77 protein-coding genes, 1 other RNA gene and 1 riboswitch (1 of these 79 running past the window's edge) are annotated in these 80,918 nt (G+C 57.5%); of the genes, 29 read left to right on the top strand and 49 right to left on the bottom strand.

Annotation, left to right across the window (positions count from 1 at the left end):
- The 4 genes from ACR0AY_RS17405 to rpsL form a co-directional block, all read right to left on the bottom strand.
- On the bottom strand, nt 1-91 hold a 91-nt coding region (locus ACR0AY_RS17405; RefSeq protein ID WP_036223564.1), incomplete at its 3' end, for a GTP-binding protein.
- A gap of 60 nt (nt 92-151) precedes the next feature.
- The gene (gene fusA, locus ACR0AY_RS17400) at nt 152-2,269 is read right to left on the bottom strand and encodes an elongation factor G (protein WP_170328783.1); all 2,118 of its coding nucleotides are present in this window, start codon (nt 2,267-2,269) and stop codon (nt 152-154) included.
- 18 nt (nt 2,270-2,287) lie between these two features.
- Nucleotides 2,288-2,758 carry a 30S ribosomal protein S7 gene (gene rpsG, locus ACR0AY_RS17395; RefSeq protein WP_010441203.1) on the bottom strand — a complete coding sequence of 157 codons (471 nt, stop codon included), beginning with the start codon at nt 2,756-2,758 and terminating at the stop codon, nt 2,288-2,290.
- A gap of 15 nt (nt 2,759-2,773) precedes the next feature.
- Nucleotides 2,774-3,145 carry a 30S ribosomal protein S12 gene (rpsL, locus tag ACR0AY_RS17390; RefSeq protein WP_005621086.1) on the bottom strand — a complete coding sequence of 124 codons (372 nt, stop codon included), beginning with the start codon at nt 3,143-3,145 and terminating at the stop codon, nt 2,774-2,776.
- Between the two features lie 359 nt (nt 3,146-3,504).
- On the opposite strand from rpsL, the gene ACR0AY_RS17385 reads away from it, so the two are divergent.
- On the top strand, nt 3,505-4,359 hold the full coding sequence (locus ACR0AY_RS17385) for a glycosyltransferase (protein WP_480454466.1): 855 nt from the start codon (nt 3,505-3,507) through the stop codon (nt 4,357-4,359).
- On the opposite strand, the gene ACR0AY_RS17380 is transcribed toward ACR0AY_RS17385, so the two are convergent.
- The 10 genes from ACR0AY_RS17380 to rplK all read right to left on the bottom strand — a co-directional run bounded on the left by ACR0AY_RS17380 (nt 4,344) and on the right by rplK (nt 19,794).
- Nucleotides 4,344-5,213 carry a DMT family transporter gene (locus tag ACR0AY_RS17380; protein WP_480454464.1) on the bottom strand — a complete coding sequence of 290 codons (870 nt, stop codon included), beginning with the start codon at nt 5,211-5,213 and terminating at the stop codon, nt 4,344-4,346. The genes ACR0AY_RS17385 and ACR0AY_RS17380 overlap by 16 nt on opposite strands.
- A 129-nt stretch (nt 5,214-5,342) precedes the next feature.
- The gene (locus tag ACR0AY_RS17375) at nt 5,343-6,416 is read right to left on the bottom strand and encodes a pyridoxal-phosphate dependent enzyme (protein ID WP_170406486.1); all 1,074 of its coding nucleotides are present in this window, start codon (nt 6,414-6,416) and stop codon (nt 5,343-5,345) included.
- 141 nt (nt 6,417-6,557) lie between these two features.
- Nucleotides 6,558-10,799 carry a DNA-directed RNA polymerase subunit beta' gene (gene rpoC / locus ACR0AY_RS17370; RefSeq protein ID WP_170406489.1) on the bottom strand — a complete coding sequence of 1,414 codons (4,242 nt, stop codon included), beginning with the start codon at nt 10,797-10,799 and terminating at the stop codon, nt 6,558-6,560.
- Between the two features lie 81 nt (nt 10,800-10,880).
- Nucleotides 10,881-15,017 carry a DNA-directed RNA polymerase subunit beta gene (gene rpoB / locus ACR0AY_RS17365; RefSeq protein WP_170398571.1) on the bottom strand — a complete coding sequence of 1,379 codons (4,137 nt, stop codon included), beginning with the start codon at nt 15,015-15,017 and terminating at the stop codon, nt 10,881-10,883.
- A 250-nt stretch (nt 15,018-15,267) separates the two neighbouring features.
- The gene (gene rplL / locus ACR0AY_RS17360; RefSeq protein WP_010441182.1) at nt 15,268-15,642 is read right to left on the bottom strand and encodes a 50S ribosomal protein L7/L12; all 375 of its coding nucleotides are present in this window, start codon (nt 15,640-15,642) and stop codon (nt 15,268-15,270) included.
- Nucleotides 15,643-15,722: 80 nt separating this feature from the next.
- Complete coding sequence (gene rplJ, locus ACR0AY_RS17355) at nt 15,723-16,241, bottom strand: 50S ribosomal protein L10 (RefSeq protein WP_170406495.1); 519 nt, start codon at nt 16,239-16,241, stop codon at nt 15,723-15,725.
- Between the two features lie 513 nt (nt 16,242-16,754).
- On the bottom strand, nt 16,755-17,675 hold the full coding sequence (locus ACR0AY_RS17350; RefSeq protein WP_170514688.1) for a hypothetical protein: 921 nt from the start codon (nt 17,673-17,675) through the stop codon (nt 16,755-16,757).
- Nucleotides 17,672-18,340, bottom strand: a complete 669-nt coding sequence (locus ACR0AY_RS17345) for a class I SAM-dependent methyltransferase (protein ID WP_170514691.1) — start codon at nt 18,338-18,340, stop codon at nt 17,672-17,674. Before ACR0AY_RS17345 ends, ACR0AY_RS17350 begins: the two co-directional genes overlap by 4 nt.
- 304 nt (nt 18,341-18,644) lie before the next feature.
- Nucleotides 18,645-19,343 (bottom strand): 50S ribosomal protein L1, encoded by a 699-nt coding sequence (gene rplA / locus ACR0AY_RS17340; protein ID WP_010440987.1) that lies wholly within the window; start codon nt 19,341-19,343, stop codon nt 18,645-18,647.
- 1 nt (nt 19,344) lies between these two features.
- Nucleotides 19,345-19,794, bottom strand: a complete 450-nt coding sequence (gene rplK / locus ACR0AY_RS17335) for a 50S ribosomal protein L11 (RefSeq protein WP_010440985.1) — start codon at nt 19,792-19,794, stop codon at nt 19,345-19,347.
- A gap of 381 nt (nt 19,795-20,175) precedes the next feature.
- Here rplK and ACR0AY_RS17330 point away from each other — a divergent pair, with 381 nt between their 5' ends.
- The gene (locus tag ACR0AY_RS17330; protein WP_170398593.1) at nt 20,176-21,417 is read left to right on the top strand and encodes a peptidoglycan-binding domain-containing protein; all 1,242 of its coding nucleotides are present in this window, start codon (nt 20,176-20,178) and stop codon (nt 21,415-21,417) included.
- A 95-nt stretch (nt 21,418-21,512) separates the two neighbouring features.
- Nucleotides 21,513-22,700 carry an adenylate/guanylate cyclase domain-containing protein gene (locus ACR0AY_RS17325; protein ID WP_170514694.1) on the top strand — a complete coding sequence of 396 codons (1,188 nt, stop codon included), beginning with the start codon at nt 21,513-21,515 and terminating at the stop codon, nt 22,698-22,700.
- 47 nt (nt 22,701-22,747) lie between these two features.
- On the opposite strand, the gene nusG is transcribed toward ACR0AY_RS17325, so the two are convergent.
- The 7 genes from nusG to ACR0AY_RS17290 form a co-directional block, all read right to left on the bottom strand.
- Complete coding sequence (gene nusG / locus ACR0AY_RS17320; protein WP_152459924.1) at nt 22,748-23,281, bottom strand: transcription termination/antitermination protein NusG; 534 nt, start codon at nt 23,279-23,281, stop codon at nt 22,748-22,750.
- Between the two features lie 192 nt (nt 23,282-23,473).
- Nucleotides 23,474-23,671 (bottom strand): preprotein translocase subunit SecE, encoded by a 198-nt coding sequence (secE, locus tag ACR0AY_RS17315; protein ID WP_170398600.1) that lies wholly within the window; start codon nt 23,669-23,671, stop codon nt 23,474-23,476.
- Between the two features lie 80 nt (nt 23,672-23,751).
- On the bottom strand, nt 23,752-23,910 hold the full coding sequence (gene ccoS, locus ACR0AY_RS17310; RefSeq protein WP_074737762.1) for a cbb3-type cytochrome oxidase assembly protein CcoS: 159 nt from the start codon (nt 23,908-23,910) through the stop codon (nt 23,752-23,754).
- A gap of 5 nt (nt 23,911-23,915) precedes the next feature.
- A complete protein-coding gene (locus ACR0AY_RS17305; protein WP_170514696.1) occupies nt 23,916-26,093 on the bottom strand; it encodes a heavy metal translocating P-type ATPase in 2,178 nt (725 codons plus the stop codon).
- A gap of 2 nt (nt 26,094-26,095) precedes the next feature.
- Complete coding sequence (locus tag ACR0AY_RS17300; RefSeq protein ID WP_170406514.1) at nt 26,096-26,554, bottom strand: FixH family protein; 459 nt, start codon at nt 26,552-26,554, stop codon at nt 26,096-26,098.
- 2 nt (nt 26,555-26,556) lie between these two features.
- Entirely contained in the window at nt 26,557-27,984 is a 1,428-nt protein-coding gene (ccoG, locus tag ACR0AY_RS17295) for a cytochrome c oxidase accessory protein CcoG (protein WP_170398610.1), read from the bottom strand.
- Nucleotides 27,985-28,095: 111 nt separating this feature from the next.
- Nucleotides 28,096-28,974: a LysR family transcriptional regulator gene (locus ACR0AY_RS17290; RefSeq protein WP_170514699.1), complete on the bottom strand. Its 879-nt coding sequence runs from the start codon at nt 28,972-28,974 to the stop codon at nt 28,096-28,098.
- Between the two features lie 101 nt (nt 28,975-29,075).
- Here ACR0AY_RS17290 and ACR0AY_RS17285 point away from each other — a divergent pair, with 101 nt between their 5' ends.
- Nucleotides 29,076-29,234: a hypothetical protein gene (locus tag ACR0AY_RS17285; protein WP_170514701.1), complete on the top strand. Its 159-nt coding sequence runs from the start codon at nt 29,076-29,078 to the stop codon at nt 29,232-29,234.
- Nucleotides 29,235-29,385: 151 nt separating this feature from the next.
- Here the strand turns inward: ACR0AY_RS17285 and ccoP are convergent, their stop codons facing one another.
- From ccoP to ccoN, 4 genes are read right to left on the bottom strand one after another with little or no spacing between them, the layout of a single operon-like run.
- The gene (gene ccoP / locus ACR0AY_RS17280; protein ID WP_170514703.1) at nt 29,386-30,249 is read right to left on the bottom strand and encodes a cytochrome-c oxidase, cbb3-type subunit III; all 864 of its coding nucleotides are present in this window, start codon (nt 30,247-30,249) and stop codon (nt 29,386-29,388) included.
- Nucleotides 30,246-30,458 (bottom strand): cbb3-type cytochrome c oxidase subunit 3, encoded by a 213-nt coding sequence (locus tag ACR0AY_RS17275; RefSeq protein WP_170398624.1) that lies wholly within the window; start codon nt 30,456-30,458, stop codon nt 30,246-30,248. The genes ccoP and ACR0AY_RS17275 overlap by 4 nt, the downstream gene beginning before the upstream one ends.
- A gap of 11 nt (nt 30,459-30,469) precedes the next feature.
- Nucleotides 30,470-31,198 carry a cytochrome-c oxidase, cbb3-type subunit II gene (gene ccoO, locus ACR0AY_RS17270; RefSeq protein ID WP_170398627.1) on the bottom strand — a complete coding sequence of 243 codons (729 nt, stop codon included), beginning with the start codon at nt 31,196-31,198 and terminating at the stop codon, nt 30,470-30,472.
- A 14-nt stretch (nt 31,199-31,212) separates the two neighbouring features.
- Nucleotides 31,213-32,820, bottom strand: coding sequence for a cytochrome-c oxidase, cbb3-type subunit I (gene ccoN / locus ACR0AY_RS17265; protein WP_170514706.1), 1,608 nt, complete (start codon nt 32,818-32,820; stop codon nt 31,213-31,215).
- Nucleotides 32,821-33,012: 192 nt separating this feature from the next.
- Between ccoN and ACR0AY_RS17260 the strand changes: the two genes are divergently transcribed.
- Nucleotides 33,013-33,852: a universal stress protein gene (locus ACR0AY_RS17260; RefSeq protein WP_170514709.1), complete on the top strand. Its 840-nt coding sequence runs from the start codon at nt 33,013-33,015 to the stop codon at nt 33,850-33,852.
- Between the two features lie 42 nt (nt 33,853-33,894).
- Here ACR0AY_RS17260 and ACR0AY_RS17255 read toward each other — a convergent pair whose 3' ends face one another.
- Nucleotides 33,895-34,149 (bottom strand): GlsB/YeaQ/YmgE family stress response membrane protein, encoded by a 255-nt coding sequence (locus ACR0AY_RS17255; RefSeq protein ID WP_170514712.1) that lies wholly within the window; start codon nt 34,147-34,149, stop codon nt 33,895-33,897.
- 39 nt (nt 34,150-34,188) lie between these two features.
- Nucleotides 34,189-34,932 carry a transcriptional regulator FnrL gene (gene fnrL / locus ACR0AY_RS17250; RefSeq protein WP_170406526.1) on the bottom strand — a complete coding sequence of 248 codons (744 nt, stop codon included), beginning with the start codon at nt 34,930-34,932 and terminating at the stop codon, nt 34,189-34,191.
- Nucleotides 34,933-34,993: 61 nt separating this feature from the next.
- Here fnrL and hemN point away from each other — a divergent pair, with 61 nt between their 5' ends.
- Together hemN and ACR0AY_RS17240 are read left to right on the top strand one after the other, a co-directional pair.
- On the top strand, nt 34,994-36,349 hold the full coding sequence (hemN, locus tag ACR0AY_RS17245; protein ID WP_170398643.1) for an oxygen-independent coproporphyrinogen III oxidase: 1,356 nt from the start codon (nt 34,994-34,996) through the stop codon (nt 36,347-36,349).
- A gap of 213 nt (nt 36,350-36,562) precedes the next feature.
- Nucleotides 36,563-38,488 (top strand): elongation factor G, encoded by a 1,926-nt coding sequence (locus tag ACR0AY_RS17240; protein ID WP_170514716.1) that lies wholly within the window; start codon nt 36,563-36,565, stop codon nt 38,486-38,488.
- A gap of 22 nt (nt 38,489-38,510) precedes the next feature.
- On the opposite strand, the gene ACR0AY_RS17235 is transcribed toward ACR0AY_RS17240, so the two are convergent.
- The 5 genes from ACR0AY_RS17235 to ACR0AY_RS17215 all read right to left on the bottom strand — a co-directional run bounded on the left by ACR0AY_RS17235 (nt 38,511) and on the right by ACR0AY_RS17215 (nt 44,882).
- A complete protein-coding gene (locus ACR0AY_RS17235; protein ID WP_170508809.1) occupies nt 38,511-40,088 on the bottom strand; it encodes an ABC transporter ATP-binding protein in 1,578 nt (525 codons plus the stop codon).
- Nucleotides 40,085-41,191, bottom strand: coding sequence for an ABC transporter permease (locus ACR0AY_RS17230; RefSeq protein WP_170398652.1), 1,107 nt, complete (start codon nt 41,189-41,191; stop codon nt 40,085-40,087). Before ACR0AY_RS17230 ends, ACR0AY_RS17235 begins: the two co-directional genes overlap by 4 nt.
- A complete protein-coding gene (locus tag ACR0AY_RS17225) occupies nt 41,192-42,286 on the bottom strand; it encodes a microcin C ABC transporter permease YejB (protein ID WP_170398655.1) in 1,095 nt (364 codons plus the stop codon). It lies immediately after the preceding gene.
- A 1-nt stretch (nt 42,287) separates the two neighbouring features.
- Nucleotides 42,288-44,198 (bottom strand): extracellular solute-binding protein, encoded by a 1,911-nt coding sequence (locus ACR0AY_RS17220; protein ID WP_170514718.1) that lies wholly within the window; start codon nt 44,196-44,198, stop codon nt 42,288-42,290.
- A gap of 174 nt (nt 44,199-44,372) precedes the next feature.
- Nucleotides 44,373-44,882 carry a c-type cytochrome gene (locus ACR0AY_RS17215; RefSeq protein ID WP_170398660.1) on the bottom strand — a complete coding sequence of 170 codons (510 nt, stop codon included), beginning with the start codon at nt 44,880-44,882 and terminating at the stop codon, nt 44,373-44,375.
- A gap of 121 nt (nt 44,883-45,003) precedes the next feature.
- Here ACR0AY_RS17215 and ACR0AY_RS17210 point away from each other — a divergent pair, with 121 nt between their 5' ends.
- Nucleotides 45,004-45,837, top strand: coding sequence for a prephenate dehydratase (locus ACR0AY_RS17210; protein ID WP_170398663.1), 834 nt, complete (start codon nt 45,004-45,006; stop codon nt 45,835-45,837).
- 127 nt (nt 45,838-45,964) lie between these two features.
- On the opposite strand, the gene ACR0AY_RS17205 is transcribed toward ACR0AY_RS17210, so the two are convergent.
- From ACR0AY_RS17205 to nudC, 3 genes are read right to left on the bottom strand one after another with little or no spacing between them, the layout of a single operon-like run.
- Nucleotides 45,965-46,450 carry a GNAT family N-acetyltransferase gene (locus ACR0AY_RS17205; RefSeq protein ID WP_170514721.1) on the bottom strand — a complete coding sequence of 162 codons (486 nt, stop codon included), beginning with the start codon at nt 46,448-46,450 and terminating at the stop codon, nt 45,965-45,967.
- Between the two features lie 14 nt (nt 46,451-46,464).
- Nucleotides 46,465-46,932: an SRPBCC family protein gene (locus tag ACR0AY_RS17200; protein ID WP_170406543.1), complete on the bottom strand. Its 468-nt coding sequence runs from the start codon at nt 46,930-46,932 to the stop codon at nt 46,465-46,467.
- 39 nt (nt 46,933-46,971) lie between these two features.
- On the bottom strand, nt 46,972-47,955 hold the full coding sequence (gene nudC, locus ACR0AY_RS17195; RefSeq protein ID WP_170514724.1) for an NAD(+) diphosphatase: 984 nt from the start codon (nt 47,953-47,955) through the stop codon (nt 46,972-46,974).
- A 196-nt stretch (nt 47,956-48,151) separates the two neighbouring features.
- Here nudC and ACR0AY_RS17190 point away from each other — a divergent pair, with 196 nt between their 5' ends.
- The 3 genes from ACR0AY_RS17190 (at nt 48,152) to rsgA (ending at nt 51,339) form a co-directional block, all read left to right on the top strand.
- Nucleotides 48,152-50,014: a bifunctional 2',3'-cyclic-nucleotide 2'-phosphodiesterase/3'-nucleotidase gene (locus ACR0AY_RS17190; RefSeq protein WP_170514727.1), complete on the top strand. Its 1,863-nt coding sequence runs from the start codon at nt 48,152-48,154 to the stop codon at nt 50,012-50,014.
- 38 nt (nt 50,015-50,052) lie between these two features.
- Nucleotides 50,053-50,151, top strand: an RNA gene (gene ffs / locus ACR0AY_RS17185) — signal recognition particle sRNA small type.
- Between the two features lie 159 nt (nt 50,152-50,310).
- Nucleotides 50,311-51,339, top strand: a complete 1,029-nt coding sequence (gene rsgA / locus ACR0AY_RS17180; RefSeq protein ID WP_480454458.1) for a ribosome small subunit-dependent GTPase A — start codon at nt 50,311-50,313, stop codon at nt 51,337-51,339.
- Nucleotides 51,340-51,375: 36 nt separating this feature from the next.
- Here the strand turns inward: rsgA and ACR0AY_RS17175 are convergent, their stop codons facing one another.
- The gene (locus ACR0AY_RS17175) at nt 51,376-52,233 is read right to left on the bottom strand and encodes a serine aminopeptidase domain-containing protein (RefSeq protein WP_170514732.1); all 858 of its coding nucleotides are present in this window, start codon (nt 52,231-52,233) and stop codon (nt 51,376-51,378) included.
- A gap of 121 nt (nt 52,234-52,354) precedes the next feature.
- Nucleotides 52,355-52,575, top strand: a riboswitch (cobalamin riboswitch).
- A 91-nt stretch (nt 52,576-52,666) separates the two neighbouring features.
- On the opposite strand from ACR0AY_RS17175, the gene ACR0AY_RS17170 reads away from it, so the two are divergent.
- Complete coding sequence (locus ACR0AY_RS17170) at nt 52,667-53,074, top strand: hypothetical protein (protein ID WP_170514735.1); 408 nt, start codon at nt 52,667-52,669, stop codon at nt 53,072-53,074.
- A gap of 4 nt (nt 53,075-53,078) precedes the next feature.
- Here the strand turns inward: ACR0AY_RS17170 and ACR0AY_RS17165 are convergent, their stop codons facing one another.
- Complete coding sequence (locus ACR0AY_RS17165) at nt 53,079-53,579, bottom strand: phosphatase domain-containing protein (RefSeq protein WP_170398687.1); 501 nt, start codon at nt 53,577-53,579, stop codon at nt 53,079-53,081.
- Between the two features lie 172 nt (nt 53,580-53,751).
- Between ACR0AY_RS17165 and ACR0AY_RS17160 the strand changes: the two genes are divergently transcribed.
- The 5 genes from ACR0AY_RS17160 (at nt 53,752) to ACR0AY_RS17140 (ending at nt 57,849) form a co-directional block, all read left to right on the top strand.
- Nucleotides 53,752-55,512, top strand: a complete 1,761-nt coding sequence (locus tag ACR0AY_RS17160) for a DNA polymerase III subunit gamma/tau (protein ID WP_170514738.1) — start codon at nt 53,752-53,754, stop codon at nt 55,510-55,512.
- Nucleotides 55,513-55,743: 231 nt separating this feature from the next.
- Complete coding sequence (locus ACR0AY_RS17155) at nt 55,744-56,088, top strand: YbaB/EbfC family nucleoid-associated protein (RefSeq protein WP_170398693.1); 345 nt, start codon at nt 55,744-55,746, stop codon at nt 56,086-56,088.
- A 64-nt stretch (nt 56,089-56,152) separates the two neighbouring features.
- Nucleotides 56,153-56,746, top strand: coding sequence for a recombination mediator RecR (gene recR / locus ACR0AY_RS17150; RefSeq protein ID WP_170398696.1), 594 nt, complete (start codon nt 56,153-56,155; stop codon nt 56,744-56,746).
- A 77-nt stretch (nt 56,747-56,823) separates the two neighbouring features.
- Complete coding sequence (locus ACR0AY_RS17145; protein WP_170514741.1) at nt 56,824-57,183, top strand: hypothetical protein; 360 nt, start codon at nt 56,824-56,826, stop codon at nt 57,181-57,183.
- 177 nt (nt 57,184-57,360) lie between these two features.
- On the top strand, nt 57,361-57,849 hold the full coding sequence (locus tag ACR0AY_RS17140; RefSeq protein WP_170514744.1) for a hypothetical protein: 489 nt from the start codon (nt 57,361-57,363) through the stop codon (nt 57,847-57,849).
- On the opposite strand, the gene ACR0AY_RS17135 is transcribed toward ACR0AY_RS17140, so the two are convergent.
- On the bottom strand, nt 57,846-58,475 hold the full coding sequence (locus ACR0AY_RS17135) for a ribonuclease T2 (protein ID WP_170514747.1): 630 nt from the start codon (nt 58,473-58,475) through the stop codon (nt 57,846-57,848). The genes ACR0AY_RS17140 and ACR0AY_RS17135 overlap by 4 nt on opposite strands.
- 130 nt (nt 58,476-58,605) lie before the next feature.
- On the opposite strand from ACR0AY_RS17135, the gene ACR0AY_RS17130 reads away from it, so the two are divergent.
- A complete protein-coding gene (locus ACR0AY_RS17130; protein ID WP_170398707.1) occupies nt 58,606-59,367 on the top strand; it encodes a DUF1013 domain-containing protein in 762 nt (253 codons plus the stop codon).
- 54 nt (nt 59,368-59,421) lie between these two features.
- Nucleotides 59,422-59,811, top strand: coding sequence for a hypothetical protein (locus ACR0AY_RS17125; protein ID WP_480454456.1), 390 nt, complete (start codon nt 59,422-59,424; stop codon nt 59,809-59,811).
- Nucleotides 59,812-59,854: 43 nt separating this feature from the next.
- Here the strand turns inward: ACR0AY_RS17125 and ACR0AY_RS17120 are convergent, their stop codons facing one another.
- Together ACR0AY_RS17120 and ACR0AY_RS17115 are read right to left on the bottom strand one after the other, a co-directional pair.
- Nucleotides 59,855-60,886, bottom strand: coding sequence for a permease (locus ACR0AY_RS17120; RefSeq protein ID WP_170508838.1), 1,032 nt, complete (start codon nt 60,884-60,886; stop codon nt 59,855-59,857).
- Nucleotides 60,879-61,187 carry an ArsR/SmtB family transcription factor gene (locus ACR0AY_RS17115; RefSeq protein ID WP_170398716.1) on the bottom strand — a complete coding sequence of 103 codons (309 nt, stop codon included), beginning with the start codon at nt 61,185-61,187 and terminating at the stop codon, nt 60,879-60,881. The genes ACR0AY_RS17120 and ACR0AY_RS17115 overlap by 8 nt, the downstream gene beginning before the upstream one ends.
- Before the next feature lie 146 nt (nt 61,188-61,333).
- Between ACR0AY_RS17115 and pdxR the strand changes: the two genes are divergently transcribed.
- From pdxR to ACR0AY_RS17090, 5 genes are all read left to right on the top strand, one after another.
- Complete coding sequence (gene pdxR / locus ACR0AY_RS17110) at nt 61,334-62,794, top strand: MocR-like pyridoxine biosynthesis transcription factor PdxR (RefSeq protein WP_170398719.1); 1,461 nt, start codon at nt 61,334-61,336, stop codon at nt 62,792-62,794.
- Nucleotides 62,795-62,918: 124 nt separating this feature from the next.
- Nucleotides 62,919-64,694: a sulfoacetaldehyde acetyltransferase gene (gene xsc, locus ACR0AY_RS17105; protein WP_170514751.1), complete on the top strand. Its 1,776-nt coding sequence runs from the start codon at nt 62,919-62,921 to the stop codon at nt 64,692-64,694.
- Nucleotides 64,695-64,864: 170 nt separating this feature from the next.
- Entirely contained in the window at nt 64,865-67,681 is a 2,817-nt protein-coding gene (locus tag ACR0AY_RS17100) for a molybdopterin oxidoreductase family protein (protein WP_170425787.1), read from the top strand.
- A 91-nt stretch (nt 67,682-67,772) separates the two neighbouring features.
- Nucleotides 67,773-68,522 carry a 4Fe-4S dicluster domain-containing protein gene (locus tag ACR0AY_RS17095; protein WP_170514754.1) on the top strand — a complete coding sequence of 250 codons (750 nt, stop codon included), beginning with the start codon at nt 67,773-67,775 and terminating at the stop codon, nt 68,520-68,522.
- On the top strand, nt 68,522-69,409 hold the full coding sequence (locus tag ACR0AY_RS17090; protein WP_170514757.1) for a DmsC/YnfH family molybdoenzyme membrane anchor subunit: 888 nt from the start codon (nt 68,522-68,524) through the stop codon (nt 69,407-69,409). The genes ACR0AY_RS17095 and ACR0AY_RS17090 overlap by 1 nt, the downstream gene beginning before the upstream one ends.
- Before the next feature lie 133 nt (nt 69,410-69,542).
- Here the strand turns inward: ACR0AY_RS17090 and dapA are convergent, their stop codons facing one another.
- Nucleotides 69,543-70,415, bottom strand: coding sequence for a 4-hydroxy-tetrahydrodipicolinate synthase (gene dapA / locus ACR0AY_RS17085; protein WP_170514761.1), 873 nt, complete (start codon nt 70,413-70,415; stop codon nt 69,543-69,545).
- Between the two features lie 123 nt (nt 70,416-70,538).
- Here dapA and ACR0AY_RS17080 point away from each other — a divergent pair, with 123 nt between their 5' ends.
- The gene (locus ACR0AY_RS17080) at nt 70,539-72,512 is read left to right on the top strand and encodes a lytic transglycosylase domain-containing protein (RefSeq protein ID WP_170514764.1); all 1,974 of its coding nucleotides are present in this window, start codon (nt 70,539-70,541) and stop codon (nt 72,510-72,512) included.
- Here the strand turns inward: ACR0AY_RS17080 and ACR0AY_RS17075 are convergent.
- Nucleotides 72,486-73,355: a DMT family transporter gene (locus tag ACR0AY_RS17075; RefSeq protein ID WP_170398740.1), complete on the bottom strand. Its 870-nt coding sequence runs from the start codon at nt 73,353-73,355 to the stop codon at nt 72,486-72,488. The genes ACR0AY_RS17080 and ACR0AY_RS17075 overlap by 27 nt on opposite strands.
- Nucleotides 73,352-74,017, bottom strand: a complete 666-nt coding sequence (gene mnmC2, locus ACR0AY_RS17070) for a tRNA (5-methylaminomethyl-2-thiouridine)(34)-methyltransferase MnmC2 (protein ID WP_170406602.1) — start codon at nt 74,015-74,017, stop codon at nt 73,352-73,354. Before mnmC2 ends, ACR0AY_RS17075 begins: the two co-directional genes overlap by 4 nt.
- Before the next feature lie 55 nt (nt 74,018-74,072).
- On the opposite strand from mnmC2, the gene ACR0AY_RS17065 reads away from it, so the two are divergent.
- Entirely contained in the window at nt 74,073-75,107 is a 1,035-nt protein-coding gene (locus ACR0AY_RS17065) for an NAD(P)/FAD-dependent oxidoreductase (protein WP_170514767.1), read from the top strand.
- Here ACR0AY_RS17065 and ACR0AY_RS17060 read toward each other — a convergent pair.
- The 4 genes from ACR0AY_RS17060 to ACR0AY_RS17045 form a co-directional block, all read right to left on the bottom strand.
- Nucleotides 75,099-75,911, bottom strand: coding sequence for an HTD2 family dehydratase (locus tag ACR0AY_RS17060; RefSeq protein WP_480454454.1), 813 nt, complete (start codon nt 75,909-75,911; stop codon nt 75,099-75,101). The genes ACR0AY_RS17065 and ACR0AY_RS17060 overlap by 9 nt on opposite strands.
- Before the next feature lie 45 nt (nt 75,912-75,956).
- Nucleotides 75,957-76,499, bottom strand: a complete 543-nt coding sequence (locus tag ACR0AY_RS17055) for an NAD(P)H-dependent oxidoreductase (protein WP_170425805.1) — start codon at nt 76,497-76,499, stop codon at nt 75,957-75,959.
- A gap of 96 nt (nt 76,500-76,595) precedes the next feature.
- Complete coding sequence (locus ACR0AY_RS17050; protein ID WP_170398755.1) at nt 76,596-77,267, bottom strand: YiaD family glycine zipper/OmpA-like lipoprotein; 672 nt, start codon at nt 77,265-77,267, stop codon at nt 76,596-76,598.
- 118 nt (nt 77,268-77,385) lie between these two features.
- Entirely contained in the window at nt 77,386-78,078 is a 693-nt protein-coding gene (locus ACR0AY_RS17045; RefSeq protein WP_170398758.1) for a helix-turn-helix transcriptional regulator, read from the bottom strand.
- A 104-nt stretch (nt 78,079-78,182) separates the two neighbouring features.
- Here ACR0AY_RS17045 and ACR0AY_RS17040 point away from each other — a divergent pair, with 104 nt between their 5' ends.
- Entirely contained in the window at nt 78,183-78,374 is a 192-nt protein-coding gene (locus ACR0AY_RS17040; protein WP_170514773.1) for a hypothetical protein, read from the top strand.
- Between the two features lie 2 nt (nt 78,375-78,376).
- Here the strand turns inward: ACR0AY_RS17040 and ACR0AY_RS17035 are convergent, their stop codons facing one another.
- Nucleotides 78,377-79,024, bottom strand: coding sequence for an RluA family pseudouridine synthase (locus ACR0AY_RS17035; protein ID WP_170514776.1), 648 nt, complete (start codon nt 79,022-79,024; stop codon nt 78,377-78,379).
- A 97-nt stretch (nt 79,025-79,121) separates the two neighbouring features.
- Here ACR0AY_RS17035 and ACR0AY_RS17030 point away from each other — a divergent pair, with 97 nt between their 5' ends.
- Together ACR0AY_RS17030 and ACR0AY_RS17025 are read left to right on the top strand one after the other, a co-directional pair.
- On the top strand, nt 79,122-79,532 hold the full coding sequence (locus tag ACR0AY_RS17030; protein ID WP_170514779.1) for a nuclear transport factor 2 family protein: 411 nt from the start codon (nt 79,122-79,124) through the stop codon (nt 79,530-79,532).
- 155 nt (nt 79,533-79,687) lie between these two features.
- Entirely contained in the window at nt 79,688-80,239 is a 552-nt protein-coding gene (locus ACR0AY_RS17025) for an SGNH/GDSL hydrolase family protein (RefSeq protein ID WP_480454452.1), read from the top strand.
- On the opposite strand, the gene rarD is transcribed toward ACR0AY_RS17025, so the two are convergent.
- Nucleotides 80,236-80,918 carry the 3' portion of an EamA family transporter RarD gene (gene rarD, locus ACR0AY_RS17020; protein ID WP_170406626.1) on the bottom strand. 223 nt of this gene lie beyond the right edge of the window, so only the last 683 of its 906 coding nucleotides appear in the window; its start codon lies off the right edge, out of view; its stop codon occupies nt 80,236-80,238. The two genes, ACR0AY_RS17025 and rarD, sit on opposite strands and share 4 nt — an antisense overlap.

The following is an 80,918-nucleotide window of genomic DNA, read 5'->3' as shown; positions in this document are numbered from 1 at the left end:
CTGCGGTCAGCGTGGTCTTGCCGTGGTCAACGTGGCCAATCGTGCCGATGTTGACGTGCGGCTTATTACGCTCAAACTTTTCCTTTGCCATGATGGCCTCCTTTTTCGGTAATGAAGGGAGCGCGTTAGCCGCGCTCCCTCAAATCTTCGCTTATGCGTATTTCGCCTGAATCTCGTCCGAGATGTTCTGCGGAACCGGATCGTAGTGATCGAACTGCATTGTGAACTGGGCACGGCCCGACGACATCGAACGCAGAGTGTTGATGTAGCCGAACATGTTCGCCAGCGGAACGAACGCGTCGATCGCGATTGCGTTGCCGCGCGGTTCCTGACCAGACACCTGGCCACGACGCGAGGTCAGGTCGCCGATGATACCGCCGGTGTATTCTTCCGGGGTGATCACTTCGACCTTCATGATCGGTTCAAGCAGTTTCGCGCCAGCTTTGCGCATGCCTTCACGCATACACATCCGCGATGCGATTTCGAACGCCAGAACGCTCGAGTCAACGTCGTGGAACTTACCGTCCAGCAGGGCAACCTTGAAGTCGATCACGGGGAAGCCAGCCAGCGGGCCGCTATCCATGACCGAGTTGATGCCTTTTTCAACACCCGGGATGTATTCCTTCGGAACGGCGCCGCCAACGATGCGACTTTCGAACGAATAGCCTTCGCCTGCCTCGGTCGGCTGGATCTCCAGCTTGACTTCCGCGAACTGACCCGAACCACCCGACTGTTTCTTGTGGGTGTAGGTGTGCTCAACCGGCATCGAGATGGTTTCACGATAGGCCACCTGAGGTGCACCGATGTTCGCTTCAACCTTGAACTCGCGCTTCAGACGGTCAACCAGGATGTCCAGGTGAAGTTCGCCCATGCCCTTCATGATGGTCTGACCGGATTCCAGATCAGTTTCCACACGGAAGGACGGGTCTTCGGCGGCCAGACGGGCCAGACCCTGAGACATCTTCTCTTGGTCGCCCTTGGTTTTGGGTTCAACCGCGATCTCGATAACCGGATCGGGGAAGGTCATGGTTTCCAGAACCACCGGATCCTTCGCGTCACACAGGGTGTCACCGGTGGTGGTGTCTTTCAGACCCGCCAGCGCGATGATGTCGCCTGCAAACGCTTCTTCGATCTCTTCCCGGTTGTTCGAGTGCATCATCATCATACGACCGATGCGCTCTTTCTTACCTTTGGTCGAGTTCAGGATCGAGTCACCCTTGTTCATGGTGCCCGAGTAGATCCGGGTGAAGGTCAGCGAGCCAACGAAGGGGTCGTTCATGATTTTGAACGCCAGACCCGAGAAGGCCATGTCGTCGTCTGCACGACGGGCGATGTCACGAACTTCTTCCTCGTCGCCGGGTTTGAAGCCCATGTAATCAACAACGTCCAGCGGGCTGGGCAGATAGTCGATCACAGCGTTGAGGAGCGGCTGAACGCCTTTGTTCTTGAACGCCGAACCACCCAGAACCGGAACGAACGCGATTTCCAGAGTACCTTTGCGCAGCAGGGCGCGCAGGGTCGGAACGTCGGGCTCATTGCCTTCCAGGTATTCCATCATCGCGTCGTCGTCCATTTCGACGGCCGCTTCGATCATCTTGCCGCGCCATTCGTCAGCCATGTCTTTCAGGCTGTCGCGGATAGGAGCTTTGATCCAGCTTGCGCCCAGATCTTCGCCCTGCCACAGCCACTCTTCCATGGTGACCAGGTCGATCAGGCCTTCCAGCTCGGACTCGGCACCGATCGGAATACCAACCGGAACAGCGCGTGCGCCGGTGCGGTCTTCGATCATGTTGACGCAGTTGAAGAAGTCAGCGCCGATCTTGTCCATCTTGTTGACGAAAACCATACGCGGAACCTTGTAGCGGTCAGCCTGACGCCACACGGTTTCGGTCTGGGGCTCAACACCGGCGTTTGCGTCCAGAACGCAGACAGCACCGTCGAGAACCGCCAGCGAACGCTCAACTTCGATGGTGAAGTCAACGTGGCCGGGGGTGTCGATGATGTTCAGGCGGTGCTTAGGAGTTTCTGCGGTCTGACCGTCCTCGGTGCGTTCCCAGAAAGTGGTGGTCGCAGCCGAAGTGATGGTGATGCCGCGTTCCTGCTCCTGCTCCATCCAGTCCATGGTGGCTGCACCATCGTGCACCTCACCGATGTTGTGGGATTTACCAGTGTAATACAGGATACGCTCCGAGCAGGTGGTCTTACCTGCGTCGATGTGCGCCATGATACCGAAGTTACGGTACAGTTCGAGCGGATATTCGCGTGCCATTGGTCTAAGCCTCTCGGATTACCAACGATAATGGCTGAAGGCTTTGTTCGCCTCGGCCATCTTGTGGGTGTCTTCGCGTTTCTTGACGGCAGTACCGCGGGACTGAACGGCGTCCAGCAGCTCGCCTGCAAGGCGCTCTTCCATGGTGTTTTCGTTGCGGCCGCGCGCAGCAGTGATCAGCCAGCGGATGGCCAGTGCTTCGCGGCGCTCAGGGCGCACTTCGACCGGAACCTGATAGGTTGCACCACCAACCCGGCGCGAGCGAACCTCGACCGACGGTTTGATGTTGTCGAGCGCTTCGTGGAACACTTCGACAGGAGCGCGCTTTACCTTGTTCTCAACGCGGTCAAACGCGTTGTAAACGATGCGCTCTGCGACCGACTTCTTGCCGTCGATCATCAGGTTGTTCATGAATTTGGTCAGTACCTTGTCGCCAAATTTGGCGTCTGGCAGGACTTCGCGTTTTTCGGCGGCGTGACGACGTGACATATCAGCCTCTCCTTCTTACTTGGGACGCTTCGCGCCGTATTTCGAACGACGTTGCTTACGATCTTTGACGCCCTGAGTATCCAGAACACCGCGCAGGATGTGGTAACGCACACCGGGAAGGTCTTTTACACGGCCGCCACGGATCAGAACAACCGAGTGTTCCTGCAGGTTGTGGCTTTCACCCGGGATGTACGAGATGACCTCGAACCCGTTGGTCAAGCGCACCTTGGCAACCTTACGCATAGCCGAGTTCGGCTTCTTAGGTGTGGTGGTGTACACGCGGGTGCAAACGCCGCGCTTCTGCGGGCACTGCTCCAGGTGCATGGACTTCGAGCGTTTTACTTTGGGCTGCCGCGGTTTGCGGATCAGCTGTTGAATAGTTGGCATTCCGGTTTCTTCCCCGTTTTGCAACACACATGACATGCACGCGCGTTGCGTGCGGTTAAATTCGCTGCACTCATGCGTCCACAAGCGCAAAACCCGCGAGCGTTCCCATTCCGAGGTGAACGTCGCGGTTTGTTATCAGAGGGCGCGAACGATAAAAGTGTCCGGGCCTTGACCAGTTCATTACTGAAATCGGTTATGGGGCGGCCCCCGGTACCGAGATGTCGCGCGTATTAAGGGGAGTCGGCCCAAGTGTCAACAGCCCAGCGGGAAAGGCGTATTGTACATAAGAGCTCCGGCCGTCTATCAGGAACTAATGGAGATTCCCACTGCGTCGACGCATTGCAGCACTTCGGCACCGGATGCATAGTGAGCATGCCCTGCAAACCATTGGATGCCCCATGCAAGTCTTTGGCCTGTGTCGATTTTCATTCCCTGCTCTGGGCGATTTCCAGATCGAACATGACACGGTCGCAGATCGGCGCGCCCATCTCTACAACCCTGCTCGTCTGGAAGAGCGGTTCCGCTTGTTCGAATCTGTAACGTTGCCCAGCTTTCGCGCGCAGACAGATGGGCACTATCAGCTTCTGGTCGTTGTTGGGGACTGTCTGCCGCGAAAGGCGCTCGACCGGCTTAAGGACCTCACCGCTGACATCAAGCAGGTACGAATTGTCCAAAGACCCGTCGAACCAAGCCATAAACACCGGCAGGTCATGAAACGAATCCTTCAGGAAGCGCGTTCAAACCCGGACCGGCCCTGTCTTCAATTTCGCCATGATGACGACGACAGCATTTCGATTGATTTCATCGAAAGACTGCGCGAGTCCGCCGATGATGTTGCCGGGCTGATTGGAAAAAATCAGGCCATAGGCCTCGATTTCAACAACGGATACCAGGCCAGCTTTGGGCCGAATGGGGTTCGGGCGGCACAAGTCTACAAATCTCTGCTTGGGGTGGGCTTGGGCATGCTTATCGCGGGCGGGTGCGCCCACACGATCATAAGTTTTACCCACAACCGGATCGGGCGTTTCATGCCAGTGGTCAGTTATCCTGATCGCCCGATGTGGATCAGGACATTGAACAACTCCAACGACTCGCCGCGCGCTGAAAAGCAGAAGGCGCAGCTTGCGCCGATCACGCCCGAAATCGAGACCGATTTTGCCACGCGTTTCGCGCTAAACCCCGGTTTCGTACGTTTGCCTCACTTCTCCGCCTGACGCGACCGTTCGCGAAACAGAGTGAACATCCCTGCCCCAACTACCAATGCACCACCCAGCATTGTGATCGCGTCCGGCCAGTCACCAAACACAGCCCACCCCAGTCCCAGTGCCCAAAGCAGGCTGGAATAGCGAAATGGCGCAACAAAACCGACCTCGCCCACGCGCATCACCATGACACTGAACAGATAGCCTATCAGAACAAAGACCGCAGCGCTGGCGATCATCGCTCCAGATGCGGTCGAGACCGGCACCCATCCTTCAAACGTGGAGACGATGATCGCTGCCAATGTGATAGTCAGGGATGTCGCCAGTGTTACCACCATAGAAGGTACTTCAGCTGACATTCGGCGGGTGATCAAATCGCGAACTGTAACGGAAGCAACCGCAATCAATGCGTAAATCGCATAGATGCTGAACCCTTCAGGACCGGGCCGAACGATCAACAACATACCGACGAACCCAAGCGCAATTGCAGCAATACGTCTCCATCCAATTACTTCACCGAAGAATAAGGCAGCACCCAAAGTCACGGTCAGCGGCAACGCCTGTAGAACTGCCGTAACGTTGGCAAGCGGCATGTGCATCAGAGCCGTCAAAAAGAAGATGGTCGCCGCCAACTCTGCCAGGCAACGTAATGCGATAAGCCATTTGTCATGGAGGGGAAAATTCAGGTGGAGCGCCCCAAGATAACGGGCCATTATCAACACAAGAACTGTCGCCAAAACTCCGCGCATGGCCACAAGTTGGAACAGAGGCAGATCTTGCCCCACCACTTTCACCAACGCATCATTGACGGTAAAGGCCGCCATACTGCCCATCATCAGCAGCGCGCCTTTAACGTTAGGACTCATTTAATCAACACCCGGTCTTCAATATATTGTCGTATTCACTGTTCAATTGATCACGAATTCAATTTGCGCCTGACAATCCTACAGTAATAGTTCCGACGAGCTACACAAACTGTCGACTTTTCAGTCGTTTCAATCTGTCATCTGGGCGGAAGGCGTAGATTTCGAGATCTCGATCTCATCATCCGTCATCTCCTCTTCTACGCCATCAAACAATGGCGTCGAAAGGTAACGCTCGCCCGTATCTGGCAACATTACCAACATGACGGAACCTTCCGGAGCAGTCTCCGCCAGTTTCATCGCGACCGCAAAGGTCGAGCCACCAGAAATACCGGTAAAAATCCCCTCTTCCGCGGCCAAACGGCGCGACCATGCAATACCGTCGCTACCGGGAACGGGAATCAACTCATCATAGTACGAGTTATCAATGGCCTCCTGCAGAACCCACGGAATAAAATCAGGCGTCCAGCCTTGGATCGGATGCGGCTCGAAGTTCGGATGGCTCTCGGTCGGCTGGTGTATTTCATTGCGCGTGTTCACATATCCTGACGACACAATGGCTGCGTTGGCAGGCTCTGTCAGGATGATCTTGGTCTCAGGGCGCGCTTTTCTAAGAGCCCGGGCCACGCCCGAGACGGTCCCGCCAGTGCCATAGCCCGTAACCCAATAGTCGAGATTCTGCCCATCAAAGTCACCCAAGATTTCCTGCGCGGTGGTATTTTCGTGAATATCGGCATTGGCTGCGGTTTCAAACTGGCTGGCCAGGAACCAACCGTTCTGCTCGGCCAGTTCCTTAGCTTTTGTATACATGCCGAACCCCTTTTGCGCGCGCGGTGTCAGGACAACTTTTGCCCCCAAAAACCGCATCAGCTTGCGTCGTTCGACCGAGAAGCTGTCGGCCATTGTCACAACCAAGGGATAGCCTTTGGCCGCGCAGACCATCGCCAGCCCGATACCGGTATTCCCCGAGGTCGCCTCAACTACTGTCTGACCGGGTTTTAAGCTACCGTCGCGTTCTGCCGCTTCGATGATGTTGAGGGCAAGGCGATCTTTGACAGAACTGGCCGGGTTAAACGCTTCGAATTTTACGTAAACCGTCACGTTTGAGGGGGTAATCCTGTTTATTCGTATGCTTGGCGTGTCTCCGACGGTGTCCAAAATACTGTCATACAGGCGCTTTCGCCCATGCGTTTGACGAGTTGTCATTGCGGCCCCCTCCTCTGTTGACGAAAGCATGCCACAAACCGGGTCACATTAGTAACTATCTTTGTGAGAGTTCGCCTCGGAGCGCTCACAACAAGAAAGGCCCCGCGAAATCGCGGGGCCTTTCTTAGTTATTGAGGGTGCCTATTCGCGGCTTTCCGGTGTTTCCACAAGAACGTCCAGCTCATCACCGACCATGTCGTCGTCGAAGGTCGGAGCGGCCAGAGCAGCAGCCGCTTCGGCCTCTTCCCGGCGGGCTTCGATGACCACGTTGTCACGCGATTGCGCGATGTGGCGGACGGCCTGAGTGGCCCCACCGGTACCGGCAGGGATCAGGCGACCAACGATGACGTTCTCTTTCAGGCCAACCAGCTTGTCTTTCTTGCCCTGAACCGAGGCTTCGGTCAGCACGCGGGTGGTTTCCTGGAACGACGCCGCCGAGATGAACGAACGCGTCTGCAGCGAAGCTTTGGTGATCCCCAGAAGGATCGGCTCACCCTGAGCCGGACGACCGCCACGCGAGATGGTCTTCTCGTTGGCTGCGTCGAACTCCTGCTTGTCGACATGTTCGCCTTTCAACAGGGTGGTGTCGCCTGAATCCAGGATCTCCCACTTCTGCAGCATCTGGCGCACGATGACTTCGATGTGCTTGTCATTGATCTTCACGCCCTGCAAGCGATAGACGTCCTGCACTTCGTCGATCATGTAATCCGCCAGCGCTTCGACACCCATGATGGACAGGATGTCATGCGGAGCCGGGTTACCGTCCATCAGGTATTCACCCTTCTGGATGAAGTCCCCTTCGGCGACCGGGATGTGCTTGCCCTTGGGTACCATGTATTCGATGGTCTCCATGGACTCGTCAGCCGGTTCGATGCTGATGCGGCGCTTGTTCTTGTAGTCGCGGCCAAAGCGCACGTAACCATCGGCTTCTGCGATGATCGCGTGATCTTTCGGACGACGGGCTTCGAACAGTTCGGCCACACGTGGCAGACCACCGGTGATGTCCTTGGTCTTGGCGCCTTCACGCGGGATACGCGCAACAACGTCACCGGCTTCGATGGTCTGACCATCCTCGACGGACAGGATCGCATCCACCGACATCGGATAGTGAACCGGGTTGCCCGCATCGTTGCGGACCGGCTCGCCATCTTCACCGACCAGAATGATCTCGGGCTTGAGGTCGCTGCCTTTGGGGGCCGCACGCCAGTCGATCACGATCTTCTGGGTCATGCCGGTTGCATCGTCGGTCTCATCCCGGACCGCAAGGCCCGAAACAAGGTCGACATATTTCGCGGTACCGGCTTTCTCGGCGATGATCGGCAGGGTGTAGGGATCCCATTCGAACAGCTTGTCGCCACGAGCAACCTTGGTGCCGTCCTTGACGAACAGCTTGGAGCCATAGCCCAGCTTGTGGCTGGCACGCTCTTCGCCGTGTTCGTCGCTGATCACCAGCTTCATGTTCCGGCCCATAACGAGGCTTTCGCCTGCGGCATTGACCAGAATCTGCGGGTTCTCGAAGGAAACGACGCCTTCCTGGCTGGCTTCCTGGAACGACTGCTGACCACCTTGCGCAACACCGCCGATGTGGAAAGTACGCATCGTCAGCTGCGTACCGGGTTCACCAATGGACTGCGCGGCGATGATGCCGACAGCCTCACCTGTGTTCACCATGGTGCCGCGTGCAAGGTCACGACCGTAGCAGGTGGCGCAGACGCCTTCCTCGGACTCACAGGTCAGAGGCGAGCGGATGCGCATCGACGCAACACCAGCTTCGTCAATGGTGTCCGCCATGCGTTCGTCGATCAACTGACCAGCGGCCACGATCACCTCATCCGTGCCCGGACGCAGAACATCGTCAGCCGCCACACGACCCAGCACACGTTCGGCCAGCGAGGCAACAACCTCACCGTCATTCACGGCGGCTTCGGCTGTGATCGCACGCTCAGTACCACAGTCGATCTCGCGAACGATGCAGTCCTGTGCGACGTCTACCAGACGACGGGTCAGGTAACCCGAGTTCGCCGTCTTCAGAGCGGTATCCGACAGACCCTTACGGGCACCGTGGGTCGAGTTGAAGTACTCGAGCACGGTCAGACCTTCTTTAAAGTTCGAGATAATCGGCGTCTCGATGATGTCACCGTTCGGCTTGGCCATCAGGCCGCGCATACCGCCCAGCTGTTTCATCTGAGTGACCGAGCCACGCGCACCCGAGTGGGCCATCATGTAGACCGAGTTCGGCTCCTGATCCGACCCGTCTTCGGCCTTGGCAACGTCAGAGATGGTGCTCATCATCGCTTCGGTGACGCGGTCGTTACACTTCGACCAGGCATCAACAACTTTGTTGTACTTTTCGCCCTGAGTGATCAGGCCGTCCATGTACTGCTGTTCAAAGTCCTTCACCTGACCGCGGGTGTCATCAACGATGCCCCACTTGTCATCCGGGATGACCATGTCGTCCTTGCCGAACGAGATGCCCGCCTTGAACGCTTCTTTGAAGCCCATCGACATGATCTGGTCACAGAAGATAACCGACTCTTTCTGACCGCAGTAACGGTAGACGGTGTCGATCACCTGCTGCACTTCTTTCTTCCGCAGCAGGCGGTTGACCAGCTCGAACGGGGCTTTGTTGTTCATCGGCAGCAATGCACCCAGACGCAGACGGCCCGGAGTGGTTTCATAGCGCTTCTGAACTTCGTTGCCTTCGTCGTCGATCTGCGTGATCCGCGCGGTGATTTTCGAGTGCAGATGCACCTCACCCGCGTCCAACGCGTGCTGAACTTCTTCGATCGAACCGAAGACCTTGCCTTCGCCCGGCATGCCTTCGCGTTCGAGGGTCACATAGTACAGACCCAGGATCATATCCTGCGACGGAACGATGATCGGCGCGCCGTTTGCAGGCGACAGAACGTTGTTCGTCGACATCATCAGAACGCGCGCTTCCAGCTGCGCCTCAAGGCTCAGCGGGACGTGAACAGCCATCTGGTCCCCGTCGAAGTCGGCGTTAAAGGCCGAACAGACCAGCGGGTGCAGCTGGATGGCTTTACCTTCGATCAGGACCGGCTCGAACGCCTGAATACCAAGACGGTGCAGCGTTGGCGCACGGTTCAGCATGACAGGGTGTTCGCGGATCACCTCGTCGAGAATATCCCACACTTCGGGACGCTCTTTCTCGACCAGTTTCTTCGCCTGTTTCACGGTCGAAGAAAGACCCTTGGCTTCAAGGCGCGAGTAGATGAACGGCTTGAACAGCTCCAGCGCCATCTTCTTGGGCAGACCACACTGGTGCAGCTTGAGTTCCGGACCGGTCACAATGACCGAACGACCCGAGAAGTCGACGCGTTTACCCAGAAGGTTCTGACGGAAGCGACCCTGCTTGCCTTTCAGCATGTCCGACAGCGATTTCAGCGGACGCTTGTTGGCGCCGGTGATCACGCGACCACGACGGCCGTTGTCGAACAGAGCATCCACGGATTCCTGCAGCATCCGCTTTTCGTTGCGGACGATGATGTCAGGCGCGCGCAGCTCGATCAGCCGCTTCAGACGGTTGTTCCGGTTGATGACGCGGCGATACAGATCGTTCAGATCCGAAGTCGCGAAACGGCCACCATCCAGCGGAACCAGCGGACGCAGTTCCGGCGGAATGACCGGGATCACGGTCATCACCATCCACTCGGGCCGGTTGCCCGACTCGAGGAAGGATTCAACAACCTTCAGGCGCTTGATGATCTTCTTGGGCTTCAACTCGCCGGTTGCTTCGGCCAGATCAGCGCGCAGCTGCTCGGCTTCAGCTTCCAGATCGATCTGGGCCAGCATCTCACGGATGGCTTCAGCGCCGATATTGGCGGTGAACGCGTCCATGCCATAGGCATCCTGCGCGTCCATGTACTCTTCTTCGGTCAGCATCTGGCCGTAGGTCAAGTCAGTCAGACCGGGCTCGATGACGACATAGTTTTCAAAGTACAGAACGCGTTCCAGATCACGCAGCGTCATGTCCAGCATCAGACCGATGCGAGACGGCAGCGATTTCAGGAACCAGATGTGTGCGACGGGCGCGGCCAGTTCGATATGGCCCATACGCTCACGGCGGACTTTCTGCAGGGTGACTTCCACACCGCATTTCTCGCAGACAACGCCGCGATATTTCATCCGCTTATATTTGCCGCATAGACATTCGTAATCTTTGATCGGGCCAAAGATACGCGCGCAGAACAGACCGTCACGCTCAGGCTTGAACGTCCGGTAGTTGATGGTTTCGGGTTTCTTGATCTCGCCATAGGACCAAGACAGAATCCGCTCAGGGCTCGCCAGCGAGACCTTGATCTCGTCGAAAACCTTCGGGGGCGTCAGCGGGTTGAACGGGTTGTTGGTGATTTCCTGGTTCATTTGTTACCTCAAATCTTGCGGAAGGGGGGAGAGGTGAGCGGAAACTTAAAAAGTTTCCGCCCAAGAATTTTTTCAAAATTCTTATTCCTCAACCTCCGCATCCAGGAGTTCCATATTCAGGCCGAGGCCACGGACTTCTTTAACCAGAACGTTGAACGATTCCGGTACGCCCGCTTCAAAGTTATCCTCGCCCTTGACGATCGACTCATAGACCTTGGTCCGGCCGGCGACGTCATCCGATTTAACGGTGAGCATCTCCTGCAGGGTGTAGGCGGCGCCGTAAGCTTCCAGAGCCCAGACCTCCATCTCACCAAAGCGCTGACCACCGAACTGCGCCTTACCACCCAGCGGCTGCTGGGTGACCAGGCTGTACGGCCCGGTCGAACGCGCGTGGATTTTATCATCCACCAGGTGATGCAGTTTCAGCAGGTACTTGATGCCCACGGTGACCGGGCGCGCGAATTGCTCACCGGTGCGACCGTCGAACAGAACCGACTGACCGCTTTCCGAGAAGCCAGCACGCACCAGCGCGTCGTTGACGTCAGCCTCTTTGGCACCGTCGAAGACCGGGGTTGCGATCGGAACACCGCGGGTCACATTGCCCGCAGCCTCGATCAGACCATCCTCGTCCAGACCGGTGATGCCTTCTTCGTAGACATCTTCGCCATAAGCCAGCTTCATCGCTTCGCGCACCGGGGTCAGATCGCCGGAACGGCGGTATTCACCCAGAGCCTCATCGATGTTCAGACCCAGACCGCGTGCGGCCCAACCCATGTGGGTTTCAAGGATCTGGCCAACGTTCATACGCGACGGCACACCCAGCGGGTTCAGACAGAAGTCAACCGGAGTACCATCGGCCAGGAACGGCATGTCTTCCATCGGAACGACCTTGGAAATCACACCCTTGTTCCCGTGACGACCGGCCATCTTGTCGCCCGGCTGCAGCTTACGCTTAACGGCGATGAAGACTTTGACCATCTTCATCACACCCGGCGGCAGGTCGTCGCCACGACGGACTTTCTCGACCTTGTCTTCAAAACGGGCGTCCAGAGCACGCTTTTGCACTTCGTACTGCTCGTTCAGAGCCTCAACGATCTGTGCGTCCTGCTCACCTTCCAGCGCCAGCTGCCACCACTGACCACGGGTCAGGGTTTCCAGCAGATCCTCGGTGATCACCGACCCTGCCTTGACGCCTTTCGGGCCTTTGACAGCGGTTTTACCCAGGATCAGGCCCTGCAGACGCGCATAGATGTTGCGGTCGAGGATCGCCAGCTCGTCGTCCCGGTCACGGGCCAGACGTTCGACTTCCTCACGCTCGATCTGCAGCGCACGCTCGTCTTTCTCGACGCCGTGACGGTTGAAGACGCGAACCTCAACAACCGTACCGTAATCGCCCGGCTTCACGCGCAGCGAGGTGTCGCGCACGTCAGATGCTTTCTCACCAAAGATGGCGCGCAGCAGCTTTTCTTCCGGGGTCATCGGGCTTTCGCCCTTCGGAGTGATCTTGCCGACCAGAATATCGCCCGGCTCAACATCCGCACCGATGTAAACGATGCCAGCCTCATCGAGGTTGCGCAGCGCTTCTTCACCAACGTTGGGGATGTCGCGGGTGATTTCTTCCGGACCCAGCTTGGTGTCACGGGCGGCGACTTCAAACTCCTCGATATGGACCGAGGTAAAGACGTCATCACGCGCGATACGTTCCGAGATCAGGATCGAGTCTTCGTAGTTGTAACCGTTCCACGGCATGAACGCGACGACCACGTTCTTACCAAGCGCCAGTTCGCCCATATCGGTCGACGGACCGTCGGCAATGACCTCGCCCTTCTGGACGGTGTCACCCACCTTGATCAGCGGACGCTGGTTGATGCAGGTGTTCTGGTTCGAACGCTGGAACTTGCGCAGACGATAGATGTCAACGCCAGCGTCGCCCAATTCCAGGTCTTCGGTGGCGCGGATAACGATACGCTGGGCATCGACCTGGTCGATGATACCGGCGCGTTTCGCTTGAATCGCAGCACCCGAGTCGATCGCAACCTTTTCCTCGATGCCGGTACCGACCAGCGGCGCCTCGGCCCGCAGCAGCGGAACCGCCTGACGTTGCATGTTCGAGCCCATCAGAGCGCGGTTAGCGTCGTCATTTTCAAGGAACGGGATCAGCGATGCAGCAACCGAGACCAGCTGTTTCGGCGACACGTCGATCAGGTCCACATTCTCGCGCGGGGCGAGGGTGTAGTCACCGGCCTGACGGGTCGAAACCAGGTCGTTGATGAACTTGCCATCGGCATCCAAGGTCGCGTTCGCCTGCGCCACGGTGTGACGCATTTCCTCGGTCGCGGACATGTAGTGTACCTCATCGGTCACCTCGGCGTCTTTGACGACGCGGTAGGGTGTTTCGATGAAGCCATACTTGTTCACGCGGGCAAAGGTGGCCAGCGAGTTGATCAGACCGATGTTCGGACCTTCTGGCGTTTCAATCGGGCACATCCGGCCATAGTGGGTCGGGTGTACGTCGCGCACCTCAAAGCCCGCACGCTCACGCGTCAGACCACCCGGGCCAAGCGCCGAGAGACGGCGTTTGTGGGTGACTTCGGACAGCGGGTTGGTCTGGTCCATGAACTGCGACAGCTGCGACGAGCCGAAGAATTCACGAACAGCAGCCGCAGCCGGTTTCGCGTTGATCAAGTCCTGCGGCATGACGGTGTCGATTTCAACCGACGACATACGCTCTTTGATCGCGCGCTCCATGCGCAGCAGACCGACGCGGTACTGGTTTTCCATCAGTTCACCGACCGAACGCACACGACGGTTGCCGAGGTGGTCAATATCGTCCACGTCGCCTTTGCCATCACGCAGCTCAACCAGCGCCTTGATGCAGGCCACGATGTCTTCGCGACGCAGGGTGCGCAGGGTGTCCGGCGCGTCCAGAGCCAGACGCATGTTCATCTTCACGCGGCCAACGGCGGACAGGTCATAGCGCTCGCTGTCGAAGAACAAAGTGTCGAACAGGGCCGACGCAGCTTCGACGGTGGGAGGCTCGCCCGGACGCATGACGCGGTAGATGTCCATCAGCGCGCTTTCACGGTTCAGGTTCTTGTCCTGAGCCATGGTGTTGCGCATGTAGGGGCCAACGTTGACGTTGTCGATGTCCAGAACCGGGATGTCGGTGATGCCCGCATCCATCAGGTCCTTGACGGTGCCGCCGATCAGGTCGCCGTCTTTATCATACTCCAGGGTCAGCTCATCACCGGCTTCGACATAGATCGCGCCGTTTTCTTCGTTGATGATGTCCTTGGCGACATACTTGCCGACGATGTTGTCGAAGGGCACCAGCAGGTCGGTAACGGCACCTTCGTCGATCAGCTTCTTGACCGCGCGCGGGGTGACTTTCTTGCCCGCTTCGGCAATCACTTCGCCCGATTTCGCGTCGATCAGATCATATGTCGGACGGGTACCGCGCACACGCTCGGGGAAGAAGGGCGTGACCCAGCCTTTCTTCTTGTCCAGCTTGTAGGACACGGTGTTGTAATAGGCGTCCATGATCGCTTCCTGATCCAGACCCAGCGCGTACAGCAGGGTTGTCACAGGCAGCTTACGCCGACGGTCGATACGGGCGAAGACGATGTCCTTGGCGTCGAACTCAAAGTCCAGCCAGCTGCCGCGATACGGGATGATGCGGCAGGCAAACAGCAGCTTGCCCGAGGAATGGGTCTTGCCCTTGTCGTGATCAAAGAACACACCGGGCGAACGGTGCATCTGGCTGACGATCACACGCTCGGTACCGTTCACGATGAAGGTGCCGTTCGGTGTCATCAGGGGCATATCGCCCATGAACACGTCCTGTTCTTTGATATCCTTGACCGATTTGGCGCCGGTGTCCTCATCGACATCAAACACGATCAGACGCAGCGTGACCTTCAGCGGCGCGCTGTAGGTCATGTCGCGCTGCATGCACTCTTCAACGTCGTATTTGGGTTTTTCCAGATCGTATTTCACGAACTCCAGAACGGAGGTTTCGTTGAAATCCTTGATCGGGAAAACCGACTGGAACACGCCTTTGATGCCTTCGCCGTCTGTGGGCTGTTCTGCATCGCCGGAGCGCAGGAAAAGATCATAAGAAGATTTCTGCACCTCAATGAGGTTCGGCATTTCCAAAACTTCGCGGATTTTGCCGTAATATTTACGAAGACGTTTCTGGCCAAGGAACGTTTGAGCCATGTCAGATGTCACCTTTCGATGTTCTCAGCGGGCAAAGACACCGTCGGGCCCCGGCATCTTGCACAATCGAGACGACACGTCCGGATCAATTCGTGACCACCGTCCCGAAGGTGGCCTCCCGATCCGAAAACCGTGTCTTAGAAAACGCCCCAGACAATGAGGCCCTTTCTAAGACAGGTTCGGCTGGACCCGGATTTCTCCGGACCCAGCCAAATTTTGCGGCGCATCAGCGATGCACCTGTCGGTTGGCTTAGGCCAGCTCGACTTCGGCGCCAGCTGCTTCCAGCTTGCCTTTGACTTCCTCGGCTTCGTCTTTCGACACGCCTTCTTTGATCTTGCCGCCAGCTTCGACCAGCTCTTTGGCTTCTTTCAGGCCCAGACCGGTGATGCCGCGAACTTCTTTGATCACGTTGATTTTCGAAGCGCCGGCGTTCTTCAGAACGACGTCGAATTCGGTTTTTTCTTCCTCAGCTGCGCCACCGGCGTCGCCACCAGCTGCAACCATTACGGCGCCGCCAGCTGCGGGCTCGATGCCGTATTCGTCTTTGAGGATGGTTTTCAGTTCTTGTGCTTCCAGCAGGGTCAGACCCACGATGCTTTCTGCGAGTGCTTTCAGATCAGCCATTGTATTAGCTCTTTCCGTTTTACAGTGTGTGTTCCAACGTCAGGGTGGTTCCCCTACGCAGATCATTCAGTGCCAACCGCTTACGCAGCTTCCGCCTTCTCTTCGATGGTGGAAAGGATGCTTGCGATGTTGCTTGCAGGTGCGCCAATCGCGCCGGCGATGTTCGAAGCAGGTGCGCCAATGCAGCCCACGATCGAAGCAATAAGCTCTTCACGAGACGGCATTTTCGAAACGGCTTCAACGCCTTTGCGGTCCAGAGCGTTCTCGCCCATTGCACCGCCGAGGATCTCAAAATTCTTGTTATCCTTGGCGAAGTCCTCGGCCACCTTGGCAGCTGCCACGGGGTCCTCGGAATAGGTCAGAACGGTCATCCCTGTCAGCAGGTCGGCCATGCTTTCACACGGCTTACCCTCAAGGGCGATTTTGGCGAGCCTGTTCTTGGCAACACGCACGGCACCACCCGCGTCACGAGCACGTGCGCGAAGGTCCTGCATCTCGGCAACTGTCAGACCGGCGTAGTGCGAAACCACTACGACGCCAGAGCTTTCGAAGATTTGGCCGAGTTCCTCGACCACTTTCTCTTTCTGGGCTCTATCCACAGTTCTCTCCAAGTTAGGGGCGATATCTCACCCCGGCTCATATTTGCCGCAGCTTTCGCTCCGGCGTTCAGGTCCGTTGTTACGGGATTGGCCAAAATGCGCCCGAGGATCGTGACCCTCAGAATTCTTTGGTCTTACCCGTCTCAGGCAGGGAATTAAGGGGCCAGATGAACCCACCCACCGTCTTGGACGAAACAAAATAAAGCGCACGACGAATCGCACGCTTTATTCCGCAGGTCTACTTAGGACAGATAGGCCGGGTTTCCAAGAGGTAAATTTAGGCGACTTGCACCGCCCGCGCAGGGGCTGCGACATAGTTGAAACTGTTCTGAGGCATCTCGGTTTCCAGAAAACGAGCCGACACTAAGGCTTGCGGATTTCGCTGCGCGCACCATAGCTTCGCCCCAGCCACGACATAGCGCCTATCCGCATATTGATCTGGACAAGTATTTCTCCAGTTTATCCCGTGAGGCAAATGCGACTGTTGCTTGAGGACACGATGATGCGGTGCTTTCAACCGATACTAAAGTCGTGCTGAAGCAAAGGTGCAAACTTGCGGCGCGCCCTTCGCCAAGCGAAATGAAACAGCGGGTCCGGTATCCGCCAATTTTCACCGTAACTCTGCGCCAGCAATGCGGGCGCGTCCTGCGGTAGCATGATTTCCCCACCGTTAAGAGATTTAAGCGGGAAAATCGCGCTTTCCGGCAGATCATAAAGTGAGTACGGATACACGCTAAAGCGCCCGTTTTCCGTCCAAGCCGGAAACAGATCGATATCAATACCCAAGTTATTTTTAACTTTGAATATAGGTATGCTGTTTTTTAGCGAATTGGCATCCAAGCAATCGCTTTCCAGCAATTCTCGCTGATATTCGGCCCATTTTCCTGCAACACCTTCAAGCGTTGACTCACCCAGATACACTGCAAAATCGACATCGTCGTCGTGACCAATCAATCCACCCTCGCGAACATGACCCAACAAAGCGCCAGCGTACAGAATGATTGGCTTCCCCAAACGAATTACGGGTTCAAGCTCGGCGTCAAGTTTTGAAAAGATTTCATCGCCAGCCTTTTCCCCGAATGTTCTGTTATAGCCATGCGGTGTAATGAAATCGGGGTGTAGCGTCTGCTTCACGCGCTCAAAAAATGAGGCAAAGCGCGCCTCTTTGCCCTGATCCGCATAGCGAGTCTCCATATGCTTTAGCCTACCGTGCGTCCGGGCAGGCTTTGTTCTCCCATGGCAGCAAAGAAGGATATAGGTCTCTTCCCAGTCATCAAATAGCGCCTGGTTTTCCAAGCGCTTTATTGGTTCCTTTAGCGAATTGACAGCCAAGCGCGTTTTACGAGGCCGTGGTAGTGCAGTTTGTGCCGCAGCATGGGTGAAAACATGCTCTCGAAGTGAGGCAAGCTCCTTGATTAACTCTTCTTCTGTCATTGTGTTTTTTCATAGATCGCGCGGGCGACGATCGCATCTTCTGTTTTATATTTTGCGAAACCACTGCCTTCGACGCCATAACACTTTCGGAATTCTGAGGCTTCCATTTTTGAATCCAGATCCGTCGCACTTACGTATCGCCGGAAATGCGGCGCCGCAATTTTCGTTGTGGCTCGGTCCGCCAACGTTCGATATTCGAACGCTACGACATCGCCAGGCCTGCACCCGCTCCGCAGCGCCCGGATCAGAGCATCTTCTTCATCATCTGTGATCGCATGCAAAAAGAACCGAGCATAAACGCAAACGATTTCAGATCGTCGCTCGGACAACACACGCTCAACCAATCCATCTTCGAGATTGGTCTGAACAAATTCAAGATCGTCCCCGCCCTGCTTTTGTGCATGCTTTTGCGCTGACGCAATCGCTGCCTCAGACGCATCCATGCCGGTCACTTTGAACCCGTGTCGTGAAAAGAAAAAACTGTCACGGGCATTCCCACACCCTACGTCGATGACATGTGACTGCCGATCAATCTCATTTGCCACAAACGCTGCGAATTGCGACGGCAAGGTAAGCTCCCATGACCCTGCCGATTTCGCATAAAACTGGTCCCAAAAGGCGCGTCGATCTTCTGGAAGTGATTTCTGACGAATATTTTGGTTCATTGATGGGTATTCTCGAACAGCTACTACACGACAATGGGGGAACTGTGTCAGACCGCACCCCCTAGTTCAATCGCTTCTTTAGCCACCGCTGCTGAGGCATTGAATCTATGTTTGTGCGTATCGCTGCTTTTTAGTCAGCGTAGCTGTAACCGGGTTTGAAATTGGCAAAACTTCAAGATTTCAATTGAGGTGCAAGCAACCACGCTATCACACAGCTACAGCCTGTTTCTCATGTGGCACGCAATAAAAATCCCGGGCAGTTCTCACTACCCGGGATCAAGTTCTCACAGCTTAACGCTAAGGCTTATTCGCCCGCAGCAGCCGCCACGTCCAGAGTCACACCCGGGCCCATGGTCGAGCTCAGCGCGATTTTCTTCATATAGGTGCCTTTGGCACCCGACGGCTTGGCCTTGGCCACAGCCGAGATGAAGGCACGGACGTTTTCGACCAGCTTGGCTTCGTCGAAGGACGCTTTGCCAACACCGGCGTGCACAACGCCGCCTTTTTCCGCTTTGAACTGAACTTCACCACCTTTTGCTGCTTCCACAGCCGCTTTCACGTCCATGGTCACGGTGCCAACTTTGGGGTTCGGCATCAGGTTGCGGGGGCCGAGCACTTTACCCAGACGACCGACGATCGGCATCATGTCCGGGGTTGCAATGCAGCGATCAAATTCGATGGTGCCGCCCTGAATGGTTTCCATCAGGTCTTCCGCGCCAACGATATCTGCGCCCGCTTCTTTCGCTTCGTCTGCCTTGGGGCCACGAGCAAATACAGCGACGCGCATCGCTTTGCCGGTACCGTTCGGCAGGCCAACAACGCCGCGAACCATCTGGTCCGCGTGACGGGTGTCAACGCCGAGGTTCAGAGCGATCTCGATGGTCTCGTCGAATTTTGAGGTTGCGTTGCCTTTGACCAGGGAAACAGCTTCTTCGACCGACAGGTTTTCCTTGCCAGCGACAGCTTCGCGCGCAGCGCGGGTACGTTTACCGAGTTTTGCCATCTTACTTCACCTCGATGCCCATTGAGCGGGCCGAGCCCAGGATGATCTGCATTGCGCCTTCGACGTCGTTGGCGTTCAGATCTTTCATTTTGGCTTCGGCGATTTCACGAACCTGCTTCGAGGTTACGGTTGCCACGGTCTCACGACCTGGGTTTTCCGCACCACGAGGGCGGTTCCGCTTGCCGACCGGCTTCAGACCAGCCGCTTTTTTCAGGTAGTAAGACGCGGGCGGCGTCTTGATGTCCATGGTGAAGGACTTGTCCTGATAGTAGGTGATCACGGTCGGGCACGGGGCGCCGGGCTCCATGTCTGCGGTCTTGGCGTTGAACGCCTTGCAGAATTCCATGATGTTGATGCCGCGCTGACCCAGCGCCGGACCAACTGGCGGCGACGGGTTCGCCTGACCTGCAGGAACCTGCAGCTTCATTGTACCAGCAAGCTTCTTGGCCATTTGGTTTTCCTTTCAACTTAGGTGAAACGCGTTTCACCCAGACTATGTTGCGTGGTCCGATCCGGGATCGCGATCCCAGCAACCTCCCACGAGAGAATCTCGCCCGAAGACGATAGGGGCGGCACTTACAGCGGAACGGCGGGGTTGGCAAGTGGCTTGCCCTGCTCTCACACATCGAATCAAGCCCCCAAGTGGGTCTTATACGCTCACGGCGTACAGATCGTTACTAACAAGGTGCGACTGACAACTCTTAAGAAATTAATATCAATGCAGAATCTGCGCAGTGGTTGCGGGATGGTCGGGTTTCCGCCCCCCCCCTCACCTCAATACTCGCAGCTGTGCTATACTCGACGAAATTAGTATTTTTGGTGGAGGTTAATTATGATCATTCGTTTATTAATAACAGTTGGCATCGCGCTGTCATTTGCGGCGTCTTCTCCTCAGACCGCGCGGGCCGATGCTGGCGAGATACTGGGCGGTGCTGTGGTTGGTGGCGTCATCGGCTACGCTATCGGCCGGGATCAGCAGAGAAAACAGCAGGCCCGGACGAGGTCAACAACAACACGCACCTATCGCCCCGGAATTCCGTCGACCACACAAGGGGCGCAAACCCAGACCGCGCTCAACTATTTCGGCTACAACGCCGGTCGCGTTGATGGTCAGGTCGGTCGTGGCACGCGGTCTGCGATCGAACGCTATCAGGTCTCGATGGGCTACCCCGTGAATGGCTATGACTTCCAGCCCTATCAGCGCGACTTCCTGATGCAGGCCTATTACTGGGCGACAAGCGGCGGTCAGACGACAACCCAACTCGCAGGCCAACCGCTTTTGATGGAATACCGTCGGCAGATACAAACCGGCTCTGCCCTGGCTGCTGCCCCTCAGGCACCAGCACAAGCCCCAGCAACCACGATTCCGGTTGTGGTTCCTCAAGCTCAGGAACCAGAGCCCGAGGCCAATACAACTGAAACCGCCTCTGCCAGCCTGCCAAGCCTGTTTTCCGGCGGGACCGGCGGCCCATCGCTGGCCAATCGGTGTAGCGGGGTGATGCTGCAGACCTCGACAAACGGGGGCTACACGACGCTGTCAAATATGACGGATGCCGATTTTGCCCTCAGCGAACAGTTCTGCCTTGCTCGCAGCTATGCGATGGCGCGTGGCGAAGATCTGATGGCGGATATCCAGGGGCTGACGCCAGATCAGGTAAGCGCACAATGCGACTCGTACGGTGAAATGTTGGCACCGCAAGTTGATGCGCTGTCGATCAGCTCGAAGGCAGAAGCTGAAACCCAGGTACGCAAGCTTGCGCTGGACTCGGGCCTCAGCCCCGCTGATCTTGCCGCGACAAGCAAGGTCTGTCTGTCGATGGGCTACCGTCAGGACAACATGGACACGGCAGTCGGTTCCGCATTGATGCTAGTCGCGATGGGTGAGCCTGCCTATGGAGAGTTGATCGGCCACCACCTGCGCGAAGGCTTTGGTGTGCAACAGCGTCGCGATCTTGCGATGCAGTGGTACGATGCGAGCCTTTCGGCACTGGATGCCGGTTCGCAAGCCGTCTTCCTGCCGTCCCAGACCGACCGCCCGCAACTGTTGCGTGCGGCTATGGTTCAAGCGCAGTAAGTCGCGCACTCAGTCGTTTCAGCCACTGCGAGGCTGATACAAATAACGCCGCGGTGTCTGTTTGCATCGCGGCGTTCTATCTTGAGGGTGCCACTATGCCGACCCCACCGGAACCGATCCCAAAACAGGACAAGATCGACGCTTTGATCGAGTGGATGGTTGACGGTGCCCGTCCAGCTGGAAATGCGGTCGATATCATCGAAGGTATCTGTACCCGTCTGCTGGATGCCGGTGTCGCCATCGACCGGTTCGGTTTGTTCATCTGGACGCTGCATCCCAATCTGATGGGTCGACGTTTCCTGTGGAAAGCGGACGCTGGCGTTGATCGGGTCGACGCGCCGTCTCAATTGTTCACCGAGGCGATCTACACCGATAACCCCCTGCCGCATGTGATCGAGCGTCAGCAACCCATCCGCCGCCATCTGGAAGACCCCAGCTGCCCCGAGGATTACATCATTGTCGGCGAATTGCGCGAGCAGGGCTTCACCGATTATCTGGCGCAACCGCTGATCTATCTCAACGGCGATACCCATGTCTGCACTTGGTCAAGTGCCACGCCCGGTGGGTTTTCAGAGAGTGATCTGGCGATCCTGAGCCGGGTTCGCGGTCCGCTCGCCCGCCTGACCGAGACCTATATGCTGCGGCTCGACGCGACCTACCTTCTGTCGACCTATGTCGGCCGTAACAGTGGCGCCCACATTCTGGACGGTAAAGTACATCGCGGTGATGGCAGCAAAATCGAGGCCGTTATCCTGTTTGCGGATCTCAAGGGATTTACCCGCCTTTCGAATTCGGTTTCCGGCGATACGCTGGTCCGGCTGCTGAATGACACGTTTGATTGCCTTGTCCCGTCGGTCATGGACCACGGCGGAGAGATTCTGAAGTTCATGGGCGACGGCTTTTTTGCCATCTTCCCAACCAGCACGGATCTTCCGCCAAAGGTGCAGATTCAGGCCGCCATCGCAGCGGTGCGCGAGGGTGTGGCGTCGCTGGCCGAGGCCGATTTCCAGCACAAGCTAGGCGTACGGACTGCGATCCATCATGGTCGCTTCCACTATGGAAATGTAGGTGGTGGGGATCGGCTGGATTTCACGGCCATCGGTCCCGACGTCAATTTGGCGGCTAGACTTGTAGCGGCGGCCACAGACTTGGATTGCGACCATGTCCTTTCGGATACAGCCGCAGCATTTCTCCCGACACTCTGCGAACCGGTCGGAACTGTATCACTTAAAGGTTTTGGTGAGGATCAAACTGTCTGGCAGATGAGCACGCCCCAAACGTAAAAAGGGTGCCCATAAGGCACCCCAAACGATGGTTCGATGGAAACCAATCAGCTCTGCTTGGTGACCTGCGTAAAGTCCAACTCGACCGGTGTTTCGCGGCCAAAGATCGAAACCGAAACTTTCAGTTTCTGGTTCTCGTCGTCCACACCTTCGACCATGCCGTCGAAATCCTCGAACGGGCCGTCGTTGACCTTGACCTTCTCGCCGACCTCGAAGCTGATCATCAGCTTGGGCGCTTCTTCACCTTCCTGAACGCGGTTGAGGATCTGGTTCACCTCGGCGTCGCGCATCGGCATCGGGCGGCCCTGAGGGCCCAGGAAGCCGGTAACGCGATTGATCGAGTTGATCAGGTGATAGCCCTGATCCGACATTTCCATGTGTACCAGCACGTAACCCGGCATAAAGCGGCGTTCGGTGGTGACCTTCTTGCCCCGGCGCACTTCGATCACCTCTTCGGTGGGCACCAGAACCTCGTCGATATCGTCTTCAAGGCCCTGCTCAGCCACCGACGTGCGGATCTGCTCTGCGATCTTCTTTTCGAAATTCGAAAGAACGCTGACCGAATACCACCGTTTCGCCATGAACCTGTCGTCCTTGTTTGCCTTTGGGCTGCGACGCATCGCGCCCTTCGTTGAAATCCTATTGCGTCACCCGGAATAAAAAGCGGCGCGCAGCCCGATTCGCCGCACGCCCATTCCGAATAGTCATGTCACCTACTCTGACATCGCAAGCTGTGCAAGGGGGCAGTCGCGTTTCAGCTTGCCCAAACCGGCTTAGCTAAACGCGCCGAGTACCAGTTGCAGACCGCCGCGAATGCCCAGATCAACCAGCGCAAAGAACACAGCCGTCAGCGCAGCCATGATGAACACCATGACCGTGGTCAACAGCACCTCACGACGGGTCGGCCAGACGACCTTTGCGACTTCGGCGCGGACCTGCTGAATGAACTGGATCGGGTTTAAGGTTGCCATGAGGCTACAATCTCTCTTCTAGCGGATGGGCCGGACATAGCCGGGCATTGCGGCAATTTCAAGGGCTGTTGACGCCTCTGTCAGGGCTTGGGCTTGTCATCCCATTCGTCGCTTAGGATACGGCGCGCATCGCCTTCCGGATCCTCATACTGGTTCGAGCGGACCGTGTAGATAAACGCAACCAAGCCAACCCCGCCCAAAAGCAGGGAAATCGGGATCAGATAGGCAAGCACTTCCATCAGAGTTACCTCAGCCGCAAGGCGTTCAGCGAAACAGTAATCGACGAGGTCGACATCGCCAATGCCGCAATAAGGGGTGTCGCCAACCCGGCAACGGCCAGCGGGACCGCGATGATGTTATAGACAGTGGCGATCCGGAAATTCTCGCGAATCCGACGCGTCGCCCTGACGGCTGTATCGCAAGCCTCAGCGATTGGGGACAGATCATTGCCCAGTAGCACGATATCCGACGCCACCCGCGCGGCATCCAAGGCGCTGGCCGGAGAAATCGAGACATGCGCCGCCGCCAATGCCGCCGTATCGTTCAGCCCATCGCCGACCATCAGAACGTGCCGACCCTGATCGCTTAGTTCCTGCACTTTGGCAGCTTTGTCTTGAGGCAAGGCCTGGGCGATCCAGTTCTCAATGCCAAGCTTGCCCGCCAAGGCCTGAACCGCGCCTTCCGTATCGCCGGAAATCAGGATGACGTCTTTGCCTGCCGCACGGAAAGCCGCGACCGCCTCGGCAGCGCCTGCGCGCAGACTGTCGGTAAAAGTAAAGCGCGATGGCGTCCGCGATCCGATTGCGAGCCAGGCTGCGGTCTGCTCACCATATTCGCCGCCGACCCAGGCCGCTCGACCCAGCCGGACCTGCTGATCACGGTAAACGCCTTCGGTGCCATAGCCCGGCACCTCAACCACGTCGCGCAATGCGGCAGGCTTGATCCCGGCCTCACGCGCAGCCTTTGCAAGGGCAAGCGACAACGGGTGCGAAGACGCTTCGGCTAATGCCAGAGCCACTTGCAAATCGCTACGCGAATGATCACCAAGGTTGGTCAACTCAGGCGCACCGGATGTGAGGGTTCCGGTCTTGTCGAACACCACAGTATCCACTTCGGCCAACCGTTCTAACGCGGTCGCGTGTTTGATCAGCATGCCACTGCGGAACAAACGGCCTGATGCTGCAGTGGTTACCGCCGGCACTGCCAAGCCCAGCGCGCAGGGACATGTGATGATCAAAACCGCCGCAGCGATATTCAGCGCCGTCCGGATATCGCCCGAATAAATATACCATCCTAAGAAGCTGAGCGCGGACAGTATATGCACCCCCGGCGCATAAAGCTTGGCCGCCTTGTCTGCCAGCGAGGTATACCGTGATCGGCCCGATTCAGCGATGGCTACCAGATCCGCCATACGGTGCAGCGAGGTATCTTCCCCGACTGCCGTCGCACGGATGGTCAGAGGGCCGGTCAGGTTAACCTCACCAGCACTGACGTTCAGCCCGGCCTCGGCAAAGACCGGGAGGGTTTCCCCGGTCAGCAGCGACCGGTCCAACTCGGACTGGCCCGAGATGATTTCGCCATCCACTGGCATACGCCCTCCGGGGCGCACCAGAATCAGATCACCCACGTTAAGGCTCGCCACCGCCACTTCCGCTTCGGTCCCATCCACTAGCCGGATGGCGCGCGGGACCTCCAGCGCGGTTAGTTCTTCGGCAGCCGAACGTGCCGCGGCACGGGTGCGATAGTCCAAATACCTGCCCGCTAGCAGGAAGAATGTCAGGGTCAAAGCCGCGTCGAAATAAGCATGTTCACCGCTGAGTGCAGTTTCCCAAAGCGACGTGACCAGAGCCAGCAGTATCGCCAAAACAATCGGCACATCCATATTCAACCGGCGTACGCGTAGCGCGCTCCAGGCGTTGGAAAAGAAAGGCTGGGCCGAGAATGCGATTGCAGGCAGCGCAATCGCCGCCGATATCCAATGGAACATGTCGCGCGTCGCATCGGTGGCGCCGGACCAGACCGACACCGATAACAGCATCACGTTCATCGAAGCAAAACCCGCCACTGCCAACCGCATCAGCAGATCGCGCCCGGCCTTATCGGTTTGCGTAGCCGAAAGCGCACCCGGATCCAGTTCGTGGGCTTCAAAGCCAGCGCGCTCCAACACCGGGATCAGATCATCGGCGCGCGTATCCGGTGCCGCCTTGATCATCGCGCGTTTCAGCGTGAGATTGACCCGCGCGTCTTCAACGCCGGGATGGGCATTCAACTCACGCTCGACCGTAGAGATGCAGGCCGAGCAGTGGATGCCCGGCAGCGACAGCGCGATCTGCACATCCTCTGGGATTGGCCGCGCCGCTTCCGCCGGGGCTGCGATGCAGCCAGGACAGGCTGCCCGAGATGGAGTGGCTTGCGCAACCATCTCTAACCTTTCACATACAGGGGCACACGTTGCGCGAACTCGGCACCATCTTTTGCTTTGGCCACAAGGCGAATGTTCCAGTTCCCTTCGCCCAGGGCAGCCGGAGCGGCATAGGCGATGCCATCAAAAGTAAAGTCCGGCGAGAAGTCTTCCTTCACATGGGTGGCGCGCCCCACCACGGCCTGCAGATCTGCCACTTCAACAGGGGAACCGGTCTGATCGGTTATGTATAGCACCAGCAGCCCTCCGGTCAGCTCGGCCTTGATGTTCCAACCCAGGGCCTGCTGTTCCTTCAAACGTTCATTGAACTCCTGGCTGGCTACATAGGAGTTCTTCACCTCAAGCCCCGGAAAGGTCTTGATTGCACTATAAGCCAAGACGAGGTTCACCGTGATGATCACGCCAAAGGCCGCGACAAATACCGCCAATGCGTGTTTGCCTGTGAATTGACGTTCTGCCATTCTCAGCTTCCTCGTCCGTTGAAACTGGTATCCTTGTAGGCCCGCTCACCACTTTCCAGATCTTCGACCCAGATGCGAACCGATGTGCTGTCAGCCGCTGCAGGGGCAGTACCCTGCGGAGCGGTGATATAGACGCGGGTCAATTGTGCCGTATCTGCAGTGACATTAACAGTCTCGCCTTCAACACCTTCGATTTCAATCTGCAGCGAAGGATCGCCAGCAATCGTCAGTTTGAATGGCCGATCCTCGCCATGTTTGTTGCGCAGGCGTACATCATAGGTGTTACGGATCGTGCCATCTGAGAGGGTAACGAAAGTCGGGTTCCGCACCGGCGCAACCGTCAAATCGATATCCGAACGAATGAACAGCGCAAAGAGCAATGCAAATCCGACCAGTGACCATAGCGCCGTGTACAGGATCGTGCGCGGACGCAGGATGTGTTTCCAAACGTTTTTGGGTGGCTGACCTTCGCGTTCGCGGGCCTCATCACTCAGCGCCATGTAATCGATCAGACCACGGGGCTTGCCTATCTTGGCCATCATGTCATCGCAGGCGTCGATGCAAAGTGCACAGGTAATGCATTCCAGTTGCTGACCGTCTCGGATGTCGATCCCTACCGGGCAGACATTGACGCAAGCCATACAATCGATGCAATCGCCCAGCTCGCTGTCAGCCGTACGTTTGCCTTTGCCGCGTGGTTCACCCCGCCATTCGCGATATCCGACGACCAGGGTATCCTCGTCCATCATCGCGGCCTGTATGCGCGGCCATGGGCAGGCATAGATGCAGATTTGTTCGCGTGCAAAGCCACCGAAGAAAAACGTGGTGCCGGTCAGAATCAGCATCGTCGTATAGGCCACTGGATGCGCGTTTCCGGTGACCAGATCACGCGCCAGAGTTGGTGCATCCGCAAAATAGAAAACCCAGGCGCCACCGGTCGCGAGCCCGATGAAGAACCAAGCGACCCACTTGGTCAGGCGCAGCCGCGCCTTGCGGAAATCCAGCTTTTTCTGCCTGTGCAGACGCAGGCGCGCATTACGGTCGCCCTCGATCCAGCGCTCGACAAGGATATACAGGTCCGTCCAAACCGTCTGCGGGCAGGCATATCCGCACCAGACCCGCCCAAGCGCCGAGGTGAACAGGAACAGACCCAATCCTGCCATGATCAGCAGCCCAGCGACAAAATAGAACTCGTGCGGCCAAATCTCGATCCAGAAGAAATAGAAGCGGCGGTTCGCCAGATCCAGAAGAACGGCCTGATCCGGAAGGCTTGGACCGCGATCCCACCTGATCCAAGGCGTCACATAGTAAATGCCCAGCGTCACCGCCATGATGATCCATTTCAAATTGCGAAACGGGCCGGACACACGTCTCGGGAAAATCGGCTCTCTGGCAGCGTAGAGACTGGGGGTGGGATTGGAATCGCTCACAGGCTGGCTCCGCAACTGGCTATTCTGAGTGTGTGTTCTTCCAGATCACGAGGCAAGGGACTTTGACATGGGTCAAAACGCGCATCGAGCAGACACCTTTAGACGCGTGAATTACTGCTGGCTTCGCGCTTCGCGCCTCAGCCAGTTGATGAAGATTTTCACGGATCGCCTAAGAGCTTGTTTTTGCGTAACTATATGATACCCGCGCGTATCCGGCTCGGCGAACAGTTCGACGATGCGGCCCGCTTTGATGTCCGCTTCGACGAATTGTCGCACAGTGACGGTGACCCCTTGCCCAGACCGCAAACCATCCAGCAGCAGGTTACCGGGAAGCTGCGTACGCCCCGCGCCGCGTTCGGGTCCGACACCTCGCTCAGTCAGCCATTTTGTCCCCTCAGTCGTGCCAATTTCCTCAAGCCACGGCAATTGCGCAAGTTCTGCCGGGGACCAATCGGTCTTGTTACCCAATAGTGTGGGTGAGGCGACGATGACCATCGGCGTCTGCAACAACATCTCACACTCCACCCCTGGCCAACCGCCAGCGCCATAACGGATTGCCACATCCACCCCACCCGGTTGCAGCTCGACCACCTCAAAGGTTGGATCGAGGATCAGGTTTACGTCGGGATGAGTCGCGCGGAAACTCGGCAGTCGCGGCATCAGCCAAGATGCAGCGAAGGAAGAAGTCAGCGACACATGAACCGGGCGGTCCTGAGCCGAGCGAGCCAGATCACCCACAGCAGCCTCGATCGCACCAAATCCAAGCTGCAGGGCACGGGCCAGATGCTCACCTTCCGCGGTAAGTGTCAGCGCTTTGCCCGTTCGGTCCAGCAGAGCCGCGCCCAGTTGTTTCTCGAGCGCGCGAAGCTGCTGGCTGATTGCAGCGTGGCTAACATTGAGCGCAGCACCGGCCTCGACAACACTTCGCTTCTCAGCGAAGGCTGCAAAGGCCCTGAGAGAGGCCAACGGCGGCAGTGATAGCCAGTCCATATGTAAACCCTACTTACACATTGAAATGGTAATTGAGTCGCATTCGGCGTGCGAAAGGTCAATCTTAAAGCTCAGAAACAACTCTGCACAGGAGGGAAACCATGCTGACCGTATTCGCCAGATCTTTTTTGAACGCGACACGCATCAATACGCCTCACATCTACGATGCGCCAAAGCCGGGCCGTCGCAAGCGGTGCTGGCTGCCCGAACATCATTGGTGGAGAGAAAACCCGCGCGATGTAAATCTGAACGATCTTTGATACTGGTTTGAATGCCGTATCTGGACCGGCAGAGATTGCAGCCCTATTGTTTGAAAATCGGCACCGGCTGTTCTGGAAACGCGCGAACAGATGGAACAGCCGGTGCCTAGACCTTCGGGCGGGAGACCGCCCGGAGGTGTTCTTTTAACCCTTACTGACCGCCACCCAACTGGTGGACATAGGACGTGACAGCGCGAATCTGCGCGTCGGTCAGGCGATTCTCCCACGGGGGCATCACACCAAAGCGGCTGTAGGTGACCGTCTCGGTCAGGGCCTCTTGGCTGCCGCCGTAAAGCCAGATCGCATCGGTCAGATTCGGCGCACCCTGGGAAACGTCGCCTTTGCCGTCATCACCGTGGCAAGCCGCGCAGTTGTCTTCGAACACAACCTTGCCTGCCTGCGCCGCCGCGTCATCGGTCTGGGCGTTGGTCAGGGACATGACGTATTGAACCACTTGAGTGATCTCATCCTTTTCGAGGATCTCACCAAAGGCCGGCATCTCGGAATAGCGCGCGTCGTCGCTTTCCTCGTTCCGGATGCCATAGGCGATGGTGTACTCGATATCCTCAAGCGAGCCGCCCCACAGCCAGGCGTCATCCAGCAGGTTCGGGAAACCCGGCGCACCCTGCGCGCCCGATCCGTGGCACTGCGCGCACCAGGTTCGGAACACAGCGCCACCAGAGTTAACTGCGTATTGTTGCAGCTCCGCGTCGGCCGAGATTTCTTCCAGCGGCGTTTCCACCAACTTGGCATTCCACGGCGCATTCGCTTCTTCGAACGCGACCATTTCCTGCTGCACCAGCTCGCGCGAGGACCAACCCAGCACACCGGCGGTTGCCGATTGAACCAAGGGCCATGCGGGGTACATGATCGTGTAGATCACGCCCCAAATGATGGTCGCGTAAAAGGTCCAAAGCCACCAGCGTGGCATCGGATTATCGAATTCCTCGATTCCGTCCCAGCTGTGACCCGTGGTGTTAGGATCGCCCGGCTGTTTTTCAGGTGTCTTACTCATTGCCGCGCCTCCTTGGATGTGGCGGGTTTGTCGTCGCCCCGACGGGGCGCTGGGGCATCAGCGTGCCGGAACGGGATGTTGGCGGTGTCCTTGTATTCCTTGCTGGCACCAGGGCGGAAAACCCAGATGATGATGCCAATAAAAAACGAGAACAGGAGCAGCAACATCCAGCTATCCGCGAACTGCCTTAGAATTGTGTATAGTTCCATCACACCCTCCTTTAACGGCTTGCGTCCGGGGTGAAGGTCGAGAAATCGACCAGCGTGCCCAGCATCTGGAGGTAAGCAACCAACGCATCCATTTCAGTCAGCTCGGGCTGACCGTCAAAGTTACGCACATTGACCTTGTCGCCATAGCGTTCCAACAATCCATCATAATCGCTGTCCGGATCGGCCTGCGCCCGAAAATCGGCCTGCGCCTGTTCAAGCATCTCGTCGGTATACGGGGTGCCGACCACGGCATTTGCCGCCATGATGTCACCGATATACTTGCCGTCTAGCTTACGATCCTCAAGGAAGCCGTATTTCGGCATCACCGATTCCGGCACCACCGATTGTGGATCGCGCAGGTGGTCCACCTGCCATTGATCCGAATACCGGCCACCGACGCGGGCAATATCCGGCCCGGTGCGTTTGGACCCCCATTGGAACGGATGATCATACATGGATTCAGCCGCCAGCGAGTAGTGGCCATAGCGTTCAACCTCATCACGCATCGGGCGGATCATCTGGCTGTGGCAAACATAGCAACCTTCGCGCAGATAAACCTCACGCCCCGCCAGTTCGAGAGGGGTGTAAGGGCGCATACCCTCCACCTTCTCGATGGTGTTCTCAAGATAGAACAGGGGCGCGATCTGTACGATGCCACCGATGGTCACGACCAGAAAGCTGAAGATCAGCAGGAGGGTCGCGTTGGTCTCGAGGATCTTGTGTTTGTCGAGAATTGCCATTGCTCCGGCCCTCCTTATTCAGCCGGGACCGCGACGGTCAGGCTGGCCTCTTTGGCCGGCGCTTTCCGTACAGTCATCCACAGGTTGTAGCACATGATCAGCGAGCCAGCGACGAACATCACGCCACCCAGCGCACGCACCACATACATCGGGAACTTCGCGGCAACGGTGTCAGCGAACGAATTCACCAAGAAGCCATTGGCGTCCACTTCACGCCACATCAGGCCTTCCATGATACCGGTGACCCACATCGACGCCGCGTAGAGAACGATGCCAATGGTGGCGAGCCAGAAGTGCCAGCTGACCAGCTGCAGCGAGTAAAGACGCTCACGCTTCCACAGAACAGGGACCAGGAAGTAAAGAGCACCAAAGGTGATCATACCGTTCCAGCCCAGCGCGCCCGAATGTACGTGACCGATAGTCCAGTCGGTATAGTGGCTGAGGCTGTTCACAGCGCGGATCGACATCATCGGACCCTCGAACGTGGACATGCCGTAGAAGCCGACCGAAATCACCATCATCCGGATCACTGGGTCAGTGCGTAGTTTGTCCCATGCACCCGACAGGGTCATCAGACCGTTGATCATACCACCCCACGAAGGCATCCATAGGATCACCGAGAACACCATGCCAAGGGTCGAGGCCCAATCAGGCAGCGCAGTATAATGCAGGTGGTGCGGACCAGCCCAGATATACAGGAAGATCAGCGCCCAGAAGTGGATGATCGACAGCTTGTAGCTGAATACCGGACGCTCAGCCTGTTTCGGGATGAAGTAGTACATCATACCCAGGAAACCGGCAGTCAGGAAGAAGCCCACGGCGTTGTGGCCATACCACCACTGGATCATGGCATCCTGAACACCAGACCAGACGATGACCGATTTCGATCCCCAGATGCTGACCGGGATGGTCATGTTGTTGACCAGGTGCAGCATGGCGACAGTCACGATAAAGGCCAGATAGAACCAGTTTGCCACGTAGATGTGCGGCTCTTTCCGCTTGATGATCGTGCCCAGATAAACAGCCAGATAGGCAACCCAGACAACGGTCAGCCACAGGTCAACGTACCATTCAGGTTCGGCATATTCTTTCGACTGCGTTCCACCAAGTATATAACCGGTTGCCGCAAGCACGATGAACAGCTGATAGCCCCAGAATACGAACCATGCCAGGTTTCCACCCCAAAGTCGCGCAGCGCTGGTGCGCTGTACGACATAGAACGAAGTTGCGATCAACGCGTTACCGCCAAAGGCAAAGATAACCGCCGATGTATGCAAAGGCCGCAGACGCCCGAAATTAAGATAGCCCTGCGCCCATTCGAAGTTCAGCGCCGGAAAGGCTAGCTGGAACGCAATAAAAGTCCCTGCCAGGAACCCGACTACCCCCCAGAATGCGGTTGCGATCACGCCGTAGCGGATCACATCATCCATATACTCACCAGAGCGGTCGACGAGGATATCTGGCTCTTCCGTGTTTCTAAGCGTCCAGATGAACAGACCGCCGGCGACCAACATCACCAGAATTGCGTGCACCTGATACGCCAAATCCCGTGCGTAGTTAGAGCCGATGGCTGCGAACAGCACCACCAGCCCAAGCACGATCAGCTTGATGTAATTTGACATATTGCGTCCCTTTGCCATGCCTCGCGCGATTCTTCGTGTCACGCGAAACCTTTTTGACTGCATGCTGTAATGCAGCGAGGTCGCCTTTGACGCTTTGATCTGCATCAAGACAAGCCTCTGTTTTCTGTGAGAGGTATTTTGCAGAAACAGACACGCGCTGGCAACGGACAGCGCCGGAAACATGAGGTCGACATGGCATTTAAATCTCTTCTTACGGTCATGACGGAAACCAAGCTTTCTCAGAACGCACTGGCACAAATGGTGGCATTGGCAGAAGGGCAGGACGCCCATGTCGAAGCGTTGTGTCTTGGCGTCGATCGCAGTCAGACCGGTTATTATTATGCCGGTGCAAACGCTTTGATCCTGCAGGAGACCCTGAGCCGTGCCAATGCCGAGGCGGACGAGATACTCGCCTACGCTCAGGATTATCTGGGTAAGTCGGGCGTGCGCTGGTCCGCTGAAAACGGGGTAGCTCAGATCGCTGATCTCGGGCGACATGTCGCACGTCGCGCGCGCTTTTCGGATCTCGTGGTATTGCCGCGACCTTATGGAAAAGACCGCGACGCAGAAGCTGAACCCATCGTCGAGGCCGCCATGTTCGAAGGCCATTCGCCGGTGCTGTTAGTGCCCGATGATAACAAACCGATTTCGACCCCAAATACCGTCATGGTGGGCTGGAACGAAAGCGTCGAAGCGATGCGCGCCATCCGTCGCGCGTTGCCATTCTTGAAGCAGGCCGAACTCACACGGATTGTTGTGATTGATCCACCGCGTCATGGGCCGGATCGATCGGATCCGGGCGGTCTGCTATCTCAGATGCTGGCGCGACATGGGGTGAAGTGCGAAATCGACGTGCTCAGCAAGACCATGACGCGCGTCTCGGACATCCTCAATCGCCACGCTGCCGATACCGAGGCCGATATGATCGTTATGGGGGCCTATGGCCATTCGCGCTTTCGCGAGGCCATTTTGGGCGGTGCGACCCGCAATATGCTGGAGCAATCAGAAATCCCCGTGTTTCTGGCCCACTGACGACGCCAACAAACGCAAAAGCCGCCCGTGTCTGGTGCGGCTTTATGTCTTGCGGATCAGGCCGATCAGGAACAGCAGGATCACCGCGCCGATAGTGGCAAAGAAGATCGAAGAGATGAGCCCTCCGCCAACCGCAAAGCCCAGGGCTGGAAAGATCGTGCCTGCCAGAAACGCACCGACAATCCCGACTATAACATTCCCGATCAGGCCGAACCCACGCCCTTCCATGATTTTTCCCGAAAGCCAGCCAGCAATCGCGCCGATGAACAGCATGGCGAGTAAACCGCTAAATTCCATAAGGGACTCCCAATTGTTCGAGGGCGGCGGGCTGAGGCATCAGACCAGAAATCCGCCATCGGTATCGTCGCCCGCCTCTTCCATTAGGCGCCCCATATCGGGGATTGTTACATGGCGTTTACCTTCCAGAGTAATGACCTGATCTTTCTTCAAGGCGGAAATCTGCCGGCTGACAGTTTCCAGGGTCAGCCCAAGATAGTCGGCCATCGCCTCGCGCGTCAGTGGCAGGTCAAAGACAATCGGAGCTACCATTCCGGCTTGATGAATCGATGCGTCCCGGCGCGCGATGATCGAAAGCAGGCTGGCAATCTTTTCCCGCGCCGTCTTGCGCCCAAGTACCAGCATCCACTCACGGGCCGCATCCAATTCGTCCAACGTCATTTCCAGCAGGCGCTGCGAGATGTGCGGCGTCGTGATCATCATGTCCTCGAACGGCTTTTTGCGGAAACAACACATCATCAGATCGGTGGTCGCCACCACGTCGTATGGCGCGTTGTCTCGTCCAGGGCGACCCACGAAATCGCTGGGCAGCAGCAGGCCGACCATTTGCCTGCGCCCATCCTCCATCGTCTGTGTCAAAGACGCGATTCCCGACACGACCGAGCCGACAAAATTCATCGGATCGCCGGACCAGATGATCGTCTGCCCCGCCTCAAAGCTGCGGTAGTACTTGATGTTCTCAAGCTCTTCCAGCTCGTCCTTTTCGCAATGCGCGCACACCGCACGATGCCGGATCGGGCATTCTGCGCAATTGGTGTGGTCGAATTGGGCCTTGAGTGTCATTCGCGCTTCCATTTGATTTCGGTCAAAGTACCCTGGGCCCTCCAGCTATAGTCATATCTTTATGACACTGAAACCTCAACTGGCACGGCTTGGACTTTTTGACGCGAAAGTACCGCGTTACACAAGCTATCCCACCGCACCCCACTTCAGCAATGACGTCGGGGCTGATCTGTTTAGCGACTGGATTTCCGGGATTGCTCCGGGCAGTTCAATCTCGCTTTACATCCACGTACCCTTCTGCCGTCGGCTGTGCTGGTTTTGCGCCTGCCGGACACAAGGCACCCAGACGGATAACCCGGTCATCGCCTATGTCGACGTGCTAAAGGCCGAGCTGGATTTGCTGGCGGCACGCCTGCCAGAGGGTGTTACATTGTCGCGGCTGCACTGGGGCGGCGGCACGCCGACGCTGTTGAATGCAGACCTGATGCGGGATCTGGCCGCGCGAATCCTTGAGATTGTGCCTTTAGGCCCAGACGCCGAGTTTTCCGTCGAGATCGATCCGAATGAGATCGACGAAGCCCGGCTGGATGCACTGGCCGAAGCCGGGATGAACCGCGCATCGATCGGTGTTCAGGATTTTGACGACGAAATCCAGAAAACCATCGGTCGCATTCAAAGCTATGACACCACCCGCGAAGCAGCCGAGATGATCCGAGCGCGTGGTATATCCAGCCTGAATGCGGACATCCTTTATGGCCTGCCCCACCAGACCAAGGCGCGCATGACCGAAAGTGTGCAAAAGCTGTTGTCGCTGAACCCTGACCGGGTCGCACTCTATGGCTACGCGCATGTGCCGTGGATGGCCAAGCGCCAGCAGTTGATTCCATCAGATGCCCTGCCCACACCGGAACAGCGACTGGAACTTTTTGAAACCGCCCGGCGACTGTTCCTATGGGACAATTATGCCGAGATCGGGATTGACCACTTCGCGACGCAGGACGATGGGCTGACCCATGCGCTGCGCGCTGGTCGATTGAAACGGAATTTCCAGGGCTATACAGACGATCAAGCTCCTATTCTGATTGGCTTGGGTGCCAGCTCGATCTCACGCTTCCCGCAAGGATATGCGCAAAACGCACCAGCAACCTCGGCTCATACGAAGGCCATACGCGAAGGGCGGTTCTCGACGTCGCGCGGGCATTTGTTCAAAGGTCAGGATGTTCTACGGTCTCGTCTGATCGAAGCATTGATGTGCGATTTTCAGATCAACTCGGCCGAGATTCTGCGCGATTATGACATTTCAACTGCGGAACTGCAGCAAATGTACGCAACGGCAAACGCGGCCTTCGACGGGTTGCTACGCGTGGATGAAAACGGATTGTTCATACCGCCCGAAGCACGTGCGCTGACCCGCATGATCGCGCGCAGCTTTGACACGTATGATCTGAGTAAGGCTGGGCATAGTTCCGCGATCTGAACACTCTTCGGCAGGTCGTTTTTCGCGACCTTCCCTTACAAACCGGCACGGGGGCTTGACGCATGCCTTCGGTTTTCTCCACACTCAAGGGGTGGAGAGACCCACCTCTTCACAGCCTGAGGCAGGCAAACGCAGACAGTTCTTGCCGACGCGCATGCGTTCGACAGCCCTTTTCGTGCAGCCATACTGCAACCTGAAAGAGGGACAGCACTCATGCGCGTTTTCACCGTCCTCGGCCCCAGCCAATCGGGCAAATCCACCTTGGTCGAAGCGATCAGCCGCCTCGACGGGCGGCCCAACACATTCGATGTTGCCGGAACCGTGCATCTGCACGGTTTTTCTTATTTAAACGAACCGTGGTGCGCGGTGGACGTAGACGGAGGCGGCGATGCGCTGGCCTATGTCGGCCCGGCCATGGCGATCTCGGACGCAGCAGTTGTGGTTGTCCCACCTGACCCCGATGCTGCCGTTCTGTGTGCCCCGTATCTGAGGTTGGTCGAAGAAGCAGGCATTCCCTGTTTTTTATTCATCAACCGCATGGACAGCCCCAACGGTCGCATCCGCGACATCGTTGCTGCACTGCAGACCTATTGCACCCACCACATCGCTCTGCGGCAGGTGCCGATCCGCGACGGAGACACCATTATCGGCGCAGTCGATCTGATCTCGGAACGCGCCTGGAAGTATCAGGAGGGGCAGCCCTCGGCCCTGATCGAGCTACCGCAATCAGTGGAAGACCGCGAACAGGAAGCACGCACCGAGTTGTTGGAGACCCTATCGGATTTCGATGACAATCTGCTGGAGCAACTGATCGAGGACAAACAGCCCCCCAGCGAGGAGGTCTACGAGCTGGCTGCACAGGTCTTGCAGAACCATCAGCTGATCCCGGCTTGTCTGGGTGCCGCGAGCCATGGCAACGGTCTGACCCGCTTGATGAAGGCGCTGCGCCATGAGGCACCGGAATTCAACATTGCAGCTGATCGGGATGAGGCCGAAGAAAACGCACGTGCCATCGCAGGCTTTGCAGATGTGAAGAAGCATATCGGTAAGATCACCGTATTGCGTGGTCTGGGCGACGGTGTGAAAGCACATGAATCCCTTGGTGGCGAAACTGTGGGAAACCTGACAACCCTGGACGCCAAGACCCAAATCAGCGCGCTTGAGGCCGGGCAGATCGGCCTTGCTGTCAAATCCGACCACCTTAATCCTGGCTTTATCTATGACAGCGCGGCGGCAACGCCGTTGCCGGAATGGGCCTCATCCCATCCAGCCGCGCATCGTCAGGTCGTATCGCCCGCGCATGAGCGAGACGACGTGCGCCTGTCGAACGCATTGACCCGGTTGGTTGAGATCGACCCCGGCCTGCACCTGGAGCAAGACGAGTTGAGCGGTCATTCTATTCTGGGCTCACAAGGCCCGCAGCACATGCGCCGCGTGACCGCCAAACTCGCCGAAGATTTCGGCATCGAGATTGAGGCCGAAGCCGCCGGAACCGCCTATCGCGAGACCATCCGCACGAAGGTCGATCATCGCCACCGCCACCGCAAGCAATCCGGCGGTGCAGGTCAATTCGCTGATGTGGTGATCTCAATCGCGCCGCTGCCGCGCGGCTCGGGGTTTCAGTTCGAAGAAGTGGTCAAAGGCGGGGCCGTACCCCGGAACTACATTCCTTCGGTTGAACATGGGGCCAAGGACGCACTGGTTGAGGGGCCTGAAGGTTTCCCTGTGGTGGACGTCAAGGTGACGCTCAGCGACGGCAAGCACCATAACGTGGACAGTTCGGATTATGCCTTCCGCACCGCTGGCAAGAACGCGGTACGTGAAGCGCTGCCCGAGGCGAAACCCGTCGTCTTGCAACCGATCCTGAATGCCGAGATCCATCTGCCTTCAACCTTCGTCGGTGACCTGGTCCCCACGATCAGTTCCTTGCAGGGTCAGGTGCTAGGTTTCGAAGGCAATCCCAACGCCTCAGGCTGGGAAATCTTCAATGCGACACTCCCCGCCGTGGCCGAGGATGAACTGCACCGCACACTTGCCAGTGCTACCCGCGGGACCGGTTGGGTCAAACTACAATTCGATCACTATGAAGAGCTGCGCGGCCCCGTTCCCGCGTCAGCCAAAAATAAGGAAATAGCCTGACATCAAAGGCGCGGGCTGCGTGTCAGCCCGCCGCCGCGATCAGCTCGCGGGTATAGTCGGTCTGGGCGTGTTCGAACAAATCTTCGGCAGCGCCCATCTCGACCACATCGCCGTTTCGCATGACGATCACGTTGTGGGACATCGCGCGCACGACCTTCAGATCGTGACTGATGAACAGGTAGGCCAGCCCGTATTTCCTTTGCAGGTCACGCAGCAGGTCAACGATCTGCACCTGCACGGTCATGTCCAGCGCACTTGTAGGCTCGTCCAGAACCAGCAGCTTGGGCCGCAACACCATGGCGCGGGCGATGGCGATCCGCTGGCGTTGCCCGCCGGAAAACTCATGCGGATAACGGTCCATCGCAGAGGGGTCCAATCCGACCTCGTTCATCACTTCGGCCACCAGATCGCGCGGGGCGCGATGAGGATCGACCTTATGGATGGCCAGCCCCTCGGCGATGATCTGCATGCAGGTCATCCGCGGGCTGAGGCTGCCGAACGGATCCTGAAATACGATCTGCATATCCTTGCGCAACCGCCGCAACTCGCGCGTTGACCAGCGGCGCACATTCTGGTCGCGGAAAGTGATCCCGCCCTCGGACGCGATCAGACGCATGATGGCCAACGCAAGCGTCGTCTTGCCCGAACCGCTCTCCCCCACGATCCCAAGCGTTTCCCCGGCACGAACGCTGAGGGTCGCGTCGTTGACGGCCTTCACATAGCCTACGGTCCGTTTCAGGAAACCGCGCTGGATCGGGAACCAGACTTTCAGGTGATCAGTGCGGGCTACCTCTTCGGCATCCGGGGCCACCGGGTCAGGGTGCCCGGACGGCTCGGCCTCCAGAAGCTTGCGAGTATAGGGGTGTTGCGGGTTGTCGAAAATCTCCGTTGTCACTCCGGCTTCGACAATTTCACCGTCCTTCATCACGCAAACCCGGTCGGCGATGCGGCGGACGATGCCAAGGTCATGGGTGATGAACAACATCCCCATGTTCTCGGACTTTTGCAGTTCGGCCAGCAACTCCAGAATCTGCGCCTGGATGGTGACGTCCAGCGCCGTTGTCGGCTCATCCGCGATCAAAATGTCCGGCTTGTTCGCCAACGCCATCGCGATCATCACGCGTTGACGCTGCCCGCCGGACAACTGGTGCGGATAGCTGTCCAGCCGTTCCTCGGGGTCTCGGATGCCGACCTTGGTCAGCAGTTCTACAATCCGTTCCCGCGCCTCATCGCCGGTAACGCCCTGATGCAGAGCCAGCGATTCCGCCATCTGTTTCTGGATCGTGTGCAATGGATTGAGCGAGGTCATCGGCTCCTGAAAGATGAAACTAATGTCGTTGCCGCGCACGTCCATCAACCTGTCTTCGGACGCGCCAATCATCTCTTGACCGCCATAGGTGACTGAGCCTTCGACAATTGCGCTATCACCCAGCAGCGACACAGTGCTCAACGCCGTCACGGATTTGCCCGAACCGGATTCGCCCACCAAAGCCACCGTTTCACCCCGGTCGACGGTAAAGGACACGCCTTTGACTGCCGCACTCACCTGCCCGTCCTGCCGGAACGAGACCTTGAGGTTGTTCACATCCAAAAGGCTCATGAGAAGGTCTTTCTGGGATCAAACGCATCGCGGACGCCTTCAAAAATGAAGACCAACAGCGACAGCATGATGGCAAAGGTGAAGAAGGCAGTGAAGGCCAGCCACGGTGCCTGAAGGTTCTGTTTCGCCTGCAAAGTCAACTCTCCAAGCGACGGGGCTGAAGACGGCAAACCGAAGCCAAGGAAGTCCAGCGAAGCCAGCCCACCGATGGTTCCGGTCACGATGAACGGCATGAAGGTCAGCGTGGCGACCATCGCATTAGGCAGCATGTGGCGAAACATGATCGTCATGTTACCCACGCCCAGCGCCCGCGCGGCACGGACATACTCCAAATTTCGTGCCCGCAGGAATTCAGCGCGCACGACGCCCACCAGTCCGGTCCAACTGAACAGGATCATCAGAATCACCAAGAGCCAGAAACTTCGCCCAAGAATCGCGAACATGATGATAATGACATAAAGCGAGGGTGTCGCCGACCAGATCTCGATAATACGTTGGAAGATCAGATCCAGCCAACCGCCAAAGAACCCCTGAATGGCCCCAGCAAAAATGCCGATCAGACTGGCCACGCCGGTGACGAGTAAAGTGAACAGGATCGACAGGCGGAAGCCATAGATGACACGAGCTAGCACATCTCGCTTGGTGTCGTCAGTGCCGAGCAGATTCTGACCATTAGGCGGCAGCGGTGCAGCGCCCGGGCGGTCCACGCTGGTGTTGAAGGAATACGGGATTGGAGGCCAGATGGCCCAGCCTCGCTCAAACCCATCCGCTTCGAACGTGCCCGCCTTGATTTCGTCGATGATACCTTCGGGGTCGTCGAAGCACTGATCCAATCCGCCGCTATCGATCAGGCACATGACCTCGGGGTCGCGATAGATCGCCTCGGTCTGGAAATCGCCTCCGAATTCCGTTTCAGCGTAAAAGTTGAAGACAGGCGTGTAGATTTCACCCCGGTACTTTACCAGGATCGGTTTGTCGTTGGCGATGAACTCGGCAAACAGCGATAGGCCGAACAACACCGAGAAGATGATCAGCGACCAGAACGCCCTGCCATTGCGCCGGAAATTGCGCCAACGGCGCTGATTGAGAGGGGAGAGTGCCATTTACCCCTCCCGCTTTTCGAAATCGATACGCGGGTCAACGAGCACATACATCAGATCGCTGATAATGCCGACGACCAGCCCCATCAGGCCAAATATGAAAAGCGTACCAAAAATCACCGGATAGTCGCGCGCCACTGCCGCCTCAAAGCCCAGACGCCCAAGACCATCGAGCGAGAAAATGGTTTCGATGATGATCGATCCACCGAAGAACACACCAATGAATACAGCAGGGAAACCTGCAATCACGATCAGCATCGCGTTGCGGAAGACATGACCATACAGCACCTTGCTTTCACTCAAACCCTTGGCGCGAGCGGTCATCACGTACTGCTTCTTGATCTCATCCAGAAACGAGTTCTTGGTCAGCAGCGTCAGCGTCGCAAAGGCCGAGATGGTCAGCGCGATTATCGGCAAAGCGATGTGCCAGAAATAGTCAGTAATCTTTCCAAACAGGCTGAGGCTGTCCCAGTTGTCCGAAGTCAAACCCCGTAGCGGGAAAATCTGCCAGTAAGAGCCACCGGCGAACAACACCAGCAGCAGAATGGCAAACAGGAAACCGGGGATAGCATAGGCCACGATGATCGCACCGCTGGTCCAAGTATCAAAGCTCGACCCGTCCTTGATCGCCTTGCGGATACCTAGCGGGATCGAGACCAGATAGGCGATCAGCGTCGACCACAGACCCAGCGAAATAGACACCGGCATCTTTTCCAGAACCAGATCAATCACACTGATCGAGCGGAAATAGCTCTCGCCAAAATCCAGCGTCAGGTAGTTGCCCATCATGCCCAGAAAGCGTTCCAGTGGCGGTTTGTCGAAGCCAAACTCTTTTTCCAGTTCAGCGATGAATTCGGGCGGAAGGCCACGCGCACCGACGTATTTGTCATCAAAGGCACCACCTGCGGGCTCGGCCCCGGCTCCGGCGTCGCCACCACCGGCGAACCCAGCAAAGACGTCGCCCTGCCCTTCGATCTGCGCGATGATCTGTTCAATGGGACCACCGGGCACGAACTGCACCAGCGTGAAGTTGACGATCATGATGCCCAGAAGAGTCGGAATGACCAGCAACAGGCGTCTTAGGATATAGGCGCCCATGTTATCGCAGTGCGCCTTTGGCTTTCAGGTCAGCCTCTTTCTCGGGGTTGATCCACCACAGATCGAGATACCCAAGCGAGAATGGAGGCAGGTTTTCAGGGTATTCGTACATGTCGTAATAAGCCGTCCAGTAATCCGCCACATACCCATCGGGAATGACGAAGAACTCATAACGCAAGACACGATCCAACGCCATCAGCGCAGCATCCTGTTCTGCCTGATTTGTCGTGTCGAATGACGCTTCGATCACAGCGTCAACAAGCGGGCTGGCAAGACCGGCAGGGTTGAACAAGCTAAACGCGGCTTCTTCCGAACCGTACATCTGACTGAGACCACCACCGGTCGACAGGAACGAGCCATAGCGGTTCGAATATACCATATCATAATCACGCTCACGCCGCCGCAGGGTGAATTGAGAAGGATCTACTTTCTCGGCCGAAGCATCCACACCGATCGACTGCAGGTTCTGCACATAGGTCTCGATCATGGTGGCGGTCGAGGTTGGAATGCTCGACGCATACGGAATATTGACCTTCAGCGTCTGCCCATCGGCATTGCGGCGCAGATTGCCGTCGCCGACGGGCCAACCAGCCTCGTCCAGCAGTTTCGAGGCTTGCCGCAAATTGCGACGGTCGTTCAACCGAGCTGGATTGGATTCGTGGACGACAAGCGCAGGCTCGCTGAACACCTCGGCCGGAACCACGTCACCCAGCGTTTCCAGAAACGCCAGTTCGGCACCCTCCGGCACGCCTGTCGCTTCAAGATGTGTCCCCTGCACAAATGAACTGCGCGGTGCGTTCAGACCGAACATCAGCGATTCATTTGCCCATTCGAAATTGAACGCCAGCGCCAGCGCTTTACGCACATTCTTGTCGGCAAATTGAGGCTTGCCCAGATTGAAAACGAAACCCGACGGCGTTGGTGGGCTACCATCCACGATCTCGTCCTGCACGACAAACCCTTCGCTGAGTTTCGGGAAATCGTAACTAGAGGCCCAGAGCTTGGGGTCACTTTCGATACGCATCGTGTATTCGCCCGCCTTGAACCCTTCGAAGGCGGCGGTTTGATCCGCGAAATACTCGATCCGGATAGTGTCGTAATTGTTGCGGCCTATGTTGATCGGCAGATCCTTGCCCCAATAATCGTCGCGACGCTTGTAGACGATACGACGGTTGATGTCATAGCTGTCCAGTTTGTAAGGACCTGAACCAACGGCGACCTCCAGCCGCGGTTCGTCCAGACGACGGCTTTCATCGGCCTCGAACCAGGCTTTTGAAAATACCGGGGTCGACCCGACGGTTTCGATCAACCCGCGCCGGGTGACATCCGGACTAAAAGTAAATTTTACAGTGTGGTCGTCCAGAGCTTCAGCCCCTGTAACCATGCGCCCGACGGCTTGCGCATAAGACGGCAAACCCTGCTCAATGAACAAACGATGACTATAGACGACGTCTTCGGCAGTCACCGGGGTGCCATCCCAGAACATAGCTTCGGGGCGCAGATTGAAGATCACATAATTGCGCCCTTCGTCATATTCCATACTTTCCGCAACAACCCCATAATACTGCCCGACACTGTCCGCGGTACTTTCGATCAGCGGGTCATATTGAAGCGTGGTCAAAGCGCCTGCCCGCCCCTTGCGCGAATAAGGGTTCAGGGAATCAAACGTACCTGAGCCCGATAAAGACAGCTCTCCGCCCTTTGGTGCGTCTGGGTTGACGTAGTTCAAGTACGGATAGTCGGCCGGATAATCCAGATTTCCGAAATAGGAATACCCGTGGCTGCGCGTGACGCCCTCTTCATTGGCACGGGCAGGATCGCTGCTGCCCAGAACCAGTGTCGCCGAAATCCCCAAAGCCGCAGCCCAAGCGTGAATTCCGGTAAAGCGCATCTGGGGCAGAAGGGGTTTCATCAGGCTCGTCCTCTGAATTTCTGTCATCTTCATTGTCGTGCCCGCCAGCTAAAGGTCCAGCACTGTCAGTTGCAAGTTTAGAATGCGTGAACGCTTTGTGAAGTTCTTCTCAGACAAAAAATAAAGCCGCTGCGCAAGGCAGCGGCTTTAAATCCTGCAAATCTGATCAACAGATCAGTTGCCGATGGTCTGCAGATACGCAATCAGATCGGCGCGTTCTTGTGGTTTTTTCAGGCCAGCAAAGCTCATCGAAGTGCCCGAGATATAGGCGCTTGGGCGTTCCAGGAACGCGTCCAGGGCTTCGGGTGTCCAGTTGCCACCATGCGCCTGCATCGAGGCCGAATAACCGGTAAAGCCTTTAGCTGAGGCAACCGGGCGATCTACGACACCGTAAAGGTAAGGACCTGTACCATTGGCGCCGTCTTCCAACTTGTGGCAGGCGGTGCACTTGCGGAATACACGTGCGCCCTTTTCAGGGTCGGCTGCAGCCAACATATCTTCGAAGACCACTTCTTCGCCGTCCGCGCTTTCGCCCGAGCTTTCGGTTTCGATAATGTAAGCAGCTTCGGCAAGATGGCTGTCAGAGCTATAGAGGACATCCGCCCCCCATTTTGCCAGAAGCAACACCAGGAAGGTGCCAAACAAGCCGGCTGCGGCTTTGGTAACTGTCATCGTGTCGAACATTTTGATCGCGTGTCCATTTCAGCTGTCTGCGGGGTGTCTAAGGCTTCCCCTGAGAAGACGCAAGGTATAGACACCGCGACTAAACGCCCAATTCAAGAACTTGTTGCACGGAAACGACCAAATGACCAATCGCATAGCATTTCAGGGAGAACCCGGCGCATACAGTCACGAAGCCTGCCGGAACGCGCGACCGGATATGGACGCCCTGCCCTGCCGCACTTTCGAAGATGTGATCGAATCAGTGCGCTCAGGTGAGGCTGATCTGGCCATGCTACCGGTGGAAAATACCACCTATGGTCGTGTGGCCGATATTCACCGCCTGCTTCCGCATAGCGGGCTGCACATCATCGACGAAGCATTTGTGCGCGTGCACATCAACCTGTTGGGCGTACCGGGCGCGACTCTGGAGGATATCACTGAGGCGCATTCCCACCTCGTCTTGCTACCACAATGCGCAGGTTTCCTGAAGCAACACGGAATTCGTGGCAGGGTCAGCCCGGATAATGCTCGTGCCGCACGCGAGGTCGCCGAGATCGGCGACAAACACTCCGCAGCGTTAGCCAGTGAGCTGGCAGGTGAGATTTACGGCCTTAACGTTTTGGCCCGTCACATTGAAGATCAGGGCGACAACACGACCCGTTTTCTGGTGATGTCTCGTGAGGCCGACGAATCGCGCCGTGGTGATCACGGCATGATCACAAGTTTTGTCTTTCAGGTGCGTAACATCCCGGCGGCGCTGTACAAAGCGATGGGCGGATTTGCCACCAACGGAATCAACATGACCAAGCTGGAAAGCTATATGGTCGACGGGTCCTTCACCGCGACCCAGTTCTATGCCGATATCGTGGGCCATCCGGGCGATCGAAATGTGCAACTGGCGATGGATGAGCTTGAGCATTTTACCACCAACGTAGAAGTCCTCGGCGTTTATCCGGCGGCGCAACCTCGTGGATAGTGCAGGCAATCGGCTCGCCCCTTCAAAGGAACGGCCTGGATAGGCGGGGCAACTACGCTTGCAGCTTAGAACGATATCTTGAGTCCTTGGGTGCGACATCCTGAAAGTGCGGCGGATTACGGGTTGGTCACTCCGTTCCCATGCGATAGACCTTGCAAATCGCGCCATCCATCTGCCGGTACTCTCTGAATCCCATCGCCTCATAATAGCCAAGGCCGTCGGAATTGTTGGCCCCGATCGTAGCATCGATAGCGGGCAATCCCTGCTGCCTAGCGGCTTGAAGAGAACGTTTGAACAACGCCCGACCGATACCACATCGCGCTGCGGACGGTTTGATATGCGTCCCAATGATGCCCCACCCGACCGCAACGCCATACGGGTTGTTTCGGGTGGCAAGCTTCAACGACTGGAAACCCAGTATCTGTCCGTCCGGCGCAACGGCAAGGCTACACTGAATCCGCTCAGGGTCGAAGATGTAATGCGTCAGTGCAAAGGCGCTGTCGGCGGGCTTGGTCCGCTTTCCGGCCGCTACAAGCGCTGTTAGCACACCGGACAAGCCATCCGCATCGGCTTCGACAGCGTCGCGTATGATCGGTCTCGTTAAAGTGCTCATCTACTTCTCGGTTGTCAGACACCATGGAGGTGTCGTTCCTCCATATCGCGCGCGAATTCGCTGAGACGGGTCTGGAACTGCCGCCTGAATCGGGATTGCCCTAACTTCAGGGATTGAAGCAATAGGCGGGCGGGCAGCGTTTTCGCACCCAGCGAAGTTTCAACGCGCAGCCGTGTCCGACGTTGGGAAAGCGCCAGAAGCTCGATCACCGTGTCGCCGTTCATTCCCTTGCTGCTGGACTGGAACCGCATCAAGGACGGGCGGTCGCATTCAGTCATCTCGATAATGATATGACGTGGCTTGCCACGTATCTTGAATTCGGTCTCCCAGGTTATTCCGGCCTGCGGCACAACCGACCCCGTGACCCGACGCACATCGACCCCGCGCCGCAAGGCTTTGCGTTCAAAGCGTTCAAAATCCGAGACCATGTTGAAGACCGTCTCGATCGGGACATCGATATCTTCCTGCGCTGAAAACTGCATGTTTGCTTTTCTCTGCCCTAGATTGGGTTCAGTTTCTCGTCAGTCCAACGTGTCTGCAAGCCAGTGTTGCAACAAAAAGTGCGCAATCGCACCTTTTCGGGCAGGCAACAGCTTAGGGTGATCCCCAGCGAAGGCCTGCATCATCTCGGTCCGTGTGACCCAGATCGCATCCTCGATCTCGACCGGATCGATCTGGATATCGCGCGATAACGCCTCGCCTGCGCATCCAAACATCAGGGATGCGGGAAAGGGCCAGGGTTGGCTTGCGAGATAGCTCACCGCACCCACGGGCACGCCCGCCTCTTCCATCACTTCGCGCCGCACAGCGGCTTCCAGCGTTTCACCGGGCTCAACAAAACCAGCCAAAAGCGAATACATGCCTTCAGGCCAGCCCGGAGAGCGCCCCATCAGCACCGAATTGCCATGGGTAATCAACATGATGACCACAGGATCGGTGCGCGGGAAATGCTGGCCGCCGCAGGCCGGGCAACTGCGCTGCCATCCACCCTGAGACATCTCGCTGCGGGCACCACATCGGGCACAGAATTGATGCGTTTCGTGCCAGCCGATCACCGCCTTGGCGGTTGCCGCAATCTCTGCGTCTCGTGGGTTGAGGCGTGTCATGATGCGGCGCAGCTCGGCAAAGACACACCCCTCGGGCAGATCAGGGTGCTGCTGTTCGCTGCGGTCGACAAAATCTCCGACACCGGATAAATCCAGCCCTTCAGCCGCCCAGCCCGAGATGTCCATGGCAAAAAGCGGCGATCCATCCTCGGATTTTCCAAGGAAAATCGGTTGCTCGATCACACCGCCCGGGCCCTGTTCGAGAATCTTGTGCGTCATCGGAAGCCGGACGAGCCGGTCCAGTGCCTCACCCTCAACCAACAGTTTGCCGCGCCACAGCAACACACATGTTGCCAAAGGGTCACTATAAACCTGTGCCAGTTTGTCCGCGTCGCCGCGCAGCAAACCCGCCCGATCCAGTGCCGAGCCGCCAAATGTCACCTGTTCTGCGCGTTTCATGCCTGCCGTTCCTGACTGCCGCGCAAAGGGCTGCCACGTCTTACCTGATCGTGCAACGGGTATCGACCAAACATTTTTCGACCCTGCCGCGGAATGACCGCAGCATCGCCCCGGAAATTGCATTAAATCGACCTCATGGTGGAAACGTTGACACACTGACAGCTAGAAGTTGAAGATATTGAAATCAAAGCATTTAATGCGACAACGAAGAGATGCAGATGATGGCGCACGGATTCGAATCCTTGCAACATCCGATCTACACATGCACCTGACGTCATATGATTACTATTCGGATCGCCCCGAACCCGCGATTGGTTTGACCCGTACCGCCAGCCTGATTCACGAGGCGCGCAGACAGGCTGAACGCGATGACGCCCTTGTGCTGTTGTTTGACAATGGTGATAGCCTGCAGGGAACGCCATTTGGCAATTGGGCAGCTGAAAACGTGTCAGACGCCCATCCCCTGCCACGCGCGTTCAACACGTTGAACTATGACGCGATCGGATTGGGCAATCACGATTTCGGATTTGGGCTGGAACTCGTCAATCGCATCGCTCGCCAAACCGCCTGCCCAATGATTTGCAGCAATATGCAAACCACTCAGACCGAACAAGGTTGGGATGCACACACGATTCTGCATCGGGTTGTCAGACTAAATGGACAGGACACCGCAATCCGCATCGGGGTTCTTTCTGTTTTGCCCTCTCAAACCGCACAGTGGGAAGCACATCTGCTAACGGACCGGGTCGTGGTAACAGACATTCTGGCCGCTGCGCGGCGCGCTGCTGAAGATCTCAGCGTGCAAGGTTGCGACCTGATTGTCGCCCTTGCGCATACCGGACTGGGATCGGCAATGGCCGAGCCGGATATGGAAAACGCGATCATCCCGCTGGCCGAGATGCCGCTGATTGATGCCGTCGTCGCAGGCCACACCCATCTGACACTGCCCGGAAAGGCGCATGATGGTTATCCATTCGTCGACAGTACGCGGGGGCTTGTCCATGGAACGCCGGTTGTCATGCAGGGTTGGGCCGGGTCTCATCTTGGGATCATTGATCTGACACTGCAAAAAGATACCACCGGCGATTGGCGCATTACAGGCAGCCATGTCGAAGCGCGGGCAATCGCTCAATCGGGCACCGAAATACCCGAATGCCAAAGGATCACAGAGCTGTTTGCGACCGGCCACGCTGCGACGCGCAAAAGGGTGACCAGGCCAGTGGGCACAATCCCACACACGCTGCACAGCTACTTCACATATTGCGTACCGGATCGCGGTCTGGCCTTGGTTGCGGCGGCTCAGGCCGCTGCCCTACGCCCGCATTTGGTCGATACCGACTGGGCAGATTTGCCTATCATATCGTCAGCCGCCCCGGCAAAGTTCGGCGGGCGCGCAGGAAGCAAGTACTACACGGATATCCCCTCAGGCGAGATTTCAGTTCGACATATCGCCGATCTCAGTGTCTTTCCTAATGAATTGCGCGCGGTGCTGGCCTCAGGTTCTCAGATTCGGGACTGGCTTGAGATGTCAGCCGGGCTGTTCCATCAACTTGGCTCAGACGCCCCGATCGATCTTGCCGATCCTCAGCGCACGGGCTTCAACTTCGATGTCCTGCATGGCGTCACCTACCAGATCGATCTTTCGCAACCGGCGCGGTTCGATACGCTCGGTCGAGTGATTGATCCGGCATTTTCCCGCATACGCAACCTGGAATTCGATGGGCAGCCGATTGCGCCTGACCAGAGTTTCCTTGTCGCCACCAATAACTACCGCGCCAATGGCGGTGGTCATTTTCCAATTGCGCGACAAGCCCGTATGATTGACCTGCCTCAGATCAGCATACAGGATACTCTATGCAAATACGTCGCGGGCACATTGCCCGCCGACCCACTCGCGCATGCACCGCGCCCCTTTTCTTTTGTACCAAACCAAAGGCAGGGCGCGATCCTGACAACGGGGCCGCGCGCGCTACACCATGTTGCAGAACTTGCTGAGTATCATCCACGCATTCTGCCCGACGATGCGGATGGTTTCATGCGTATTCATCTGACCTTCTGACGGGTTGCCATTTTCAGGGGATGCACCTATATCGGCTTTGAGAGGTTGGCGCGGGCGAGCGCCTCGCCAACCTGGTCAGGTCCGGAAGGAAGCAGCCACAACGAGCCCCGCTTGGGTCGATGTCCAACCTCTCACTTAGAACCTATCAGCCGCAGGAGGGCGTTTATGATTGTAACAAAAACCCTTCGGGCAGACCGGTTCTGATCCTTTCCGATCAATTGACTGCCTGAACACGTCACCGGCGGATGCGCGATTGCCATTCGACGGGATTGCTGTTTCTGATCACAGGCAGACCAATGTTACTTTCCTTATCGGACCTCGGATGGTCCTCTCATTTCGCGGCTCAGCATACGGCTGATCCGTCACTTCTTCCGTATCGCATCTCGGCCGTACACCGGGATCGACTGATCGGGCTGAGCCCTGAAGGTGAATCGCCTTTGTTATCTCTGGATCAATCAACCGGTGCATATGCCGTCGGAGATTGGGTTCTGGTGGATGAAAACAAACGAATACGCCGTATGCTGGACCGGCGAAGCCTGCTTCAACGCCGAGCGGCAGGTACCGGAGCTGCAGCGCAGTTGATCGCTGCAAATGTAGACGTGCTGTTCATCGTCAGTTCCTGCAACGCCGATTTTAATCTGCCACGATTGGAGCGGTATCTTGCGCTGGCGCATCAGTCAGGCTGCTATCCGGTGGTCGTTCTGACCAAATCGGACATGTGCGATGATCCGAGCCTTTATGTAGATCAAGCCCAATCGCTCGCCCCGTTTCTGACGGTACTTGCGGTCAACGCGCTGGATCACGGCGATCTCGAACAAGTTCTGTCGTGGTGTCCGAAAGGACAAACCAGCGCCTTGCTTGGATCATCCGGCGTTGGGAAAACGACGCTCGCCAACGGGATGACGGGGCAGGATCAGGCCACCGCAGGTATCCGTGAAGATGATGCGCGCGGCAGGCACACAACAACTGCACGCGCCTTGCATCGCATGCGCAATGGCGGCTGGCTGATCGATACGCCCGGCATGCGCGCGTTGCGTCTGCTGGATGCGCAGGAGGGGTTGGATGAGGTATTTTCGGACATCTCAGACCTCAGCCTGGATTGCCGCTTCTCGGATTGTCAGCACGAGACTGAGCCCGGATGTGCGGTGCAGGCGGCAATCGACGCTGGTACGCTTGATCCCGCGCGGCTGGACCGCTGGCGCAAGCTGCGGCGCGAAGACCAACACAATTCCGCTTCGGTGGCGCAGGCCCGCGCCCGCGACAAGGCGTTCGGCAAGATGGTGCGCAGCGTGATGCACGAGAAAAAATCCCGTAAAGGGCTATAACGAAGCTGGGCACCGACCTACCGGTGCCCAGCGCTATCAGGCGATCAGTCTAGGCCAGACTGCCGCATTCCGTCTTGCGAGTGCACCGATATGGCCGATCTTGGACACTCCGAATTCGCTTGGTGCAAGCAGATGGCGCCCGGCTTTGGGTCCATAGAGATCGGCAAGACGCCAGACAGCATCCGGCGGCACCATTTCATCATCTGCGAAGGTAAACAGATCGACACGTTTGCCCAAGTCTTTCCAGCGGGCGGCGGGCAGTGTCGTGCCGATCTCTGGCACATAGCTTTTGGGGGCGGTGCACCATTTGCGCCATTGCCAATAGACTTGGGCAGGCAGGTCCGATCCAAACCCGACCAACCGCCCGGGCAGGTAGCCAAGCGCCTTGACCACCAGCGGCGCGTGACCATACCAGAACAACGCCGCCAAAGCGCGATAAGGCCAAGGGTGATCCGCCAGCGTTACCAGACCCGAACAGACACAGATCATCCTGTCGATCTGATCGATATCGGGTTGGATCGGGCCAAACATTCCGCCCAAGGAATGACCGATGCTCCATAGCTTGGCCTGCGGAAACCGTCGGCGCATCTCGGCCCGGGCGGATGGAATGTCGATCAACGCCCAATCGGCCATGGTGACATTTGACCGCTTTTGCGAACCCACCAAAGAGTGACCAAAATCCCGGTAATCGTAAGTCAGGCAGGCCATGCCCTGTTCTTCGGCGAGCCATCGGGCGAAGTACTGATAGTAATCCCTCGGCACCCCAGTCGCACCGTTTATGACGACCACCTTTTCGGGGTCGGCAACCGGACGGTAAAGCCGCGCCGACAACATTGCCGGGTCGGACGGGATCTGAAAATCCTCGGTCACAACCGCCTGCTGTGTGTCCAACATGGTGCCCTCCAATACCGACTGAACTGATCAGTTCACCCGAAGCGCCTCAAGTCAAGGTTGACGTGGCTGGACCGTACGTCACTTGCCTGACGCAATCTTCTTGACTCGGGCACGGCGCAGCCGCTAGCCATGTCGCGATGGTTCTCGCGCCCAATCGGGCCGGGATGAAAAGGGAACACGGTGCGGTTCTGCCCGGATAAATCCGGAAAGAACCTAGTCCGAGGCTGCCCCCGCAACTGTAAGCGGAGAGCAATGCCGAGATACCACTGGCCTTGAAGGCTGGGAAGGTCGGCAAAGCGATGACCCGCAAGTCAGGAGACCTGCCATCGGATGTAGAACCGAAACTCGGGAGGGGTGTCCGGGACGGGTTTGATCGTGCTCCGCAACGACCAACCTGTGCCACGCCCTCGCCTTGCGCGCGGAGGGCGCATTGATGATCTGGAAGACCAAAACACACGAATTCGCGGCGACCGTGTGCCAACGTACTGGCGCACCCTGCCCCGCATTGGCACAGATGGCGCGGGCTCTGACGCAGGCCATGTCCGCCACAAAACCGGTCACGAAAACTGAGTTTGTGATTGAAGGCACCATAGATCTGTCGCACTGCCCGGAAGGATGCACCGCCCGCTTTCGCGCCCAATGCGACCAGATACGTGTATTCTGCGGAACCGATCCTGAAATCGATACCGGCCGGCTGGATGACTACGCAGACATGATGTTCGGAACCGAGTACCACAGCCTACCTGCAGACCTGCTAAGGAATCCTCCTTGCGCCATGCTTGAGGCTTCGCTTCTGGTGCAGCACAACGGTGGCGAAATCTCGCCACATGTTGGTGTCTAAGCCGTCAAACGGCTTGAACACGGGCCGGTTCAACGGCCCAAAGCATCTGGGCATTTGTCTCGACTGCGCAAGGACGCACCGTACGCAATCGCTTCAATGCCGCCTCAGGCCGTTCACCGCATTCAACCATCAGACGCAGAACCACCATCCCGGATCGGCCACAGCCACCACGGCAATGCACTAGCACACGGCCACCACCTGACAACGCCTGACGTGCGGTCGCGCCAACGCGAGGCCAGCGGTCCAAAATCTCTTTGGGTGGCGTGCCAAAATCTTCGATCGGCAAATGCACCCATCTGCTGGCACGCCCCTGAATATCAGCGCCAAAATTCCGCGCGCCATCTTGAATCATCTCAACCTCAGTCGTCATCGAGATCACAAGCCCGGGCTTCCAGTCTGCGATAAGATCAAGGTCTTCTGTATACGTTCCTCCACGCCCAGGCATCGAGGACAAGGCCAAGGTGCCTCCGCCAACCTGCAACGCATAAACCACCAGTTGCGACATAATCTCCCCCCAAACAAACTTCACCCAACAACATACTGGTCCAGTAAATAGAATAGAGTGGATTTTAGCCGCATACCCACGCATTCCAAAATGAAAATCGTCCCGGCTGGCTGTGGACGCGGGCGGCGGGGGCCTCTACGCTGCGGCGTAACGCGAATCCGACAGAGCAGACATGACCGAGACGCCCAGCCCCGCCTACCAGGTTCTTGCCCGTAAATACCGCCCCGAAACCTTTGCCGATCTGGTCGGTCAGGACGCCATGGTGCGCACTCTGAAAAACGCCTTCGAGGCGGACCGGATCGCGCAGGCCTTCATCATGACCGGTATCCGCGGTACCGGCAAGACGACGACCGCTCGGATCATAGCCAAGGGTATGAACTGCATCGGTCCCGATGGCAGCGGCGGCCCTACCACCGAACCCTGCGGTCAATGTGAACACTGCGTAGCCATCATGGAGGGCCGCCATGTCGATGTGATGGAGATGGACGCCGCCAGCCGCACCGGTGTCAATGACATCCGCGAGATCATCGACAGCGTACGCTATCGCGCTGCGTCCGCGCGCTACAAGATCTATATCATCGACGAGGTTCACATGCTGTCGACCAGCGCTTTCAACGCGCTGCTCAAGACGCTGGAAGAACCCCCCGAACACGTGAAGTTCATCTTTGCCACCACCGAGATTCGCAAGGTCCCGGTGACCGTCCTGTCCCGTTGCCAGCGCTTTGATCTGCGCCGGATCGAGCCGGAGGATATGATCGGTCTGCTGCGCAAGATTGCAGATGCCGAAGGGGCGCAGATTGCCGAGGATGCGTTATCGTTGATCACCCGGGCCGCCGAGGGATCAGCGCGGGATGCGACCTCACTGCTGGATCAGGCGATCTCGCACGGGGCCGGTGAAACCAGCGCGGATCAGGTGCGCGCCATGCTCGGGCTGGCTGATCGGGGCCGGGTGCTGGATCTGATGGATATGATCCTGCGCGGCGATGCTGCAGGCGCGTTGACCGAGCTGAGCGGGCAATATGCCGAAGGGGCTGATCCACTCGCCGTCTTACGCGATCTGGCTGAAATCACGCATTGGGTATCGGTGGTCAAGATCACCCCGGATGCCGCCGAAGATCCCACCGTTTCCCCCGACGAACGCGCCCGAGGTCAACAAATGGCCGAGGCTCTGCCCATGCGAGTCCTTACACGCATGTGGCAAATGCTGCTGAAAGCGCTTGAGGAAGTTCCCGCCGCACCCAACGCAATGATGGCTGCGGAAATGGCCGTGATCCGCCTGACCCATGTGGCCGACTTGCCTAGCCCGGAGGAGCTGATCAAGCGTCTGCAAGATACGCCTCCGCCGCCCAATGGTGGCCCCGGCAAGGGAATCGGTGCGCCGGGACATGCTCCTGCCGCGCCACAGGCTGTGGCCCGACCGGCCTATGCCGCATCGGGAATCGGCGGCAACGCAGGCGGGCCAACAGCCGCGCTAGCCCAAGATGTGCAGGCAGCTCTGGCACGCTATCCAACATTTGAACATGTGGTCGAACTGATCCGAGCCAACCGGGACGTGAAGTTGTTGGTCGAGGTTGAAAACGGCGTGCGTCTGGTATCCTACCAACCAGGCAGGATCGAGTTCGCCCCAACCGACAACGCCCCGACCGACCTGTCACAACGATTGGGCGCGTCGCTGCAGCGTTGGACGGGCAACCGGTGGGCCGTTTCTATTGTCGCTGAGGGCAACGCACCGACCATTGCCGAGGTACGGGACGCTGCAGACTTGGCACTGAAGGCCGAGGCTGAACAGCATCCTCTGGTGCAAGCAGTGCTGACTCATTTCCCGAAAGCGCGGATCAAGAGCATCGAAACCGCAGAACAACGCGCCGCTCAAGTCGAAACCGAAGCCCTGCCCGAGGTCGAAGACGAATGGGACCCGTTCGAAGAAGACTAAGCTTCGAGCATAAGCGCACCTCAACCAAATGCTCCCGCACCCGCCACGGGCCATCGGCTGGCGCCGACCTGAGCGGCTATGGGCCCTGCAGCGCGCCTTACGCACTGCCGGGCCTAACGGGAGGAAAGGTCTTGCCAAAGACCTTGACGACGGGCGGGAGTATCCTGACCTCTTGTGCCGCGCGGTTACGCTTCGTATCTAGGCCACAAATCGAGTGACAGGAGATTACCGATGCTAAAAGGTTTAGGCGGCCTGGGTGACATGGCCAAGATGATGAAATCCGCGCAGGATCTGCAGACCAAGATGACTGACATGCAGGAAGAGCTGAACACCATCATGGTTGTCGGCGAATCCGGTGCCGGGCTGGTCAAGGCCACCGCGACCGCCAAGGGCGAGTTGAAAGGTCTGGATATCGACCCGTCGATCTTTAACGGTGACGATAAGGAAGTAGTCGAAGACCTCATCCTCGCCGCGATCAAGGACGCCCAAACCAAGGCGCAGGAACGTTCGCAGGCAGAAATGGCCAAGCTGACCGAAAGCATGGGCCTGCCCGCAGACATCAAGCTGCCGTTCTGATACACCCTCCTGACGGATCTATGGCCGGGGCGTGTTTCCCTGGCCCAATTGCGAGGGTCTCACGGTGAGTTCGAATAGCGACATCGACAATCTGATTGACCTTATGGCCAAGCTGCCCGGCCTCGGCCCTCGCTCGGCCCGCCGCGCAGTCCTGCACCTGATCCGCAAACGCGCCCTGCTGCTGACGCCGCTTTCAGACGCGATGCAGCAGGTGGCCGTCACCGCCCGTGAATGTCTGAACTGCGGCAATGTGGGCACCACCGATATCTGCGACATCTGCAATGATGAGGCCCGCGCAACCGGAGAACTGTGCGTAGTCGAAGACGTCGCCGACCTTTGGGCGATGGAGCGCGCCGGGGTCTTCAAGGGCCGCTATCACGTTTTGGGCGGCACGTTGTCGGCTTTGGACGGGGTCGGCCCGGATGAATTGCGTATCCCCCGGTTGAAGGACCGGGTTGTGGCCGAGAGTATCACCGAGATCATCCTCGCCCTGAACGCCACCGTCGATGGCCAGACCACTGCCCACTACATCGCTGATCAGTTGGAGGGGCAGGTTCGTCTGACATCCCTTGCGCAAGGTGTACCGATTGGGGGAGAGTTGGACTATCTAGACGACGGGACGATTACGGCGGCGTTGCGGGCGCGGAAGGAGATCTAGATTTGTAGTCGCCTGCTCCTTGCGTGCCTTGTAGAAACCAAGCACTTTCTTAGGATTTCTGGGAGGTTAAGCATTTGATGCGAAAGTTTATTATAGTTTTTTGTGCATCTGCGCTGATTGTCGTGATTGGTATTCACTTGTTGCTGTCCCCGTCGTTTCCGCTACCTCCAAAAATCAGGCGAAATCTGCCCGACAGTTTTGCCGAAGCTGACAAAGAGTTTGCTCGAAGGATAATCGCTGAATACCCATTGCCGCTGAAAGAGCAAGAGCTGGTCCGATTTCTAGAGCAAGATGGATTTTCTATTTCAAAAGGAAAAAGCTATGCGTATTTTGAAAAACAGTCTTTTCCCTGCATGCTTCGTTGGCTCGTTTTTTGGGAAGCCCAGAATGACACCATAGTCGAGTTGAAGCCTAATTTCGGCGGGTCCTGCCTATAAGTTTCTTAGTAGCTTTATTACTTCACGACGAACGCTCCACAAGCTAGGTGATCTTAAAATTCAGATTGGCTGAATAGGACCTAGTATCTGGGGCGCAATAAAAGAATGCTCTTGGCTGGGCTGTCGAAACTTGTAACTTGGGCACAGTTTCACAACGTAACTCTGTGGATTTCAAATATGCCCCGCCTTCTCGCCCTCACCCTAGCCACCTTCACTGCCACCGCCGCACTGTCCCAAGAACTCATCGACAAGGGCTTTGTCGAAGGCTGGAACATCATGATGGATCCCAATCTCGGAAATGGATGCCTGATCCAGACGGTGTATCAGGACCTCTCGGTGGTGCGGCTAGGCTATGACGCGTTGGATAATCGCGGGTATTTCACCGTTTACAACAAGGCTTGGGGCGACATTAAACCGGGGGAACAATACCCAATCCGGTTTGAGCTGGACGGCAAGAGCTTTGATGCCACCGCCATCGGGTTCAAGCAGGATCGCGTGCCCGGCGCGACGGTGTTCTTTACGGACCGGAGTTTCGTCACCTCGATTGCGCAGAACAAGACCATGACCGTCTACAATCCAGAAGGTCAGACCGTCATGGCGATTGATCTGAAAGGCACCGCCAAAGCGCTGGATTATGCGCGCGACTGCCAGAACAAAAAGCTCTAACGAATCGGATCAAACACCGCGTCTTTAGCGGTGCAATCACGGATCACGTCGCGGCCACAGGGCACCGGGTCAAGATTGCGGGACAGGCACAGGCGGACTTCTTCGATATAGCCTTGCTTACAAGTGATGGTGATCATGTCAGGCTCGAGCGTGGGATTGGCCTTGAGAAAGGCCTCTTCCACCACCGAAGCGGGCAGTTTGACCGTCGCGTCCAGCTTGCGGAACACTTCGGGGCGCGCAACTCCTGCATAAGCCTGCCGCGACAGGGCGAAATAGTCGGGTGCACTGAGGCCCGAACAGGTGCCGTGCTTTTTCCATTGATGCCAGGCCAACCCGGATGAGCCCTGAATATCCTCCATTTCCCGCGTCATGCGGCGTGTGGGTGGCGCTTCGGACGTGCGACAATACGAAGGCCAGCCCTGATGGAATTGCGGCCAGAGACCATGCAATATCCATCCGTGATCGTGTCGTGCGTTGCACTGATCCGATCCGCGCGCATCGCCTTCGCGGGCGCACCAATTGGGAGACCAGCTGAGCGACAGGACGTAGTAGTCAAAATCGCCCGCCTTTTCGCCCTCGGCCATCGCAGCCATGGCACTCAGCACCCACAAAATCGCCCAGCGCATTCGCCTCTTCCCTTCTTTAGCTGTCGCGACTATATAGGCCCCAAGTTCCCCGACAACGGAAACCTGCCCCATAGCTTCGGGGCCGCCGAATTCCGGCGACGGGACAGATGTATTTATAGGAGACGGGCTGATGGCAAAACCGCTTATGGCCAAGGCAACCGCCGTATGGCTGGTGGACAACACCACGATCAGCTTCAAGCAGATCGCGGATTTCGTAGGCATGCACGAGCTGGAAGTGCAGGGTATTGCGGATGGTGATGTGGCTGCAGGTGTCAAAGGGTTTGACCCGATTGCCAACAACCAGCTGACTCAGGAAGAAATTGACACCGCGCAAAACAACCCGCTGCACAAGCTGAAGCTGAAATTCAATCCGGCGGCATCAGGCGAAGAGAAACGCCGTGGTCCGCGCTACACCCCGCTGTCCAAGCGTCAGGACCGTCCGAACTCGATCCTGTGGCTGGTCAAGTTCCACCCGGAACTCAGCGACGGCCAGATTGCCAAGCTGGTCGGCACCACCAAGCCGACCATCCAGTCGATCCGCGAGCGGACGCACTGGAACATCTCGAACATGCAGCCGATCGATCCGGTTGCCCTGGGACTGTGCAAACAGTCCGAACTGGATGCCATCGTGCAAAAGGCTGCGGCCAAGAAAGCAGCTGAAGGTGGCGTGATGAGCGATGATGAGCGTCGCAAACTGGTCTCGACCGAACAGTCGCTTGAGATGGATTCAGCGCCCAAGATCCCGACCGCGATCGAAGGTCTCGAGACATTCTCGTTGTCCGAGGACACCAACGAGAAGGAAGACGAAGAGCCCATCGTCGATGCGGATAGCTTCTTCAACCTACCCAAGGGTGGTGGTGATGAAGAAGACGAAGACGATCTGCGCCCCTGAGATGCGCATGGTCCCGGCCTCGAATAGCCGGGACCCGATTTTTTGGGTGATTTGATGCTAAAGGTTCTATCCTTATTCTTCGACGCGCATCGTGCCGTTTCAATCTATGTGTTCCTGAAATCCTGGTGGTTGGCCATTACAGGTGCCGTAGTGATGATTGCGATAGTCGCTGGCTTGCTGTTGCTGAATGACGACGGCAAGCACGAGCACGAGGCGTTTCTCACCGTCGCGGTTTTGTCGGCGACACCGATCAATGGCGATCTCAAGAACGGGGTCATTGCTTCGGTGCGCTTGCCGGATGGCTCAGCAGCATCAATCACGTCGACCGATGGGCCGATTGCTCAGACAGTTGGAAACCAAGCCTGTATCGAGAAACGGGTTTTCATTGAAAGTGGAGAGCCAAGGTATCGGTTCAAACTGCCACGATATTGCGAAGCGAGCTAGAAAAGCAAAACCGCCCGATGGCTCAACCGGGCGGTTTTTTTGTTCAGATCATCTGAAACAGGATGCCTGCTACGATGGCACCGCTGATGCCCAACCCCAGATAGGTGGCAAAGACGCGCGGTTTCACCAGTGACCACACGGCCGCCATCGCAGGTATCGAACTGACGGCGCCGGCCACCATGAACGACATCGCAGCACCCGCACTCATACCCTGTTCCATCAGACCCGCAAGAAGCGGTGGTGCGACGTAAGAGTTCAGATAGGCAGGCATTCCGACCAAGGCTGCGATGACGATTGGTACAACACCCTCACCACCAACAACCCGGGCGATCAGGTCTGCCGGAACATAGCTGACCAGCAGCGCCTCGAGCACGTAGGCGAACGCTAGCCATTTGAGCAAGAACAGACCGTTATGAACGAATTCGGCCCGAAAGCGCGTCCGACGGTCAGGGTCTTGCCAGAACTTCCAGACGGGTTTGTCATCTTGCTTTGGTCCGCAACCGCAGCAACCAGCGGGTTTGTATTCACGCAACGGCTGCGCAAAAGCACCTCCCCGCATCAGGGTGCGCACCGCAAACCCGCCGAACAAACCCAACGCGACAGCGGCAACCGCTTTACCAATTGCAAACGGCCAACCCAGCGCACCCGCAGTAATCAGCAACGTCGGGGGGTCGATCAACGGTGAACTGAGCCAGAATGCCATCACGGCCGACAATGGCGCACCCAGAGCCAGCAATCCCGCGATGAACGGGATCACTTCGCAGGAACAAAATGGGGCCAGCCCGCCAAACAACGCAGCCAGAAAGATCATCCGTGTCTCGCGACCCTCAAATGCACGGGCGACCATGACTTCGGCCCCGGTTGCCTTCAAGTATGATAGCAGCAGAACAGCAAACAGGATGTACTGGCCCGTATGCGCAAGCGCTTTGGCGGCAAAACTCACAACCTCGGTCCAGTTGCCCGGATCAAGAACGGCCACCAGCGCCAGTATGATCACGATCAGAGCCCAGGGCGTTTTGATCAGGTCGATCAGGTTTCTGGCAAGTGGCTTGGGGTTTTGTGTTAGTTCAGCCATCGTTTGCGGCCTTTCCGATTTCGTCTGCGCAGCATTCACTAAGAATGAACTGCGCCAGGTTTCTCAATTCGTCAAAGCACGCGCGGTTGATCGTGCTACGCCCGATCTTCTCTTGCTCAACTACTCCGCCAGCAGCCAGAAACCGCAGATGATGCGCCAGAGTCGAGGGCGCGATTCCTGTCCTCGTCTGAATTTCTCCAACGGTCAGGCCTGCTTCCCCAGCACGAACCAAGGTCTTAAGAACCTTCAATCGGGCTTCCGAGCCCATGGCAGAGAAACCTGCGGCAGCTTCTTCCCACATCTTTTATCTCCATTAAACTAGATTTCTGGTTATTTAGTTTAATTCGTATCCTGCGTCAACCACACGTGTGCGTAAAACTCCCAACATGGTTCGCAGGGCCATAAGTCCAGATTGCCACCGCCTTAGGTCCAAACTATAACGATGCAATGGGTATTTCGGTCGACACATTCTTTTTGGAACGCAATGGGCAAGGCACCTTACAGGCGCAGCTGCAACAGCTGATTGCCGAAGGCATTCTGTCAGGACGCTTCCACGTCGGGGAAAAGCTGCCCTCGTCCCGTAAACTTGCTGCCCATTTGGGTGTCAGCCGGATTACGGTCACGCTTGCCTATACTGAACTGCTGGCCAATGATTACCTGACCGCCAAAGGCCGGTCGGGATACTATGTTTCAGAAAATGCGCCAGTGCCGCCGACCTACACGCCAGTGCGGCGCGACACCGAAGTGGTTGACTGGGATCAGGCGTTTGCCCGCCGTTTCTCGGGCGGTGATGTGCTGACAAAACCCAGCAACTGGCGTGACTACCGCTATCCCTTCATTTATGGCCAAGTCGACAGAAAGCTGTTCGATCATGCAAACTGGCGTCTCTGCGCAGTTCGGGCGTTGGGACATAAGGACTTTGATTCTCTGACCGGGGACTATGTCGATCAAGATGACCCGCTGCTGCTTGAATTCATCGCCCGGCATACTCTTCCCCGCCGTGGAATTGTAGCCCGGCCCGAAGAAATCTTGATCACCCTGGGCGCTCAGAACGCCCTTTGGCTGGCGTCTCGCATATTGCTGAACCGGAACCGTAGGGCAGCGATCGAGGACCCCTGCTATTACGCCCTGCGCGATCTTCTGATTCACTCGGAATGCAAGCTGTCTTATCTGAAGGTCGACCGGGACGGGTTGCCCCCGGAAACGATCCCAGATGATACCGACGTCATATTCACCACCCCCAGCCACCAGAGCCCGACAACCGCGACCATGCCGGTGGACCGCCGACATGCACTGCTGCGTCGTGCACGTGAACTTGACGCCATGATCGTCGAGGATGACTATGAATTCGAAATGTCATTTCTCGGGGCCCCGTCACCGGCGCTCAGGTCAATGGATCGTGATGGGCGGGTGATCTACGTGGGCAGCTTTTCCAAGTCGCTGTTTCCGGGGCTTCGATTGGGCTACATGGTCGGGTCCGAACCCTTTATCCGTGAAGCGCGCGCCCTGCGATCTCTGGTCTTGCGTCACCCTCCTGGCCACATGCAGCGAACTGCAGCCTACTTCCTATCGCTCGGCCACTATGATGCTCAGATCCGGCGCATGTCTAAAACGCTGCAACGCCGTCGCGAAGCGATTGAGGAGGCAATTGGACAATATGGTCTGACTGTTGCTGGGCGCGGGATGTTGGGCGGATCATCGATCTGGATGCAAGCGCCGCTGCATGTAGACACCAGCAAACTGGCCCGAGACCTGCAGCGCCAAAGCGTCCATATCGAACCGGGTGAGGCATTTTTTTCAAGCCAGAACAGGCCAAAGAACTTTTATCGGCTGGGCTACTCTTCAATCTCGTCGGATCGTATCGAACCGGGAATCCAACAGATTGCTGAAGCGATCCGGCGTTCTTAAGCACTCTGGACTTAAACCGCTACCGGTTCTGGCCCTAACGCCACAGACACCCGTACGCCAAAACCGATCAGAAAACTGGGTGCAAAACCCCCGTTCCATCCTTCTATGATCGGAGATTACGCAGATGAAGATGACCACCGAAGAAGCCTTTGTAAAAACCCTGCAGATGCATGGCATCGAACATGCGTTCGGTATCATCGGCTCGGCCATGATGCCGATCTCCGACATCTTTGGCAAAGCAGGCATCACTTTCTGGGATTGTGCCCACGAAGGATCCGGCGGCATGATGGCTGACGGCTACACCCGCGCAACCGGCAAGATGTCGATGATGATCGCCCAGAACGGCCCCGGCATCACCAACTTTGTGACCGCCGTCAAAACTGCCTATTGGAACCACACTCCGCTGCTGCTGGTCACTCCGCAGGCCGCAAACAAGACCATGGGTCAAGGTGGTTTCCAGGAAATGGAGCAGATGCGCATGTTCGCAGACTGCGTTTGCTACCAGGAAGAGGTGCGTGACCCCAGCCGTATGGCAGAGGTTCTGAGCCGCGTGATCATGAACGCCAAGCGAGCTTCGGCACCTGCGCAGATCAACGTTCCGCGCGACTTCTTCACTCAGGTGATCGACATCGAGCTGCCTGCTGTTGTTGAGTTTGAACTGCCTTCGGGTGGTGCAACGGCCGTGTCCGAAGCTGCCGCTCTGCTGTCGAACGCAAAGAACCCCGTTATCCTGAACGGTGCAGGCACCGTTCTGTCGAAAGGCGGCATCGAAGCGTCGAAAGCACTGGCCGAGCGTCTGGACGCTCCGGTCTGCGTTGGCTACCAGCACAACGACGCCTTCCCCGGCTCGCACCCACTGTTCGCTGGCCCGCTGGGCTATAACGGCTCGAAAGCCGGTATGCAGCTGATCAAGGAAGCAGACGTTGTTCTATGCCTCGGTACGCGCCTGAACCCGTTCTCGACCCTTCCAGGTTACGGCATGGAGTACTGGCCTGCAGATGCAAAGATCATTCAGGTCGACATCAACCCCGACCGCATTGGCCTGACCAAGAAGGTCTCGGTTGGTATCGTGGGCGATGCGGCGACCGTTGCCACCAGCATCCTGAACCAACTGTCCGACACAGCCGGTGACGAAGGCCGCGACGCGCGCAAGGCGAAAATCGCCGAAACCAAATCGCGTTGGGCGCAAGAACTGACCTCGATGGATCACGAGCAGGACGATCCGGGCACCACCTGGAACGAGCGCGCTCGCGCTGCCAAGCCGGACTGGCTGAGCCCGCGCAAAGCATGGCGCGCGATCCAGTCCGCGCTGCCGAAAGAGGCGATCATCTCGTCCGACATCGGCAACAACTGCGCCATCGGCAACGCCTATCCTTCGTTTGAAGAAGGCCGCAAGTATCTGGCCCCCGGCCTGTTCGGCCCCTGTGGCTATGGTCTGCCTTCGGTCATTGGCGCGAAGATCGGCTGCCCGGATGTACCAGTTGTCGGCTTCTCTGGCGATGGTGCCTTCGGCATTGCAGTCACCGAACTGACCGCCATCGGTCGCGAAGAATGGCCAGCCATCACTCAGGTTGTGTTCCGCAACTACCAGTGGGGTGCGGAAAAGCGCAACTCGACCCTGTGGTTCGATGACAACTTCGTCGGCACCGAGTTGGACACAAAAGTGTCCTATGCCGGCATCGCCAACGCCTGTGGCCTGAAAGGCGTCATCGCGCGCACTCAGGATGAACTGACAGCGGCGTTGAGCCAGGCGATCGAGGATCAGAAGAACGGCATCACCACCCTGATCGAAGCAATGATCAACCAGGAACTGGGTGAACCCTTCCGTCGCGACGCGATGAAGAAGCCGGTTGAGGTTGCAGGTATCGACGCAAGCGACATGCGTCTGCAGCAGGTTTGATTGCTGTCAAAAACATAAGTCGGACCGGGTTCGACCGGTCCGCTTAAAGAAAAGCAGAGGAAGGGGGTGCCTGCACTCTCTTCCTCTATATGGTTGAGCCCGGTGTGCTTACGCTCCAGTGTGTTCAACACGTACAGGTACCAAGGCGATCCGCCACAGGGAGAGACAGCGTGAATCAACAACCGAACCTCAACCTATCCCCACCCGTGTCAGACGAGATCCGCCGGACTACATGCTACATGTGTGCCTGCCGCTGCGGTATCAACGTGCACATGAAGGATGGGAAGGTCGCTTATATCGAAGGCAATCGGGATCATCCGGTAAACAAGGGCGTTCTCTGCGCCAAAGGCAGCGCGGGGATTATGCAGGTGAACGCCCCGTCGCGCCTACGCGCACCGCTCAAACGCGTCGGCCCGCGTGGGTCTGGCGAGTTCGAAGAGATCAGTTGGGACGAGGCGCTCGAGATCGCTGTCGGTTGGCTAAAACCGATCCGCGAAGACAACCCTGAGAAACTGGCCTTTTTCACCGGCCGTGATCAGAGCCAGAGCTTCACCAGTTTCTGGGCACAGAATTTCGGCACCTGTAACTATGCGGCCCATGGCGGGTTCTGTTCGGTCAACATGGCAGCCGGTGGCATCTACACGATGGGCGGTGCATTCTGGGAGTTCGGTCAGCCCGACTGGGATCACACCAAGCTGTTCATGCTGTTCGGCGTTGCAGAAGACCACGACAGCAACCCGATTAAAATGGGCATCGGCAAGATCAAGGCGCGCGGTGCCCGGGTGATTGGGGTAAATCCGATCCGCTCGGGCTATAACGCCGTGGCAGATGATTGGGTCGGCATCACCCCCGGTACCGATGGCCTGTTCATCTTGTCGATGATCCATGTGCTGATGAAGGCAGGCAAAATCGATCTGGATTACCTAAGTCGCTACACCAACGCGCCGGTCCTGATCAACGCATCCGACGGTCCGGAAAAGGGTCTGTTCCTGAAAGACGATGACGGCAAGCCATTGGTCATCGACCGCAATACCGGCAAGCTGACTGCTTTCGACACCCCCGGCGTCCGCCCTGACCTATCAGCGACCTACGAAAAGGACGGTGTCACCCACCGCCCCGTCTTCCACCACATGGCAGAACGGTATCTGGCGGATGAATACGCCCCCGAGGCAATCGCAGAAAAATGCGGCGTACCAGCGACCCGCATTCGCGCGATTGCTGGCGAGCTGGCCCGTGTGGCCTTTGATGAAGCGTTCGAACTGGACCATGAATGGACCGATTTCCGGGGCGAGAAACACTCGAAGATGATTGGTCGCCCCGTCGCGATGCACTCGATGCGCGGCGTTTCGGCCCACGCGAACGGTTTCCAGACCTGCCGCGCCCTGCATGTGTTGCAGATCCTGCTTGGAACGGTCGAAGTCCCCGGCGGCTTCCGCTTCAAGCCGCCCTATCCCAAGCCAGTTGAGGCGCATCCGACTCCGCATTGTAAGGTGACGCCGAATACACCGCTGGACGGGCCGCATCTGGGGTTTGTTCGCGGCCCCGAGCATCTGGCGCTGAAAGAAGACGGCAGCCCGGCGCGGATCGACAAAGCGTTTACATGGGAAAACCCGATGTCCAGCCACGGGCTGATGCATATGGTGATCTCGAACGCACATGCGGGCGATCCCTACAAGATCGACACGTTGTTCATGTACATGGCGAACATGTCCTGGAACTCGACCATGAACACCAAGGGTGTCATGGAGATGCTGACGGACAAGGATGAGAACGGCGACTACGTGATCCCGCATATCATCTATTCCGATGCTTATTCCTCGGAAATGGTGGCCTATGCCGACCTTATCCTGCCCGATACAACCTATCTGGAACGACATGACTGTATCTCGCTACTGGACCGCCCGATCTGCGAGGCCGAGGCAGCGGCAGACGCGATCCGCTGGCCGGTGATTGAACCCGACCGCGACGTACGCGGCTTCCAGTCGGTTCTGATCGATCTGGCCAACCGCATGGGCCTGCCCGGCTTTACCAACGATGATGGCAGCGCCAAGTGGACGGATTACGCCGACTATATCGTCAACCACGAACGCAAGCCGGGGATTGGACCGCTTGCCGGTTTCCGGGGCGAAAACGGCGACAAGGAAGGTCGTGGCGAGGTTAACCCCGACCAATTGAACCAATACATCGAGAATGGTGGCTTCTATGTCGCGCATATTCCCGAAGGTGCGGATTACTACAAACCTTGGAACACTGCCTATCAAGACTGGGCTGTGGGCATGGGTATCTATGACAGCCCACAGCCCTATCTATTCCAGCTCTATTCCGAGCCGATGCGTAAATTCCAACTGGCCGCCGAAGGCTACGGGGAACGCCAGCCCCCAGATCACCTGCGCGCGCAGATCCAAGATACAATGGACCCCCTGCCCATTTGGTACGAAACCGATCAGACCGGCAATGAAGGCTTCACCGTCAACGCTCTGACCCAGCGGCCAATGGCGATGTATCATAGTTGGGGCACACAAAACGCCTGGTTGCGTCAGCTGCATGGGCGCAACCCGCTATACGTCCCGACCAAGCTGATGCGTGAACACGGGCTGCAAGACGGCGATTGGGCCAAAGTCAGCTCTCCACATGGCGAGATCACGGTACCCGTCATGGAGATGGCTGCGCTGAACAACAATACCGTATGGACTTGGAATGCCATCGGAAAGCGCAAAGGGGCCTGGGCCTTGCAGAAAGACGCCCCCGAGGCCACCAAGGGTTTCCTGCTCAACCACCTGATCCACGAGCTGCTGCCCCCCAAAGGTGACGGCCTGCGCTGGGCAAACTCTGATCCGATCACCGGTCAGGCCGCCTGGTTCGATCTGAAGGTAAAAATCGAAAAGGCCGCCGCTCCAAGCGATGCTGAAAGCCAGCCAGAATTCGCTCCAATCAAATCGCCGGTCGGGCAAGGGCCAAAGGATTTGGCCTGGAAGGTGGGCAAATGACCCGATCCGTTCTTCATCTGGCTATAAATATCTCGGGGTCTGGGGCAGAGCCCCAGCCCGCCCTGACCACAATCGCAGAGGCAAGGCAGTCATGACCCAGCTCCCCCAATCAACCGAACGCAAGATGGGTCTGGTCATTGATCTGGACACCTGCGTTGGCTGCCATGCCTGCGTCATTTCATGCAAAGGCTGGAACACCGAAAACTACGGCGCGCCACTGTCGGATCAGGATGCTTATGGTGCTGACCCTTCAGGCACCTTCCTGAACCGGGTGCACTCTTACGAGGTGCAACCCGCCGAAGGGCATGCCCAATTGATCCACTTCCCAAAATCCTGCCTGCATTGTGAAGACGCACCCTGCGTGACCGTCTGCCCCACCGGTGCCAGCTACAAGCGGGTCGAGGACGGCATCGTTCTGGTCAACGAAAGTGACTGTATCGGCTGCGGCCTGTGCGCATGGTCCTGTCCCTATGGCGCGCGCGAGCTGGATCAGGCCGAAGGCGTAATGAAGAAATGCACGCTTTGCGTCGATCGGATTTACAACGAGAACCTACCCGAGGTGGATCGTGTGCCTTCTTGTGTGCGCACCTGCCCGGCGGGTGCTCGGCATTTTGGCGATCTCGGCGACCCTGGCAGTGATGTCAGCAAGCTGGTCGTCGAACGTGGCGGCATGGACCTGATGCCTGAACAGGGCACCAAACCCGTCAACAAGTACCTGCCGCCCCGACCCAAGGACAAAATTGAGGAGCAGATTGACATCCTGGCCCCTCTGCTGGCCCCGGTCGCCGAAGAGCCCAAGGGTTTCCTCGGCTGGCTCGACAAGACCCTGGAGAAGCTCTGATGCACCCGGCACCTTCCGTTATCATCTTTACCACCCTGTCCGGCCTCGGATTTGGACTCTTGTTCTTCCTGGGGCTCGGCATACCTGACGTCTCGGGCTGGGTCGCGTTTGTGTTTTTTGCAATTGCCTATGGCTTGTCCGTCGGCGGTTTGCTCGCGTCGACATTCCACCTCGGCCACCCAGAGCGCGCCAGGAAAGCCTTCACCCAGTGGCGCTCAAGCTGGCTCAGCCGCGAGGGCTGGTGCGCGGTCATCGCGCTGCTCGTCATGGGGCTCTATGCAATTGGTGCGGTCTTTCTAGGCCAACGCTGGGGTGTGCTGGGCTGGATCGGGGCGGCATTCTCGCTGGCCACGGTCTTCACCACATCGATGATCTACACGCAGCTCAAGACCATCCCTCGCTGGAACATGAACCTGACACCGGCCATGTTCTTGTCGTTCAGCCTTGCAGGCGGTGCTTTGTTGGCCGGAGCTGAAGCGCTTGCCCCTTGGTTGCTGGCCATTGCCGGTGCTGTACAGCTTGCCTATTGGGCCAAGGGCGACGGTGCGTTGTCCCGATCGGGAACCACGCTGGCAACCGCGACAGGGCTTGGTGAGCGAGGCGCTGTCCGCGCATTCGAACCACCTCATACAGGTACAAACTATCTGCTGCGTGAGTTTGTGCATGTGGTCGGTCGGAAGCATGCGCAGAAACTACGGATGATATCTTTTGGTCTGGCTTTTGTGCTGCCTTTACTGCTGCTTCTGATCCCCTTTGGCGGCGTACTGATCAAGCATGTCTTTGCGCTTGTGGCGGTGTTGTCGCATGTCACCGGCGTTGCTGTTTCACGCTGGTTGTTCTTCGCGCAAGCAGAGCATGTGGTTGGGTTGTACTACGGCAAGCGTTGATGGGGGCTCTGCCCCCGTCGCGGCAAGCCGCGCCTCCCCCGAGGTATTTCTAGCCAGATGAAACTTGGATCCCGAATTAAAAAAGGGCGGCGCTCGATCTTCGAGGCCGCCCTTACGAGTCCGTATATTGATTTCAGATTAATCCAGCATGCGCCATTGCTGCTTCGATAGCGGCTTTGGTGCTGTCTTCCAGCTCGGTCAGAGGCGAGCGCACTTCGGTGCTACACAGGCCAAGTTTTCTGAGCGCGTATTTTGCGCCAACCAGACCGGGCTCGATGAAGATCGCTTCGTGCAGGGGCATCAGGCGGTCCTGATACTCCAGCGCCATTTTGTAGTCGCCATTCAGCGTTGCCTGCTGGAATTCAGCACAGAGCTTCGGAGCCACGTTTGCGGTGACCGAGATGCAGCCCACTCCGCCATGAGCATTGAAGCCCAGTGCAGTCGCGTCTTCCCCGGACAGCTGGCAGAAATCCGCACCACAGCTTGCACGCTGCTGGCTGACGCGCGCCAGATCTCCGGTCGCGTCCTTGACTCCGATGATGCGCGGCAGTTTCGCCAGCTCACCCATCGTTGCAGGAGTCATGTCGATGACCGAACGACCCGGGATATTGTAGATGATGATCGGGATATCGGCACTGTCATGCAGAGTTTGGAAATGCGCCAGCAGCCCCTTCTGGGTCGGCTTGTTGTAATAGGGGGTTACGACCAGCGCCGCATCCGCACCGATTTTTTGCGCAAACTGAACAAACCGAATTGCCTCGACAGTATTGTTGGAGCCCGCGCCTGCGATGACAGGCACGCGACCTGCTGCAGCCTTCACCACTTCGGCGATAACCGTTTCATGTTCTTCATGGCTGAGGGTAGGGCTTTCGCCGGTCGTACCAACCGGAACCAGACCGGTCGAACCTTGCTGTATTTGCCATTCCACCAGGTGTTTGAGCGTTTCCAGGTCCAACGCGCCGTTGCTGAACGGGGTGACCAGGGCTGGCATTGAGCCTTTAAACATGGAACGCTCCTTAGGTGTTTTTTGCGCACCGGTCTGTCACGATTAAGGGTTTGTGAGTTGATCCCGGCGGCGCAAGGTTTATCCTGCATGGCTGTATCCTTGGTTTGTTGGGGAATGCAAGGGATGAGACGTATTCTGTCGCTTGGAATAGCGATGATTCTGGCGCTGATGCTACAGCCGCATGCCACTCGTGCGGATGCGACGCAGGATTTGCGCGCGGGGCTCTATGAGATGCGCAAGGGCGATTGGAATGCCGCGCTGCGCGTTGCAGGCCAGCGTGGATCGGTGGCGCGTGACATTATTGTCTGGCATTGGCTACGCGAAGGTTTTGGCAGCTCGGGCGATGTGCTGGTGTTTCTTGAGCGGCGCCCGGATTGGCCCGGTTTGGCCTGGCTGCGCCGTAAAAGCGAGCCATCATTCACCGGGGCCGATCCGAATCGAGTTCTGAAATTCTACGAAGGGATGCCTCCGCAAACAGCAGAAGGTGCTTTGAATTATGCCGTGGCTTTGAAAAGCCAAGGCCGCAATGGTGAAGCAGAAGCCGACGTCGTAACCGCTTGGCGGACCATGCCGATGGGGTCGGGCCTGCAAAAGGATTATCTTGAGAACTTCGGGAAACTTCTGAGACCACATCACGAGGCCAGGTTGGATCGGATGTTGTGGGATGGGCATCTGGTCAGCGCCGGGCGGATGCTGCCCCTGGTCAACTCTGATCAGCGCAAACTGGCCGAGGCGCGCATTGCCCTGCAAAAGCGCGAAAACGGAGTGGACGGCAAAGTCGCCGCAGTGCCGGAATCACTGGCCAAAGGCCCTGGCCTGGCATTTGATCGTTTCGTGTGGCGGGATCGCAAAGAACTGGACGACAGCGCCATTGATCTGATGTTGGCACGCTCGACCGGACCAAAATCGCTGGGTGAACCCGACAAATGGGCGGAAGGGCGACGCAGACTGGCACGTCTTGAGATGCGCACGGGAGATGCCGAACGCGCCTATGCGATTGCCGCCAATCACCACATGACCCCCGAAATGGGCTATGGCTATGCTGATTTAGAGTGGCTCTCGGGATTTCTGGCGCTGCGCAAGCTGAATGATCCGGCCACGGCGGTGCGGCATTTCCAGAATTTCTCGGAGGCGGTGCAATCGCCGATTTCGAAGGGTCGCGGTGGATATTGGCTGGGCCGCGCCTATGCGGCGCAGGGGGATGCTGACAAGGCGCACGAGGCTTATGCCGAAGGCGCGAACTATCAGACCTCGTTCTACGGGTTGCTGGCGGCGGAACAAATCGGCCGTCCGTTTGACAGCGAATTGGCCAACCCACGCCGCGCGCCGCATTGGAAACAAGCCGCATTCGCTGACTCAAGCGTGTTGGAGGCTGGATTGCTGTTGCAGCGCGCAGGAGAGGGAAACCTTTCAGAACGGTTTCTTACCCATTTGGTGGAAGGTCTCGATCAAACCCAGGCCGCTCAGCTGGGTGACCTGGTGATCGAACTGAACGAACCGCATCTGGCCGTCATGATCGCCAAGCGCGCGGCAACAACCGGTGTTGTTTTGCCTGCCGCTTATTACCCAGTGCACCCGGTCGCAGATATGGGACTTCCCATGGCGAAGGAAATGACGCTTGCAATTGCCCGACGCGAAAGTGAGTTCGATCCGGTAGTCATCAGTGGCGCAGGCGCGCGCGGTTTGATGCAGGTCATGCCCGCTACCGCCAAACTTGTGGCTCAGGATTTGGGTATTCTGGGTGGCCATAAAACCGCGCGCCTAACCTCGGACTGGCAATATAACGCAAAGTTGGGGGCGAATTATCTTGCAACGCTTGCAGAGGACTTCAACGGCAATGTCGTGATGATGGCCGCTGGATATAACGCGGGGCCAAGACGGCCGATTTCGTGGATGGAACGCTATGGCGACCCGCGCCGGGGCCAGGTGGACGTGATCGACTGGATCGAGACCATTCCTTTCAAGGAGACGCGCAACTATGTCATGCGTGTCGCCGAAAGCCTGCCGGTCTATCGCGCTCGGCTTGGGCAGCCAGCTTTACCAGTGCCATTCTCAAAGGAACTAACCGGTTCAACCCTTTCGTCGTTCGCGCCATAAGGTGAACAGGCCCGCCGCGATCACCAAAGCCGCGCCCAGAACAACCTCGGGGCGCAGGGTCTCGTGGAAGATCGTGATGCCGAGAATTGCGCTCCACATCAGATGGAAATAGGCAAAGGGTTGCACGGCGCTGGCCTCGGCCATTTCGTAGCACTTAATCAATAGCCAGTGTCCCAGAGCGCCTGCGATGCAAAGCAACCCCATCCAAAACCAATCGCTGCTGGCCATGGGTTCCCAAAACCAGACACCGACAGCAGTCATTGCGACTGCACCAGCCACCCCAGTCCAGAAAAAACTGGTCGCGGTACTGTCCCGCCGAGCCGCATACCGTGTCAGCAGGCCATAAATCGCGAACATAAACGCCGAGATCAGCGGGATCACAGCCCAAGGGTTGAACACACCGGCACCGGGCTGCAGGATGATCAATACCCCGATGCAGCCGACCCCGATGGCGGCCCAGCGACGCCAGCCGACTTTCTCACCCAGAACCGGGCCGCTGAGAGCAGCGATCAACAGCGGATAGCTGATGAAAACGGCCTGGCTTTCAATCAAGCCCAGAATGGTAAAGCTGAAAACGGCGACACAAATTTCTGCGGCCAGTAACACACCCCGGAATATCTGGAGTCCCAACTGGCTGGTTTGCGCCGCCGCCCGCAAACCTCCGCTGGATCTCGCAGCCAGAGCAATCACGAATGCGGCAAAGAACCAGTACCGGATCATCACCACCATATACGTATTGTAGGTACCGGCCAGATGGCGCGAAATCCCATCCTGCAAAGCAAACACGATCGTCGCGCTGACCATAAGCGCTATACCGGCGTTGACGTTGTTCTTCTGGCTCATTGCTTCACCGCCCGGGTCATGTGCCGTTTACGGCCAAAGCCGGGGCTGCGGGTAACATCAAAACCTGCGTCGGATAGGCCCCGACGCACGAAACCCGCGGCAGTATAGGTTGCCGCTGTACCGCCTTGAATCGTGTGCTCCGCCACCTGCTGCATCAGGTCAGCCTCCCACAGCTCGGGGTTTTTTGCGGGTGAGAAGCCATCCAGAAACCACGCATCTGCCTCACCTGCCCATGTGGGCAAGGTCTGGCGCGCGTCTCCGACGTTGACCTCAAGATGCAACGTGTCCAGCACGCATTTCTGCCCATTCCATGTTTTCAGAAAGCGATCGGCCCACGGTGTCATCTCGGGGAAGGCGGCTAAAGCACGCGCCATATCGTCAGGCGCCATCGGAAAGGCCTCGAAGCTGGTGAACCGTAAAGGTGTAGTCTGCCCTGCTGCTTCCCACGCCGACCACGCGGTCAACAGATTCAGGCCGGTGCCAAAGCCTAGTTCAGCGATGTGAAACCCCGGTACAAAGCGCGTTGGCAGATCGTTGCCTGCCAGAAACACATGACGCGTTTCCTCTAACCCGTTCTGCAACGAGTAATAGGGGTCATCGAACCGATTCGAGACCGGGATCTGGTCTTCCGTCCAAGTAAGTTCGGCACGCTGGTCTGCCATCGGGGAATCCTGTAGCTAAGCGGCGCGACACTGAACAACGAAAAGGGGATTGGCAATGGTCGATGTGACGGTGCGGGGCGCAGGAATATTTGGCCTCTCCATCGCCTGGACCTGCGCACGGCGCGGCGCGAAGGTTCAGATCGTCGATCCATTTGGTCCGGGCGCGGGGTCCAGTGGAGGGCTTGTTGGCGCGCTGGCCCCACATGTGCCCGAAAACTGGAACACCAAAAAGGCGTTCCAGTTTGAAAGTTTAATCATGGCTGAACCGTTCTGGAAACAGGTCGAGGCCACCGGTGGTGTGTCGCCCGGCTACGCACGTCTTGGGCGTCTGCAACCCATACCAGACGCACGCGGTTTGGAGCTGGCCCAAGCGCGTGAACAAACCGCTGCAACACTCTGGCAGGGTCAGGCTGATTGGCGCGTCCGGTTGGTAGATCAGATTGGTGCCTGGTGCCCACCCAGCCCGACGGGATATGTCGTCCACGATACACTAAGCGCGCGCATGCACCCAAGGCGTGCCTGCGTGGCGCTGGTGGCCGCGCTTGCCGTAATGGGAGTAGAAGTTACCGCCGAAGCGCCCGACAAGGGACAAGTCGTACACGCCACTGGACTTGCGGGTCTGCAAGAGCTCAGTAAGGCGTTTGGCAAAACAATCGGTAACGGCGTGAAAGGACAGGCGGCGTTGCTGCGATTTGATGCGGGTGACGTACCACAGTTGTTTGCCGATGCCGTTCACATCGTGCCTCATGCCGATGGTACGCTGGCCATTGGCTCGACATCAGAACGCGAATACGACGATCCGACTAGCACAGATGCCGCTCTGGACGATGTACTGGACCGCGCCATGCGTGCCGTGCCGGTCCTGCACGGGGCGGAAGTAATCGAACGCTGGGCCGGTGTCCGCCCCCGCAGCAAAAGCCGCGCGCCGATGCTGGGCGCGCATCCCCTGCACAAAGGGCAGTTTATCGCCAATGGGGGATTCAAGATCGGTTTTGGTATGGCACCGAAGGTGGCCGAGGTCATGGCCGACTTGATGCTGGAAGGACGCGATAGAATCCCGCTGGATTTTCTGCCCGAAGCTTCACTCTGATTGCGGTATTGCCTTGGCTGACATGCATTGTCGGCCTCCGGGTCCACGCACCCAAAACTCCTGACCATCCCGACACAGGGTCGCCGATTCGAAATGCATCAGCGGCGACGATGCGCGAAACGTAAACTCCGCCAGAGGCCCCATCAGATCGGTTGCGAACAACATGAGGAATTGGGCCAGCAGAGGCCCATGGACAACCAGCCCGGCATAGCCTTCCACGTCGCGTGCATAGTCAAGATCGTAATGGATCCGGTGTCCGTTAAACGTCAGCGCCGAATAGCGGAACAACAGGGTTGTATCAAATTCAACAATGCGGTGATCCAACTCATCCGTTCGAGCCATCGGAACTTTTGGAGCCGGTGCGTCTGATGAGGGATCTTCACGATAAACCAGATCCTGCCATTCGGTCACGCTCAGCGCGCCCTTTTGCCAAATCTCGTGACGCAGTGTGACAAATGCCAACGGTCCGCTACGTCCTGTCTTTGCCACGGCGCTTTCTCTGACCGTCCGACGCTCGGCTGCGACCCCTGCCACAAAGGGCTGATGAAACTGCAGTCGCCCACCTGCCCACATGCGCCTTGGTAGTCCCATATCGGGGATCAGACCTTGGCCTACCCGAGGATGTCCATCACGCCCCAGATCGCTCGGCACATGCGGCGACCAGAAATAGAGCTGATGAAAGAAGGGAGGTAGTACTGAGCCTGCCTCAATCGTCGGTTCCCGCCCCAATGCTACCTGCAGTGCAGCCGCTCGGGCAGGATCTACGACATCGGCCTGAGTCTCTATCTGGTCTTGATCCTTCATCCGCATAACCTAGAAGTTGCGGTGCAGACCGGCAAGCAAAGGTGATTAAAACCCGGCCTCTGCCCGCAGCTTTTGCATCAGGTTATGCAGCGTATGCTCGTAGCGGTCGTTAGACAGCCGCCCGCCTGCATCAAATTCATTCGAGCTGTCCGCCAAGTGAAGCTCGGGACCTTGCAGAATGCGTGGCTGAAAGGGGACCATGAAGGACCGCAAGATCATTTGCGCCCGCTCCCCCCCGGCCCGGCCCGCAGCCGCAGACATGACGGCGAGCGGTTTATCCATCCATGGCTTGCCTTTCGTCCGACTGACCCAGTCCAGCGCGTTTTTTAGAACACCCGACGGCCCTTTGTTGTATTCCGGCGTTGATATGATCACCGCGTGGGCCTGGGCAATCTGATCGGCCAAAACCTGCACGGTTTCAGGTATGCCTTCGCCAACTTCGAGATCGCCGTCATAAAGCGGCAGATTGAGATCAGCCTCAATGAACGTGCCGGGTTCGAACAGGCGTGCAGCTTCGCGCAGCAATTTACGGTTGGTCGCATCCTGCCGTAGCGAGCCGGAAAGGCCAAGAAGGATCGGTTGGGACATGGGGAAACTCCGCTTTGGTGTTTCCCCTTAGTTATCCCGAGACACCATCGAACCAAAGGCCCGATGACGCGCAGTCATTGTGCGCGAGACGCGTGATCAGGTGTTGTCGCTGGGAACCACCACAATCTCGACCCGCCGGTTCTGGGCTTTCCCCTCGGGTGTCAGGTTCGATGCGATCGGGTTGTTTTCACCTTGCCCGACAGTAGTGATACGGGCGTAGCTGACACCATTGGCCTGCAGAATATCAGCCACCGCATTGGCGCGGCGTTCAGACAGTCCGAGGTTGTAGGACGCCTCTCCGTCACTGTCAGTATGACCGATAATCTGGACATTCGAATTCGGGTAGTTAACCAAATTCTGCCCCACCTTCACCAAATCGGCACGCAAGGCCGGGCGCACGGTGGAACTGTCGGTGTCAAAAGTGATGTCATTCGGAACCGTGACGATCAGGCGATCCCCGGCGTTGACGATCGTTATGCCGTCATTGGCCAGTTGCTGCCGCAGCTCTGCCGCCTGCCGGTCAAGCTGGTTGCCGATCACGCCACCGCCTGCAGCACCGATGGCCCCACCGGCCAACGCCCCCAACAGTGGGTCAGAGTCATTGGCAATTGCGCCCACACCAGCGCCGATCAGACCACCCAGCAACGCGCCTTGCTTGGCATTCTGGTTGGGATCGTTCTGCACGCTGAGAGTGCCCGGGTCGGTACACGCCCCCAAAAACAGGGCTGAACACAGTCCAACCGTCAGTACACATTTGGAAATCGTCATTGAATCACCTTCTGCTCACGTACCCGTTCACCGGGTTTGTTTCGTTACGCTTAGTATAACACAGTGAGAACAATGGGCCTCAAGCAACAATTGAGTGAAATAGGCGAATACCCGCCATTCAGGCCACCCCTGCGGAGTTATCCCAGGTGTTCTGCTCTTGCCAGATTGCACGCAGTAGTTCCCCTTGCCCGCAGAAATGATCCTCGGTCAGTTCGCATGCCCAGATCCGATCTGTGCGGAAATGGCGAAACCCGTTTCGCAGCTCGCACCACGCGGCCAGCATAGTGCATTCTATGTGGTAGATCAGGGCGACGGGCCGCACCGTGCGTTCGGTACGTTCGCCTTCCGAATTCACGTAGGTGATGCGTATTTTGCGTTCAGCCCGGATCGCTTCGCGGTAGTTTACGACCGGCACACAGCCCTTTTCCGGATCATCCATCGGCGCGCCCCAAGGCGCAACCTGAAGCCAGTCAGCTGGCGCGCGCAGGGCTTCGATCTTACGACACACCCGGTCAGCGGCCTGTTGCAGGGTACTGTCACCAGTGCGGGCCAGCATCGACAGGCCCACCCACAGGGCCTCAACCTCTTCCGCATCGAAATTCAATGGCGGCAGATCATAGCCGCGCCGCATCAAGTAGCCAACACCCGCTTCGCCTTCGATTGGCGTACGCTGGGCCTGCAACGCGGCAATATCGCGGTAGACGGTGCGCACCGAAACCTCGAGCTTGGAGGCCAACGCATCGGCCGTCACGGGCGCTTCAGCAGCACGCAAGATCTGAATGATTTCGAACAGACGTGTCGATCGGCGCATCCGGGTCTCCTAAAGATCTGCTGACAACTTAGCACACCCCCCTGACAAGGTGGTGTCAGGAGTGTTGGGCGAAGATTGGGCAATTGCAATTCATGAGAGTGACCATGCCCTACCTCGACAATCACGTCATGATGACCTTGAAACTGGATCGCTGGTCCCAAGATCACGTTTTGCGCGGATTCGAAATCGAACGTGAAATTGCTGCCGCACGGGAACGCCAAGTTATACGCCCGGTCAAACGCACCCGGCGGTTTTCGCTGGGAAACCTGAAGATGCTTTGGACCAGTACCGCCTAGAATCAGAATTCGGCTGGCGCGCGAAATTTCATCGACACCCCGCCTTCGGGATTTTTGAGGCGCAGTTCTTCCGAATGAAGCATCAACCGCGGGAAGTCGCGCGCCGCGCCATCGGCATAAAACGGATCACCCAAGATAGGATGCCCCAGCGCCTGCATATGAACCCGTAACTGGTGCGATCGTCCGGTCTTGGGAGACAGGCGAACACGCGTTGTCTCGCCCTCGTATTTAACCACGCGCCAATCCGTAACAGCAGGCTTGCCGGTGTCGTGACAGACCATCTGACGGGGGCGATTGGGCCAATCGACGATCAGCGGCAGATCAACCGTTCCCGTTTTTGATTCTACCCGCCCCCATACGCGCGCGACATAAGTTTTGCGGGTCTGGCGATTTTCGAACTGTAGCCCCAGATGCCGCTGGGCATGCGGCGTCTGTGCAAACACCATTACACCGGATGTATCCCGATCCAACCGATGCACCAGCAACGCTTGTGGAAACGCAACTTGCACGCGGGTTAGTAGACAATCAGCAAGATGCGCGCCCCGCCCCGGCACCGATAACAAACCCGCCGGCTTGTTCACCACGATCAATTGCGTGTCTTCAAACAGCACATCCAGAGGGGAGTTTGGGGGATCATAGGTTTCGCTCATGCGCGCTTGCCTATCTCAGGCGGCCCCCTCCCGCAACGTCGTCCTTGCGTGAGTGAAAAGGTTCAGCAACTCTTTGGTCAACAAGAGGGAAGACGGTATGCACCCGACGATCAAACGAATGCAAGAAGTGGTGGCCAAGGGCGATGAAGGCCTGATCCAAGAGTTGCTGGCCGAAGATGTTCGGTTTTCACCACCCACTTACTACAGCACCTGGACCGGGCGTGAACCTGTTGCAGCGGTTCTGGGTCATGTGGGTCAGGTGTTTTCCGAATTTCAGTATCGTCGGATCATGGGCGACGGCGACGATTGGGCATTGGAGTTTCAATGCAAAGTCGGTGCCTTGGACGCCGTGGGTGTAGACTTGATCACGCTGAACGCAGACGGACTTATTCAGGAATTTGAGGTCGTCATGCGTCCCTACAAGACCGTCGGAGCCTTGCGCGAAGCCATGATGGCACGAGTCATGAAAGATACGCGCTTTCTAAAGTTCAAAGATGCGCTGAGCTAACGGTTCCTTTGCCTGTTGCCGCCGATCAGATTCTCAGAATTCCGCTTTTGCCTGTTCTGGCAATTCAGGGGTTCGCGGTAAGACGCAATGCGCAATTTCTGCCAGAACCGACTGGTCCCCGCCAAGGGCGTGCAGGGCGCGGGCCCAGACTGCGCTTGTTGATCACCGGGGACAGCTCGGCCGCTGGCGTTGGGGCGGGCACACTGGGCCAGGCGCTATCCGGGCAACTGGTCGGCCAATTGGCAAAGCGTTATACCGTGGAATGGCGGCTTGAGGCGGCCACCGGGCATACCACTCAAAACACAATTGAACAGCTGCAAGGGCTTTCCGAACAGTTTGATGTGGCCATAACGGCGCTGGGTGTGAACGACGTGACCCGAGCGGTAAGTAGACAGAGCTTTGAGGACCACCAAGCACGCCTATTGGACCTTCTGACCGGGCCGATGAAAGCCCGGCAGGTGATCGTGTCTGCGGTTCCTCAGATGGTGCGTTTTCCCGCTCTGCCTCAGCCTCTGGCCTGGTTTTTGGGGCAACAGGCTGCAAGGCTGGATCACGGCTTGCAGACGGTGGCTGCAGCATATCCGCAAGTTTCACATCTGGCGCTGAACCTGCCCGATGACCCGGCGCTCGCCGCGCCGGACGGATACCATCCAAGTCCCAAGGCCTATGCAATCTGGGCGGAGCAGCTTGCCCAGCTCATTCGCTAGGCCTGAGACCGTATTTGCCGGATCATCGGGATCGAATATACAATCAACCCGGCCCAGATCAGAGGGAACGCGATCAATCTTGCCTGATCAATACGCTCTCCGAACAACGTGATCGCGGTGATAAAAATCATCGTGGGCGCGATGTACTGCAGGATACCCATCGTCGACAGACGCACCAGTTTGGCCCCATTGGCATAAAGCAGCAACGGAATTGCAGTCACCAGCCCCGCGCCTGCAAGCAGCGCAGTGTCTGACACGGCTGCTCCAAAATGCCCGGCACCACTTGTTCCAAGCCAGGTGACGTAGGCCAGGGCGGGTATCAGTAGAATCAGGACTTCCAACAAAAATCCTTGGTTGGGCCCAATTGGGAGTGAGCGCTTGAAGAACGCATAAAACCCCCAGCTGAACATTAAGCCCAAAGCCGCCCAGGGTAAGCTTCCCGCCTGAAACACCAGTACCAACACCCCCAAAGCGGCCAACCCGACCGCAACCAACTGTGTTCGGTTCAGAGGTTCACGCAGCAATATCGCACCCAACGCAATGCTGAACAAAGGGTTGATGTAATAGCCCAAAGCCGCGTCCAGCGCATGCCCCGATGAAATCGCCCAGACATAAATCGCCCAGTTGACAGAGATCAACGCCGCTGTAATTGCCGCCATACCCAACATTTTGGGATTGC

It is taken from the genome of Ruegeria sp. A5 (assembly GCF_056543005.1).
This window is presented reverse-complemented; position numbering and strand designations above follow the sequence as displayed.

Excerpts from the sequence above, each read along its gene's own strand:
- ACR0AY_RS17290 (WP_170514699.1), bottom strand. The coding sequence starts at position 28,974 with ATGGACTGGCTATCACTGCCGCCGTTGGCCTCTCTCAGGGCCTTTGCA.
- ACR0AY_RS17240 (WP_170514716.1), top strand. The coding sequence starts at position 36,563 with ATGCGCGTTTTCACCGTCCTCGGCCCCAGCCAATCGGGCAAATCCACC.
- xsc (WP_170514751.1), top strand. The coding sequence starts at position 62,919 with ATGAAGATGACCACCGAAGAAGCCTTTGTAAAAACCCTGCAGATGCAT.
- ACR0AY_RS17065 (WP_170514767.1), top strand. The coding sequence starts at position 74,073 with ATGGTCGATGTGACGGTGCGGGGCGCAGGAATATTTGGCCTCTCCATC.
- ACR0AY_RS17040 (WP_170514773.1), top strand. The coding sequence starts at position 78,183 with ATGCCCTACCTCGACAATCACGTCATGATGACCTTGAAACTGGATCGC.
- ACR0AY_RS17300 (WP_170406514.1), bottom strand. The coding sequence starts at position 26,554 with ATGGCAGAACGTCAATTCACAGGCAAACACGCATTGGCGGTATTTGTC.
- ACR0AY_RS17255 (WP_170514712.1), bottom strand. The coding sequence starts at position 34,149 with ATGGAATTTAGCGGTTTACTCGCCATGCTGTTCATCGGCGCGATTGCT.
- fnrL (WP_170406526.1), bottom strand. The coding sequence starts at position 34,932 with ATGACACTCAAGGCCCAATTCGACCACACCAATTGCGCAGAATGCCCG.
- ACR0AY_RS17230 (WP_170398652.1), bottom strand. The coding sequence starts at position 41,191 with ATGGCACTCTCCCCTCTCAATCAGCGCCGTTGGCGCAATTTCCGGCGC.
- ACR0AY_RS17095 (WP_170514754.1), top strand. The coding sequence starts at position 67,773 with ATGACCCAGCTCCCCCAATCAACCGAACGCAAGATGGGTCTGGTCATT.
- ACR0AY_RS17305 (WP_170514696.1), bottom strand. The coding sequence starts at position 26,093 with ATGGTTGCGCAAGCCACTCCATCTCGGGCAGCCTGTCCTGGCTGCATC.
- ACR0AY_RS17030 (WP_170514779.1), top strand. The coding sequence starts at position 79,122 with ATGCACCCGACGATCAAACGAATGCAAGAAGTGGTGGCCAAGGGCGAT.
- ACR0AY_RS17210 (WP_170398663.1), top strand. The coding sequence starts at position 45,004 with ATGACCAATCGCATAGCATTTCAGGGAGAACCCGGCGCATACAGTCAC.
- ACR0AY_RS17215 (WP_170398660.1), bottom strand. The coding sequence starts at position 44,882 with ATGTTCGACACGATGACAGTTACCAAAGCCGCAGCCGGCTTGTTTGGC.
- ACR0AY_RS17375 (WP_170406486.1), bottom strand. The coding sequence starts at position 6,416 with ATGACAACTCGTCAAACGCATGGGCGAAAGCGCCTGTATGACAGTATT.
- fusA (WP_170328783.1), bottom strand. The coding sequence starts at position 2,269 with ATGGCACGCGAATATCCGCTCGAACTGTACCGTAACTTCGGTATCATG.
- ACR0AY_RS17135 (WP_170514747.1), bottom strand. The coding sequence starts at position 58,475 with ATGCGCTGGGCGATTTTGTGGGTGCTGAGTGCCATGGCTGCGATGGCC.
- secE (WP_170398600.1), bottom strand. The coding sequence starts at position 23,671 with ATGGCAACCTTAAACCCGATCCAGTTCATTCAGCAGGTCCGCGCCGAA.
- ACR0AY_RS17055 (WP_170425805.1), bottom strand. The coding sequence starts at position 76,499 with ATGTCCCAACCGATCCTTCTTGGCCTTTCCGGCTCGCTACGGCAGGAT.
- ACR0AY_RS17155 (WP_170398693.1), top strand. The coding sequence starts at position 55,744 with ATGCTAAAAGGTTTAGGCGGCCTGGGTGACATGGCCAAGATGATGAAA.
- ccoN (WP_170514706.1), bottom strand. The coding sequence starts at position 32,820 with ATGTCAAATTACATCAAGCTGATCGTGCTTGGGCTGGTGGTGCTGTTC.
- ccoP (WP_170514703.1), bottom strand. The coding sequence starts at position 30,249 with ATGAGTAAGACACCTGAAAAACAGCCGGGCGATCCTAACACCACGGGT.
- ACR0AY_RS17345 (WP_170514691.1), bottom strand. The coding sequence starts at position 18,340 with ATGAACCAAAATATTCGTCAGAAATCACTTCCAGAAGATCGACGCGCC.
- ACR0AY_RS17205 (WP_170514721.1), bottom strand. The coding sequence starts at position 46,450 with ATGAGCACTTTAACGAGACCGATCATACGCGACGCTGTCGAAGCCGAT.
- mnmC2 (WP_170406602.1), bottom strand. The coding sequence starts at position 74,017 with ATGGCAGACCAGCGTGCCGAACTTACTTGGACGGAAGACCAGATCCCG.
- ACR0AY_RS17385 (WP_480454466.1), top strand. The coding sequence starts at position 3,505 with ATGCATAGTGAGCATGCCCTGCAAACCATTGGATGCCCCATGCAAGTC.
- ACR0AY_RS17130 (WP_170398707.1), top strand. The coding sequence starts at position 58,606 with ATGGCAAAACCGCTTATGGCCAAGGCAACCGCCGTATGGCTGGTGGAC.
- ACR0AY_RS17175 (WP_170514732.1), bottom strand. The coding sequence starts at position 52,233 with ATGTTGGACACACAGCAGGCGGTTGTGACCGAGGATTTTCAGATCCCG.
- ACR0AY_RS17190 (WP_170514727.1), top strand. The coding sequence starts at position 48,152 with ATGCGACAACGAAGAGATGCAGATGATGGCGCACGGATTCGAATCCTT.
- ACR0AY_RS17170 (WP_170514735.1), top strand. The coding sequence starts at position 52,667 with ATGATCTGGAAGACCAAAACACACGAATTCGCGGCGACCGTGTGCCAA.
- ACR0AY_RS17060 (WP_480454454.1), bottom strand. The coding sequence starts at position 75,911 with ATGAAGGATCAAGACCAGATAGAGACTCAGGCCGATGTCGTAGATCCT.
- rpoC (WP_170406489.1), bottom strand. The coding sequence starts at position 10,799 with ATGAACCAGGAAATCACCAACAACCCGTTCAACCCGCTGACGCCCCCG.
- ACR0AY_RS17260 (WP_170514709.1), top strand. The coding sequence starts at position 33,013 with ATGGCATTTAAATCTCTTCTTACGGTCATGACGGAAACCAAGCTTTCT.
- ACR0AY_RS17140 (WP_170514744.1), top strand. The coding sequence starts at position 57,361 with ATGCCCCGCCTTCTCGCCCTCACCCTAGCCACCTTCACTGCCACCGCC.
- ACR0AY_RS17045 (WP_170398758.1), bottom strand. The coding sequence starts at position 78,078 with ATGCGCCGATCGACACGTCTGTTCGAAATCATTCAGATCTTGCGTGCT.
- ACR0AY_RS17285 (WP_170514701.1), top strand. The coding sequence starts at position 29,076 with ATGCTGACCGTATTCGCCAGATCTTTTTTGAACGCGACACGCATCAAT.
- ACR0AY_RS17090 (WP_170514757.1), top strand. The coding sequence starts at position 68,522 with ATGCACCCGGCACCTTCCGTTATCATCTTTACCACCCTGTCCGGCCTC.
- ACR0AY_RS17330 (WP_170398593.1), top strand. The coding sequence starts at position 20,176 with ATGATCATTCGTTTATTAATAACAGTTGGCATCGCGCTGTCATTTGCG.
- rpoB (WP_170398571.1), bottom strand. The coding sequence starts at position 15,017 with ATGGCTCAAACGTTCCTTGGCCAGAAACGTCTTCGTAAATATTACGGC.
- hemN (WP_170398643.1), top strand. The coding sequence starts at position 34,994 with ATGACACTGAAACCTCAACTGGCACGGCTTGGACTTTTTGACGCGAAA.
- rpsG (WP_010441203.1), bottom strand. The coding sequence starts at position 2,758 with ATGTCACGTCGTCACGCCGCCGAAAAACGCGAAGTCCTGCCAGACGCC.
- ACR0AY_RS17120 (WP_170508838.1), bottom strand. The coding sequence starts at position 60,886 with ATGGCTGAACTAACACAAAACCCCAAGCCACTTGCCAGAAACCTGATC.
- dapA (WP_170514761.1), bottom strand. The coding sequence starts at position 70,415 with ATGTTTAAAGGCTCAATGCCAGCCCTGGTCACCCCGTTCAGCAACGGC.
- ACR0AY_RS17160 (WP_170514738.1), top strand. The coding sequence starts at position 53,752 with ATGACCGAGACGCCCAGCCCCGCCTACCAGGTTCTTGCCCGTAAATAC.
- nudC (WP_170514724.1), bottom strand. The coding sequence starts at position 47,955 with ATGAAACGCGCAGAACAGGTGACATTTGGCGGCTCGGCACTGGATCGG.
- ACR0AY_RS17350 (WP_170514688.1), bottom strand. The coding sequence starts at position 17,675 with ATGACAGAAGAAGAGTTAATCAAGGAGCTTGCCTCACTTCGAGAGCAT.
- rplL (WP_010441182.1), bottom strand. The coding sequence starts at position 15,642 with ATGGCTGATCTGAAAGCACTCGCAGAAAGCATCGTGGGTCTGACCCTG.
- rpsL (WP_005621086.1), bottom strand. The coding sequence starts at position 3,145 with ATGCCAACTATTCAACAGCTGATCCGCAAACCGCGGCAGCCCAAAGTA.
- ACR0AY_RS17200 (WP_170406543.1), bottom strand. The coding sequence starts at position 46,932 with ATGCAGTTTTCAGCGCAGGAAGATATCGATGTCCCGATCGAGACGGTC.
- ACR0AY_RS17225 (WP_170398655.1), bottom strand. The coding sequence starts at position 42,286 with ATGGGCGCCTATATCCTAAGACGCCTGTTGCTGGTCATTCCGACTCTT.
- ACR0AY_RS17115 (WP_170398716.1), bottom strand. The coding sequence starts at position 61,187 with ATGTGGGAAGAAGCTGCCGCAGGTTTCTCTGCCATGGGCTCGGAAGCC.
- ccoS (WP_074737762.1), bottom strand. The coding sequence starts at position 23,910 with ATGGAAGTGCTTGCCTATCTGATCCCGATTTCCCTGCTTTTGGGCGGG.
- rplA (WP_010440987.1), bottom strand. The coding sequence starts at position 19,343 with ATGGCAAAACTCGGTAAACGTACCCGCGCTGCGCGCGAAGCTGTCGCT.
- ACR0AY_RS17235 (WP_170508809.1), bottom strand. The coding sequence starts at position 40,088 with ATGAGCCTTTTGGATGTGAACAACCTCAAGGTCTCGTTCCGGCAGGAC.
- ACR0AY_RS17050 (WP_170398755.1), bottom strand. The coding sequence starts at position 77,267 with ATGACGATTTCCAAATGTGTACTGACGGTTGGACTGTGTTCAGCCCTG.
- ACR0AY_RS17380 (WP_480454464.1), bottom strand. The coding sequence starts at position 5,213 with ATGAGTCCTAACGTTAAAGGCGCGCTGCTGATGATGGGCAGTATGGCG.
- ACR0AY_RS17220 (WP_170514718.1), bottom strand. The coding sequence starts at position 44,198 with ATGAAACCCCTTCTGCCCCAGATGCGCTTTACCGGAATTCACGCTTGG.
- ACR0AY_RS17165 (WP_170398687.1), bottom strand. The coding sequence starts at position 53,579 with ATGTCGCAACTGGTGGTTTATGCGTTGCAGGTTGGCGGAGGCACCTTG.
- ACR0AY_RS17275 (WP_170398624.1), bottom strand. The coding sequence starts at position 30,458 with ATGGAACTATACACAATTCTAAGGCAGTTCGCGGATAGCTGGATGTTG.
- rplK (WP_010440985.1), bottom strand. The coding sequence starts at position 19,794 with ATGGCCAAGAAGCTTGCTGGTACAATGAAGCTGCAGGTTCCTGCAGGT.
- rsgA (WP_480454458.1), top strand. The coding sequence starts at position 50,311 with ATGTTACTTTCCTTATCGGACCTCGGATGGTCCTCTCATTTCGCGGCT.
- ACR0AY_RS17035 (WP_170514776.1), bottom strand. The coding sequence starts at position 79,024 with ATGAGCGAAACCTATGATCCCCCAAACTCCCCTCTGGATGTGCTGTTT.
- ACR0AY_RS17080 (WP_170514764.1), top strand. The coding sequence starts at position 70,539 with ATGAGACGTATTCTGTCGCTTGGAATAGCGATGATTCTGGCGCTGATG.
- ACR0AY_RS17325 (WP_170514694.1), top strand. The coding sequence starts at position 21,513 with ATGCCGACCCCACCGGAACCGATCCCAAAACAGGACAAGATCGACGCT.
- pdxR (WP_170398719.1), top strand. The coding sequence starts at position 61,334 with ATGGGTATTTCGGTCGACACATTCTTTTTGGAACGCAATGGGCAAGGC.
- ACR0AY_RS17125 (WP_480454456.1), top strand. The coding sequence starts at position 59,422 with ATGCTAAAGGTTCTATCCTTATTCTTCGACGCGCATCGTGCCGTTTCA.
- nusG (WP_152459924.1), bottom strand. The coding sequence starts at position 23,281 with ATGGCGAAACGGTGGTATTCGGTCAGCGTTCTTTCGAATTTCGAAAAG.
- ACR0AY_RS17075 (WP_170398740.1), bottom strand. The coding sequence starts at position 73,355 with ATGAGCCAGAAGAACAACGTCAACGCCGGTATAGCGCTTATGGTCAGC.
- ACR0AY_RS17145 (WP_170514741.1), top strand. The coding sequence starts at position 56,824 with ATGCGAAAGTTTATTATAGTTTTTTGTGCATCTGCGCTGATTGTCGTG.
- ccoO (WP_170398627.1), bottom strand. The coding sequence starts at position 31,198 with ATGGCAATTCTCGACAAACACAAGATCCTCGAGACCAACGCGACCCTC.